This is a genomic window from Glycomyces sp. NPDC048151 (genome assembly GCF_043202775.1).
Classification (GTDB): Bacteria; Actinomycetota; Actinomycetes; order Mycobacteriales; family Micromonosporaceae; genus Glycomyces.
Genome location: NZ_JBIDBB010000006.1, coordinates 1 through 113548, shown reverse-complemented (window position 1 = coordinate 113548; position 113548 = coordinate 1). Strand labels below are relative to the sequence as shown.

Sequence of the window (113548 nt, the reverse complement as noted above, 5' to 3'; positions counted from 1 at the left end):
GGTCGTGCCCGGCCGCACGTACGCGCACGGCGGCACCGGCGAGAGCGAGCTGTGGGGCCCGCCCGGCACCGTCGCCGGGGACGTGGGCCACCGCAACGCCGAGACCTGCGCCGCCTACAACCTGCTGAAACTCGCGCGCAGGCTCTTCGCGCACACGCTCGATCCGGCCTACATGGACTATTACGAGCGGACGGTCCTCAACCACGTCCTCGGCTCGCGCCGCGCCGCCAGATCCGACACCAGTCCCGAAGTGACGTACATGTTCCCGGTCCACCCGGGCGCGTTCCGCGAGTACGGCAACGTCGGCACCTGCTGCGGCGGCACCGGCCTGGAGAACCACGTCAAGTACCAGGACACGGTCTACTTCCAGGGCCCGGACGGCCTCTACGTGAACCTCCCGGTCGACTCCGAACTGGACTGGGCCGAGGCCGGGCTCCGCGTCCGGCTGCGCTCGGGCTACCCGCTGGGCGAAGGCGTCACGCTGCTCTTCGAGGGCGCGGCCGCCGAGGCGCGCACCGTCCACCTCCGCGTCCCCGCCTGGGCCGCAGGCGGTCGCGAACTGCGCCTCAACGGCAAAGCCGTGGACGCGGACCTCGTCCCGGGCGAGTACACGAGCGTCACCCGGGCGTGGAAGACCGGCGACGTCCTCCACCTCACCACCCCGGCGCGGCTCCGCGCCGAACCGATGCGCGACGACGAGCGGCGGAGCGCGCTCTTCCTCGGCCCCACCCTCCTCCTCGCCCGCTCCGAGCTGACCACCTCGCTCCCGTTCGACGGCGCGTCACTCAGCGGCGCGGACGCGCCCGCACTCCTCGCCGAGCTCGCCTCGAACGGCACCGTCGTCCTCGACGGCGTCGCGTTCGAACCCTGCTGGTCGGGCCTGGACACGAAGTACCACATGTACGTCCGCAGCCCCGAGCCCGCGATCGCGTTCGACGCGCCCGTGGCGATCGAGGTCGTGGGCGAACCGGCCCCGTCCGGCTGGTACACGACCGCACCCGAGGTCCGCCTCCACGCGTCCGACGGCACGGCCGCGCTGGAACTGCGTGTCGGCGAAGGCGACTGGCGGCCCTACACGGCTCCCGTCACCATCGACACCGAAGGCGTGCAGTACATCGAGGCCCGGGCGACCGCACCCGACGGCACCACTGCGACCACGGGCCTCGAACTCAGCGTCGACACCGCCCCGCCGCGGTCCCGCGCCACGGTGAAGGAACTCGGGTCGAGCTGGGAGATCACCCTCCACGCCGACGACGCGGTCTCGGGCGTCGAACGGATCCAATGGGAAGGGCCGGGCACGTTCTGGGGCACCTTCCAGGAGGCGTTCGTGCGCGCGATCGGCCCCGAACCGCAGGTCGTCGAGTACGCCGCGACCGACCGCGCGGGCAACGAGGAACCGCGCCAGCGCCTGGTCATCCCCGGGAAGGACGGCCCGCGATGAGCGACCGCCGCCTCGAACCCGGCGAGAGCCTGCGCGTGCGCGTGGGCCGGATGCTCTCGCTCGCGATCATCTCCGGCGAGCTCGCGCCCGGCACACTGCTCACCGTCCCGCGCACGGCCGAGCGGTTCGCCGTCTCGGCCACCCCGGTCCGGGAGGCGATGCTCGACCTGGAGAAGCGCGGCTTCGTGGAGACGGTGCGCAACAAGGGGTTCCGGGTCACCGCCGTCAGCGACGAGCTCCTCCGGGACCTCGTCGAGATCCGCCTGCTCCTCGAACCGCCCGCGATGGCCCGCGTCGCCGAGGCCTTCCCGGCCGACCGCCTCGCGGACTTCCGCGCCCAGGCGGACGCGATCGTCGCCGGGGCCCGCACGGGCGACCTCCCCGCCTACCTCCTCGCCGATCAGCGCTTCCACCTCGAACTCACGGGGCTTCTCGGCAACGACGTCCTCGTCGAGACGATCGCGGACCTCCGCGAGCGCACCCGCCTCGTCGGCCTCGTCTCGATGGTTGAGTCGAGCCGCCTCCACACTTCCGCCGACGAGCACCACCGCCTCCTCGACCACCTCGCCGCGGGCGACGCCGACGCCGCCGAAGCCCTCATGCGCCAGCACATCCGCCACGCGATCGGCTGGTGGGCGGGCAAGGCCGAAGACCGGTCCTGAGAAAATCCGGTTCCCCTGTCACAAACCGAGCGGCCGCCTTGTCCTAGCTGGTACCGGGGCCCAGAAGGGTTCCGGCGAACAGGAGGACCATCATGAAGATCGCAGTCATCGGCGGTACCGGCCGGGTCGGTTCGCAGGTCGTGGACCTGCTGAACGAGCGCGGGCACGAAGCGGTGCCGCACTCGCCGTCCACCGGGCTCGACGTCCTGACCGGGGAGGGCATGGCGGAAGCGCTGGAAGGCGTCGACGTCGTGGTCAATCTGACGAACTCGCCGACCTTCGACGAGGCGTCGTTCGCGTTCTTCCAGAAGAGCATGGACAACATGATCGGGGCCGCCGACGCGGCCGGGGTCGGCCACGCGCTGATCCTCTCGATCGTGGGCGTCGACCTCGTGCCCGATCTCGACTACTACCGCGCGAAGACGCTCCAGGAGGACCTGCTCAAGGCCGGGCCGGTGCCTTACACGATCGTGCGCTCCACCCAGTTCTTCGAGTTCATGGACGCGACCATGTCCTGGACCTCGGACGACGCCGAGGTGCGGCTGCCCGCCACGCCGATGCAGCCGATCGCGGCGGCCGAGATCGCCGCGGCGGTGGCCGACGCCGCCGAGGCCGCCCCGCTCCAGGGCACGCGCGACGTGGCCGGGCCCGAGGTGTTCACGCTCGACGAGATCGGCCGGATCACCCTTGCGGCCCATGGCGACCCGCGCCCCGTCGTCGTCGACGACACGGCCGGGCTGTTCGCCGCGGTCAAGGGCGACGTCCTGGTGCCCAAGGGGGAGGCGCTCATCGCGAAGACCACCTACCGGGAGTGGCTGGCGCGCTAGCGGACCGGGCCCGCGCACCGCGCGGGCCCGTTTCAGTCCCGCCCCGGCAGCGCGGTCAGCTTCTCGGGGTTCACCATCCACATGACCTGGTCGATCCCCTCGTCGGAGGCGTTGACGGTGATGACGCCGTACAGGTCGCCGTCGCGGCGCATGACCGCGGCGGCCTGGCCGTTCACCTCGACGAGTTCGACTTCCACGGTCTCCCAGAACCAGGTCGCGATGGACGCGAGGAACCGCGCGACCCGCACCGGTCCGACCACCGGCCGCCGCGACACCTGGTGCGCGCCGTTGCCGTCGGACAGGCTCGCCACGTCGGCCGCGAACAGCCGCTCCAGCGCGCCCATGTCGCCGGTCCTCGCCGCGTCGAGGAACGCCGCGAGGAGCCTGCGCTGCTTCTCGGGCTTGACGGGCGCTCGCCGTCCTTCGGCCATGTGCTTGCGCGCCCGGCTCACCAGCTGCCGCACGGCGGGCTCGCTGGTCTGCAGGATCTCGGCGATCTGCGCGTACGGGTAGTCGAACGCCACCCGCAGCACGTACGCCGCGCGCTCGTTCGGTGTGAGCTTCTCCATGAGCAGCAGCGCCGCGAACTCCAGGGCCTCGCCGCGCTCGGCCCCCAGGTACGGGTCGGCCTCGGTGTCGACGGGCTCGGGCAGCCACGGCCCGATGTACGTCTCGCGCCGGGCCTTCGCCGACTTGAGCGCGTTGATGGCGAGCCGCGTCGTCGTGGTCGCGAGGAACGCGGCAGGGTGCTCGACCCGGGCGCGGTCGTACGCGTGCCAGCGCAGCCACACCTCCTGGACCAGGTCCTCGGCTTCGGCGGCGCTGCCGAGCATCCGGTAGGCGATGCCGAACAGGCGCGGCCGCACGCCCGTGAAGACCTCGGCGGCGTCGTCCAGGGCTTCTCCAGCACCAGTCGTCATGTCCCGCCCCTCCCGCTCGTCCGCCTCGGAGCGTACTCCGCGGACCGGACGGGAGCGCCTGCGAGCGCAGCGCATTCATATACTTGACTACGTTAATTAAATATCGCTACGCTCATCGGGAGCGCTCCCGAAAGGACGTTGCGATATGCGAAGCACTCGAAACAGGCGGCTGGCCCTCACCACCGCCGCGGTCGCGGCCCTCAGCGCGGGCGCGCTGACGATCGCGACCGCCAACCAGGCCCAAGCCGAAGACGGCTGCGAAGTCGAATACAAAGTGGTCAGCAGCTGGGGCAGCGGCTTCCAGGCCAATGTCTCCATCACCGCCGCCGAGCCCATCGACGGCTGGGAACTCACCTGGGACTTCCCGGCAGGCACCCAGGTCACGAGCGCCTGGAACGTCGACTGGTCCCAGTCCGGCGCCGACTTCACCGGCTCCGACGTCGGCTGGAACGCCGCCGTCCCCTCCGGCCAGACCCGCGAGGTCTTCGGCTTCATCGGCTCCGGCAGCACCGCCGCGCCCCAGGCGATTGCCGTCAACGGCGACCTGTGCGACGGCCAGTCCGAACCCACCGGCGGACCCACCAGCCCGACCCAGACCCCCACCGAGGAACCGCCCGGCGACACGGTGAAGATCATGCCCCTCGGCGACTCCATCACCGGCAGCCCCGGCTGCTGGCGCGGCAACCTCTGGGACCTCCTCGACCAGGCCGGGCACGAGGTCGACTTCGTCGGCTCGCTCTCCCAGGCCTGCAACCCGGCCGGCTCGGACCCCGACCACGAAGGGCACGGCGGCTTCCTCGTCACGCAGTCGGTCGACAACGGCAGCGTGCGCGGCTGGCTCGAGCAGAACACGCCCGACGTGCTCCTGCTGCACTTCGCCACCAACGACGTCTGGTCCTCGATCCCGCCCGCGACCATCCTCGCCGCGTACACGACCATCGTCGAGGACCTGCGCGAACTCAACCCCGACGCGGTCATCCTCGCGGCGCAGCTGATCCCGCTCGCACCGAGCAACTGCGCCGACTGCCCGCAGCGCACCGCCGATTTCAACGCCCAGATCCCGGCCTGGGCCGCGGGCCTGTCCACCGCGCAGTCCCCGATCGTCGTGGTCGACCAGCACACCGGCTGGGTCCCCTCTGTCGACACCTATGACGGCGTCCACCCCGACGAGGACGGTTACGTGAAACTCGCTGCGAACTGGTTCGAAGCGCTCGATCCCATCCTTTCCTGACCCAGACCGCCCCGACCCGGCCCGCCGGACGCCCCGCAGGCGTCCGGCGGGCCACTTTCGGCCGAATCTTCCCCATTCCGCCTGGACACCGGCCGCCTCAGGCTTACCGTGAGGTTGTTTCCTTCACGAGGGGGTCCGAGATGGACGGGGATTCTAAGGCGGCATGGGCCGCCGGAGGCATGATGTTCGCCGCGGTCAGCATGATCATGATCGGCGTCTGGCAGGCGATCGAGGGCATCTTCGGCATCGCCACCGACCAGTTCTACGCCGAGGTCGCCGACTACGTGGTCAACATCGACACGACCGCCTGGGGCTGGGTCCACCTCATCCTCGGCATCATCACCGCGCTCGTCGGCGTCGCGCTCTTCAGCGGCTCCACCTGGTCCCGCGTCCTCGGCGTCACGCTCGCGTGCCTGGTTTTGATCAACAACTTCCTGTACCTGCCGTACTACCCGTTCTGGTCCCTGCTGATCATCGCGCTGGCGATCTTCAGCATGTGGGCGATGACGGTGGCCCCGAAGCCTTCGGAGCCCGACTACCGCTAGTACGAACAGCTGTCACGGGACGGTCTCGCAGGCCGTCCCGTTCAGCGTGAAGTCGTTCGGGACGGCCTGTGCCCACGTGTCGGGCGGGTCGGCGTAGCCCCCGCCTCCGGTGACGTTGACCGTGACGATCTGGGCCGAGCCGCCCGCCGGGACCGGACCCATCCAGTCGACGCTCGTGTACACGACCGAGGCCCCCGACTGCTCCACGGTGCCGCCGTTGTCGCTCACTCCCGCAATCTGGTCGGCCGTGAACGTCCAGCCGAGCGTCCACGGGTACGCGACGTCCGCGGCGGCGTAGTTGTAGACGGTGATCGTGCCGCCAGCACCCTCGTACCCGGACATGGCCCATTTGACGCCGCACGAGGTCGCCGCGCCCCAGTCGCCGGTCGCGACGGAGCCGCTCGCCTGCGTGGTCGCGGTGAACTCGGAGAACTCGGTCCCGCCGGTGCGCATGAAGACGAGGTACCCGCCGAGCGCGAACGCCGCGAAGGCGACGGCCCCTTCCGCGACGGTGTGGGCGCCGACGGAGCCGCGGGGGACGACCGGTGTCGGGAACGAGCCGCGCACCAGGAAGACCAGGAACAGCGCGGCGAACAGGACCGAGACCCAGTCGCCGTAGTGGATCCAGACGACCGGCAGCCCGATCCACGGCACGAGGATGCGGCCGATGCCGACGACGTTCTCCGGGGGCACGGGCGTCGAGTCCGGCGCCTCGTTCGCGTCGCCCTTGGTGGTGAACGTGCCGTCGTCGTTGATCTGCACGATGCGGTGGAAGAGCCGCACGTCAGGGTCGGCCGGGTCCACGAAGGAGATGACCTGGCCGGGCCGCAGCTCGTCGGTGTCGATGGGGGAGATGAGCACGACGCTGCCGACCGTGACGCGCGGTTCCATCGAGCCGCTCATGATCGTGGACCCCTGGAATCCGAACAGGCGCGGCACGAACGCGATGAGCACGAGCGTCACGAGGAGGACCGTGACGGCCAGGCACAGGGCCAGGCGCACGACCGTCGGCCAGGACATCCGCCCGATGGCGGCGAGGTCGCGTTCGACGCGGTCGCGCAGCCGTCCCATCAGTTCCCGCTCGCGGTCTGCGCTTCCCAGACGAGCTTGACCGACACGTCCTGGCCCGCCGCGTCGTTCGAGGCGCCCTCGTCCAGGGTGAACTCGAACGTGTAGTCGTAGGACGCGGCGGCGTCCATGGAGTCGGCCATGATGCCGTTCGACCAGTCGGTGGCGTTCCCGAAGTCCGCGAGGGTGGTCGAGACGCCCGAGGCCGTCCCGGTGCTGGTGATGTCGAGCGCGAGCTGCTGCGAGAGGTATGCGCTGGAGCTCGAGTCGGTGAGGTCGGCCGAGTAGAGCTTCACGTCGAACGGCACGGAGCCGGCGTTGGCGACGTCGACGGTCACGGTCTTGCTGTCGCCGGGAGTGAGCCCTGAGAGGTCGAACGTGGTCGAGGAGGTCCCGCCCGCGGTGATCTCGGCGGTGATGTCGGGTGCCCCGGCAGTCTCGATGCTGCCGCCGACCTGGGCCTTGTCGGAGAACGCGGCGTTGGAGGCGCGGTAGACGAGCCAGGCGGCGAGGATCACCGCGACCGCGACGAGGACGCCGATGACCCAGACCTTCGCCCCGCCCTGCTGCTGCTCGGTCCCTTCGGCGTGATGTGCCATGCGTTCCTCCACTTGCTCCGGTGCACTGGTCCGATCCGGTCAGAACCGGATGCTAACCCCAGGTGAGCAGTGGATCGCGCGATTCGCCCAAGCCGCGCGTATCGGCGGGACACGGGCGCCGCACGGGCGGCGCCCGCCCCCCGCTAGATGACGACGCCCTCGATCTCGAAGGTCTGCACCGTGTTCGCCGGGAACGCCCGCGAGAACCGCTTGGACGCGACCTGCGTGTCCGTGTAGCGCGCGTACCGCTCGGAGCCGCCGGTCTGGGTCGACCAGCGCGTGACCGTCCCGTTCGGCACCGTCGTGAACCGCGAGAGGTCGTACGTGATCGTCTGCGCCGTACCGTAGTTGGTCGTGACGAGCACGAGCCTGCGCGCGGTCGCGTCGTACGCCGCGACCGTGTTGGCCTCGCCGCCGTCGATGATGCGCATGCCGGGCCGGATGTGCCGGGCGTACTGGGCGTACACGAAGTACTTGGCGTTCGCCGAGCCGAGCGAGCCGGTCTCGTTGTTCGCCTCGATGAGGCCCCAGCCGCCGCCGTCGAGGACCTGCCAGTAGCACCAGGCGGTCGGGTGGAGCCAGCGGAAGTCGAGGTTCAGGTTGCGCGCCAGGCGCATCCCGGTCGCGTCGTTCTCGCCGTACTCGGAGTTCCAGAGCTTCTTCCCGGCCGCGCTGACGGCGCTGTACACGGAGTCGCGCCGCCCGCCCTCGTACTGGTAGCCGTGGACGTTGACCTTGCCGATCTTGCCCTTCGCGGAGCCGGTGAGCCCGTTCCAGGTGCTCGCGGCCTGGTCGTACAGGGACTCGTCGGACGCGGTGATCGGCATCCACGACAGCCCGCGCGCGTCGAGCTCGGCCCTGAGGTGGTCGATGACGACCGACTGGGTCGCGACCTCGAAGTGGCAGCCCTCCTGCGTCCCGGTTGCCGTCCACCAGTTCGCGATCGGCTCGTTGAACGGGTCGACGTAGTCGAAGTCGACGCCCCAGTTGTCGTGCGCGTACTTGGCTACGGTGGCCATGTAGACGGCGTGCTGCTGCCGGTTCCAGGACTGGAGGTTGTCGGCGCTGCCGTTCGACCCGCCGGACGGGTTGTGGTTCGCGCACATCCACCACATCGGCGAGTTCGAGAACAGCTCGAAGATGTTCGCGCCCCGGTCGCGGGCCTTCCACATGAGGTTGCGCTGCGCGCTGTCGACGAACCAGTCCCAGCTGGATGACGCGGGGTCGCTGGAGTTCCAGTCCTTCCAGTACCCCTCGATCTGGCGCGAGGGCATCATGTTCGGCGAGACGACCATCGACTCGCCGTTGATCGAGTTCCACGAGCACGCGCCCGCGTTGTAGCGCACGATGTTCATGCCCAGGCCCGGCAGGGTCGCGCCGCCGAAGGACACGCTGTTGCGGGTGAACATGATGTCGGCGAGGTCGTTGCGGTTGCCGAAGGCCTTGCCCCACCAGGCGAGCGAGGTGCCCCAGCCCTCCCAGGTGCCCCAGTTCGTGCCGGGGGCGACGGTGGTCGTGTAGTCGGCCTGCGCCGCGCCGGGCACGGCGAGGGCGCCGATCGAGCCTGCGCTCGCGGCGGTGAAGAGGGTGCGACGTCGCATGGCTGCCTCCACAGGGTGGGAATGCTCAGATCATGGCACCGTGAATCGAGAAAGTCAACTCCTTCGATAAAGCATGAGAGAAAGTGTCCCACCTCAATTCGTCACTTTCAGTGATGCGAATGTGACGAATGTGCGACCGTTGACGGCGGATTTCTGCAGGGAGGCCAGTGATGACCGAGAAGCGCACCGAGACGGCGACGGCGGCCAAGGACGACGGCCCGCTCGCCAGCGACCAGGGCAAGACCGTGATAGCCGACCAGGTGGTCGCCAAGATCGCGGGGATCGCCACCCGCGAGGTCGAGGGCGTCCACCAGCTCGGCGGCTCCGGCAGCCGCGCCGTCGGCGCCCTCCGCGAACGCATCCCCGGCTCCCGCACCAACTACGGCCAGGGCGTCTCCGTCGAAGTCGGCGAGCGGCAGGCCGCCGTCGACCTCGACGTGGTCGCCGAGTACGGCGTGGCCATCGCCGACCTCGCCGCGGGCGTGCGCCGCAACGTCATCGCCTCCGTCGAGCGCATGACCGGCCTCGAGGTCACCGAGGTCAACCTCGTCGTACACGACGTGCACCTGCCCGACGAATCGGACGACGAGACCGAGAGCGAACCGCGGGTCGAGTAGATGCGCACCGACGACTTCGCCGCCGGCGTCGACGCCATCGCCGCCGCCGTCCGGGCCGTGCCCGGCGTGAACGACCTCCACGGCGGCGTGCAGGGCGAGATCGCCGTCCTGCTGCCCGGCCGCCGCGTGCCCGGCCTGCGCCTCGGCGACACCGCCTGCGAAGTCCACGTCGCCGTCGACTGGGACGCCGACATCCCGCGGACCGCCGACGCGATCCGATCGGCCGTCACGCCTCTCGGCGGCGGACGGCCCGTCGTCGTCACCGTCGAGGACGTGGCCGACCCGAGGAGAGAGGACGCACCATGAAGGCTTCCATCACCGGCCTGGTCGTCGGGCTGCTGCTGGCGCTGGCCGCCATCGCGGGAGGCTTCACCGGCTTCCTGCTCGCCGTGGTCCTCGGCGCGGCCGGGTTCGCGCTCGCCGGGAGGCTCAGCGGCGAGATCGACGTCTTCGAGCGCTTCCGAGGCCGCCGTGACTGAGGACTTCAGCCTCGCGGACCTGCCCGGGACCGGCGCCGGCCGGGAGCCCGGGGAGCGCGGCACCCTGCGCTTGGCCGACGGCGCGGTCGCACGCGTCCTGGAAGGGGCCGCCCGCACCTGCGAGGGCGCCGCCGAGTCGCGCCGCCCGCGCGCCCGCGCCACCGTCAGGCACGGCCGGATCTGGGCGCACCTGGACGTCGGGGTCGTCTGGCCCGGCCCGATCGGCGACCTCTCCCGCGACCTCGCCTCCCGCGTGCGGGCCGAGACCGCCCGCATCACCGGCTACGACCTCGTCTCGCTCGACGTCGTGGTCCATCTCGTCGACGCTCCGGCGCGGCCCGAACGGAGGGTCCTATGAGGCTCCGCGACCCCCGCCACGCGTCCGCCGCCGTCTGGCCCGCCGTGCTCGGCGCGCTTATGCTCGGCGGCCTCGCCGTGCTCCTCGCCCAGCACGCCGCGGCCGAGCTCGGCTGGACCGGCGCGGACTCGTGGCTGCGCGGCGCCCGCGCCGCGCTCGACGACACGCAGCCGTCCGTCTGGGTGCTGATCGCCGGGATCACGGCCGCCGCGGTCGGCCTGTGGTTCCTCATCGCCGCGTTCGTGCCCGCCCGCCGCAGCCACCTGCGCGCCGACGGCCCCGGAGACCTCTGGGTCTCCCCGCCCGCGATCGAGGCGATGGCCGCGGACGCCGCCATGCGCGCGGCAGGGGTCCTCCACGCCGACAGCGAACTCCGTCGCCGCCGCCTCACCGTCAAGGCCCTCCTCACGAGCGGGAACGAAGCGGCGGTCGCGGACATCCTTGAGACCGTGGGGAATCGCCTGCACGGACTGGGCGACCTCGAAGTCGCCGTCCAAGCCAAGGAGGCGAGGCGATGAGGACCCCCGTGGCCGACCGCCCCGCCGCCGCCGTCATCGGCCTGGCGCTGCTCGCGGCGGGCGCCATCGTCGTCGACTGGCGCTTCGACCTCGCCGGAGTGTGGCCCCGCCTCGACCCCGGCGCGGCGGACCCCGTTCTCGACATCGACTGGTTCCCATGGGCCGCACTCGGATTCGCGGCCCTGTTCGCGGGCCTCGCCCTGTGGTGGCTCCTCGCCCGACTCCCGCGCCCGGCCGAGGGCCGCGTCTCCCTGGCCGCCACCGGCGCCGACCGGATCGAACTGGACGCGCGCTCCCTCGCGCCCCGCCTGCGCACCGACCTCGAACGGACCGCGCCGGTCGACCGCGTCACCAGCCGCCGCCAGGACCTGCGCGGCGGCCAGCTCATCAGCCTCCGCGCCCACGTCGACCCCCGCGCCGACGGGGCCTCGCTCGTCAAAGCCGCGGGCGACCTCGCCGAAGCGGTCCGGACCGCCTTCCCAGGCGGCGAGGTCGCCGTCCGCGTCGCCGTCGACGGACCCCGCCGCCAGCGCGCCCGCCGCACGCCCCGCGTCCGCTAGGGCCGACGCATCGATCGGGCGGACGGCGACCGGTCCGCAGGACGGGCACCAGGTTCGCCCGCGCCCGCCCGGGTACCCACAGTGGAGCGGACCGCGTCCCGCGGTCCCGGACACTGAGGAGGCGCGATGCTCGCGTCCTGCACCGGACTCCTGGCCGGCATGCTCGTGGGCCTGGCGATCATCGTCGGACAGGCGACGGCCGTCCTGCTCGTGCTCGTCCTCGGGGCCCTCGGCTTCGCCGTCGGCGCCCTGCTCAGCGGCGAGAGCCGCTCGTTCCGCCGGTTGCGGCGCCGCCGCCGCTGACCCGGGTAGGGTGGGCCCCGACTGCGAGAAAGGGATTACCTATGACCGTCAGCGTGCTCTTCATCGGCGGCACCGGCCGCATCTCCACCTCCTGCGTCCGCGAAGCCGTGCGCCAGGGCATGGACGTCACCGTGCTCAACCGCGGCCGCACCGCCGAACGGCCCCTCCCGCCCGAAGTCGCCCTGCTCACCGGCGACGCGGGCGACCCGCAGTCGGTCCGCGACGCCCTCGCCGACCGCACCTTCGACGCCGTCGTCAACTGGGTCAACTTCACCCCCGAGCAGGTCCGGCGCGACATCGACCTCTTCGCCGACATCACCGGCCAGTACCTGTTCATCAGCTCCGCCAGCGCCTACCAGACCCCGCCCGCGTACCTGCCCGTCACCGAGTCCACCCCGCTCAAGAACCCCTACTGGCAGTACTCCCGCGACAAGATCGCCTGCGAAGACCTCCTCGTCGCAGCCTGGCGCGAACGCGACTTCCCCGCCACGATCGTCCGCCCCTCGCACACCTACGACGAGACCATGCTGCCCTTCGACGGCGGATGGACCGTCGTCGAGCGCATGCGCTCGGGCAAGCCCGTCATCGTGCACGGCGACGGCACCTCACTGTGGACCATCACCCACGCCCGCGACTTCGCCGTCGGCTTCACCGGACTCCTCGGCAAGGCCGAAGCGGTCGGCGAGGCCTTCCACATCACCGGTGACGAGGCCCCCACCTGGAACCAGATCTTCGGCTGGGTCGCCGAAGCCGCAGGCGCCGAACCGAACCTCGTGCACGTCGCCAGCGAGGCCATCGCCGCCGCCGACCCCCGCTGGGGCGCCGGACTCCTCGGCGACAAGGCCCACTCCATGGTCTTCGACAACACGAAGGTGAAGCGCCTCGTCCCCGAGTTCGGCCTGGGCGCGACCCCCTACCGCCTCGGCGCCCGCGAAGTGATCGAGTGGTACGACGCCCACCCCGAGCACCAGCGGGTCGACGCCAGCGCCGACCGGACCATGGACTGGCTCGCCGAACGCTACGCGCCCAAAGCCATGTGATCAGTCCCGGACGAGCTCCCAGCCGTCCGGCACCAGGTCCGCGTCCTCGCACAGGAGGGCGCGGCCCTCCTTCACCCTGACCTTGTCCACGTACACGCCCCGCCCCTGATAGGCCGGGTCGCTCGTGTACCGCCACCGCACCAGCGCCGTCCCGTCCGGCAGCGCCGCATCAGCGTCGATCCACTGCCGACCCGCGAACCCCGAGAACACGCCCTCGGTCCGCCAGCAGTGGTCCTCAGTGCGCAGATCCAGCGGCACGGCCGTCCACGAAGACCCGTCGGTGCTCGCCTCCAGCACCGCCTGGTCCGTGGCCTCCGTGTCGTACCACAGCGCGAACGACGCCTTCGCGCCCGAGACCGCCCGAGGCAGCGTCCCCGTCAGCGTCGCGGTCGCCGCGTCCGCCTGCCCCGCATACCAGGCCGTCCGACCGGTCTTGGGCTTCACCGGCACCGCCCGGCCCATCGGGCGGCTCGCCGCCCGCCGGTACGCGCTGGCCGTGCCCCAGTTCCGCGTCGGGTGCACCCGGTTCGTCAGCAGCACGAGCAGGGTCCCGGCGAGCGGGTCGAGCACGATCGACGTGCCCGTGTACCCCGTGTGCCCCACGGTGACCGGCGAGCTCATCGCGTCCATGTACCAGCGCTGGCCGAGCTGCCAGCCGAGGCCGCGCGCGGCGCTCTCGCCCATCCCGGCGTTCATGTCGGTGAAGACCAGGCGCGCGGTGTTCTCGGTGAGGATCTCGGCGCTGCCGTAGCGGCCGCCGTTGAGGATCATCTGCCCGAACACGGCGAGGTCCCACGCGGTGGCGAACACGCCGGCGTGCCCGGCGACGCCGCCGAAGGCCCACGCGTTCTCGTCGTGCACCTCGCCGTGGACCATGCCCCGGCCCGTCCACGGCTGGTACTCGGTCGCGGCGGTCCGGCCCTTGTCGACCGGGCTGTACCCGGTGTCCTTGAGCCCCAGCGGTTCGCAGATGAGCTCGCCGACGAGGGCGTCCAGGGGCTTCTCGGCCACGATCTCGAGGATCTTGCCGAGCACGATCAGGTTGAGGTCGGAGTACTCGTAGCCGCTGCCGGGCGGGCGCCGCAGGGGCCGGGCGTAGATCGCCTCCATGCGCGCCTGCTCGTCGGGCAGGCTGTACAGGTTGATGAACGCGATCATGCCGGAGGTGTGGGAGAGCAAGTGCCCCAAGGTGATCGGGGTCTTCTGCGGGTCGAGCGCGTCGAAGTCGGGCAGGTACTCGACGACGGGCAGCTTGAGGTCGATGAGGCCTTCGTCGATGAGCGCGCCGGTCACGGTGGCGGTGAACAGCTTCGAGATCGAGGCGAGGTCGTACACGGTGCCGGTCTCGGCCGGGAGCCATTCCTCTCGCGGCAGTTCGACCGCTGACTTGGCCGCCTCGTCCCAGCCGGAGTAGCGGAGCCGGTGGCCGCCGGCGGCGTGCTCGACGACGACGCCGTCACGGGCGGCGACGACGGTGTAGCCGGGGAACGCGGGCGCCGCCCCCTCCATGAAGGCGTCGAGGTCGGGCGTGATGCGGTCGATGTGGGCGGCGGTAAGCCGGGCTTCACTGCACGAGCCGTACCGCAGTCGAGCAGGGGTTTCAGGAAACGTCACGTCGTAGGGGCCGGCCGTTGGCGGGCCGGTGAGTTCGGACATGGAGGGGATCTCCTCGGCGTTGGCGCGGGAGGCGAACGCGAGCGCCAGCGCCGCCCCCGCCGCGCCCCCGAGCATGGTTCGACGCTGCATTCGTGTCTCCTGGTTATCGTGCCATCACTAAGCGGTGCGGCGATAGAGCAAGTACGGTTCTCTTTGCTCGGAAAACGCATCCAATTCCTCGGCCCACAGCGGCGTCACGTCGTCGACGTCCGCGCCCGCCTCGATCGCCAGGCGAACCGCCTGATTTCCTGTCAGTTTGTCCAGCCAGAACGAGGTCGTGTCCTGCGAGCGCCACCCGTACTGCGGGAAGGCGCGCCGCTGCTCGATGATCATCGCCAGGGCCGTGCGGATCGGGTCGAAGTCCCGGCGCGAGGTCACCTGCAGCTCGACGCCGCCGCATACCTTCCCCGCCCACTTCGAGAACGTCGGCGTGAAGTACGCCTCGCGGAACCGCGTGCCCGGGAGCCCCTGCACCGCCTCGGCCCACGCGTGGTCGATCCCGGGCGCGCCGAGCAGCTCGAAGGGCTTGGTCGTGCCGCGTCCCTCCGAGAGCGCGGTCGCCTCGAACAGGCACGTCCCCGGGTACGCGACCGCCGTCGCCACGGTGGGCATGTTCGGCGACGGGGCCACCCACGGCAGGCCCGTCTCCTCGAAGTACATCTCGGGCTTCCAGCCGCGCATCTTCACGACGTGGAGGTCGGCCGGGGTCGGCACGAACTCGCCGTTGAACAGCCCGGCAAGCTCGCCGACGGTCATGCCGTGCCGCTGCGCGATCGGCTTGAGCCCCACGAACGTGGCGTGCTCGGGGTGCAGCACGGGTCCGCTCGCCCGCCGCCCCGTGCCCGGGTTGGGCCGGTCGAGGACGACGAACCGCAGTCCGAGCTGCCCGGCCGCCTCCAGCGCGAGGTACATGGTCCAGATGTACGTGTAGAAGCGCGAGCCCACGTCCTGGATGTCGAACACGAGCGTCTCGACCCCGGCCTCGGCCAGGAGCTCGGCCATCTGGTCCTTGTTGTTGTACGCGTTGTACACCGGGATGCCGGTCTTCGGGTCGAGGAAGAAGTCCTCGCCCTCCCCGGCCTGCGAGACGCCGCGGAAGCCGTGCTCGGGACCGAACACGGCGACCAGGTCCACCTTGCCGCTCGCGTGCATGAGGTCCACTTCGTGGCTCAGGTCCGGGAGCACGCCGGTGGGGTTCGAGATGATCCCGACCTTCTGCCCGGCGAGCTCGGCGAAGCCGTCCTCGGCGAGGACCTCGATGCCGGTGCGCACCCGCCTGCCGTGGGCGGCGGCGGGCACCGCGGCGGTGGTCGCGAGTGCGGCCCCGGCCAGTGCGCTCCCGAGGAGCCTTCTGCGCTGCATGGGAATCCCCTTACTCGTACGAGAGGCCGTGGCCGAAGCCGAACAGGACGGACGCGGGGTCGTCGGCGCGCGGGATGTCCACGGGCAGCCGCCCCTGCGGGTTCAGGTGCCCGAGGACGGCCGCGACCGCCGATTCGAGCCCGTCGGCCGAATAGGAGTACGTCGCCAGGTAGGCGTTGACGTCCTCGCCGAGGTACGCGATGTCGTAGGGGTTCCTGACGCCGAGCGCCACGACCGGGGTCCCCGTCGCCGCGAGGGCCTTGACCAGGCTCGCCTGCGCCGGGTTGTCGGCGACGCCGTTGGTGCTCACCACGATGAAGCCCTTCCCGGCGGCCGCCGCCACGGCGGCGTCGATCTGCGCCTGCGTCGGACTGATGCCGGTGACGACGCGGGTCGGGGAGAAGCCGCGCTTCGTGAACTCGGCGGTGAGCACGTTCGTTGTGGTCTCGCCCCAGCCGGTGACGAGCAGCGCGCCGCCGTCGGTGGGGATCGGCAGCGTCCCGTCGTTGGTGACGAGGGTCGTGGTCCGGTCCGAGAGCGCCTGGGCCGCTTCGAGGTTCGCCGCGGTGCCGACAATGGAGGCGACCTCGTCGGGGTCGGCGTACGGGTCCTCGTACAGCCCGAGCCGGTACTTGAGGCCGAGGATGCGGGTGACCGACTCGTCGATCCGCGCCGCGGTGAGCTCGCCGTTCGCGACGGCCGCGAGGACCGCGTTGTAGGCCAGGTCGAGGTCGACTGGCATGAGCAGCATGTCGATCCCGGCTTGGAGCGCGAGCACGGGGATGCGGTCGTCGCCGTAGCCTTCGCGCACGCCTTCCATCGCGAGGGAGTCGGTGACGATGACGCCTTCGTAGCCCAGTTCCTCGCGCAGCAGGCCGGTGAGGATCGGCTTCGACAGGGTCGCGGGCGTGAGGGTCGGGTCGAGCGCCGGGAACTGGATGTGGGCGCTCATGACCATGCCGACCCCGGCTTCGATCGCGGCGCGGAACGGCGGTGCGTCGATGTCCTGCCACTCCTCGTAGGTGTGGTCGATGAGCGGCAGGTCCACGTGGCTGTCGTCCCTGGTGTCGCCGTGCCCGGGGAAGTGCTTGACGGTGGCGGCGAGGTCGCAGCGGGCCTGGTAGCCCTCGACCTGGGCGGCGGCGAACCCGGCGACGTGCTCGGGGTCGGAACCGAAGGAGCGCACGCCGATCACGGGGTTCGCCGGGTTGACGTTGACGTCGGCGTCGGGCGCGAAGTTCACGTTCAGGCCCATCGCGCGCAGCTCGGTCCCGGCGATGGCGGCGGCGTCGTGGGCGGCCCCGGTGTCGTGGGTCGCGCCGAGCGCCATCGCCCCGGGCAGCTGCGTCGCGGGCGCGGTGATGCGCACGACGAGGCCGTGCTCCTGGTCGGTGGCGATGAGCAGCGGCTCGCCGCCGTCCGCTGTGGACGCGGCCTGGAGCCCGTTGGAGAGGCCGGTGATCTGGTCGGGGTTGGCGACGTTGTTCGACCATGCGAAGTAGATGATGCCGCCGGGCTTGTGAGCGGCGATGAGCTCGGCGGCGTTGTTCACGCCGTGCGTCTCCTGGTTCTTCGCCACGTCGGCGGCGTCGGTCGTGTCGGCCGTGCGCCCGTACGCGTACACGGTGAACAGCTGGCCGACCTTCTCCTCCAGGCTCATGGCCTTCAAGCGGCGCTTGACGAACCGCTTCTCGCCCCGGTCGCCGTGGGCCTCGGCGGCGCTCGCGGTGGCGGCGGCCGCTGCGGCGCCGAGGGCGGCTGCGAGCACGGTCCGGCGGGGATGCGTCATGGGCTCCTCCAGGTGGGGCGGGGGATCGGGCTGGTCATTAATCCCTATTGACCCGATCGGCTCATCCTGGCAGAAAACTTCATGTGAAGGCAAGACTACGGAAAAAATTTTCAAATGAAGGTTACGTGAGCGCCGCTTCCCCGAATCGGAGCGTCCCCGCGTCGGCGTCGAGCGTCGCCTTGAGCCCCAACGGGATCGTGAGCGAACCGGCGCAGTGCCCGAACCCGAACTCCGCGACGACGGGCACGCCCGAGCCGCCGAACCAGTCGGCCAGCACCGCGTGCACGCCTTCGTAGGGGCCGCAGTCGACCCACGAACCGCACACGACCCCGGCGAGCCCGTCGAAGTACCCGGCGCGCGAGAGCTGCGTCAGGGCCCGGTCGATCCGGTACGGCTCCTCGCCGATGTCCTCCAGGAGCAGCAGCCCTCCCGCGACGTCGTGTCTGTGGTGGACGGTCCCGGCCCCGGCGGCCAGCAGTGTGAGCGTCCCGCCGAACGTCACCCCTGTAGCCGTGCCGCCGACGAGCGGCTTCGCGGTGGGGGAGGAGATGAGCTGCGCCCGTTCGGGTTCGAAGAGGTGCAGCCGCAGGTGCTCCCGCATCGCGACGTCGGCGGCGAACTGCGACCAGCTCGGCATCGGGCCGTGGAGCGAAGCGGCGCCGAGCTCCAACGCGACCGCCTCGTGCATCGCGGTGATGTCGCTGAACCCGACGAACGCCTTCGGTCCGGCCGCGCGCAGCGCCTCCCAGTCGACGAGGTCGACCATCCGCTGCGAGCCGTAGCCGCCGCGCGAGGCGATCACGGCCGCGATCGACGGGTCGAGCCACGCGTGCTGGAAGTCGGCGGCCCGGTCCGCGTCGGATCCGGCCAGGAACCCCGTGCTCGCGGTCGCGTTCGGCATGACGACCGGGTCCAGACCCCAGTCGCGCAGGACCGCGAGCCCGGCGTCGAGGCCGCCGGGCGGGAACGGGCTCGCGGGGGAGACGACCGCGACCCGGTCGCCGGGGACGAGCCGCCTCGGGCGGCGCAGCGGCTCCAGGCTCACGGGCGCAGCTCCAGGTCGAAGTCGGGTCCTGCGAAGCCGAAGACCTGCGCGTAGAGCGAGTGCTCGGCGAGCACCGCGTCCACGATCGTGTCGTCGCGGCGGAAGCCGTGCTGCTCGCCCTCATAGGTGCGGTAGGCGTGCGGGACGCCCCGGCCGGCGACGGCCTGCAGCAGCTTCTCGGCCTGCGCGGGCGGGCAGATCTCGTCCTCCAGGCCCTGCAGCAGGATGAACGGCACCTCGATCCGGTCGGCGTGGTGCACGGGCGAGCGCTCGGCGGACCGCTCCTCCAGGGCCCCGGGCGGGCCCACGATCGAGTACACGTACTGCGATTCGAAGTCGTGCGTGTCGTCGCCGGACCAGCCCGAGAGGTCCAGGATCGGGTACTTCACCACCGCGCACGCGTAGACGCCCTGGGCCGCAGGCGAAGTGAGCGACGCGGCCGCCGTCCAGCCCCCGGCGCTGCCGCCGCGGATGGCGATCCGCGCCGGGTCGGCCGTGCCCTCGGCGGCGAGCGCCCTGGCCACGGCCGCGCAGTCCTCCACGTCGACTTCGCCCCAGCGTTCGCGCAGCCTCTCCCGGTACTCGCGGCCGTAACCGGTGGACCCGCCGTAGTTCACCTCGACCACGCCGATGCCGCGCGAGGTGAAGTAGGCGAGCTCCATGTCGAGGACGGCCCGCACGTGGCTCGTCGGCCCGCCGTGGACCCACACCGCGTACGGCGGCAGTTCCCCCTCGGGCCCTTGGAAACCGGGGTTGCGCGGCGGGTAGACGTGCGCGTGGATCTCGCGGCCGTCCTCGCCGGTGAACGTCCGGTGCTCCGGCACCGGCAGGTACGCCGGGTCCACTTTGTCCTCGTGTGCGGCGGCGACGACCCGGGCCGTGCCCTTCACCGCGTCGACCTCGACCAGCTCGTACCCGGTGCTCGGGCTCGCGGCCAGGCCGTACACCTTGTCGCCGATCGCGCAGAGCGTCGCCGCCCAGTCGGTCCACTCGCATTCGACGGGGTTCATCTGCCGGTCCCAGGAGTTGAAGATCCCGAGGCGACCCTCGCCCTTCCCGTGGATCGCGGCGATGTCGCGGCTGGCGAGCGGCTGGAACCACCGCGACCCGAGTGTCCACAGCGGACCCGCGAACTCCTCCTCGGCGCTATGGACCGTCCCGCCCTCGTTGTCGTACACGTCGACCCACTGCAGGTTCCACCAGCCGCCGCTATCGCCCGCGAAGTACAGCTCGCTCAGCCCCGCCCACTCGATCTGGGCCACGGACTGGCCGTGCACGCCCGCGACCCGGCGGGTCCCCGCGAAGCGGCCGTCGTCGTCCACCGAGGCCAGCCACACCTCGGTCTCGTCCCAGGGCATCTGCGGGTGGTTCCAGGCGATCCACGCCACCGCGCGCCCCTCGGGGTGCAGCCTCGGGCAGGTCACGAACCGGCTGGCGTCGCCCGACAGCTCCCGGACCTTCGCCCGGTCCCCGGCGGCCGACCCGTCCAGCGGCACCGCCGCGAGCAGCCGCCGCACCTCGGTCGGCCGGTCCCCGGTGAACTCCTCGAGGACCGCCCACACCTCCCCGAACTCCTCCACGACCATCGGCTCGCACCAGCGCAGCCCGCCCGGGAACGCCCCGACCGGGCTCAGCGGGCGCGGCTCGCCGCCCGGCTCGAACGCGTACAGCCGCTGGTCGGCGAAGTTCGTGAACACCACGAGCGGCCCGTCCTCGCGCGCGACGCCCGCCCACGGGTGCCCGCCGTACTCGTGGACCCGGTTGCGCACGTTCCAAGGCGCGGGCAGGACCGACTCGACGGCCCCGTCAGGGGCGCGGCGCATGAGCGCCCGCCGCCCGCCCTCCTCGGGGCGCGGCTCGGTCCACCACAGCTCCGAGCCGACCGCGCCGAGGAACCCCGGCCGCCCGTCCGAAGCCGCGACCATCGCGGTGGTGATCGGGGATTTCCAAGCGCCGTAAGGGGACTGCTGCACTCGTCTGCTCCTCTATGCGTTCCGCAGGAAGTCGTCCAAGACCCGCAACCCGAACTCCAGGCCCGCCACCGGGACCCGCTCGTCCACGCCGTGCGCGAGCCGCCCGTACCCGAGCTCGGCCGTCTGGCCCAGCGGCGAGAACCCGTACCCGGTGATGCCGAGCGCCGCGAACTGCTTCGCGTCGGTCCCGCCCGACATGCAGAACGGCACCGGCAGGCCCTCCGGGTCGAACTTGCGGACCGCCGCGCGCATCGCCGCGAACGTCGGCGAGTCGACCGGCGCGGCCAGCGGCCGCGTCCGATGCTGGTACTCCCACCGCACGTCCGGGCCGCACAGCTCGTCCATCGTCGCCGCGAACTCCGCCTCGCCGCCCGGCAGGACCCGGCCGTCCACTTCGGCGTACGCGTGCTCGGGGATCACGTTCACCTTGTACCCGGCCTGCAGGACCGTCGGGTTCGCGCTGTTGCGCAGCGTCGACTCGACCAGCTGCGCCGCCGGGCCCAGCTTCGCCAGCAGGCCGTCCACATCGTCCAGGTCCGCCTCGACCCCGTACACCCCGGCGAGCTCCGTCAGCGCCGCCGTCACCGTGGGCGTCAAACGCAGCGGCCACTCGTACGCGCCGATCCGCGCGATCGCCGCCGCGAGCTTGCTCACCGCGTTGTCCGGATTGGCCTTCGACCCGTGCCCGGCCGTCCCCCGCGCCGACAGCCGCAGCCACGCCGTGCCCCGCTCGCCCGCCGCGATCGGGTACAGCCGCAGCCCGTTCCCGCCGTGGAAGGTGAACCCGCCCGACTCCGAGACGCCCTCGGTGCAGTCCGCGAACAGGTCCGCGTGCGCGTCCGCGAGGAACCCCGCGCCATACTCGGCGCTGGCCTCCTCGTCGGCGGTGAACGCCACGACGACCGGCCGCCGCGGCTTGACGCCCGACCTGGCCCAGGACCGCACACAAGCGAGGACCATCGCGTCCATCGACTTCATGTCGATCGCGCCCCGGCCCCACAGCATCCCGTCCCGGATCTCGCCCGAGAACGGGTCGACGCTCCAGTCCGCGGCCTCCGCCGGGACCACGTCGAGGTGCCCGTGCACCAGCAGCGCCGGAGCCTCGGGCTCCGCGCCCTCGATGCGCGCCACCACGTTCGACCGGTTGGGGGCCTTCTCCAGGATCCGCGCCTCGACGCCCGCCTCGGCGAGCTTCCCGGCCGCGTACTCGGCGGCCTCCCGCTCGTTCCCGTCCCCGCCGCCGTGGTTCGTGGTGTCGATCCGGATCAGCTCCGAAGTGAACCGCACGACCTCTTCGAGCGCTTGGGCGTCAACCATACTGCTCCTCCATCGAAGCCGACGCGATCGTCGTGACGGCCTTGAAGCACCGGATCGCCTCGTACATCGTCGGCAGCGCGAACGCGACCCGCCTCTCCCCGTCGCGCTCGACGCCCGGAATCACGGTGACCGCTCCAGCCAGGTGCTCGGCGTCGAACTCGACCTCGATCCGGTGCGGCTCGACCACCGGCTCGCGCCGCCCGGCCAGCGACACCGCCTCCGCCGCGCCCTTGCGGATCGCGCGCACCGCCCACGCCGGGGTGCGGCACGCCGCCGCGTACCGCGAGATGTAATCCTTCACCGCGATGCCGACCGCCTTGGGCGCGTACGCCTGCGCGTCCTCGATCGTCTTGTCGTCGCCGGTCACCATGATCACCGGCACCCCGAACTCGGCCGCGAGCGCCGCGTTCATGCGCCCCTCGCTCGCACGCACCCCGTCGAGCCACACGCCCGTGATCGTGTTCGCCAGGTACGTGTGCGCGAGCACGCCCTCCAGGCCCGCCCCCGCGTGGTACCCCAGGAACACCACGGCGTCCGCGTCCCGCACGCCCTCCATCATGGACAGATCCTTGTGCCTGCCGCTGATGAGCGTCACGGGCCGGTCGAACCGCTCGACCATGAGGTTCCGCATCGACCAGTGCGCGTCGTTCACCACGACCTCCCGCGCCCCGCCCCGGTACAGGCCCTCCACCGCCGCGTTCACCTCGTCGGTGAACAGCGGCCGCATCCGCTCCCAGCCCGGCCCGCCCGGCAGCACATCGCCTGGGCACGTGATACCCGTGGCGCCCTCCATGTCCGCGCTGATGAGGATCCTCACGCGGCCATCCTCGCATCCTCACGCGCGGAACGGTCGAGATGGCATGCCACCAGATGCGGCTTCGCTTCGGGCCCAAGGACCTTCAGGTCCTCACCGGTGCACTGGTGCAGCACCGCCGCCGCGTTCCCGGACGCCACCTCCTGGCAGCGCGGCCGGAACCGGCACCCGCCCGGGATCCGCGACGCGTCCGGCAGCTCCCCGGCCAGCACGATCGGCTCCGCCACAGGAGAGTCCGGCAAGACCGACACCAGCGCCCGCGTATACGGATGCCGCGGCGCCGTCAGCACCTGCTCGACCGGGCCCTGCTCCACGATCCGCCCCAGGTACATGATCGCGATCCGGTCCGCGATGCTCCACGCCAGACCCAGGTCGTGCGTGATCACCAGCGCCCCGAGCCCCTGCTCCTCCTTGAGCCGCAACAGCAGCGACAGGATCTCCCCGCGCACCGAAGCATCCAGCGACGCCACCGGCTCGTCCGCGACCAGCAGGCTCGGCTGCAGCACGAGCGCCCCCGCGATCACCACGCGCTGGCGCTGGCCGCCCGACAGCTCGTGCGGGTACGCCAGGAAGAACTGCTCCGGCGGCCGCAGGCCCGCCCGCGACAGCGCCTCGGCCACCCGGCCCGGCTCGTCGTCGCTGATCCCGTGGATCCGCAGGCCCTCCGCGACCGCGTCGTACACCGTATGACGCGGATTCAAAGCGCCCGTCGGGTCCTGCAGCACCAGCTGCACCTGCCGCCGGTACGCCTTCAGCGCCCGCGTCGAGTACCGCAGCGGCACCCCGTCGAACGCCACCGTGCCCCCGGTCGCCCGCTCCAGACCCAGGAGCGTCCGCGCCAGTGTGGTCTTGCCGCAACCGGACTCGCCCGCCAGCGCCACGATCTCGCCCGGCGCCACGTCGAGGTCCACCCCGTCCACGGCCCGCGCGACCCGCCCGCCGGGCAGGCCGAACTCGACCCGCAGCCCCCGGGCCGTCAGCGTCTTCTCCTCAGAGGACAACGGGCATCCCTTCCTGCGCTACGAAACAGGCACTCACCCGGGCCGGACCGACCTCGAGCAGCTCCGGCGGCGCCTCACCGCACCGCTCGACCGCCACCGCGCACCGCGGCCGGAACGAGCAGCCCTCCGGCAACCGCACCGGGTCCGGCGGGTCGCCCGCCAGCCCGCCCGGGTTCATCCGCGCCGCCGGGTCCCCGATCACCGGGAACGCCGCCCCCAGCGCGGCCGAGTACGGGTGCCGCGCGTTCGCGAACACCTCGTGCGCCGGACCCTCCTCGACGATCCGGCCCGCGTACATCACCGCCGCCCGGTCGCACACCGCCGACAGCACCGACAGGTCGTGGCTGATCATCACCAGGCCCACGCCCCGCTCCGTCACCAGCTCCGCGATCAACTGCAGCACTTGGGCCTGCACCATCACGTCCAGCGCCGTCGTCGCCTCGTCGGCGATGATCAGCGCCGGGTCGCACGCGAGCGCCATCGCGATCATCACGCGCTGCCGCTGCCCGCCCGACAGCTCGTGCGGATAGCTGCGCGCCCGCGACGGCGGCAGCCCGACCCGCTCCAGCAGCGCCTCCGCGCGCTTCGCGGCGGCCGCCGGGGTCGTCTTCGGCTCGTGCACGAGGATCGGCTCCGCGATCTGCCTCCCGATGCGCTGCACCGCGTTCAGCGAGTGCATCGCCCCCTGGAACACGATCGACGCGCCCGTCCACCGCACCGCCCGCAGCCGCCCCCACCCCATCTTCAGCAGGTCCTCGCCGTCGAGCAGGATCTCCCCGCTCACCTCGGCGCTCTTTGGCAGCAGCCGCAGCACCGCCATCGCCAGGGTCGACTTCCCGCACCCCGACTCGCCGGCGATGCCCAGCGTCTCCCCGGCGTCCACAGTGAGGTTCACGCCGCGCACGGCGGGCAGCCGCCCGCGCGAACCGTTGTACACGACCCGCAGGTCCTTGAACTCCAGGAGCGTCACGACTCACCCCGCAGCCTCGGGTTGAACACGGCCTCCAGCGCCCGGCCGCACATCATGAACGCCAGCACGACCACGAGGATCGCCAGGCCCGGCGGCAGCAGGTACCACCACGCGTGCGCCGAGACCGCCCCGTTCTCCGAGGCCCGGTTGAGGATCGACCCCCACGACACGACGTTCGGGTCGCCCAGGCCCAGCCACGCGAGCGAGGACTCCATGAGGATCGCCGAGGGCACCAGCAGCGTGGCGCTGGCGAGCACCAGCGGGAGGACGTTGGGGAGGATGTGCTTGGTCATCTGGTGCCAGTGTCCCGCGCCGAGCGCTTTGGCGCGCTCCAGGTACGGGCGCGACTGCACCGTGAGGGTCTGGGCGCGCACGAGCCGCGTCGTGCCGGGCCAGGAGACGAGGGCGATCACCGTGATCGTGGTGGCCATGCTGCGGCCGAGGACGGCGAGCAGCGCGATGGCGACGACGAGGCTGGGCAGCACCATGAACCAGTCGGAGAGGCGCAGCGCGACCCACCCGTACCAGCCGCCGATGTGGCCGCTCGTGACGCCTACAGCGGTGCCGATGACGATCGCGACGACGGTGGCAGTCAGTCCGATGAGGAGCGACAGGCGCGAGCCCCAGACGGTGAGCGCGAGGATCGAGCGGCCGGTCTCGTCGGTGCCGAGCGGGTATTCGAGGCTCGGCGGGGCCATGCGCCCGCCGGTGGCGCGGGTGACGCTGAGCGCGGACTCGTCGATGAGGACCGGTGCACTGAGGGCGAGGACCACGATGGCGCCCAGCAGGACCAGGCCCACCATGCCGGTCCGCTGCGAGCGGTACGCGGCCCAGGACCGGGTGAAGGACTGCCGCCGCCGCGCCCATCTGAGGGCACGCGGGGAGAGCGTGTTCGTTGCCGTCATGACCTGCGGATTCTGGGATCGATGAACCAGTAGAGGATCTCGGCGCACAGCACGGCGAGGATCGTGGAGCTGGAGAACAGCACGAACAGCGCCTGGAGCACGGGCCGGTCCGGGTAGAAGATCGCGTTCACGAACAGCGTCCCCAGGCCCGGCCAGCTGAAGACGGTCTCGGTGACGATGGAGCCGTTCACGACGCCGCCGAGCGCGAGGAACACGAGCGTCACCGTGGGCAGCAGCGCGTTCGGCACGGCGTGCTTGCGGCGCACCTCGTCGTCCTTGAGGCCCTTGGCGCGGGCGGTGGTGAGGTAGTCGCTGCCGATCTCGTCCAGAATGGACGAACGCATGATCATGAGGTATCCCGCGTAGACCACCGCCGTGTAGGTGAGCACCGGCAGCACGAGGTGGTAGCCGATGTCCACGGCCTGCGACCAGAAGTCCGGCGGCGTGCTCGGCGAGCGCATCCCGTTGACGGGGAAGATCCCCAGGTACCGCGCGAAGATGAGGATCACGATCATCCCGAGCCAGAACGTCGGCGCCGAGTACAGGACGAGCCCGGTCGCGACCTGGCTCCGGTCGAACCGGCTGCCCTGCTTCCAGCCCGAGCGCGTCCCGATCCAGAACCCGAGGACCACCGCCAGGACCATGCCGGTGCCCGAGAGCAGGAGCGTGGCGGGCAGCCGCTCCACGATGAGGTCGAAGATCGGCCTCCGGTACTGGAACGACTCGCCGAGGTCCATGGTGAGCGTCCCGGCGATGTAGTCCCAGAACTGCTGCCACATCGGCTTGTCGAGCCCCAGTTCGGCCCGCATCGCGGCCCGCTGCTCGGGCGAGACCGGGCGCTCCTTCGTGAGCTGGTCGATCGGGTCCCCGGCGATGAGCCGGAAGATGAAGAACGAGGAGAACAGCACCAGCAGGAGCGAGACGGCCGCGCCGCTCACGTGCTTGAGCAGGTACCGCCCGAAGCCGCTGGAGACCTTGCTGGAGCGCCCCGCGGACGGGGCTTCGACCGAAGCCCCGTCCGCCGGTAGTGCACTGTCGGTCATTCGCGCTCGTCAGCCGTCTTCTTGCGCCGCATCACGAACACCACCGCGGCGGCCGCGACCAGGACGGCTCCGGCGGCGACGGCGATCCACACGCCCGCAGGGACGCCGCCCGACTCCTCGGCCCCCGCGGGCTGCGCCGAGGCGTACGCCCACGTGAAGCCCTGCTGGCCGGTGAACATGCCGCCGGTCGGCTGCGGGACCATGCCGGTGACCCGGTCGTGGTTGTACGCCTCCATGACGTTCTGGTAGTACAGCCAGATCACGGGCGCGTCGGTGTACAGGAGCTCCTGCTGGCGCTTGACGAGCTCCGCGCGCGCCGCCGGGTCGGACTCGACCTTCTGCTGCTCGTGCAGCTGGTCGAACTCGGCGTTGCAGTAGGAGTTCTCGCTGGAGCGCTCCGAGCCGTCCGTCAGGGTCGGCAGCACCGCGCACGTGTGCATGCCCAGCTGCTCGGTCGGGTTCGGGCCCACGCCCCAGCCGGAGAACGCGATGTCGAACTCGCCCAGGTAGGCCAGGTCGTTCAGCGTGCCCTGCTCGATGGCCTGCGCCTCGACGGCGATGCCGAGTTCGGCCCACCACTCGGTCACGAACTCCACGATGGTGGCGTACGCGGTGTTGTCGGCGTGGTGGTAGAACCGGAAGTTCAGCGGCTCGCCGCCGCCGGGCATCGTGCGGATGCCGTCGTCGCCCCGCGCGTAACCGGCCTCGTCGAGCAGCCGGTTCGCCTCGGCGATGTCGAACTGCACCAGCGCGTCCCCGCCGTCCCAGTGCCACTGGTCGAAGATCGAGGGGATGAGCGAGGTCGCCGGGGTGCCGCTGCCCGCGAGGACGGTGTCCACGAGGGCCTGCTTGTCGATCGCGGTGTGCAGCGCCTGGCGCACCACCGGGTCCTTGAGCGCGGGGTGCCCGTCGCCGAACTCGGTGCCGTCCTGCGTGACCGTGCCGTGGTTGATCGTCAGCGACACGTACCGGCGGCCCTGCACGTCGTTCGTCGTGATGTGCTCCTGCGCCGCGAGCGCCTCGATCTGGGCGGGGTTCAGGCCGCCCTGCATCCCGGAGCCGACGATGTCCACATCGCCCGCTTCCAGCGCCGCGACGGCCGCGTCCGTCTCCAGGTAGTACGTGTAGACGACCTCGTCGAACCCGGGCGCGCCCTCCCAGTACTCCTCGTTGGCGTCGAGGCGGATGAACTCGTCGGTCTTGTACTCGGCGACCTGGTAAGGCCCCGAGCCGACCAGCGGCAGCTGGTTCGCGTCGTCCGCAGACGGGTCGGGGTACTCCGACCAGATGTGCTCGGGGACGATGTAGACCTCGCGGCTGAGCACCTCGGCCGGGGCGGGCGACGCCAGCGTCAGCACGAACGTCGACTCGTCGGGAGCCTCGGCGCTGACCAGGTTCGCGGCGAAGTCGATGTTCCAGTCGCGGATCGCCTGGTTCTCGATGAGGAGCCCGTACGTGTAGGCCACGTCGTCCGCCGTCAGCGGCTCCCCGTCGGACCAGACGGCGCCCTCGCGGATCTTGAAGGTCCACGTCAGACCGTCCGCGGACTCCTCCCACTCGGTCGCCAGGCCCGGCACCGGCTCGTAGTTCTCCGAGCTCATCCGCACCAGCGTCTCGTACGTCATCATGCTGGTCTCGTAGGTGATCACGAACCGCCGCTTGAACGGGTTGAACGTGTCCACCTCCTGGTTGGTGGCGATCCGGAGGCTGTCTGTCTCGTCCTCCTGTGCGGCGGCACTGGGCGCGGCCGCCGCGAGCGCGCCGGCCGAGAGGGCCAGCGCGGCGACGGCCGAGAGGCACCGCCGCATCAGGGCATGGGGATTCATGGGGTGCACATCCTCGCATTCGGTTCCAGGGCAATCCGGCGGACGCGCCGCCGGTCCTCGGTGTACCGACCAGAATGACGGAACACTTCTTGAGTTGTCAATGAAGTGAAGAAAGTTTTCATTGCCGCAACATGATACGGACCTCTCGCCGCGAACCTCGTGAACCGCCCCGCCCTTTCCATTAGATTCATGTCACTACTCATCGTGACGTGGAGGTCGCAGTGTGGAACTGGCTGTCTGACGCGCTCGTCGCGCACCCCGAGATAGCGATCTTCCTGGCGCTCGGTCTCGGCTTCTTCGTCGGCAAGCTCAAGATCAAGGGCATCGCCCTCGGCCCGGTCACCGGGACGCTCCTCTCCGGCGTCCTCGTCGGCATCGTCTTCGACGGCATCGACATCCCCGACCTCGTCAAGACCGTCGCGTTCGTGGCGTTCCTGTTCGCCCTCGGCTACAACGTCGGCCCGCAGTTCTTCGCCGGCCTCCGCGGCGACGGCGTCAAGCAGGTCATCCTCGCGGTCGTCAACTGCGTCTTCGGCCTCATCGTCGTCATCGTCCTCGCCAAGGCCCTCGGCTACGGCCCCGGCTGGGGCGCGGGCCTGCTCGCGGGCGGCCTCACGCAGTCCGCCGTCATCGGCGTCGCCGACTCCGCCATCGCCGCCCTGCCCGGACTCAGCGACGCCGACATCAAGGAGATGGAGTCGCAAGTGGCCGTCGGCTACGCCGTCTGCTACCTCTTCGGCACCGCCGCCGCCGCGTTCTTCCTCTCCACCGTCGCCCCCAGGATGCTCGGCTCCAAGAGCCTCGCCGCCGACGCCCACGAGATGGAGCAGCGCCTCGGCGTCGCCAAGGAGCCCGGCATCGGCAAGGCCTACTACTCGGTCGTGCGCCGCGCCTACCGCATCAGCGGCGACACCGGCGCCGGAGGCGGCGTCGCCACGGTCACCGGCCGCACCGTGGGCGACCTCGAGGAGCGCGCCCTCGAACTCGGCCACCGCGTCATGTTCCACGACATCCGCCGCGACGGAAGCGTCATGCCCGTCGAGCGCTCCACCGCGCTCCAGCCCGGCGACGTGGTCACCCTCGCCGCCCGCCGCCCCGACCTCGTCGCGCTCGACGTCGACCGCTGGGGCGAGGAGGTCGACGACGAGGAGCTGCTCGCCTACTCGATCGAGACGCTCGACATCGTCATCACCAAGAAGGAACTGGTGGGCATGACGATCGGGGACGCCTTCGCGCAGCACGCCCCGCGCCTGTTCGTCACCAAGCTCGTGCGCGGCGGCCAGGAGATCCCCTGGAGCGACGCCACCGAGATCCACCGCGGCGACGAGATCACCGTCCAGGGCGGCAAAGAGGAGGTCGAGGCCGTCGTCGGCGACCTCGGCTACCCCAACCGCACCAAGGACGCCACCGACATGAGCTACGTCGGCTTCGGCATCGTCGTCGGCGCCCTCATCGGCGTCCCCACGATCGCCGTCGCCGGTGCGGACATCGGCCTCACCACCTCCGGCGGCGCGCTCATCATGGGCCTCGTCTTCGGCTGGCTGCGCGCCAAGTCGCCCACGTTCGGGCAGTTCCCGCCCGCCGCGAACTGGATGCTCTCCACCGGCGGCCTGTGCATGTTCGTCGGCATCGTCGGCATCATGGCCGGACCCGACTTCGTCTCCGGCGTCAGGGAGGAGGGCCTCAGCCTCGTCGTCGCCGGGCTCGTCGTCACGCTCCTGCCGATGCTCCTGACCATGTACCTCGCCAAGTGGCTCTTCAAGATCCCGGTCCCGGTGAACCTCGGCATCGTCGCCGGGGCCAACACCACCACCGCGTCCATCGGCGCGATCACCGACACCGCGAAGAGCCAGATCCCGGTGCTCGGCTACACGATCCCGTACGCCATCGGCAACGTCCTGCTCACGATCTGGGGCGCGGTCATCGTGGCCGTGCTCGCCTAACCGCCCGAAGGGAACGACTATGTCCAAGGTCGACCGCGACGAACAGCAGCGCCTCGAAGGGCTCAGCCCCTTCGAGCTGAAGAACCGGCTCATCGAGCTCGCCGGCGACAACGAGCGCGCCAACGCGCTCGCGATGATCAACGCCGGGCGCGGCAACCCGAACTGGACGGCCACCGCCCCGCGCGAGGCGTTCTTCCTCCTCGGCCAGTTCGCCGTCACCGAGACCCGCCGCGACTGGGACGAGTTCCCGAGCATCGGCGGCATGCCCCAGCCCAGCGGCATCGCCGAACGCCTCGACGACTACCTCAAGGCCAACGCGAGCGCCCCGGGCGCCGCGGCCCTCGCCTCCTATGTGGCCCACGGCGTCGAGCGGCTCGGCTTCGACCCGGACGCCTGGGTCGGCGAGCTCGCCGATGCGATCATCGGCGACCACTACCCGGTGCCCGACCGGATGCTCACCCACATCGAGCAGGTCGTCCACGCCTACCTCGACCAGGAGATGGGCGGCGCGCCCGAGGGCGGCTGGGACCTCTACGCGGTCGAAGGCGGCACCGCCGCGATGTGCTACCTCTTCGACTCCGCGCAGGTCAACGGCCTCTTGAACAAGGGCGACAGGATCGCGCTCATGGTCCCGATCTTCACGCCCTACCTGGAGATCCCGCACCTGGAGCGGTACGACTTCGACATCGTCGAACTCGAGGCCTCGCGCACCTCCGACGAGGGCATCCACACCTGGCAGTACCCGGACGAGGAGATCGACAAGCTCAAGGACCCGTCGATCAAGGCCCTGTTCCTCGTCAACCCGTCGAACCCGCCGTCGGTGAAGCTCGCCGAGGCCACGCTGGAGCGCATCCGGGACATCGTCGCGAACGACAACCCGGGCCTGACGATCATCACCGACGACGTATACGGCACCTTCACGAACGGCTTCACGTCGCTCATGTCGAGCCAGGCCGCCAACACCATCGGCGTGTACTCGTTCTCGAAGTACTTCGGCTGCACCGGCTGGCGGCTCGGCGTCATCGCCGTCGCCCGCAAGAACGTGTTCGACCAGCGCATCGCCGCGCTCCCGGCCGAGAAGACCACCGCGCTCAACGAGCGGTACTCCTCGATCACCCTGGAGCCGTGGAAGCTCAAGTTCATCGACCGGATCGTGGCTGACTCCCGGGACGTGGCGCTCAACCACACCGCGGGCCTGTCGACCCCGCAGCAGGTCCAGATGGCGCTGTTCTCCCTGCACTGCCTCGACGACGCCGAGGGCGCCTACAAGCGGGACTGCCAGGCCGTCATCGCCCGCCGCCTCAAGGCCCTCGTCGAAGGCCTCGACGTGCCCTACCCGGAGGACCCGGAGGCCGCGAGCTACTACGTCGAGCTCGACCTCCTCAGCTGGGCGCAGCGCAACTGGGGCGACGAGTTCGCCGACTGGATGCAGACCAACTACGAGCCGGTCGACCCGATCTTCCGGCTCGCCGAGGAGGAATCGGTGGTCCTGCTCAACGGCGGCGGCTTCGACGGTCCCCAGTGGTCGGTCCGGGTGAGCATGGCGAACCTGCGCATGGACGCCTACAAGCGGATCGGCTCGGCGCTGCGCAGGATCGGCGACGAGTACCACGCGGAATTCCAGCGGCAGCAGCGTTAAGGGGCGGAAGCCGGGCGGGGGAACGGGAATGGACTGGATAACATCCACATTGGAGTCGACGCCGGAGATCGCGCTGTTCGCGTGCCTCGCGCTCGGCTTCGCGGTCGGCAAGGTCAAAGTCTGGAAGATCTCGCTGGGCGGCGTCGCGGGAACGCTGGTGGTGGCGATCTTCGTCGGCATGCTCGGCACGATCCAGCTGAACGACCAGGTCAAGAACATCGCGTTCGCCCTGTTCATCTTCACGCTCGGCTACATCTCGGGGCCCACGTTCTTCGCGAGCCTCAACCGCAAGAGCCTGAAGTTCGCCACATTCACCGGGATCGAGGTCGTCTCGGTCCTGGCGATCACGGCCGCGGCGATCCTCATCATGAACCTCGACGTCGGCACCGCCGCCGGGCTCCTGGCGGGCGGCGCGACCGAGTCGGCCGCGGTCGGCACCGCGACCGACGCGATCGGCCGCCTCGACCTGCCCGCCGACCAGATCGAGACGCTGCAGAACAACGTGGGCACGGCCTACTCGATCTCCTACATCTGCGGCCTCATCACGATCGTGCTGCTCTCCAGCCAGTTCTTCCCGCTCATCATGCGGATCAACCTGCGCGACGAGGCCACGAAGCTGTGGGAGAAGCTCGGCGGCTCCCGCGACGAGGCCTCCGCGACCCCGGCCGCCCCGGCGGTCGTCGGCCGCGAGTACCGCGTCGACGCCGCCGCCGGGTCCACCGTGGCCGAAGTGCAGTCCTCGCTCGGCGACGGCACCGCGATCGAGGAGGTCTCCCGCCAGGGCAGCCTGGTCGACCTCGCGCAGGACCTGCGGCTCGCCGCCGGGGACCTGGTGCTCGTCGTCGGCCGCCGCGAAGCGGTCGTCGGCGCCCGGGACGTGATCGGCCCGGAGGTCTCGCTCGACTCCTCGCTCGCCATGGACCTCGACGTCGCCGAGGTCGTCGTGACCGCCAAGGGCTACAAGGCGACCACGCTGGGGGAGATCCGCAGCGAGTTCGCCGAGGAGCGGCGCGGCGTCTTCCTCCAGAAGATCCAGCGCGGCGACCACGAGCTGCCGGTCAGCCCCGAGACGGTGATCCAGCACGGCGACACGCTGCGCCTCGCGGGCTCCAAGACCGACATCAAGCGCGTCATGCCGATGATCGGCTTCCGGCTCGACCCGAAGGTCACCATCGACATGGTGTACATCGCGGTCGGGGTCGTGCTCGGCTTCCTCATCGGCATGCTGGTGTGGACGGTTGGGACGATCCCGCTGACACTCGGCACCGGCGGCGGCTGCCTGCTCTCGGGCCTCCTGTTCGGCTGGATCCGCTCCAAGCGGCCCACGTTCGGCCAGTACGACTCCGGTGCGGCCGACGTGGTCAAGACCCTCGGGCTCTCCGTGTTCATCTGCGCGGTCGGCCTCTCGTCCGGCCCGCAGGCGGTCGAGCTCGTCGAGGAGTTCGGCGTCGGCCTGCCGATCGCGGGCGTCGCGATGACCGCGATCCCGGCGTTCGTGTCGCTGTTCGTGGCCTGGAAGCTCATGAAGCTCCCCGCGCCGCTCGTCCTCGGCTCGGTCACCGGCCAGCAGTGCTCCACGCCCGGCGTCACCGCCGTGCAGCAGGCCGCCGGGAACGCGACGCCGCTCATGGCCTACACGATCGTCTACGCCTTCTCGAACGTCGTCCTGCCGCTGCTCGGCCCGATCGTCGTCGCGATGGCGCACAGCATGGGCGCGTGAGCGCGCCGCCCTCCGAGAAGGGCGGCGCGGCCGCTACAGCTGCCAGGCCCCGTTCGCGTTCAGGATGATCGAGTAGACCGAGTCGGTGGCGGTGATGAACAGGCGGTTGCGCTTCGGGCCGCCGAACACCAGGTTCGAGACCGCGGGCTGGGGGATCGGCAGGGTGCCGAGGTGGGTGCCGTCGGGGTCGAAGCAGTAGACGTCCTCCGCGGCCGCCCACACGCGGCCCTGCGTGTCGACGCGCAGGCCGTCGAGGTTCCCGCCTGGCGACTCGCAGAAGACGTCGCCGCCCGAGAGCCGGCCGCCGTCCACATCGAACGCGCGCAGGTGCCCGCCGTGCGTGTCGGCGATGTAGAGCACCGACTCGTCGGGGGAGAACGCGAGTCCGTTGGGCCGCTCGAAGCCGTCCGCGACGAGGTCGACCGCTCCCGTGGCGGGGTCGACCCGGTAGACGTGGCAGCCGTCGATCTCCGGTTCCGCCTGGTGCCCTTCGTAGTCGCTGAGGATGCCGTAGACCGGGTCGGTGAACCAGACCGCGCCGTCGCTGGAGACCACGACGTCGTTGGGGCTGTTGAGCCGCTTGCCGTTCCAGCGGTCGGCGATGACGGTGACCGATCCGTCCAGTTCGGTGCGCTCCACGCGGCGCTCGCCGTGCGAGCACGACACGAGCCGTCCCTGGCGGTCGAGGGTGTGCCCGTTGGTGTACCCGGCGGGGGAGCGGAAGACGCTCACCGATCCGTCGGTCTCGTCCCAGCGCATGATCCGGTCGTTCGGGATGTCACTGAACAGCAGGTACTTCCCGGAGGGCACGTACACCGGGCCTTCGAGCCAGCGGCCGCCGGTGTACAGGCATTCGAGGTAGCGGTCGCCCTTGATCGCGAAGCGCTCGTCCAGTTTTCGGAAACCCACCGGAGCATTGTGCATAGAAACTCCTCGATATAGCCTGATCGTGTGATCGTGCACAATCCGCGCATGACCACCTTCCGCGGCCCAGGGCCGCACTCACGTTAGCCGAACCGAAGGCGGGCCGGGAGCGCCCCGGCCGCCGCTATGAGACGGGAAACGAGATATGGGACCGGCACTCCCCAATACGCGAAGGCGCCTGCGCGCCGCGATCGCCGCCACCGCGGTGGCCGTGGTCGGCGCGGGCGCGACAGCGTTCACCCTGATGTCGGCCGAGGCCGCCACCACCGGATGCGAAGTGGACTACCAGGTCACGGCACAGTGGCCCGGCGGCTTCAACGCCAATGTGGAGATCACGAACCTCGGCGACACCGCCGTCGACCCGTGGAAGCTCGAATGGGACTTCCCCGGCACGCAGAAGATCGGCAACGCCTGGAACACCACCGCGACCCAGTCCGGCGCGCACGTCACCGCCGCCGGCGTGGAGTACAACAAGCGCATCGCCGCCGCCGTGAGCACCAGCTTCGGCTTCTCGGGCACCTTCACCGGCACCGCCAACGCGGTGCCTTCCGCGTTCAAGCTCAACGGTGTCGCCTGCACCGGCGACACCGGGCCCTCGCCGACGAACCCGCCCACGAACGTCACCGCCTCGCCCACCGAGGTCCCCACGGGCGGTCCCGGCCAGAACGAGTGGAACCCGCCCGCGAACCTCGTCCAGCCGCTCAACGAGGTCTGGGCGCACGTCGAGGACACCTACAACCTCAACTTCCGCAACTTCGGCTGGGACCAGATCATGGCCACCGGCGGCAAGATCAACTACTGCGTCCGCTGGGACTCCAACAACTCGGTGACGCTGCAGACCCGGGACGCGATCGAGGCGAAGCTCCAGCAGCAGTACGACGTCTGGTTCGACCAGATGGCGGGCTGGACCGACTTCCCGTTCGACCAGATCGAGGTGGACGTGGTCGGCTGGGCCGCCCGCGACCGCAACCTCCTGCAGTGGTCGGACAGTGCGGTCGACGTCTACATCGGCGACATCCGCGAGAACGCGCCGCAGTGCGCCGAGGCGTGCGGGCGGTTCTTCCACCAGGACGGCAACTACTCCCAGTGCCCCGGAGGCGCTGCGCGCCACTACGACCAGAGCCTGTGGCTGACCCAGGGCATGGGCGGCGGCGCGGGCGGCGACTGGGGCCAGCGCATGGGCCAGGAGTACTTCGTGAACTCGCTGAACTCCAGCCAGATCACGATCTACCTGCACGAGCTCGGCCACACCTTCGGCCTCGACGACTTCTACGACTGGACGCCGACGGGCCAGTGCTGCTTCATCATGAACGCGGGCTCCTCGTCCACGGTCACCGAGTTCGACGTGTGGATGCTCCGTGACTGGTGGCGCCACCTCAAGAACCGCTACGGCTACTAGCACCCTCCCATGACGGCGGCGGACCACCCGGTCCGCCGCCGTTCGCGCGCCTCGCGACCCCGTATGGCGGACACCGTTGGTCGGCAACAGCCGATAGCGTTTAGCATTGTCGAACGCGGCTACACCAGACCGGTGTCGCCGAGGACGGGAACGGAGGCGCGCGGATGGCCAAGAACATCCAGTCGCTGGAGCGCGCGGCGGCGATGCTGCGGCTGCTCGCGGGCGGCGAGCGGCGCCTCGGACTCTCCGACATCGCCTCCTCCCTCGGCCTCGCGAAGGCCACGGCCCACGGCATCCTGCGGACCCTCCAGCACGAGGGCTTCGTCGAGCAGGACCCCGGCTCGGGCCGCTACCAGCTCGGCGCGGAGCTGCTGCGCTTGGGCACGACCTACCTCGACGTGCACGAGCTGCGGGCGCGCGCCCTGGTGTGGACGGACGACCTGGCCCGATCCTCGGGCGAGGCGGTCTACCTCGGTGTGCTGCACCAGCACGGCGTGCTCGTCGTCCACCACGTGTTCCGTCCCGACGACAGCCGCCAGGTGCTCGAGGTCGGCGCGATGCAGCCGCTGCACTCGACGGCCCTGGGCAAGGTGCTCGCCGCGACCGACCCGGTCGCGCACGCCGAGCTCGTGGACGCCAAGCGCGAGCCGTTCACGGCCCGCACGGTGACCGAGCTCGACGAGATCGAGCGCGCGCTGGACCTGACGCGGTCGCAGGGGTACGCCACGGACAACGAGGAGACCCTCGAAGGGGTCGCCGCCGTCGCGGCCCCGATCTACGACCGGCGCCGCCTCGCGGTCGGAGCGGTCGGCATTACCGGCGCCGTCGAGCGGGTCTGCCGCGACGGCGAGCTGCGTCCGGAGCTCATCGCGGCCGTGCGCGACACGGCCCGCTCCGTCTCGCGCGACCTCGGGGCCAAACCCTTCTAGGGTTTCGTCCGATTTCGCCACATTCCTGCGCCACCCGTGTGACCCTGGTATGCCTGTCTTGCAGGCGTTTCGGATGTTTCACAAAAGGAGGTGTGACGGCGATCACATAAGACTTGACGCGCCGGTAATGAAGGAGAACACTTTCGTACATCGGTCGGCATTGTCGAACGCCTAACGGCTTCGGTGTTCGCTGGGCCTTCCGTGTCGAACAAGCCCTTCCAACGAGGTCGACGCCCCCGGTGACGGCCTCGGACGCAGACAAAGGAGTCGGTGTGTCCAACTCAGACATCATCCTCGGCGAGGTCCTCGGCACCGCGGTGCTCATCCTCCTCGGCGCGGGCGTGTGCGCCGCCGTCACGCTCAAGAAGTCCAAGGCCCAGAACGCGGGCTGGCTCGCCATCGCCTTCGGGTGGGGCTTCGCGGTGCTCACCGCCGCCTACATCTCCGCCCCCATCTCGGGCGCCCACCTCAACCCGGCTGTCACCCTCGGCCTCGCCGTCCAGGGCAACGTCCCGTGGGACCAGGTCCCGGTCTACATCGTCTCCCAGATCGCCGGCGCGCTCCTCGGCGCCGTCCTCGCCTGGGCCGCCTACTACGGCCAGTTCGGCGCCCACATGACCGACCTCGCCCACCAGCAGGACGCCGTCGAAGGCGCCAAGGACGCCAAGGCCGGACCGGTCCTCGGCATCTTCTCCACCGGCCCCGAGGTCCGCAACAGCGCCCAGAACCTCGTCACCGAGATCATCGCGACCTTCGTGCTCGTCTTCGCGATCCTCACCCAGGGCCTCAACGACGCGGGCAACGGCCTCGGCACCCTCGGCGTCCTCATCACCTCGCTCGTCGTCGTCAGCATCGGCCTCTCCCTCGGCGGCCCCACCGGGTACGCCATCAACCCGGCCCGCGACCTCGGCCCCCGCATCGCCCACGCGATCCTGCCCATCAAGCACAAGGGCCGCTCCGACTGGGGCTACGCCTGGATCCCCGTCGCGGGCCCCGTCGTCGGCGGCGTCCTCGCCGGTCTCCTCTACAACGTTGCCCTCGGGTAGCGATGAGGACACAATCGACGTATTCCCCGCCGACTCCCACCACGACAACGACGTTCTGGAGCGAACCATGACCGACACGCACACCGGCCCGTTCATCGCGGCCATCGACCAGGGCACCACCTCTTCGCGGTGCATCATCTTCGACAAGGACGGCCGCATCGTCGCCGTCGACCAGAAAGAGCACGAGCAGATCTTCCCCAAGCCCGGCTGGGTCGAGCACGACGCCGCCGAGATCTGGAAGAACGTGCAGGACGTCGTGGCCGGGGCCATGGTCAAGGCCGGCGCCTCCCGCGAGGACATCCTCTCGATCGGCATCACCAACCAGCGCGAGACCACCATGCTGTGGGACAAGCGCACCGGCAAGCCCGTCCACAACGCCATCGTCTGGCAGGACACCCGCACCGACGTCCTCTGCAAGAAGCTCGGCGGCGACGCCGGGCAGGACCGCTGGCGCCGCGAGACCGGCCTGCCCCTCGCCGCCTACTTCGCCGGACCCAAGATCGCCTGGCTCCTCGACAACGTCGCCGGGCTCCGCGAACGCGCCGAGAACGGCGAACTCCTGTTCGGCACCATGGACTCCTGGGTCATCTGGAACCTCACCGGCGGCGTCAACGGCGGCGTCCACGTCACCGACGTCACCAACGCCTCCCGCACCCTCCTCATGAACCTCGAGGACCTCAGCTGGAACGAGGAGATCGCCGCCGAGATGGGCGTGCCCATGCAGGTGCTCCCCGAGATCCGCTCCTCCTCCGAGGTCTACGGCACCGTCACCGGCGGCCCCCTCGGCGGACTCCTCGCGGGCGTCCCCGTCGCCTCCGCCCTCGGCGACCAGCAGGCCGCCCTCTTCGGACAGACCTGCTTCAGCACCGGCGAAGCCAAGTCCACCTACGGCACCGGCACGTTCATGCTCATGAACACCGGCGAGAAGCTCATCCACTCCGAGTCCGGGCTCCTCACCACCGTCGGCTACCGCATCGGCGACCAGGACCCGGTCTACGCCCTCGAAGGCTCGATCGCCGTCACCGGCTCGCTCGTCCAGTGGATGCGCGACCAGATGGGCCTCATCAAGACCGCCGCCGAGATCGAGACCCTCGCGATGTCGGTGGAGGACAACGGCGGCGCCTACTTCGTCCCCGCGTTCTCCGGGCTCTTCGCCCCCTACTGGCGCTCCGACGCGCGCGGCGTCATCGCCGGGCTCACCCGGTACGTCACCAAGGCCCACATCGCCCGCGCCGTCCTCGAGGCCACCGCCTGGCAGACCCGCGAGATCACCGACGCCATGACCAAGGACTCCGGCGTCGAGCTCTCCGCGCTCAAGGTCGACGGCGGCATGACCTCGAACAACCTCCTCATGCAGTTCCTCGCGGACGTGCTCGACGCCCCCGTCGTGCGCCCCATGGTCGCCGAGACCACCTGCCTCGGCGCCGCCTACGCCGCAGGCCTCGCGGTCGGCTTCTGGGAGAACGTCGAGGACCTGCGCGCCAACTGGCGGCGCGCCGCCGAATGGACCCCCGACATGGACCCCGAGGTCCGCGACCGGGAATACAAGAACTGGCTCAAGGCCGTCGAGCGGACCATGGGCTGGATCGATGACTAGACGCATCGATCGCTAGCAGGACAGACGAGTAGGTAGAGGGAGCAGAGCGATGACCACCTTGCAGCACGTCTCCGGCCCGGAGGCGAACCCGACCGGCGCCGTGCGCTTCACAGCGAACGTCGGCCGGGCCGAAGCACGCGAGCAGCTGGGGAACGCCACGTTCGACCTGCTCGTCATCGGCGGCGGCATCCTGGGCATCTCCACTGCCTGGCACGCCGCCCAGTCGGGGCTGCGGGTGGCTCTGGTGGACGCCGGCGACTTCGCCGGCGCCACCTCCTCCGCCTCCTCCAAGCTCCTCCACGGCGGCCTGCGCTACCTCCAGACCGGCGCGGTCAAACTCGTGGCGGAGAACCACTTCGAGCGCCGCGCCGTCACCCGCCAGGTGGCGCCGCACCTCTCCCGCCCGCTCAAGTTCTACCTGCCCGTCTACAAGGGAGGACCGCACGGCGCGGCCAAGCTCGGCGCCGGCGTCTTCGCCTACTCCGCGCTCTCCGGCTTCGGCGACGGCGTCGGCCACCTGCTCAGCCCCGCCAAGGCCCGCGCGGCCGTCCCGGAGCTGCGCGTCAAGGACCTCAAAGCCGTCGCCGTCTACGGCGACAGCCAGATGAACGACTCCCGCATGGCCCTCATGACCACCCGCGCGGCGGTCGAATCGGGCGCGAGCGTCCTCAACTACGCCGAGGTCACCGGACTGCGCTTCACCGACGGCCGCGTCACCGGCGCCGACCTGCGCGACAGGGTCGACGGCACCGAGTTCGGCGTGAACGCCCACGTCGTCCTCAACGCCACCGGCCCGTGGGTCGACCACCTGCGCCGCATGGAGAACCCGGCCGCCGACCCGTCGATCCGGCTCTCCAAAGGCACCCACCTGGTGCTCAAGCGCACCGCCGACTGGGGCGCGGCGCTGGCCACCCCCGTGGACAAGTACCGCATCACGTTCGCGCTGCCGTGGGAGGACATGCTCCTGCTCGGCACCACTGACGAGGTCTACGAGGGCGACCCGGGCCAGGTCTCGCCGACGAAGGCCGACTTCAAGCAGATCCTCGACGAGGCGAGCATCTCGGTGCGGTCGCCGCAGCTCAAGCCCGAGCTCATCACGTACGCGTTCGCCGGTCTCCGGGTCCTGCCCGGCGGGCCGGGCGCGACCGCGAAGGCCAAACGGGAGACCGTGGTGACCGAGGGCCGGGGCGGGATGTTCTCGGTGGCGGGCGGCAAGTGGACCACGTTCCGCCACATCGGACGGACCGTGATGAAGAAGCTCGCGGCCCTGCCCGGCTACTCGCTCGGCTCGGAGATGGAGCCGATGGCGAACCTGCCGCACCGCCTGCCGCTGCCGGGCATCGCCAACCCGCACGCGGTCGAGCACCGCCTCCTCTCCGACGGCGGCGCGCCGCTGCCGAACCTCGGCGAGGACACCGCGAAGCACCTTGCGACGCACTACGGTTCGCTCGCGTTCGACATCGCCCGCCTGGCGGGGGAGCACCCGGAGCTCGCCGAGCGCGTCCACCCGGACGCGCCGGAGATCATGGCCCAGGTCGTCTACGCCCGCGACGTCGAGTGGGCCCAGACCGCCGACGACGTCCTGCGCCGCCGCACCACCCTGATGATCCGCGGCCTCGACACCCCCGAGGTGCGGGCCAAGGTCCAGGGGCTCATGGACCGCAGGTAGCCGCCGGGGAACCGGCGCACAACCGCTTTTGATCCGAGGGAGCGGCGGGGCCGCGACACGAATGCAATTCGCGTCGCGGCCCCGCCTTCATGCCTGCGGCCCTTGTCCATCGGCCGTGTCACACGCGAGTGCGATGATGGAAATGGGGGGTCCCCGGGTGTCCGATTTGAAGGCTAGAGCCGGGAAAAGACTGTTATTCCCGCCCCGCGTCCGGGTGGATCGCCGTGAACAGCGAGTACGGCTTCGCGTCCGGCCCCGGCTCGATCGCGGCCAGCTCGTCGAACAGCACCTTGAACTTCCGGCTGACCTCCTGGTACTGCGACTCGTCGAGCCGCAGGCCGAGCCGTCCGATGTTCACCTTCGACGGGTCGCCCATCTGCGCGACCTCGGTGCGGAACGCGTCCATCATCGCCGTCGACAGCTCGGACCAGTGCTCCTCGCCGAGCCGCAGCGCCCACGACTTCCGCGTCGCGAGGTACGGAATCTCCCGCGACCCGCGCGCGCCGACCCGCTCCTCCTGCGGCTCGAGGAATCCCGTGTCGACGAGCTTGCGCACGTGGTGCAGCACCGTGGCCGGGTTCGCGTCGAGCCGCTGCGCGATCTCCTTGTTCGTCAGCGCCTGGTCGAGGCACAGCCGCAGGATGCGCAGCCGCACGGCCGACGCCACCGCCTTCGCCTCCGCCTCGGAGGCCAGCGGCCGGTCGTCCTTGAATCCCTCTGACTTGCGCTGCTCTGCCACGGCTTCATCCTAGCGGCCGGAGTGATTGACAAAACCCAATTGATTGGGAATACTCAATCGCATGATCTCCCTCGGTTCCGGCCCCGTCGCGCCCGAAAAGCGCCAAGAGCGCCTCGGCCTCCTCCGCGAGCACGACTTCCGCGGCCTCTTCCTCTCCACCACGGTCGCCCAGTTCGGCTACCAGATCACCTCCCTCGCGCTGCCGCTCGCGGCGGTCATCGCGCTCGACGCGGGCGAGTTCGAGGTCGGCGTGCTCTCCTCGATGACGATGGCCGCGTTCCTGCTCATCGGCCTGCCCGCGGGCGCGTGGATCGACCGCATGCGCCGCCGCCGCGTCCTCATCGTGAGCGACGTCGTGCGCGCCGCGGTGCTCCTCACCGTCCCGCTCGCCTGGTGGGCCGACGTGCTCACCATCTGGCAGCTCTACGCGGTCGCGTTCACCATCGGGGTCTTCACCGTCTTCTTCGACGTCTCGTACCAGAGCTATCTGCCGCATCTCGTCGGCCGCGACAAGCTCGTGGAAGGCAACGCGAAGCTCGAGGTCGTGCGCTCGACCGCGCAGCTCGGCGGCCCGGTGCTCGCCGGGCAGCTCATCGGCTGGCTCACCGCGCCGGTCGCCCTCGCGTTCGACGCGGTCGCGATGGGCGCCTCCGCCCTGTTCCTCGTCGGCATCCGCCGCCGCGAGGCGAAACCCGAAGTGGCCCATGACTCCCGGATCCTCCCGGAGATCAAGGAAGGCCTGGCGTTCGTCTTCCGCAACCGCATCCTGGCGTCCATCGTGGCCGCGACCAGCTGGTGGAACCTATGGATGGGCGCGTACATGGCGATGGTCGTGGTCTTCCTGCCCCGCGACATGGGCATGACGCCCGGCGAGATCGGCCTGCTCTTCGCGGTCTTCGGCGTCGGCGGCCTCGTCGGCGCGTTCGTCACCAGGCCGGTCACCGCCTGGCTCGGCGAGGGCCGCGCCATCTGGATCTCGACCCTCGTCACCTCGCCGGGCCTGCTGCTCCTCCCGGCCGCCGAACCGGGGTGGCGGGTCTGGATCGCGGCGGCCGGGATGGGCCTGGTCGGCGTCGGCTCGGTCGTCTACAACGTCAACCAGGTCAGCTTCCGCCAGCGCCTCACCCCGGACCGCCTGCTGGGCCGCATGAACGCCACGGTCCGCTTCCTCGCGTGGGGCCTCAGCGCGGTGGGCGCGCTGCTCGGCGGCGTCCTCGGCGAGCTGGTCGGGGCGCGGACCACGCTCTGGGTCGGGGCGGTCGGGGTCTGCCTGGCGTTCCTGCCGGTCTTCTTCTCGCCCTTGCGGAACCTGCGCGAACTCCCCAAGCCGGAGCCGGAGCCCGAGCCGGTCGCGGCTTAAGGGGTCCTCGCGGGCAGTCCGTCGACGCCGCTGCCCGCGGGGAGGCCGCGCGTGCGCGCGACGTCGATGCTGGTGCGCACGAACGACCCGTCCACGGTGCCGCCGACGAAGACCGCGATGATGAGCAGCGGCAGGAGGACGGTGCGGACGACCATCGCCCACGGGCCCTTCGCGCCGATCCGCCCGCCGTCACGCACGCGGACCAGCCGGGTGCCCGTGGCGAGCGCGCCGAGCGCGCGGCCGTTCGTGTAGCACAGGCCGTACAGCAGCGGCACGGCGAAGAGCAGGACGAGCATCCCGACGGCGATCGCGCCGCCGCCGATCTGCAGCGCGTTGTCGGCCGCGGCCAGGGCGCCGGTGCCCACAAGGAGTCCGAACAGGACGATGACGGCGTCGATCAGCCACGCGAAGAAGCGCGCCCAGCCTCCGGCCTCGACGTACCGCGTGCCGTTCCCGAAGGCCTTGACTCTGTCCGTTGCCATGCGGGCCACCATAGCCGCGCCTGTCGAGCGGATCAGTTCTGGGCGTCGAACCCGGGGGAGTAGGTGTAGCGCCCGCGCAGGGTGTCGCGCCAGTTGGCGAGCCTGCGGAGCTGGAACGCGGGCTCCCATTCGGGTTCCTGCGGCTCGATCCCGTACCGCGCGGCGGGCTCGAACCCGAAGCGGCCGTAGTAGCCCGGGTCGCCCAGGAGCATAATGACCGGTTCGTCGCGGGCGTCGGCGGCGGCGATCGACGCGTGCATGAGGGCCGAGCCGATGCCCTTGCCCTGGAGGGCCGGGTCGACGCCGATCGGGCCGAGCCCGAGGATGCGTTCGTCGCCGAGGCGGCCGTACGAGCACACGGCGTGCCCGACGGGTACGCCGTCGACCTCGGCCACGAGCGACAGCTCCGGCACCCAGTCCTCGCTGCCGCGCAGCGCGTCGACGATCGCGGCCTCGGTGCCCGAGGAGTAGACGAGGCCCTTGAAGGCGGCGTCGTGGATGGCGTGGATGAGGGGCGCGTCGCCCTCGGTCTCGCGTCTGATCAGCGTCATCGGGCGAGTATCACAGCCGACATGAACGCCCGCAACGTATTTGCGTATCTGGCCGGTACGGAATACGACCGGCGTCGCTCCGACTGCCCTGTCACGTTTGCGGCCCGGGCCGGGTCAGTAGGGTTGAGCCGCTCTGAGCGGAGGTTGGGATGAGTGGAGATCTGGGTTTCGAGGAGCACCGCGAGCACCTGCGCGCGGTGGCATTCCGGATGCTCGGCAGCTCAAGCGAGGCCGACGACGCGGTCCAGGAGACGTGGATGCGCTTCGCCCGCACCGACACCGGCGACGTGGAGAACCTGCGCGGCTGGCTGACGACCGTGGTCTCGCGGGTCTGTCTGAACCTGCTGCGCTCGCGCCGCACCCGCCGCGAGGACGCCCTCGACGCCGAGGTCCCGCTGGCCGCGGCGCCCGGCGCGGGCGGCGACCCGGAGTCAGACGCGGTGAGGGCCGACGCGGTCGGCCAGGCGCTGGAGGTGGTGATCGACGCGCTCGGCCCGGCCGAGCGCGTGGCGTTCGTGCTGCACGACCTGTTCGGCGTGCCTTTCGACCGGATCGCTCTGGTCCTGGACCGCTCGACCGAGGCGACGCGGCAGCTCGCGAGCCGCGCCCGCAGGCGGGTGCGGGAGGGCCGCGCCAGGGCCGAGGCGGATCGGGACGCGCGGCAGCGCCGGTCGGTGGTCGACGCGTTCTTGGCCGCCGCCCGCGAGGGCCGCTTCGAGGACCTGCTGGCCGTGCTCGACCCGGACATCGTCGTGGTCGCCGACGAGGACGCGGTCGCGACCGGTTTCTCCGGCCGCGAGGTCATCGGCGCTTCCGCTGTGGCCGCGATCTTCAACGGCCAGGCCAAGGACGCGGTCGCCGTGCTCGTGGACGGCCTCGCGGGCGCGATGTGGGCCCCGGGCGGCACGCCGCGCTCGGTTTTGGCGTTCGCGGTGGTCGACGGCAGGGTGGCGAGCATCGAGATCATGAACGACCCGAAGGCGATCGCCGCCCTCGAACTCGCACCGGTCCACGACTGACCGGTGCGGCGACCCCCGCCCGTCGACGGCCGACCCCGGCGTTTCCGGGCAGGGCTGACTCCGTCGGCGCCCGGGAAGAAGTGCCCTTATGCAACGATCGCAGGGCGATCGGCCGCTCAGGCCGTTATCCACAGGCGGAAGTCGGTGGCCTCGCTCACTCGGGGCGCGGCCACCGACCGGCCGCTACTGCTCGATGAGGACCTTCACGTCCCACGGGCCGAGGCGAAGCGCCGCGCCCGCCTCATAGGCGGTGCCGTCGATCGCGTCGGCGACCGCGGCGGGCAGCGGGTAGTCGACCTCGTTCCACGACCAGTTGTGCACGAACCGGACCGTGCGGCCCTCCTTGGTGGTGCCGCTGGTCGCGGTCAGGCTCGCGTGCTCGGGCCGCCACGCGTCGGCGGGAGCGACCCACTCGAACAGCGCCTTCCCGAACGCCGAGTTCGGGATCGTGCCCACATACGTGACCCGGCCCGCGCCGTGCGCCTTCGTCGTCGCCGCGGCGAACCGGCCGAAGTGCGGGTGCACGTACTCGGCCAGCGCCTGCGCCCCTTCGCCACCCGGCGCGTCCTCCGTGTAGAGCCCGTCGGCCCACTTCACCCCGGCCGCGCCATCGGGCAGCGTCAGCGGCGAGCCGTCGGCGGGCCGCACCGCGAGGTCGCCCTTGAGGTTCGCGAACTCCTCGTACCAGGCCCCGGCGGCCTCGGCGAGCCGCGCGGGCTGCACCTCCCGGCGCGCCCGTGTCTCCTCGTCGGCGTACCCGGTGCGCGGGCCGACCACGAGGTGCCCGCCCGCCGCCGCGTACGCGGTGAGCCAGTCGAGCAGGCCGTCGTCCTCGGCGTAGAGCCCGGCGGCCACGAGCACCGGGTACTCGGACGCAGCCTCCTCGGGGGCTCCGAGCTGTCCGGTGTGGATGATGCGGGTCTGCAGCCCGGCGTCGAACGCGGCCCGGTAGAACGGCCCCTGGATCGCCTCGAACGAGCGGTGCTCGGGGCCGCCGTCGTCGTTCTGGAGCTGCGGATCCGCCGCCAGCGCCCACTCACTCCGCTTGGAGTGCAGAACCGCGACGTCCGCGCCCGGCACCAGTCCCTCGAGGGCCGCACCGGTCTTGCGCAGCTCCTTGCCGATCTGCGCGAGCTCGCGGTAGGTCCGCCCGGGGCGGCCGCTGTGGGGGAGGACCCCGCCCCAGTACGTCTCGGTGCCGAAGTGGAGGGTCTGCCACTGCCAGTACTCGATCATGGCCGCGCCGCGCGAGATGAGCGCCCACGCGCACTGCCGCCACTGCCCGTCGTAGGCCGGCTCGTTCCACCACGACATGCCGATGGCCTGCGCGTTGGTCTCGGTGACCAGGTACGGGGCCTGCTTCGAGGAGTACATGCGGTCGGCGGAGTGGTAGAGCGCCCACGCGCCCTTGGTGTTCCAGTCGATCGCGTCGCCGCCGTCGGCGGCGGGCATCTCGAGGCCGTCCTGCATCGCGTAGTACGGGTTCCCGGCGGTCACGTCGAGGCCCGCCGTCAGCGACGGGTCGTCGATCCCGGGGCGCGAGTAGGAGATGCACGTGGTCACGAACTGGTCCTCGCGCGCGTACTCGCGGGCGAGGTCGGCCTGCCAGCCGATGAACTCGGTGGTCAGGTCGGCCTGGAACTTGCGCCACGCGAGCGTGTACTGCGGCTGCGCGTTCCCGTCGGGCCGCCACAGGTCGGCCCAGGTGGTGAGGCGGTGGGACCAGTAGACGAGGCCCCATTCGCGGTTGAGGGTCTCGACGTCGCCGTACTGGTGCCGGAGGCGGTCGACGAACTGCTGGAAGACGCCCTCGTTGTGGTAGATCCGCAGGCCGGGCTCGTTGTCGACCTGGAAGCCGATGACGGACGGGTGGTCGGCGTAGCGCGCCATGATCTTGCGGATGACCCGCTCGGCGTGGAACTTGAACGCGGCGTGGGTGTAGTCGACCTCCTGGCGTCCGCCCCAGTCGAGGCGCTGGCCGGTGCGGTGCTCGCCGGCGATCTCGGGGTAGAGGCGCACGAGCCACGGCGGGACGGCGTAGGTCGGGGTGCCGAGGATGACGGCGATGCCGCGTTCGTGGGCGCCGTCGAGGACCGGCTGGAGCCAGTCGAGTTCGAACCGTCCGTTCTCGGGTTCCCAAGTGCTCCAGACGGACTCGCCGACGCGGATGACCGAGAACCCGGCTTCGACCATGAGGTCGAGGTCGTTCTTGAGTCTCGCGCGGGCTTCTTCGGTGTCGAATCCCGACACGACGTCCGGCTGGTACTCGTAGTAGTACGCGGCCCCGAACAGGATCGGGTTCGGCCAGTTGCTCATCTGCGGCTCCTTATGACTACGTAGTCAGACGTACCGTACGCAACCCCGGGAACCTCTGTCAACCCCGGTCCGGCGACCCCCGCAAACGCGAAAGGCCGCCCGCGAGACCTCGCGGACGGCCCTTGCAGCGCCTTCGATCAGTATTCGACGCCCAACGCCCGGCCCGGCTCCTCGGCGTCGATCGGCGACTCGACCGTCGCCTCCTCCGCCAGCTCGGACAGCCGGATCGGGGCCGCGATCGGCCGCTTCGCGAAGCCGGTCGGGTCCACGTCCGCCAGTTCGGCCACGTTCCGGCCGCACACCCGGCCCTGGCACAGCCCCAGTCCGGCCCCGCTCACGAGCTTGAGCGGGCGCACCGCGCCCACGTCCCGCTCGTCGACGGCCCGGTAGAGCATCCGCCTTGTGACCTCCTCGCACCGGCACACGACCGTGTCGTCGCGCAGCCACCCCTGCCAGCCCGGCCGCACCGGGTACGCCGCGTCGAGCGCCGCCGCGAACCGCCGACCCGATCGCACGCGCGCCATCGCCCGCAGCGGCGGCTCGACCGCCGCGCCCACGAACTTCGCCGCCGCCGCGCCCGCGACCTCGCCCTCGGACGCCGCCAGGTCCGCCCCGCCGATGCCCGTCAGCTCCCCGGCCGCGAACACCCCCGGAGCCGAAGTCCCTTGCGCCGCATCGACAACGACGAACCCGTCCTCGACCCGGCACCGCGCCGACAGCGCCAGTTCCAGCTGCGGCGTGAACCCGAACCCGACCGCGACCGCGTCCGCCTCGATCCGCCGCTGCGAACCCGGCACCGGGTTCCACAGCGCGTCCAGCCTCGCCACGGTCACCGACTCCACGCACTCCATCCCGTGCGCCTCGACCACCGCCGCCCGCGACCGGTACGGCACCCGGTGCCGCGCCAGCACGCCCGCGTACCGCGCCAGCTCGCTCGACTTCCTCCAGCCCGCGAGCGCCCCCGTCGGGTTCCCGAGCCACCCGGTCACCGCCGCGTTCGCCTCCGCGACCTCCACGACCCGCGCGCCCGCGCCGATCAGCGAATCCGCCACCGGCAGCAGGAACGGCCCGGTCCCGCTCACCACGACCCGGTCGCCGATCGCCACGCCCTGGCCCTTCGCGATCGCCTGCGCCGCACCGGCGGTGAACACCCCCGGCAGGTCCCAGCCCGGGAACGGCAGCGCCCGGTCGTACGCGCCGGTCGCCAGCACCAGCGCCCGCGCCTCGAGCGTCCGGCCCCGCCGGTCCGGCCCGTCGGCCGGGCCGATCCGCAGGTGCACGCGGTGCCCGCCGTCGACCTTCTCGATCGCCCACACGGCCGCCTCCGCGACGTGCTCGACGTTCCGCGGCAGCGCGAACTTCTCCTCTGACGTGAGCGCGTCCTGCCGGTGGTACTGCCCGCCGAGCTTCGCGCCCGCGTCGAGCAGGACCACCTCGACCCCGTGCAGCGCAGCCGCCTTCGCGGCCGCCAGACCCGCCGGACCCGCGCCGATCACCACGATGCGCCTCATGACGGCAGCTCCGCCCCGACCTGCGTGCGGATGTCGTCGCCGTCGGCGACCACCCGCTGGCAGGCCCGCACATCAGGCACCCCGTTCACGACCACCAGGCAGTCGAAGCACACGCCGATCCCGCAGAACACGCCCCGCGGACGCCCTCCGCCCCGCGTGGTCCGCCACGAGCGGACGCCCTTCGCCAGCAGCACCCCCGCGACAGTCTGGCCCTCCTGGACCTCGACCTCTTCGCCGTCGAACCGCACCCTCACGTCCGCACCTCCGCGATCACCGCAGGCCTGTCCACTGTGAACCTCGTTGGATCGACCTCGGGCTCCCGCCCGCACATCAGATCCGCCAGCAGCCGCCCCGTCGCCGGAGCCAGCCCGATCCCCGCGCCCTCGTGCCCGGACGCGTGCCACAAGCCCCGGAACCGCGGATCCTCGCCGATCACCGGCAGATGGTCGGGCGTGTACGGCCGGAAACCGCCGTACGTCCGCATCACCGGCACGCCCGCCAGCACCGGGAACAGCTTTACCGCGCTGCGCGCCAACCGCCGCAGCACCTCCACCTGCAGCGACTCGTCGAACCCGACGCGCTGGCGGCTCGACCCGATGAGCACCGTGCCCGTCGCGGTCGACTCGACCACCGACGACACCTGCAGGTCCACGTCCGAACTCGCCACGGCCGCAACATAATCGGCCGCATAGACCTTCCTGCTCACGACCTGGGGGAGCGGCGCGGTCACCAGCACCATGCCCCGGCGCGGCAGCACCTCGATCGGCGCGCCCGCCGCGACGCTGAAATGCCCGGCCCACGGCCCGCACGCGTTCACGACGGCGCCGCACGACACGGTCCCCTCGCCCACGCGCACCCCGGCGACCTTGCCCGTCCGGTCGAACACCAGGCCGTGCGCCTCGGCCCCGCCGCGCACCTCGCCGCCGCGCGCCCGCACGGCCGCGAGCATCGCGGTCGCGGCGAGCACCGGCTGCAGCTGCGCGTCCCCGGGGTAGTGCACGGCTCCGGCGACCCGCTCGGTCAGGTACGGCTCCATCGCCCGCGCCTCGGCGGGGGCCACGTCCACCGCCTCCACCCCGACCGCGCGCTGCGCCTCGGCCAGGATCGCGAGCGGCCCCACGGCGTCCTCGTCGGTGGCGACCACCAACCCGCCCTTGGGCTCCCACTCGACGCGCGCGGCCTCCTCGCCGAGCTCGGCCCGCAGCGACTCGATCAGCTCGGGCCACAGCCGCCGCGACGCGACGGCCAGGTCCAGTTCCGGACCGGGCGCCTTGTCCGACAAGAGCACGTTCCCCTCGCCCCCGGCCGTGGTCCCCCCTGCGGGAGCGCCCCGGTCGACCACGAGGACCCGCAGGCCGGAAGCGCTCAGCGCCTCCGCACACGCGGCGCCGATGATCCCGGCCCCGATAACGACGACGTCAGCGGTCTCGATGCGACTCACCTGCCTCTCAGCACACGCACGATCAGAGAGTATGCCCGCACCCGGCCCCGTGTACACGGTGGTCCGGATGCCGGTCCGAACCTCCCGCATGGTGAAAACCCGGCGACCGGCCGCACCCGCGCGAACTACGCTGTCCGGCACCGACTCCGAAGGACCGGTGCCCATGGAACCCCTGCTCGAAGGCCCCGTCCTCCAAGGCGACCGCGCGAGGACGGCCGCCTGCGCGACTCCGCCGTCTTCTCGATCACCCGCGACGAATGGCCCGACGTCGAAGCGGCCCTTGAGAAGCGCCTCGCCCGAATCCGCGAGCGAGACTCGTGAATCCAGAGTGGCGGGATGCGGCTAGTCTTGCGCACATGCGATCGAATGACGGCCCTCCTGACCTCGACGGCGGCTCGGGCCCGCGCTGGCCCTCACGTCTGGGCCTGGCCCTCGGGATCACGGCGCTGCAGACCCTCGCGGCCGTCGCGGCGTTCGTGCTCTTCCTGATCCCGGCCTCGAACGCCACCTCGGAAGGCCCCGACGACTGGGCAGGGTTCGAGTACATCGTCTACGGCGTCTACGCCGCCCCCGTGGTCGGCGCGATCGTCGGCATGCTGGTCGCCGCCCGGATGCGCATGCCGCTCTTCGCCCTCTACGCCCTGCCGATCCTGCTCGGGACGGCCGCGCTGATCGCGCCGTTCCTCCGCAGCGTCGACTACCAGTACCCCGGTCTGCCGGTGTTCGTCGGCGGCAACCTCCTCATCGCCCTCGCAACGGTCCGCCTCCCGCGCCGCCCCAAACCGCTCCGCACCGGCTTCAGCGGCACCCCCGTCTGACCTCACGGGTGCCGCACGAACTCGTACGTGCCGCCGATGATCGTCCCTCCCGCCCTTTCCAGCAGCGCCTTCGAGAACGGGTTCGCCGCGTCGCACTCGGTCGCCACCGTCCGGTGCCCGCGTTCCCGCAGGACCCGGAACGCCCGCCCCAGCAGTGCCGCAGCGACCCCGCGCCCCCGGCACGGGCGCGCGGCGGCGACCAGGCCGAGCCGTGGGCCCGACTCCGTCATCCAGACCCGCACGATCCCCGCGAAGCACTCGCCCTCCGGATCCCACGCCACCGGATACACCGCGGGGTCGTACCCCGAAGCGTGCTCGTCCGCCCAGAACCCGGTGTCGGACCGCCAGCCCCGCAATCCAGGGATGTCGGCACGGATCTCGTCGTCGAAGCGCCGCACCGCATCCATGCCGAACGTCTCGGGCGAGCCGACGCGGAACCCGGCGAGCGCCGCGTCGTCCCAGCCCGCCGCCTCCGCCACGGGCAGCGTCCAGTCGTGCTCGTAGCGTTCGCCCACGAACCCGGCCGCCCCGAGCTGCCGCTGCATGCGCTGCTCTGCCGTGTCGGCCAGCGTGTGCACCGGCCGATCCGCACCGATCACCCCGCACAGCGCCGCGATCAGGTCCGCCTCGACCGGGTCGAACCACGCGAACCGCTTGCCGTCCGGACGGTCCCACACATGCGCGGTCCCGACCCGTCCCGACCCTTCCCAGGCCTCCCAGCGTTCGGCCATCTGCCTGATCTCCACAGCGCTCCTATCCGCGCCTCGGCGGCGTGCCGTAGACCGGCCGGTACTCGGCGAACTCGGTCGTGAAGAGCGCCAGGCCCTCCGTGATCCCGGGCAGGCGCCGCTCGACGCCGTGCACGGCCTCGGTCGGCATGAACCCCGAGACGTACCCGGTCGTCTCGGTCGAGAACTGGCCCTTGATGTTCGACCGGGCCTCGCCGAGCGTCTTCAGCACCGCGTTCCCGGTCCCGGCCGGGAACTCCACGTGGAAGCTGTTCACCGGCTCGCAGACCTCGGTCCCGGCCTCCTTGAGCATCACGTCCAGCAGGAACGCCGTGACCGCCCGGAAGTCGTTCGCGGTGCTCGCCTTGCCGATGTACCCGGTCGCGGTCAGCAGCACCCGGCAGTCGGTCACCGCCCACCCGTACAGGCCCCGCTTCAGGACCTTGTGGACGGTCTCCTCCACGGCGTTCCGCAGCGCCCGCGTCAGCGAGCCCCGCTCGACCGCCAGCCCGTAGTGCAGCCCCGAACCGGGCTCGCCCGGCTCGATCCGCAGCCCCACCGTCGCGAGGTGCGGCGTCTGCTGCCACGGGCCCATCTCGTGCAGCGCCTCCGCGGTCCGGAGCGGCCGCTCGATGTGGATCGCCCGGGTCTCCTCGAACTCGACGGCGATGCCGAACTCCTCGTCCAGGAGCGAGGCCACGACCTCCTTCTGCACCTCCCCGTAGAGGCGCACCGCCATCTCCTCGGACAGCTCGTCCAGGTGCGGGTCCACGAGCGGGTCCCGCTCGGCCAGGCTCAGCAGCGCCCGGTTCAGCGGGATCCGGTCCTTCGGGTCGGCCGGGCGCACCACCGTCTCCAGTGTCGGCGGCGTGAAGAACCCGCCGCTCGCCAGCGCCTCCTCCGACCCGATCGCGTCGCCGATGCGGACCTCGGTGAGGCCCTTGACCTTCGCGATGCTCCCAGGCTCGGCCACCGCCATGACGGTCTCGGTGCCCGTGGCGAACACCTCGACGCCGGTCACCTTGCCCTCGAACGATGCCACGGCCCCGTCGACCCGCCGGAACGTCGTCAGCTGCTCACGCGGCGCGATCCGCCCCTGGCGCAGCCGGACGTACGCGACCTTCTGGCCCGCCGCGCCGTGCTCGACCTTGAACACCGTCCCGACCGGCGCGCCCTCCGCATCCCGTCGCGGCACCGGCAGATACCGCCGGACGCCCTCGGTCAGGGCAGCCACGCCCGCGCCCGTGACGGCCGACCCGAAGAACACCGGGTGCGCCGTACCCGCCCTGACCTGCGCGGCGAGCTCCGCCTCGCAGTCGAGCGAGTCGGGATCGTCGAGGTACGCGGCGAGGAACTCGTCCGACCCGGCCGTGAGCATCTCGACGGCCCGCTCGGCGAACGCCGGGTCCGCGAACGCGAACGGCTCCACGGCGGCGTCCCCGCCGCCGATGCCCCGCACCGTGCCCATCGGCAGCAGCCGCGGGCTCAGCATCTCCGCCAGGTCGTCCAGCAGGTCTGCCTCACGGGCGCCGCGCCGGTCTACCTTGTTGACGAACAGGAGCGTCGGCACCCCGAGCCGCTCCAGCGTGCGGAACAGGACGCGCGTCTGCGCCTGCACGCCCTCCACGGCCGAGACCACGAGCACCGCGCCGTCGAGCACGCGCAGGGCCCGCTCCACCTCGGCGATGAAGTCGGTGTGTCCGGGGGTGTCGATGAGGTTGACGGTGAGGCCGTCCAGCTGGAACGCCACGACCGCCGACTGGATGGTGATCCCGCGCCGCCGCTCCAGGTCCATGGAGTCGGTCTGCGTACTGCCGGAGTCGACGCTGCCGACGCGGTCGATGATGCCCGCGTCGTAGAGCAGCCGCTCGGTCAGGCTGGTCTTACCGGCGTCGACATGGGCGAGAATCCCCAGGTTGAGATACGACAATGCAAGTCCTCGAAGTTGAGATCGTCTGGAACCGGATGAAGCACTCCGAGGTTTGGCGCATGGCGATCTCCTGCTACGGCGAGGACTGACACGTCTGAACCGACGATGAGCCCGAGGGTAGGACCGCCCAAGGGGACTCGCAAGCGAATTAGCGCGCACGCGGCCGCTAGCATCCGGGGCATGGAGCAGACCACCCTGCAAGACGCGCTCACCGCGGATGAGATCGCCGCCGCCAACGAACTCACCCGGCGCTGGCTCACTGGCCGCACCGAGATCCCCGCCGCCGCCTCAGGCCTCGGCATCTGGCCCCTCCTCGCCGTGCTCGCGACCGGCGCGGTCGAAGCCACCCTCGAAGAGCTCCTGGAAGCCGCCGGGCTCGACGCCGGCCAGGCCGCCGACGTCCCGGCCGCCCTCCTCGACGCCGTCCGCTCCGCGCCCGCCCTCAACCTCGCGCTCGCGGCCTGGTCCGGGCCCCGCGTCACCCTCGACCCCGACTGGGTCGCGGGCCTGCCCGTGGACGCCGTCGGCACGCTCACCGGCGACGCCGCCGTCGACAAGCCCCTCCTGGACGCCTGGGCCTCCCGCAACACCGGCGGCCTCATCGAGCGGATGCCGGTCAACCTCGACGAGCCGATCGAACTGCTCCTCGCCAGCGCCCTGTCGGTGCGCACCAGATGGCGCACCGCCTTCGACGAACGCGCGCCCTTCCGCAGCGGCCCTTGGAAAGACCGGGGCAAGGTCCTCACCGGCTCCTACGACTACGAGGTCCTGCGGGTCAAGCCCGACACCGCCGTGCTCACCGTGCAAGGCGGCGACGACATCGACGTCCTGCTCGCCCTCGGCCGCGAGGACGCGTCGCCACAGGACGTCATGTCGGCCCTCATCGATGCCGCCGCCGACCCGGACTGGGGCCGTCCCGCAGCCGACAGCAACGCCGACCTGAGCCTGATCGGCGTCACCTTCCTCAAGTACAAGGCGCCTGCCCCGCAGACCTCGCCCGAGACGAATGCGGTCGTGCCCGCCTTCAACCTCACCAGCGACCTCGACCTCATCGAGGACGCCGCCTCCCTCGGGCTCGAGCTCGCCTCCGATGACGAGTTCGCGCAGTTCGACCGCCTTGCCGCCCAACGCCTCTACGTCAGCCAGGCCAGGCAGTCCTGCACCGCGGTCTTCAGCGCCACCGGCTTCGAGGCCGCGGCCGTCACCGCCGTCGGCATGGACTGGATGGGCGCCGCCCCGCCGCAGCACCTCCACGAGCACCGCCGCGCCGTCGCCACCTTTGACCGCCCCTTCGCCTACCTCGCCCGCCACCGCCCCTCAGGCCTCATCATCATCGCGGGCTGGGTCACCGACCCGGGCGCATAACCCGCCGATCGCACTCCGGTCACAGTCGGTATCCGATCGGGCACGTGCGGATATCGATCGATCACCGACCGTGGCAACGGCTTCGGCAACAGGGTCCACTTGAGTCATGCGCGCACTCCTCCTCGCCCTCATCGCGGCCCTCGCACTGGCGTCGCTCTCCGGCTGCCAAGCAGCGCGAGTCGGGAGACTCGCCGTCGGCGTCAACGCCGAAGACGAGCCGGTTCTGGTGATGGCCTCCTGCTCGGGGTCCCCCTACGCCATCTCCGTCTGGCAGGCGGCCGAGCCGGACCCGGCGCTGCAGCACCAGACCGAGCTCCTGCGGCTGGAGAACGACGACCCCCGAATCGACGATCCCGCCGCCGTCTCCCTGTCGAATCCCGACGATCGCTGGACCGAAGTCGAGCGGAACGGCGACTTCGAGACAGGCATGTACTACGAGGCCATGGCCTGGCCCGACAACGACGAGAACCTCGGATTCGTGCGATTCGACCTCGCCCGCCTCAACGAGCTGGGCGAAGACGAAGTCCTCTACCAGGACTCGCAGCAGAACCACGTCGTCCCCGTCGCCGAGTTCATCGACCTCGCCCTCGACGAATGCGAGTCCCTCTAGCCGCCGGGCACTAGCATCCAGGGCATGGGCACCGAGACGACACTGCAGGACGCACTGGGCAGACGCGAGATCAACGCCGCCAATGAACTCACCCGGCGGTGGTTCGCCTCGCGGTCCTCGGTCCCGGCCGTCGCCTCCGGCCTCGGCGTCTGGCCGCTGCTCGCCGCGCTGGCGACAGGGGCCGTCGGCGAGACCCGCGACGAACTGCTCACCGCCGCAGGCATCGACGACAACCAGGCAGCCAAGATTCCGGCCGCACTGCTGCAAGCGGTCCGCGCGGCCCCGGCGATCAAACTCGCCCTAGCCGTCTGGGCCGGAGCCCGCGTCACCCTCGACCCCGAATGGGCCGCGGTCCTCCCGGTCGACGCGGTCGGCTCGCTCACGGGCGACCCCGCCGCCGACAAGGCGGACCTCGACGCCTGGGCCTCACGCAACACCGACGGCCTCATCGACCGGATGCCGCTCGACTTCAGCCAGCCGATCGACCTCGTCCTCGCCAGCGCCCTCTCCGTGCGGACCACCTGGAACACCCCCTTCCTCGACTCCAGCCGCGCCTTCCAGCAGGGGCCGTGGGCCGGCCTCGGACGCTGCCGCACACTCACTACCACCCTCAACGACGACCTACTCCGCCTTGGCGATGACGCCTCGGTCCTCACCGTCCCCGGTGACGGCGGCATCGATGTGCTTCTCGGCCTCGGTCGCGAAGACCTTGCGCCGCAAGGAACTATGAGCACGCTCATCGAAGCCGCCACTGACCCCGCCTGGGGCCGCTCATCCACCGAGCTCGCGGTGGGGGAGCGGGCCGTAGGCGTCGAAGTCACCGAGACCAGAGCCTCACGGCCCCAGACCGGCCCCGAGATCGACGTCCAGACCGTGCGCTTCAAGCTCGACAGCGACCTCGACCTCAGTGACGACGCCGAAGCGCTCGGCCTCCGCATCGCCTCCGATGAGGACCGCGCCCGCTTCGACCGACTTGCGGCCGAACCGGTCTACGTCAGCCAGGCCAAGCAATCAGCCACGGCAATATTCAGCGCCACCGGTTTCGAAGCCGCCGCTGTCACCGCAATGGCCATGACTCGCGCAGCCGCTTTCGCTAAGCCTCAGCACCGCCATCTACGGGCTTCGATTAGTTTTGACCGTCCTTTCGCTTATCTCGCTCGCCACCGCCCCTCCGGCCTGATCTTGATCGCCGGATGGGTCGATCGACCCGAACTCGCCTAGTGCTATGCGAGCACAATGCTGCCTTGGCGGTCGGGGTGATGGTGCCTCGCAAAACGGCGATGGGTTGACCAGGTCCTCAATTGCCTGACCGGCATCGCCCGTTCCTGCTTGGCGGCCTTGCTCGCTCGCCCGGGTTACAGGGCTCGCGGGTCTTGCTTGCTGTGCCTCGTTCTGGACACTGCCTCCGGTCGAGGTGATCCCGACCGGCGATCTCCCACCCAGCACGCCTCTCATTGAAAAGAGCCGTGGTCCGCTGCGGATCCCGATAGCACTCGGGGACTGAACTCGATGAGTTCGGAATCGGTACGGTTTGCGTTTCGGCCAGAGGCTTGGCGTAGTCTGCTTGCACCTACTCGACACCTGTACGTTTTCCGTATCCCTGTGCGTACCTCAATTGTCCCTCGAACAGCCCACACCTGTCATCACCCACAGGGGTACAGAACGCTCATGTTTGGTGCGAGAGTCCAAGCGCTGCAGGGAAAACAGCGACACCCGCCCACGCGGTCGGGAGTGTCGAGCGCCGGGCGGCACGGCGTCGCAAGGCCACGGCTCGCGAGGCGGGCGGCGGTCGGCGTGAGCTGTCCGGCCGCACGGCAAGGCTGCGCCGCAATCCGCACGGCAAGGCCGCGCGGCGGCCGTAGGGCATTGTGCCCGAGGCACGTCGATGCCGCGCAGAGCAAGCACCGCGTTCGGCCGCGTTGCGGCGGCAACGCCATACGCAACAAGAGCACTGGGGACCGTCGAGGCGACACCGCGCGAGGGCACGGGCACGGGGAAGCGTCGAGGCGACACCGCCACAAAGCCACAGGCGAACCGCCGCCATACTCTGCCTTTGTCGCTGACTGGGGTAACCGCAACCCCAACCGCTCCTGTCCACCGGAACCCGAACCGGCGCCACCGTGCCACCCGACCGGCAAGACCTAGCCTTCGTCGAGCGGAGCGGCGTGCCAGGTCCAGTCAGGGCCGCGTCGCTCGAACCCGTCGAGGTCGCCTCTTCCCGTGGCCCATAGCAGCGTCGGCCACGGGTCGGTGTCCACCGGTGCCTCTGGGAAGAGCCTGGCCAGCGCCGGGGCCACGAGGTCGGCGGGAGCCGCGAACTCGAGCCCGAGTCCCTGCGTCAGGTCGAAGGCGTGCGCGAGCGTCTCCACCACGCCCATCGCCGCGAAGCCCTCGGGGTCGGCCATGCCCCAGATGTGCCACGCCCGCGCCGTCGCCGGGCGCGAGTCGACTACGGCCGCGGCCAGACCTCCGGCGATGAGCAGGACCTCGATCGCCGCTTCCGGTCCGTCCGCCCGGTCCGTCATCAGCGGCCGCTCCCGGTCGCCGGGCCGGTGCCAGATGATGGTCGGCCGCCCCTGGTCGTACGGCACGGGCGGTGCGAGCTTCACCGCGTACGAGAAGACGCCGTTGTTCAAGTGCTCCAAGGCGTCCCAGCAGGAGCAGTCCATCGGCCCGGCCTGTGCGTCCCACGCCGCGGCGGGCGCAGGACGCAGCGCCTCCGCTGTAATTGCAACGGCCCGTTGGACATCGGCACCGGTGACAAGCGTTCTCGACATCTTCGGACGATAGCGTCCGCGCTCCGTTCGGGCAACCCTTCAGTCGCCCTGCCAGGCGTGCCAGAGCCCCGCGTACACCCCGCCCGCCGCGAGCAGCGCGTCGTGCGTTCCCTCTTCGGCGATGCGGCCGTCCTCGACCACGGCGATCCGGTCCGCCGAGGCCGCCGCCTGCAGCTGGTGCGCGATCGCGATGACCGTGCGCCCTGCGAGCGCCGCCGCCAGCGCGGCCTCCACGTTGCCCGCGCTGGCCGGGTCGATCCCGGCCGTGGCCTCGTCGAGGATGACGATCGGCGGGTCGGCGATGACGACGCGGGCCAGCGCGATCTGCTGCGCCTCAGCCGTGCTGAGCGCGCGGTGCTCGGGGCCGAGCATCGTGTCGAGCCCGGCGGCGACGGCCCATCCGGCGTCGACGCGGCGCAGCGCCGCGAGCAGGTGGGCGTCGTCGGCGTCCGGCGCGGCGAGGACCAGGTTCTCCCGCAGCGTCGCGGTGAACACGTAGTGCTCCTGGGTCACGAGCACGACCCGGCGGCGCAGGTCCTCGACCGGGATGTCGCACACCGGGACGCCGCCGAGCAGCGCGGTGCCCGACCGCGGCCGGTCGATTCCGGCGAGGAGCCGCGCGATGGTCGACTTCCCCGCGCCCGAGGGCCCGACGACGACGAGCCGTTCGCCTTGGCGCGGATGCAGGCTCAACCCGTGCAGCACGTCCGGCCCGTCGCCGTACCCGAAGGTCACGTGCTCCAGGACCAGGTCGGTCCCGTCCGGCTCGGCTGCGCGGGGCTCGGCCTCGATGAGCCCGACGCCTGCGATGCGCGCGAGCGCCGCCGATCCCTGCTGGAACTCGCTGAGGTGGATCATGACGCCGTTGGTGGGGTTGGCGATCCGCACGACCACGGTGATGCCCGCGATCGCGGTGCCGAGGCTCAGGCCGCCTTCGAGGTACCAGAATCCGGCGGCGGCGATCGTGAGGAGCAGTTGCGTCCGGTTGAGCCACAGCAGCAGGAAGAAGAACTCGACCTGCAGCCGGATGAGCCGCTTGAACCGCTCGAACAGGGTCTCGGCCCGCGCGTAGCCGAGGTCGCGCCGCTCTTCCTGCATCGCGAGCGCCGCGACCGTTCGCGAGCCGCTGCCGGACGCCGCGAGCGTCTCGGCCGCCTCGCTCATCGCGGCGCGCTGCGCGGTGAACACGAGATTCGCGTTGCGCAGGTACCGGCGCGCGGCGAGGAGCAGCGGCGGCAGCGTCAGCAGTGACACCAGGCCCAGCAGCGGGTCGACGACGAACAGCGCGAGGTACAGCACCAGCACCTCGATGAGGGAGGTGACGATCGTGGGCCCGTTGTCGCGCAGCAGGTCCGCGACCGTGTTGACGTCGGTCGCGGTCCGCGTCCCCAGGTCGCCGCGGCCTGCCTGCTCGACCCGGTCGAGCGGCAGACCGAGCACCCGGGCGACGACGTCTTCGCGCAGCCGCGCCGCGGCCCGCTCGCCGAACCGGTACCCGGCCCGGCGGCCCAGGCGGCTGAGCACGAACTGGACGGCGACGCACGCGAGGATGACGCCGCACACGAGGTTGACGTCGCCCGCGCCCCAGCCCGCGCCGATCCCGTCGACGACCCGTCCCAGGAGGACCGGGATGGCGACGCTGAATCCGGCTGCGAGCGTGTACATGACGAGGACCTGCGCGGCCGAGGCCCTGTCGGCGGCGAGCAGGTCCCGGAACGCGCGGCGCACCTGCGCAGGGCTCGCGATCGGCAGGCGGGCTCGGGTGTCCGTGGCGCTCATGCGGAGTCTCCGTGCGAGGTGAGGCGTCGGTATTCGGGCTCGGCGAGCAGTTCGGCGTGGGTCCCGGTGGCGTGTACTTTGCCTTCGACCATCCACACGACCCGGTCGGCGTGGACGAGCCACAGCGGCGACGCGGTGACGACCAGGGTCGCCAGTCCGGCGCGTGCGGCGGTGAGCCGCGCGGCGATGAGCGATTCGGTGTGCGAGTCGACCGCCGAGGTCGGCTCGACCGCCAGGAGCGTGCGCGGCTCGGCGGCGAGTGCGCGGGCGAGGCGCAGCCGCTGGCGCTGGCCGCCGGAGAGGTTGCGTCCGCCTTCGGCGATCTGCCCGTCGAAGGTGCTGCCGAGGCCGGTGTACACGTCTGCGGCGCAGGCGGTCGCGATGGCCGCGGTCGCGGCTTCGGTTGTGACCCTGAGGGTTTCGCCGAGGGTCGCTTCGAAGAGGTAGTCCTCGTCGGTGAGCAGCATGATCCGCGTCCGTACGTCGGCGAGGGCGTACGCCTCCAGCGGCTGCGACCCCCACACCGCCTCGGAGTCGCGGTAGCGGGCGAGGCGCTCGCAGGCTTCGGTCGCGGGGGCGGTCTCGGCGGTGACGAGCACGGTGAGCCCGGCGGCGGGTACGTGGAGGCCCGAGTCGGGGTCGCGCAGCTCGCCGGCCTCGCCCCGCAGCGTCCCCTGGTCGTCGACATCCGTTGCGATGGCGAGGAACCGGGTGAGCCGCCCGGCGGCCACCCAGCTGGCGACCAGGTAGTTCGCGGAGATGATGAAGTTCCCGGAGACGGCGATGAAGATGGTGGCGAAGCTGAACGCCGAGGCGAGGCCGCCGATGGAGAGCGCGCCGTCCACGACGAGCAGGGCTCCGGCCCAGGTGATCGCGGCGACGAACACGATCGGCATGGAGCCGCGCAGGGCGTGGATCCACGAGCTGGAGTTCGCCACCGCGTAGCCGCGGTCGCGCAGCGCCGTCGACTGCTCCCGGTACCGGGCGGTGAACAGCAGGTCGCCGCCGATGCCGCGCAGGACCCGCAGGCCGCCGACGATGTCGGCCGCCTGCGCGGTGAGGGAGCCGATCATGTCGCGGTAGTCGGCCTGCGTCCGCTGGAGGCTCTTGAGGAGCGGCCCGGCGACGAGCGCGGTGACGATGCTCCCGGCGATCACGATGCCGCCCAGCAGCGGATGGATCGACCACACCAGGGCCGAGCCGATGGCGAACATGGAGAAGTTGTTGACGAGGAACCCGAGTTCGGTGACCGTGTGGGCGGCCTTGCGCATGTCCTCGCTCGGCAGGTTCACGAGCTCGCCCGCGGAGACGCGCCCGCGCACGCCGGTCCCGGCCGTGTTGAGGTGGTCGGTGAGCCGCTTGACGATGGTCCGCTGGCTCGCGGCGTCGGCGGTGTTGAACTGCCGGTAGCCGAGGACCCAGAACGCCGCCTGTGCGGTGACGGCGACCGCCATGAGCCCCAGCCAGAACGCGACGGCGCCGCCGTCGCGGGCGACGAAGCCCTGGTCGACGACACGGCTGATCATCCACAGCTGCGACATCGCGGCGCCGCCCGCGATGAGGAAGAACAGTGCGCCCAGCGCGATGCGGCCGGTGTGCGGCCGCGCGAGGGCGGAGAGGAAGCGCAGCGGGGGTGGGAGCTGCCGTTGTCTGGAGGGCATGGGATCCAAGCTTACCGGCCGACCGGTATTCCAGAAACCGCTTAATCTGTCGCATTCCCGGCTGTGCCGGGTTTCGCGAGGTCCTGTTTGCACCGCTTCGGATCGGGAACCCAGGTGTCCAAGAACGACAGACACTGAGCGAACGGAATCGACATGGCACACGTCGTCACGCGCTACAACCCCGTCATCGTGCACGTGATCACCGCGGTCTTCGGCATCATCGCGCTGATCATCCTGCTGCACTTGGGTTTCGTCCTCCTGGAAGCGAACCCCCACAACCCGCTGGTGAACTTCATGGCCGACCTCGCCAACTGGTTCTCCTGGCTGTTCCGCGACATGTTCACCGGCATCGAGGACCCGAAGGTCCGCGCCGTCGTGAACTACGGGATCGCTGCCCTGGTCTACCTGCTGATCGGCGGGCTCCTCTCGGGCTTCGGCCGCCGCTGGAACGACTGACCCCATACCCGAAAGACTTGAAGTTTCAAGTGTTTGTGCGGAGGGCCACGTCGGCGGGTGGTGCGCGCTAGTCATTAGGCATGCCTTACCTAATGTTCTCGCGTGCCCGACGCCCACCCGACCACCGACGCGGTCCGCCGCCGCACCCCGGCGCGCACCACCGCGGTGTTCGCCATAGGCATTGCGGCCCTTGCCGTCTGCGTCGCGCTCAGCCTCGCCCTCGGCACCCGCCCCGTGCCCCTGCCCACGGTCGTCGACGCCCTCCTCGGCGACGACGCGAGCCGCGACGCCCTCGCCGTCACCGGCATCCGCCTGCCCCGCACCGTCATCGGCATCGTCGTCGGCGCCGCCCTCGGCCTCGCCGGAGCCGTCTGCCAAGGCGTCACCCGCAACCCCCTCGCCTCGCCCACCACCCTCGGCGTCAACGCCGGAGCCGCCCTCGCCGTCGTCACCGCGATCCACGTCCTCGGCCTCACCCGCCCCGCCGAATTCCTGCCCTTCGCCCTCGCCGGAGCCGCGCTCGCCGCAGCGGCCGTCTTCGCCCTCGCCCGCGGCGCTGGCGACCTCGACCCGGTCCGCCTGGCGCTCAGCGGCACCGTGCTCGCCTCCGTCCTCGCCGCGTGGACCTCCGCGGTCCTCCTCACCTCCGAGCAGACCCTCGACGAAGCCCGCTTCTGGCTCGTCGGCTCCCTCGCCAGCCGCCCCCTCGAGATGCTCGCCCCGGTCGCGGCCCCGCTCGCCGCAGGAACGCTCCTCGCGTTCCTCGTCGCCCCCGCCATGAACGCCCTCAGCCTCGGCGACGACGCCGCCTCCGCCCTCGGCGTCCCGGTCGCCCGCACCCGCCTCCTCGGAGGCATCGCCGTCGTCCTCCTCGCCGCGTCCGCCGTCGCCGTCGCCGGACCGATCGCCTTCATCGGCCTCGCCGCACCCCACCTCGTCCGCGCCGCCGTCGGCGCCGACCACCGGCTCCTCCTGCCCGGGTGCCTCATCGGCGGCCCGATCCTCCTCCTCGCCGCCGACGTCCTCGGCCGCATGATCCTGCGTCCCACCGAGATCGAGGTCGGCATCGTCACCGCCTTCCTCGGCGCGCCCCTCCTCGCCGTCCTCGCCAGGAAGGCCGCCCGATGACCGAACACCACGAGAAAGCGGTCGCCGCCGCCGACCCTGCACAGACCGACAGTGCACCCGGGCCGACGCCGCCCGTCCGGACCCGGCGCGCCGAGAGCGGGGAAAGGCGCCCACCAGTCGCGGCTGCGCCCGCCGGTTCCGAGTCCGAAGGACCGGCATCGAACGCCTCGGCTGCCGCAGCCTCCGCCCTCGCTGCCCGTTCCCACCGCCTCGGCGCCATCGCCCGCCAGCGCCGCCGCGTCGCACTCCTCGCGCTGGCCGGACTCACGCTCCTCGCCGCCGCGATCCTCGCCGGGATCTGCCTGGGGGAGAAGCCCATCGGCCCCGCCCGCGCCCTCGAGGCGCTCTTCCTCGGCACCGGCGACCGAGGCGACGTGCTCCTCGTCGGCCGCTTCCGCACCCCGCGCGTCCTCAGCGCCGTCATCGCCGGAGCCGGACTCGCCGTCGCCGGAGCGGTCCTCCAACGCGTGGCCCGCAACCCCCTCGCCAGCCCCGACGTCGTCGGCATCACCGGCGGCGCGTCCCTCGGCGCGACCGCCGCCGTCGCCCTCGGCCTCGCCGCGCCCCTCACCCCGCTCGCCGCCCTCGGCGGAGGACTCTGCGCCGCAACGATCCTCGGTCTGCTGGCCTGGAAGGGTGGCATCTCACCGACGCGCCTCGTCCTGGTCGGCCTCGCCGTCCAAGCGGGCCTCACCGCCGCCGTGAACCTCTTCATCGTCCGCTTCCCGGCCGAACTCGCCTCCTCGGCACTCCACTGGACCACCGGCTCCCTCTACGGCCGCAACTGGAACGAGACGATCATCGGCGCGACCGCCACCGGCATCGCCATGCTCGCCGCCTTCGCGCTCCACCGCCGCGCCGCCGTCCTCGACCTCGGCGACGACGCCGCCGGAGCCCTCGGCGTCCGCCCCGGCCCCGCCCGCCTCCAACTCCTCGCGGCCGCCGTCGTCCTCGCCTCCCTCGCGGTCGCGCTCACCGGCCCCGTCGGGTTCGTCGCCCTCGCCGTCCCGCACCTCGTCCGCCGCCTCGCCGGACCCCCGACCGCCGGGACCCTCGCCCTCAACGCCCTCGCCGGGGCGCTCCTGCTGCTCACCGCCGACCTCGTCGCCCAGCACGCGCTGCCGCTCGACGGCCTGCCCGTCGGCGTCGTCACCGCCACCCTGGGCGCGCCGTTCCTGCTCGCCCTCCTCGCCCGCCAGAACCGACCCGACCCGAGGACCGCCCGATGACGCACGCCCCCAACGCCATCACCGCCCAGAACCTGCGCATCGGCTACGGCCGCAACACCATCGTCGACGACCTCGACCTCACCCTCCCTGGCGGCCGCGTCACCGCCATCGTCGGCCCCAACGCCTGCGGCAAGTCCACCCTCCTGCGCGGCCTCGCCCGCCTCATCGCCCCCGAGACCGGCACCGTCACCATCGACGGCGACGACGTCCACCGCATGAGCGCCCGCGCCCTCGCCCGCCGCCTCGGACTCCTCCCGCAGCAGCCCACAGCCCCCGAAGGCATCAGCGTCGAAGCCCTCGTCCGCCTCGGCCGCTACCCCCACCAGCGCGCGCTGCGTCCCTGGTCCGAAGCCGACAGCGCCGCCGTCGAGACCGCCCTGGCCCGCACCGGGACGACCGCCCTCCGCGACCTCCCCGTCGACCACCTCTCCGGCGGCCAGCGCCAGCGCGCCTGGATCGCGCTCGCCCTCGCCCAGGACACACCGCTGCTCCTGCTCGACGAGCCGACCACCTTCCTCGACCTGCGGCACCAGCTCGACGTGCTCGACCTCGTCTCCGAACTCAACGCCACCGCCGACCGCACCGTCGTCATGGTCCTCCACGACCTCGGCCAGGCCGCCCGCTACGCCGACCACCTCGTGGTCGTGCGCGACGGCTCGCCTGCGGCGGTCGGCGCACCCGCCGACGTCCTCACCGCTGAGCTCGTCGAAGACGTCTTCGGCGTCCCCTGCCAGGTTGTCCCCGACCCCGAGACCGGCACCCCCCTGGTGGTCCCGCGCGCGAGCGCCCGGCACCGCCGACCCTGACACCCCCTGCACCCGAGAGGAACCCACGAAATGAAGTCCATGTTGAGGGCCGCAGCGGCCCTGCTGGCCGCCGCCGCGCTGGCCGCCACGGCGGCCTGCGGCGCGGCCACGGCCACCGGCGACGCCGCCGAGCAGCAGTCCGACACGACCGGCGCGTTCCCGCGCACCGTCGCGCACGCCATGGGCGAGACCGAGATCCAGGCACAGCCCGAGCGGGTCGTCGTCCTCGACTCCGGCGAGCTCGACGACGTCACCCTCCTCGGCATCGAACCGGTCGGCGCGGTCTCCCCGCACTTCAAGACCTCGGGCGGGTTCCCCGACTACCTGGCCTCGATGACCGAGAACACTGTGGACGTCGGCCCGATGGAGGAGCCCGACCTCGAGAAGATCGCCGAGCTCGCGCCGGACCTCATCCTCTCCTCGAAGATCCGCCACGAGGCCATCTACGCCGACCTCGCCGCCATCGCGCCCACCGTCTTCACCGAGACCACCGGCGTGACCTGGAAGGAGAACCTCGCCGTCCACGCCGAGGCCCTCGGCCTCGAAGACGAGGCCGCAGCGGCTCTCGACGCCTACGAGACTCAGGCCGCAGCGCTCGGCGACGCCATCGAAGCCGCCTACGGCGAGATGCCCACCGTCTCGGTCGTCCGCTTCGTCGCGGGCCCGACCCGCCTGTACCAGAAGGCGACCTTTTCCGGCGTGATCCTCCAGGACGTCGGCGTCGCCCGCCCCGAGTCGCAGGACGTGGACGACTTCGCCCTCGAAGTCGGCCCCGAGCAGATCGACCTGGCCGACGCCGACCTGGTCTTCGTCACCGCCGCGGACATCCCGGAGAACACCGAGCAGGAGGCGGCCCAGGACAACCCGCTCTGGACCGAGATGGAGGCCGTGAAGAACGGCAAGGTCTTCAACGTCAAGGACGAGATCTGGATGAGCGGCATCGGCATCCAGTCCGCCCGCCTCGTCCTCGCCGACCTCGCCGCCGCGGCAGGCGTCGAGCTCCCGAACGCCGAATAACAGACCCCGGCCGCTCCCCGCTCGAACAGGGGAGCGGCCGGTCACCATCGAGCGAAACGGCGTTGCCGCATCGCCGCCCAGGTGACAGGCTTGCCACCATGACCGACCCGATCGCCGAACTCCGCACCCGCTACCGGGCCCACACCTGGACCCCGGTCGGCATCGGTCACTCCGACGCCCACGTGTTGGTGCGGCAGAACGCCGTTCATTACTGCCGAGCCCCACTGGCAACCAGTGTTGAGGTGTTGCTCAGTGGACTTTGCATGTGACACTGAGTGAATGTCGACTTCATCGATGCTTCGCAGGCAGGTTGGGCGCGAGCTCGAAACGATGCGGCTTGCCGCAGGAGTTCCCTTGTCAGACAAGGGAGCCGCCGAGATTGTGGGCTCCACGCGAACCCTCAAGCGGCTTGAATCTGGCGAGCGAGTCCGCCTGACCTATCCGGTGATCGGTGGCCTCTGCGACTTCTACGGGGCGCCCTCGCAGCGACGGTTTGAGCTGCAACGCATTTGGCAGCTCGTGGATGAGCGGACCTGGTCGCAGCCCAGCCACGCTGTGGTCGCATCTGGATTCGATGCATACGTGGAGTTCGAGCGAATCGCCACGCGGTTCGACTTGTACGAAACGGTCTTCATCCCTGGGCAGTTCCAGACCGAGCACTACATGGTGCGAAGCTTCCAGAACAACCCGTTGATTGAGCGGAGCCAGATCGCAAAGCTGGTGGAGCGCAGGCTCGGGCGGCAAGAGGTGCTTGAGGCGCGCAACCCAGCACCAGAACTCCGTGTCCTGATGTCTGAAGCAGCGCTTCGGTACGGCTGTGAGGAGGAGCAGATCCAGCGCCTTCTGGAGGAGGATGCGAAGCCGAACGTCACCATCAGGTACGTGCCCTTCGACGGCGGGCCGCCACATGAATTGAGCGCCCCCTTCCACGTACTATCCTTCAGTGACAGCGCTGACCCCAACGTCGTCTATCTGGAGAGCCCCTACGAGCGGCGTTTCTACGAGAATCGCGAGGTCGTGGCCCACTACCTTCGGATCATCGACGCGGGCGACCAGCGCGCCAGGTCGATGAGGGAGTTCGAGCAATGAGCCGTGCCGATTGGCGCAAGTCCAGCAGAAGCAGCAACTCCGCAGATAGCGCCTGCGTTGAGGCCCGCGCAGCAGAGCGCGGCTTCCAGGTTCGCGACAGCAAACTGGGTGAAGGTTCTCCGATCTTCGACCTGAAGACGGCCGACTTCGCGGGGCTGCTGAAGGCGGCAGGCCACAACTAGCGACCATGCGTTTGTGAGGACCGGCCGCAATGCGGCCGGTCCTCACAAACGTTGTGCCTAGGATTCGCTGTGCCAGCTGAGGTCCGCCGCAGTGATGACCTCGCCGAAGCGGGGGAGGTTCAGGTTCACTGCCGCTTCGTGTTCAGCGAGGGTGAGCGCGCTCATCGCATCCTTCACGAACACCAGCTCGTACCCGTGATCCGAAGCGGCCCTCGCGGTCGACTCGACTCCGAGGTTTGTCATGATCCCGGCCATCACCAGCGTCTCGGCACCGAGACGCTTGAGAGTCGCTTCAAGCTCAGTGTTGTAGAAGCCGCCGATGCTGCGCTTGATTACAACCGCATCGGCAAGCTCCGCGATCGCCTCTGTCAGTTCGCTTCCCGGCGGCTGCTCGTCCACGTTCGGGCGTTCGACCCGGATCGCCACCACCGGGACGCCCGCTTTGCGGGCGTCCTCGGCGAGGGCGATCGAGGTCGCGAGCACAGCCGCACCGGAGTGCGGCGCGATGTCGAGGTCGAGGAGCCGTGGCATGAGGTCGACCAGGGCAAGCGAAGTCCGTTGGGGGTCAAGAACAGTCATGTGTCGACACTAGTCAGTCGGCGTCGCGCATCCGCAGCAGCTTCCGGGCCTCAACGGTCGTGATCGCGGGCCGCTGCGCCAACGCCGCCGCCTCAGCCGCCCGCTCGACCAGCTGGTCGTTGCCCGTGACCGGCTGCCGCCGCGCGAACGAGACCGTGTCCTCCATGCCTACCCGCAGGTGCCCGCCGTGGGCAAGCGAAGCGAACATGACCGGGAGCGTCATGCGGCCGATCCCGGTGGCGGAGAACGTGGTTCCCTCCGGCAGATACCGTCGCACGCCCTCAGCGAAGGCCGCCACGGTCGAGGCGTCCCCGGCCGCGCCGCCCGGCACGCCCAGTACGAAGTCGACGTGGACGTGGCCGCCGAAAGGCAGCCCCTCCTTGTCGAGCAGCCGCTCCAGCCCGGCGAGGTGCCCCAGGTCGAACAGCTCGTATTCGGGCACGACCGCCTTGTCCTGCATGCGTTTATGCAGTTCGACGATGAACTCCCAGCGGTTCATGAACACGTCGTCGCCGAAGTTCACCGTGCCCATCGTGCACGAGGCCATGTCCGGCTCGGCGTCGAGCACGGCGAGCCGGGCCGCCTCGCCGTCGCGGACCGAGCCGCCCGTCGAGAGCTGCACGATGAGATCCGTCGTGTCACGAAGGGCCGCAACGGCATCGCGCAGTCGCACTGGGTCGAGCGTCGGCTTGGCGTCGTCATCTCGCAGGTGCACGTGGATGATCGAAGCCCCGGCCTGCTCACACCGCTTCGCGGTGTCGACCAGCTCGTCGAGTGTCACCGGCAGCGCCGGAACCTCGGCTTTGTCGACCTCGGCCCCGGTGGGCGCCACGGTGATCAGGGTGCCGGTCATGCGACCTCAGCTGCTTCGTCGTGCAGCGCCACGGCCTGGCGCGACTTCGCGGCGGCCGCGTTACCGGCCTCCTTGACGTGGACCGGCGGGTGCATGTTGCGCCACCACTCCTGCCCGGCCTTGGGCAGCGTGTCGATCGGGTCGTAGAACGGGTAGCGGCGAGTCAACGCATCCGGGTCGTGGGCCTCGATCGAGGTCCGGTAGTTCTTGGTCCAGTAGGAGATCCCGAGCTCGCGGTCGTACGCCTCGAGCTGGTGGACCCACCGCTTGCCGACCATCGGCACGTCGCAGATGATGCGCGGCGTCGCGTACCCGGGCAGGTACCCCATGATCGCGGTCTGCAGCTCCTGCGCCTGCGCGACCGAGGTGCGCCAGTGCTCGGCGTTGGGGATCATGTCGCACATGTAGAAGTAGTACGGCAGGATGTTCGCCTCGCCCTGCAGCGCGAAGCACAGGTCGAGCAGGTCCGCCTGGGTGTCGTTGACCCCGCGCATGAGCACGCCCTGGTTGCGCACGTCGCGCACGCCCGCGTCGAGCATCGCGGCCGCCGCCCGCGCCACGGCCGGGGTCACCGAGTTGACGTGGTTGATGTGCGTGTGGATCGCGAGGTTGACGCCCTGCCCGGCCGCGCGCTTGGCGACGCGGGCCATGCCCTCGACGATCTCGTCCTGCAGCCAGTGCTGCGGAAGACCCATGAGCGCCTTGGTGGCCAGGCGGATGTCGCGGATCGTCTCGACGTCGAGGAGCCGGTCGAGGAACCGCTCCAGCTGCTTCCAAGGCAGGTTCGCCACGTCGCCGCCCGAGACGACGACGTCCCGCACGCCCGGGTGGGTGTCGAGGTAGTCGAGGATCGCCGTCTGCCGGTCGACCGGTTTGAGTGCGAGCCGCCGCTTGTCTACTGTGGGCGTCGAGTTGCCGACGAGGTCCATGCGGGTGCAGTGCCCGCAGTACTGGGGGCAGGTCGAGAGGAGCTCGGCGAGCACCTTCGTCGGGTACCGGTGGGTGAGGCCCTCGACGGCCCACATGTCGTGCTCGTGCAGCGAGTCGCGGGTCGCGAACGGGTGCGACGGCCAGTCCTGGTGCCGGTCGGAGGCGACCGGGAGCATGTAGCGGCGCACCGGGTCGGCGTAGAACGCGTCGGTCCACGAGCCGGGGGCGGTCTCCTCGATCGCCGGCGCCATCGTGTTGAGCATCTGCGGCGGCAGCAGCATCGACATAGTCGCCGAGCGCTCCATGTCCGCCGCGAGGTCCTCGTAGAACGACTCGTGGAGCCGGTCGCCCACGACCTCCCGCAGCTGCTTGACGTTCTTGACGCAGTGCACGCGCTGCCACTGCGCCGAGGCCCAGTCGGCCTCGGTCACGTCCGCCCAGCCGGGGAACCGCGTCCAGTCCGGCTCGACCAGCCTGCGACGCCGGTACTGGTAGGGCTGCTCGATCACGGGCGCTGTGTCTCCCGTAGGTCGATCCGACACCTTCTCACCTCCATGTCCGGGCTGTTGGCCCAGGGAAACCTCGCAGACGGGGATGACCGTCCTTGTGACGAGGATAACCTTCCGTTACTGTAGTGCGCTAGGTCCCGCATATTGAGACTCTATAAACACACTGCTACCAAGAAGGGCGGCAACGATGTCGACAGGCTCACCGGTCGGATCGCACCGAGTCGTCAGCCCCGCCGGAGCGCTGCCACAAGCGGCCGACCGGCTCGACCCGAACCCCGAGATCGCCGAGGACGAGGTCCGCATCAGCGTCGAACGCCTCAACCTCGACGCGGCCTCCTACCGGCAGCTCCACACCTCCCACGGCGGCGACGGCGAAGCCATCCGCGCCGAGGTCCTCGGCATCATCGAGCGGCGCGGCAAGATGCACAACCCCGTCACCGGCTCCGGCGGCATGCTCATCGGCACCGTCGACGAGGTCGGCCCCCGATCCCCACTCGGCCTCAAAGCGGGCCAGAAAGTCGCCACCCTCGTCTCCCTTACCCTCACCCCGCTGCACATTGATGATCGATTGGCGCGCTGGGACGGCACATCCGAGCAGGTTCCGACCAGCGGGCACGCGATCCTCTTCGGCCGCTCCATCGCCGCCGTCCTCCCCGACGACCTCCCCGAACACCTCGCGCTCGCCGTCCTCGACGTGTGCGGCGCACCCGCGCTCGTCCGCAGGGTCGTCGAACGGCGCGGCCCGGACACCACCGTCGCCGTCCTCGGCGCCGCCGGGAAGTCCGGCTCCCTCTCCCTCGCCGCCGCCCGCGACGCGGGCGCGCAGACCGTCGTCGCCGTCGTCCGCGACGAGATCGAGGACGCCCAGCTGCGCGGCTCCCACCTCGCCGACGCGATCGTCATCGCCGACGCCACCGACCCCCTCCGCCTCTCCCGGAAGGTCACCGAAGCCCTCCACGGACGCGGCGCCGACGTCACCGTCGTCTGCGTCGACGTCCCCGGCTGCGAACACGGCGCGATCCTCGCCACCGCCGAAAACGGCACCGTCGTCTTCTTCTCCATGGCCACCTCCTTCCCGGCCGCCGCCCTCGGCGCCGAAGGCCTCGCCGCCGACGTCGAGATGCTCATCGGCAACGGCTACGTCCCCGGCCACGCCGACTACGCCCTCCACCTGCTCAGAGAGAACCGGCACCTCAAAGACCTCTTCATCGACCGCGTCGGGAAGGAAGAAGCGTGACCGCCGAACTCCCGCTCGACCCCGCCGTCGTCGCCCAAGCCCGCCGCCTCGCCGCCAAAGCCGCACAACCCGTCGTCGACCTGGCCCGCAGCCACACCACCGTCTCCGTCGAACGCGCCACCCTCCGCCTCGCCGGACTCACCGGCGCCGACCCCGACGGCATCCCCTGGGTCAACCGCCTCGCCGACGCCGTCCAAGCACAGGTCGGCATCGAACACGGCATCGCCCTCCCGGTCTTCCACGCCCTCAAGGACTTCCCCGACCTCGAACGACTCGCCCACGCCGCCGCCGCGGACGGCGTCCGCTTCACCCTCCCCACCGGCGGCGACGCCGACACCGCCCGCCAACGCGCGCAAGCCGCCGTCCAAACAGGCTTCGACCGCATCGACCAGTCCAGAAGCCGCAGAGACGAACTCGTCGCCGAGATCGGCGACCCGCCCCAGCGCCCCTGGATCTACCTCATCGTCGCCACCGGCGACATCTACGAGGACATCCCGCAGGCACAAGCCGCCGCCAAAGCCGGAGCCGACGTCATCGCCGTCATCCGCTCCACCGGACAGTCCCTCCTGGACTACGTCCCCGAAGGCGCCACCCGCGAAGGCTTCGCAGGCACCTACGCCACCGGCGAGAACTTCCGGCTCATGCGCGCCGCCCTCGACGAGACCTCCCGCGAGGTCGGGCGCTACATCCGCCTCACCAACTACGCCTCGGGCCTGTGCATGCCCGAGATCGCCGCGCTGGCGGGCATGCACCGGCTCGACATGATGCTCAACGACTCGATGTACGGCATCCTGTTCCGCGACATCAACCCGAGCCGCACCTTCGTCGACCAGCGCTTCAGCCGCCAGGTCCACGCCCGCGCCGGGATCATCATCAACACCGGCGAGGACAACTACCTGACGACGGCCGACGCGGTCGAGGCCGCGCACACGGTCACCGTCTCGCAGCTGCTCAACGAGCGGTTCGCGCACGAGGCCGGGCTCCCGGACCCGCTGCTCGGCCTCGGGCACGCGTTCGAGATCAACCCCGAAGTGCCCGAGTCGTTCCGGCTCGAGCTCGCGCACGCGCTCCTGGCCCGGCAGCTGTTCCCGGACGCGCCATTGAAGTGGATGCCGCCGACGAAGCACATGACCGGGGACGTGTTCCGCGGCAACCTCCTCGACGGGTTCTTCAACCTCGCCGGGGTCATGACCGGGCAGTCGATCCTCCTGGTGGGCATGATGACCGAGGCGGTCGTCACCCCCTGGCTCTCCGACCGCGACATCGCGCTGCAGAACGTCCGGTACGTGCTCAACGCGTGCGCCGGGCTCGCCGAGGACTTCCACCCGCCCAAGGACGGCTTCATCGCGGGCCGCGCCAACCAGGTCCTCGGCGAGGCCGTCGACCTCCTCGGGAAGATCGTCGACGACGGCCTGCTCAACGCCATCGCCGACGGCACGTTCGGCATCATGAAGCGCCCCGCCGACGGCGGCCGCGGCCTCGACGGCGTCGCGAAACGCGCCGACGACTACTGGAACCCGGCATCGGACATCCTGGACGACTCGAGCTCAGGCTCCGCTCGCAAGCTTCACGGAGGCGACAGATGAGCCGCATCATCAGGCCCTACGGGGACACCACCGGCGACGGCATGGTGCAGCTCTCCTTCACCCTGCCCGTCCCGCACGACAAACGCGCCGAGGGCGCGGCCCTCCAGCTCGCCGCCAAGATGGGCCTCGACGGGGCGATGCTCGTGCACGCCAAGGCTATCGGCGACGGCTACACGTTCTTCGTCGTCTACGGCGCGTCCACCCACCTCGTCAACCTCGACGAGGTCAAAGTGGTCGAGAAGGACTACCCGCACCTGAGCCCCAAGGACGTCAACGACGCCATCCGCGAGAGGCTCGGCCGCAAGCTCTGCGTCGTCGGCGCCTGCATCGGCACCGACGCGCACACCGTCGGCATCGACGCGATCCTCAACATCAAGGGCGTCGCGGGGGAGAAGGGCCTGGAGTACTACCGGGAGCTGCGCGTCGTCAACCTCGGCGCGCAGGTCGCCGTGCCCGACCTCGTCAACCGCGCGGTCGACGAGGAAGCGGATGCGGTCCTCGTCAGCCAGGTCGTCACGCAGAAGGACGCCCACCTGCACAACACCCGCGAGATGTCCGCCGCGTTCCGCGAGGCGCTGCCTCCCGGCAAGCGGCCCCTGCTCGTCGTCGGCGGCCCGCGCTTCGACGAGGGCGCCGCCCACGAACTCGGCGTCGACCGCATCTTCACACGCGGCACCACACCGTCCGATGTGGCCTCCTACCTCGTCCACCGCCTCGTCACCATGAAGGAGCCCGCATGAGCGCCAACCACGACGGCGTCTCGGTGACCCACCGCCGCTACATCTCCTACAGCCACGCCCACTACGGCGGGAACCTCGTCGACGGCGCGTTCGGACTGGGCCTGTTCGGCGACGTCGCCACCGAGCTGTGCATCCTCACCGACGGCGACGAGGGCCTCTTCGCGTCCTATACGGACGTGCAGTTCAAGGCCCCCGTGAAGGCCGGGGACGTCGTGGAGGCCACGGCCACGGTGATTCGCACGGGCCGCCGCAGCCGCACCGTCGAGTTCACGCTCAAGGTGGTCTGCCGCGCCGAGCCGGAACGCGGCGACTCGGCGGCGGCCGTGCTCGACGAGCCGATCGTCGCCACGACCGCGACAGGCACCGTGGTAGTCCCGTGACGAACGCCGTCGTCTGCGTCGACGTCGGTTCGACCTACACCAAGGCCGCCGCCGTCGACGCGGACTCCGGCGCCCTCCTCGGCGCCGCCTCCCGCCCGACCACGATCGGCACCGACGTCATGGAAGGCCTGCGCGCGGCAGCAGGCGAAGCCACGCCCAAGGGCGCCAACGTCGTCGACACCCTCGTCTGCTCCTCAGCGGGCGGAGGCCTGCGCCTCGCCGTGATCGGCAACGAGCCCCTGGTCACCGCCCGCGCCGCGTACCGGGCCGGGCTCAGCGCCGGGGCCAAGGTGGTCGACGTGCGCGCCGGGGACCTCGCGGCAGGGGACTTCGTCGAGCTCGCCGCCGCCCGCCCCGACGTGATCCTCCTGGCCGGAGGCACCGACGGCGGCGACGAGACCGCGCTGCGCGCGCACGCCGCAGCGCTCGCCGAGTCCGGCTCCCGCACTCCGGTCGTCCTGGCGGGCAACGCGGACGCGGCCGACGACGTCGCCGCGCTCCTCACCGCAGCCGGGATCGCCACGACCACCGTCGCGAACGTCCTGCCCCGCATCGGCGTCCTCAACCCCGTCCCCGCCCGCACCGCGCTGCGCGAGGTCTTCCTGCGCCACGTCATCGCCGGGAAGCACCTCTCCGCCAGCGCCGACTTCACGCGCATGGTCAAGGCCGCCACGCCCGACGCCGTGCTCACTGGCGTGGAACTGCTCGCCGAGACCACCGGGGCCGACCTCCTCGTGGTCGACGTCGGCGGGGCGACCACCGACGTCTACTCGGTGCTCACCCCCGACGCCGAACGCGAGGGCCCGCGCGCCGAAGTCGCCGGGACCGCCTGGCGCTCAAGGACCGTCGAAGGCGACCTCGGGGTCCGGCACACCGCCGTCGGGATCGTCGAGGCCGCCGACGAGGAGGACCTCGCCACGAACTGGGACCTCCCTGAGGCCGCACGCCTGCGGGCGGCGAACCCGGCGTTCCGGGCGAGCGACCCGGCCGATGACGCCGAGCTGAGCGCGCTCGCCGCCCGCATCGCGGTGCGCCGCCACGCCCGCGGCGAGCGCATCGGCGGCCCGACCGAACCGCTGCGCGGCGGCAAGGACCTTGCGGCAGTGAGCCTCGTCGTCGGCTCCGGCGGCATTCTCCGCCGCGACCCCGACGCCGTGATCTGGCTGCGGGAGGCGGTAGGGGAGGACACTTCAGGGGGCGTGCGGCCGCCCAAGGACGCCCGCTTCGCGATCGACGTGGACTACCGGCTCGCCCCGGCCGGGCTCCTGGCCGCGAACGGGCACCGGGACGCCGCGATCGGCCTCCTGGCGTCCACATCGTTCTGAAACGGGGCAACCGTTCGCACCCTCTCGCGCGTAGACCTGAAGGACATCCCTCAAGACCTTGCAAGCCAACGAAAGGCGACCATGGAACGACGCGATGTAATCAAGCTCGGCGCCGCCGTGACCGCTGGCGGCGCGATCCTCGGCTCCGCCTCCGCCGCGCACGCGGAGCAGTCGACCGCTCAGGCCGTCGTCACGACCGCCTCCCAGATCAAGGCGGTCTGGGACACCGAGACGGCGAAGGCCGGCGGCACCTGGCAGGGGTACGTGACCCTCCTCAACGGCACGGCGGCCCCCGTCGTCGCCGTCAACAAGAGCTCCACGAGCATTCAGACCGCCGCGAGCATGAACAAGCTCGGCATCGCGCTCGGCGTGCTCGACAAGATCGACCGAGGCGAGCTCGCGCTCGACGACCGGATCACGCTCACCCCCGAGATCATCCTGACCGGCTCGGGCTTCTACTTCCACCAGACCGCGTACGGCGACGAGATCACCGTCGCGAACGTCCTGGTCGCGATGCTCCTGACCTCCGACAACACCTCAGTGCGGCTGTGCGGCCTGGTCTGCCCGCCCGCGGAGATCAACGAGACGCTGGCCGCGAAGGGCTTCACCGACACCCGCGTGATCCCCAACCCGGCCAACCCGAACCGCATGTGGCTGGGCGACACCACGACGTTCGAGACCAACGACCTGCTCACGCGGCTCGCAAAGGGCGAGCTGCTCTCCGCGAACAGCACGAGCTTCTTCCTCAACGTGCTCAAGGGGCTCAGCGGCTACCACGACGGGTTCCGCCGCAACATGTCCTCGGTCGAGCGCTCGCGCATCGCCATGAAGTACGGCGCGGACGACGCCAACCGCAACGAGTCCGGCGTGGTCTACAGCGCCTCGGGCGCCCCGGCCCTCGTCTACTCGTTCATGGCCCAGTACACCGACCACTGGGGCAACTACGGCGCGACCCACCCGGCCGTCCAGGCGCACGCCGCCATGGGCCGCAAGATGTTCGACATCGTGAACGCGGCGGGCACTGCCGCTTCGGACGCGGTGACCCTCGAAGTGGAGCCCGAAGCCCTCAACGGCGGCCTGACCCAGTAAGCCAGGAAGTCGAGTCCCGGCCGCGGTGCGGCCGGGACCTCGTGCTCTGCAAACGTTAGCCAGCGTGCAGGCCCCGCTCACCGGCTCGCTACGATCCGTTCACCGCGCATCGCGAGAGTGTTGCTCGCAACCAGTTTCGCGGCGCCGCCCCCGAGGCCGCGAGGCCTTGCCCTCATCGCACTGAATCGAGCACAACATGCCAGGACAACAGCACACGATCGGCCGCCGCGCGCTCCTCGCGGGCTCCGCCGGGATCGTCGCCGCCGCGGTCGCAAGCGAATCCGCCGCCGCGAGCACGCCGACTAGCGCGCTCCAGTCCACAGTGGAAGATTCTCCCGTCCGGTGGGCCCAGTACGACGGCCCCGCGTTCGTGGACACCTACTCCACCAACACCACCGCGAACACCACGGCCGAGACCAACGCCGCCGTCCGCGCGCTCAGCGGCATGGAGGACCTCTGGCAGACCGGCTCGGCCTGGAACAACGGGACCGTCGTCGACGAGGACGCCCTCGGCGACAACGTCGAGCACTGCGCCGAGGTCACCGCGAACCGCACCGACGCCGAAGCCAAGCAGGCCTTCATCTTCGACCGGCAGCACCAGAGCTACAGCGCCATCGGCGGCCTCGGTCCTCTCGAAGCGGTCTACAAGTCCGGCGCGAAGGCCGTCACCGCGATCACCAGCGCCCCGGACGGCGTCCCGGCGGGCCCGATCAGCGACTCCGTCCCCGCCGACGCCCCTGCGGGCTCCGCGAACGGCTCGGGCGCGACCGACTCCGCGCTCGGCAAGGTCGCCCAGCTCGTCAACGCCGTCCGCGGCGACTTCACCTCCTCGAACCCCAGCAAGTTCGCCTACCAGTACCCCCGGCCCTGGCGCATGAACGGCGACAGCGCGATCGTCGAGACCGGCGGCATCCCCGTCCTCGGGGTCCCCGACTACGAGTCCGAGGTCAAGGTCGCCCCGCAGCTGCTGCGCCAGCGCTCCACGAAGCCCGCTGACGACGGCGGCTTCCCCTCCGGCCACACCAATGCCGCATGGCTCGCCGCTTTCGCCCTCGCGTACGCGGTGCCCGAGCGCTACCAGGAGCTCATCACCCGCGCCTCGGAAGTGGGCGACTCGCGCATCGCCGCAGGTATGCACTCCCCGGTCGACGTCATCGGCGGCCGCGTCCTCGGCACCGCCCTCGCGGCCGCGACCCTCTACAACCCGGTCAACGCCGAGCTCAAGGCCGCCGCCCGCGCGCAGGCCGTCGAGTACTTCACGTCGGTCACCGGCGTCTCCGCCGACGAGCTCTTCTCCTACGCGCACAGGGAAGGCGTCGACACCGACCAGTACGCCGACCGCGAGGCCAACCGCGCCGCCCACACCCCGCGCCTGACCTACATCCTCGAACGCGGCCGCTCCGACGCGGCCATGACCGTCCCCAAGGGCGCCGAAGTGCTCCTGGAGACGCGGCTGCCCTACCTCGACGCCGAGCAGCGCCGCGAGGTCCTGCGCACCACCGCCCTCAAAGCCGGGTACCCGATCCTCGACGGCCCCGAGAACTGGGGCCGCCTCGACCTCTTCACCGCCGCAGACGGCTACGGCCGCTTCGACGGTGACCTCACGGTGGCCATGGACGCCGCGAAGCACGGCTTCCACGCCGCCGACACCTGGCGCAACGACATCGGCGGCACCGGCAGGCTCACCAAGGCCGGCACCGGCACCCTGACCCTCACCGGCGACAACTCGTACTCCGGCGGCACGGTCGTGCAGGAAGGCGTCCTCAGGGCCGCCTCCGCGAGCGCCCTCGGCAAGGGCGGCGCCACCGTCACCGGCGGCGCCCTCGACGTCGCCGCCCCGCAGCTCGAACTGCGCGCCCTCGCCCTGTCGAACGCGACCCTCCAGGTCTCCCTGAACGACGAAGGCGAACCCGCACTCGAGGTCGAGAAGCAGGTCACCCTCGACGCGGGCGCGGTCCTCAAGATCGCCCTCGACCCGCAGCGCCCGCCCGCCGCGGGCGTCGAACTCCCCGTCATCAAGGCCAAGGAGGTCAAGGGCACGTTCGCCGAAGTCGTGCTCGACGTCCCCGGCTACACCGCCGCGGTCACCTACGAGAAGAAGCGCGTCAAGGTCCGCATCAGCGCCGCCTGAACCGCCCCGTGAACCCGGGCCCCGGCCGCCGCGCGGCCGGGGCCTCCGTTCGCCGACCGCTCGTCGCCCGTTCCCCGACCGCCCACATAGTAATCGATGATTATCAATGCTTCTGAGGTCTGGGCCCTTGTCCTCCAGCGGATCGAGGCCAGATAATTGGATCCGTTCCTGATGCTCACGGGACATCGATCCACCGTCACTCCCTCATGACGACTAGGGCCCTCACCCCTGGGAGTTCGTCGACGCCGACTGATGCGCCGTACCCCCGGGACGCCGCCGCGCGTCACCGGGCGACACTCCAAGGAGGCCGATCATGCGACGTCGCATGAGAACGCTCATCGCCACCCTGTCCGCCTTCGTCCTCGCCCTCGGCGCCGCCGCGGTCGTCCTCGTCGCCGCCGCGCCCGCGCAGGCGCAGACCTGCAACGGCTACGTCGCGCTGACCTTCGACGACGGGCCCGGCGGCAACACCACCAGCCTGCTCAACGCGCTGACCGCCAACGGCCTGCGCGCGACCTTCTTCAACATCGGGCGCAACGCCGCCGCCAACCCCTCGCTCGCCCGCGCGCAGGTCAACGCCGGGATGTGGGTCGCCAACCACACGCAGACCCACCCCGACCTGACCAAGCTGTCCAACACGCAGATCGCCCAAGAGCTCTCCAGCGCCCAGCAGTCGATCCAGCAGGCCACCGGGATCACCCCGAAGCTGTACCGGCCGCCTTACGGCGCGACGAACGCCAACGTCAAGTCCATCGCCGCCCAGCAGGGGCTCACCGAGATCCTCTGGAACGTCGACTCCCAGGACTGGAACTCCAGCACCACCACCGCGCAGGTCGTGCAGAACGTCCGCAGCGTCCAGAGCGGCGGCGTCGTCCTCATGCACGATCTCTACCAGAGCACCGTCAACGCGATCCCGCAGATCGCCGCCGACCTGCGCTCGCGCGGCCTGTGCCCGGGGATGATCTCACCGAGCACCGGCCGGGCCGTCGCCCCCGACGGCTCCGGCGGCGGCGCCACGACCGCCATGCTCCGCAGCAACTCGGCGGGCAAGTGCATCGACGTGCCCTCGAGCAACACCGCCAACGGCACCAGGGTCCAGCTCTACACCTGCCACGGCAACCCCAACCAGCAGTTCGCGTCCACCGCCGCGCAAGAGCTGCGCGTCCTCGGCAAGTGCCTCGAGACCCCCGCAGGAAGCAACGGCACACAGGTGCAGATCAACGCGTGCAACGGTTCCGCGGGCCAGAAGTGGACCTTCGGCTCCGACGGGACCGTCCGCAGCGTCGGGTACGCCAACATGTGCCTCGACGTGTACAGCTCCTCCGACGGCGCCCCGGTCCAGCTCTACAGCTGCTGGGGCGGCGACAACCAGAAGTGGACCCGCGTCTAGGACGACGCCCTCCGGCCGGGGCGCCGCGCCCCGGCCGGAGGCATGAACCCCACAATTCGCGGCCCGCACATTTGTACGATTGAATTTGGATAATAGGGCTGAAATCTCTCTAGGCTTCATGGCACCTCCCGCGAAAGGAACGCCATGACCACCGCCGAAGTCCTCGCCTACTACACCCAGGCCGGCCCGCTCACCGAACCCGGAGCCCACCGCGACGCCCTCCTCGCCCTCCCCAAGGACGTCCCCGCGCTCCTCGCCGCCGTCCAAGGCAACCTCGTCCACCAGGCCCTCACCCACCTCTACGGCTTCGAACTCGCCGAAGCCCAGCGCGAGACCGCCCACGTCCGCCCCGCCGACCGCGTCCTCAACGCGATCCTCGCCGCCGACCAGCGCCCCCTCGCCGAAGCCCGCGAACCGCGGGACCGCTTCGCGTGCACCTGCCGCACCTTCACCCTCGTCACCGTCGCCGCCCTGCGCGCCCACGGCGTCCCCGCCCGTGCACGATGCGGCTTCTGGCACTACGAGCAGGACTCCGAGTGGTACATCGACCACTGGGTCGCCGAGCACTGGGACGGCGAACGCTGGGTCCTCTCCGACGCCCAGATGGACCCCGTCCAGACCGAGGAGTTCAAACTCGACTTCGACCCCGCCGACGTGCCCCGCGACCGGTTCATCGTCGCCGGACAGGCCTGGATCGGCTACCGCGCGGGCGAGATCGACGCCGACAAGTGCGGCCTCCCCGGCGTCCCCGGCGGCGAGTCCGGGCCCTGGTGGATCGCCGCCAACCTCGTCCGCGACGCCGCCGCCCTGGCCAACCGCGAACTCCTGCCCTGGGACGTCTGGGGCCGCATGCCCGAACCCGAAGACGAGATCGACGCCGACCTGACCGCCCTCCTCGACGACCTCGCCGCCGTCACCGCCGACCCCGACACCGCCGCGGACGTGCGCGCCCGCTACGAGACCGACGACCGCATCCGCGTCCCCGAGCAGGTCCGCAACGCGGTCCGCCAGACAGCGGAACCGGTCATCCCGGTCGACTGACCCGCCGGTGCTGTACGGTTCGGTGCGTATCCCACACAAAAGGAGTGACCGACAGTGGACGTGGAGCGCACCGAGCTGCCCGGAATCGGAGTGCGGTTCGAATTCGAGACCAAACGCCATGTGCGCCTAGGCATCGTCGCCCACCGCGAGGGCCGCCGCGACTTCATCATCTACGACCCCGACGACCCCGACTCGATGCTCGACTGCATCGTCTTCTCGGCCGACGAGTCCGCCGCCATCGGCGAGCTCCTCGGCGGCGCCCGCATCGTCGAGAAGCTCAACCGCCTCCACCACGAGATCGACAACCTCGTCTCGCGACAGCTCAAAGTGGACGCCACCAGTCCGTACGCCGAACGCCCCCTCGCCGACACCCGGGCCCGCACCCGCACCGGCGCCTCCATCGTCGCGATCGTCCGCGCCGACAGCGTCGAGACCGGCCCGGCCCCGTCCTCGATCCTCCACGTCGGCGACCGCCTGGTCACCATCGGAACGCAGGAGGCCGTCGACCAAGTCGACCGGATCCTGCGCGGTTCGGCCTGATGCACGGGACCGTCGCGCTCCTCCTCGAACTCGGCCTCCTCATCGGAGCCCTCGGTCTGCTCGGCGCCTTCGCCGGCAAGTTCGGCATCTCCGCGATCCCCCTCTACCTCCTCGCCGGCCTCGCCTTCGGGCACGGCGGTATCTACGAGATGCACGCGATCACCGGGTTCCTCGACGTCGGCGCCGAAGTCGGCGTCGTCCTCCTCCTGTTCACCCTCGGCCTGGAGTACACGCCGCGCGAACTGCTCGGCACCATGAAGACTTCCTGGCTCGGGGCCGTCGTCGACCTCGTCCTCAACGCCACCCCCGGCGTCGTCTGCGCGCTCCTGCTCGGCTGGGGCCCCGTCGCCGCCGTCGTCTTCGGCGGCGTCACCTACGTGTCCTCCTCCGGCATCATCGCGAAGGTCCTCTCCGACCTCGGCTGGCTCGGCAACCGCGAGACGCCCACGATCCTCGCCCTCCTCGTCGCCGAGGACATGATCATGGCGCTCTACCTGCCGATCCTTACCACGATCCTCGCCGGGCTCGCGTTCGCGCAGGCCGCCGTCGGCCTCGGCGTCGCCCTCCTGGCCGTCGCCGCCGCGTTCGTCGTCGCCTCCCGCTTCGGCGGGCTGCTCTCGCGCTTCCTCGCCTCGCCCAGCGACGAGATCCTCATGCTCAAGGTCATGGGCATCGTCCTCGTCGTGGCCGGACTCGCCGAGCAGGTCCACGTCTCGGCCGCCGTCGGCGCGTTCATCGTCGGCATGGCCCTCTCCGGCGAGGTCTCGCGCCAGGCCGAAGAGACCCTCGAACCGCTCAAGAACCTGTTCGCCGCGGTCTTCTTCGTCAACTTCGGGCTCGAGACCGACCCGACGGCCCTGCCGCCGGTCCTCCCGATCGCCATCGCGCTGGCCGTGTGCACGATCGCGACGAAGTTCGCCACCGGCTGGTGGGCCGCGGGCCGCACCGGCTCGGCGTTCACCGGCAAGCTCCGCGCCGGACTCGTGCTCCTGCCGCGCGGCGAGTTCTCGATCGTCATCGCCGGACTCGGCGTCACGGCCGGGCTCGACCCCGCGCTCGGGTCCGTCTCCGCGGCGTACGTGCTGATCCTGGCCGCCATCGGCCCGCTCGCACCGCGCCTGGCCGGACCGATCGTGGCCAAGCGCCGCAAGAAGAACCGCGCGAGACGCCTCGCGCAGGCCGCCGCGTAACGCCGCCCGGAGCCACGGTGGCGGGAGTGCACATGCCCGGCGAAGCCGGAGTCGCAATGTTCACTCCCGCCACCGCAGACATCGAACCGTTATACGGGCTTGATAGAACTCAGGGATGGCTGAAACCGCGAATCCGCCCCGCCCGCAAGACGAGGTCGTCGACATCGCCCGCGACCTCATCCGCATCGACACCACGAACACCGGCGACAACGCGACCGCGAAAGGCGAGCGCGCCGCCGCCGAGTACGTCGCGGAAAAGCTCGCCGAAGTCGGCCTCGAACCCAAGATCTACGAGTCCGCGCCCGGCCGCGCCTCCGTCGCCTGCCGCTACCCCGGCGCCGACTCCAGTCGCGGGGCGCTCCTCCTCCACGGCCACCTCGACGTCGTCCCCGCCGAACCCGGCGAGTGGACCGTCCACCCGTTCTCCGGCGAGATCAAGGACGGCTACCTCTTCGGCCGCGGCGCGGTCGACATGAAGGACTTCGACGCGATGCTCCTCGCCCTCGTGCGCGACTGGAAGCGCCGCGGCAAGGTGCCCCCGCGCGACCTCGTCCTCCTCTTCACTGCCGACGAGGAGGCCGGCTCCGACTACGGCGCCCGCTTCATGGTGGAAGAGCACCCCGAGGTCTTCGAAGGCGTCACCGAAGCGGTCGGCGAGGTCGGCGGCTTCTCCATGACCCTCCCCAACGACCTGCGCGTCTACGTGGTCCAGACTGCGGAGAAGGGCCTCGACTGGCTCCGCCTGCGCGCCACCGGCCGCCCCGGGCACGGCTCGATGCTCCACGACGACAACGCCGTCACCCGCCTCGCCCGCGCCGTCGCCAACATCGGCCAGCACGAGTTCCCGGTCGAGATGACCCCCACCGTGCGCCAGTTCCTGGAATCCGTCTCCGAGCTCACCGGCATCGCGTTCGACCCGGACAACCCCGACGAGACGGTCGCCAAGCTCGGTCCGGTCGCCCGCCTCATCGGCGCGACCCTCCGCAACACCGCGAACCCGACCCGCCTCAACGCCGGGTACAAGACCAACGTCATCCCCTCCACGGCCGACGCCGTCATCGACTGCCGCTCGCTCCCGGGCCGCAACGACGAGCTCGAGGCCATCCTCCGCGAACTCGCGGGCGACGGCATCGACTTCGAGTACGAGATCCGCCAGCCCGGCTACGAGACCTCCTTCGACGGCGTCCTCGTCGACGCGATGGCCGAGGCCATCCGCCAGGCCGACCCCGGCGCCCGCACCGTCCCGTACATGCTCTCGGGCGGCACCGACGCCAAGGCCTTCGCGACCCTCGGCATCCGCTGCTTCGGCTTCGCGCCCCTGAAGCTCCCCGCCGACCTCGACTTCACCGCCCTCTTCCACGGCATCGACGAGCGCGTCCCGCTCGACGGCCTCAAGTTCGGTGTCGACGTCATGGACCGCTTCATCTCCCAGTCGTAGCGAGAACCCAACGGGCCCTGAGCCAGTGAGCACCCTCACCGGCTCAGGGCCCGTCGTTTCCTGGACACCCCGCCGAATCCGCCGCTATAATTGGCGGCGATGTTGATTTTCCTTTAGAAAGCAGCCAGGTCCGCGTAGAGCCGAGCTCCGCGAGACCGCCGAGGCACGCATCGCAATCCGCAAAGCCCGAGGGCTTCTTCGCGTGCCGTTCAATTCCTTCACCGAACGACTGCTTTCCGGAGGCGCGCACATGTTCCGCCATGCTCAACTATCCCTTGTAGACGTCACCAAGCGCTACGCCGACAACCTCGTCCTCGACCGCGTCAGCTTCACCGTCAAACCCGGCGAACGCCTCGGCGTCATCGGCGACAACGGCTCAGGCAAGTCCACCCTGCTCAGGCTCCTCGCCGCCGTCGAGGAACCCGACAACGGCGACCTCACCATTGTCTCGCCCGGAGGCATCGGCTACCTGCCGCAAAGCCTCGACCTGCCCGAACGCGACACGGTCGCCGACGCGATCAACCTCGCCCTCGCCGACCTGCGCGAGATCGAGCAGGCCATGCGCGAGGCCGAACAGCGGATCACCGACGGCGACGAAGCCGCAGGCGACCAGTACGCCGACCTCTTGGCCCGCTTCGAGGCCCGCGAGGGCTGGGACGCCGACGTCCGCGTCGACCAGGCCCTGTCCGTCCTCGGCCTCCCCGGCCTCGACCGTGACCGTCCCCTGGGGACGCTCTCGGGCGGCGAGCGCTCAAGGCTCATGCTCGCCGCGACCCTCGCGGCCCGGCCCGCGCTGCTCCTGCTCGACGAACCCTCCAACGACCTGGACGACAACGCCGTCACCTGGCTCGAATCGCAACTGCGCGAATGGAAGGGCACCGTCGTCGCCGTCACGCACGACCGCGCCTTCCTGGAGGCCATCACCACGACCATGCTCGAAGTCGCCGACCGCAAGGCCCGCCGCTACGGCAACGGCTACGCGGGCTACCTCACCGCCAAGGAGACCGAACGCCAGCAGGCCCAAGAAGCCTTCGACCGCTGGAACGCCGAAGTCGCCCGCCAGGAAGGCATCGTCGACCACAACGCGGGCCGCATGGCCGCGATCCCGCGCAAGCTGCCGATGGCCAACATGTCCACCGGCGCCTTCCGGGCCCGCAACCGCGACCACGGCGCGAGCAGCCGCATCAAGGTCGCCAAGCAGATGCTCGAACGCCTGCGGGCCGACCCGGCCCCGCAGCCGCCCGAACCGCTGCGCTTCAGCGCCGACCTCGCCGTCACCGGCACCGAGTCCGACGCGCCAGCCGTCCAACTGACGGACCTCCGCGTGGGCGACCGCCTGAAGGTCGACGCCCTGTCGATCGCGAGAGGAGAACGCCTCCTCATCACCGGCCCCAACGGAGCGGGCAAGACCACGCTCATGCGAGTCATCGCGGGCGAACTCGAACCCGACGAAGGCACGACCGAACGCAACGGAGCGATCGGCCACCTGCGTCAGCTCGCGGGCCCCGGCTCGAACCGGAAGTCGGTGCTGCGGGCCTTCGCCGAAGGCCGCGTCGGCACCTTGGAGGAGCACGCCGAAGCCCTCGACCGCCTCGGCCTGTTCACCCACGAGGAGTTCGGCAAACCGGTCGCGACCCTCTCAGTAGGCCAGCGCCGCCGCCTCGAACTGGCGAGACTGGTCAGTCGTCCGGTGGACGTTCTCCTGCTCGACGAACCGACCAACCACCTGTCCCCGCTGCTGGCCGAACAGCTCCAAGCAGCCCTGGCCGACTACCGGGGAACGGTGATCCTGGTCAGCCACGACCGCCGCCTCCGCAACGCCTTCCAAGGCCGCCACCTGCAAATGAACGCAGGAACGATCGTCGCGTCATTAGCCGTCAACGGTGTCCGCCGGTGCGGGCGGCGTCCCCGAGCCGGGCCCTCTCATGCCCGGTTCGGAACGTCGCTCGCGCTGGCGGCGGGGCACCGTTCGTCGCTCTATGACTCAGGTCACGGTTGACCTTGACCTTAGGTCATGGTGGAAGGTTCCCGTATCGGCAAGCCGCCGAGGGAAACCACCGCTTCGAAGGAGCGAAACACCATGCCGCGCAACCTCTCCACCCAGGACCAGAACGCCCTCCAGCAGACGATCGAATCCCTCGTCGACCCCGGCCTCATCGGGAGCTCGGTGCGCGTGACCGACGAGCACGGCGAGTGGACCGGCAGCGCCGGTGTCGCCGAGCTCGGCGGGTCGGCCGCGCCGCCGAGCGACGGCCACATCCGGGTCGGCAGCACCACCAAGACGTTCACCGCGGCCATGGTGCTGCAGCTGGTCGCCGAAGGCCGGGTCGAACTCGACGGCCCGGTTTCGCGGTACCTGCCCGAGTTCGGGATCGACGAGCGGATCACCGTGCGGATGCTGCTCCAGCAGACCACCGGCCTGTTCAACTTCACCGGCGAGGTCTACGACGACGGCTCCGTCGTCCTCGGCGTGACCATGCCGTACGGCCCCAAAGGCAACGACTGGCTCGACAGGCGCTTCGAGACCCACCGCCCCGAAGACCTGGTCGAGTACGCGCTCGCCAGGCCCGTGCGCTTCGAACCGGGGGCGGGCTGGAGCTACGCCAACACCAACTACGTGATCGCGCGGCTCCTCATCGAGCAGGTCACCGGCAACCCGGTCCAGACCGAGATGGAGCGGCTCATCCTCGGCCCGCTCGGCATGCGGCACACCGTGGTCCCGACCGGCGCCGAGATCGCCGAACCGCACGCCCGCGCCTACTACCGGCACGAGGCCGACGGTGAGCAGCGCACGGTCGACATCACCCGCCAGAACCCGTCCTGGTGCTCGGCTGGCGGCGACATGATCTCGACGACGGAGGATCTGCGCACCTTCATCCAGGCGCTCGCAGGCGGCCGTCTCCTCCCCGCCGAACTCCAGGAGGCGATGTTCACGCCGATCGCGACGGGCATCCCGAACATGGACTACGGCCTCGGCGTCTTCGTGCTCACCACAGAGGACGGCGCCACCGTGGTCTCGGCGACCGGCGCCTCGGTCGGCCACGCCGCCGTCGTGTACAGCACGCCGGACGGGTCGAAGACCCTCACGGCGGCACTGAACTGCGTCGACGACGCGAACATGACCCTCGCGGCGATGTCGTTCCACCGGGCCCAGCAGGGCCTGCTCGCGGCGGTCTTCGGCGGCGGCAAGCCCGAGTAGTCCCGGGGCCGTGCCGGGCCGACGGGCTCGGCGCGGCCGGTCCGCAAGCGAGAGAGGATGGGCGGATGAGGAACGGCGTCACGATCGGGCAGGCCGCGGCCTTCGTCGGCATCACAGTGAAGACCGTGCGGCACTACCACAAGCTCGGCGTCGTCGCCGAGCCCGAACGCGACGGGTCCGGCTACCGCCGGTACGACTCCGACGCGCTGCTGCGCCTCGTCCAGGTGCGGACCCTGGCCGCCGCAGGCGTGCCGCTCGCCGAGATCGGGCCGCTGCTCGACGCCGACGCCGCGCTCTTCACCTCTGCGCTCGCGAAGGTCGAACGGCAGCTCGACGAACGCATCGAGGAGCTGCGTGAGCGGCGCGAGATGCTCCACCGGCTCGCGAGCGGCGGCGACTGCGCCCTGCTGCCCGATCGCGCCGTGGAGCTCCTGGAGCGGATGCGCGCCAGCGGATACGCCGAAGAGGAGGTCGCCGCCACGCGGGAGGGCTGGGTCCTCGCGCGGGCCCTCGTCCCCGAAGGCTTCGACGACTACCTCGACCAGTTCGAGCACGCCGTCGGCGATCCCGCGCTCGTCGCCCTTGTCCAGCGCTTCGCAGAAGCATCCACTTGGGACCCCGACGACCCGCGCATCGCCGAGTTCGCCGAGGAAGCGGCCCGGCACTACCTCGCCGACCCCGCGCTCCTGAAGATCGTCACCGGCATGCGGGCGCGCACCGACACCGTCGCCCGCTACGAGATGGTCGCGCACCACGGCGAGGAGCCGACCCCGGCCGCGGCGCGGCTGCTCGCGCTCTTCGAGGCGAGGCTCCGCGCCGCGGGCGTCCGCATCCCGAGGGGCGGCTAGCGGCGCGCGAGGACGAGTTCCCTTCCCGCCGTGGCGCACTGGGCCGCGTACTCCGAGGGCGGGTAGCCGATGAGGTTCTTGAAGTCGTGCGTGAAGTGCGCGTGGTCGGACCAGCCGAGCTCGGCCGCGAGCCGCGCCAGGTCCGCCTGCGGGTCCTCTGCGAGGCGGTCGGCGGCGTCGTGGAGCCGGTACCGCTGGATGAGGGTCTTCGGGCCGAGCCCCAGGTACTCCTGGAAGAGCCGCTGCAGTGTCTTGGGGGACATGGCGAACCGGGACGCGAGCTGGTCGACCCGCGTGATCGAGCGGTCCTCCAGCATCGCCCGCACCACCGCCAGGACCCGCCCGTACCGGGGATCGGCCCGCTCGGGCAGGCGCTCGGCCAGGAACCGCGACACCACCTGGATCGCCTCGATGTCGCTGCGGCTCATCACGATCGCGTTCAACTCGTCGACCTCGGGACCGAACACGGTCGCCGCGCCCGCCGACCAGTCCGCCAGCGAGGCCCCCTCGACCCCGGTGAAGGCCGTGAACCCGCCGGGCCGGAACTTCACCCCGAACACCCGGCCGCGGCCGGTGAGCGGGTGCCGCGAGACCGCGACCCCGGGCCCGTGCACCTCCGCGCCGATCACGGGCATGAAGCTCAGGTTCACGCACGGGTGGGGGATCACCACCGACTCGTACGACGCGCCCTCCGGCAGGTCCCAGCCGACCGTCCAGTACCGCTCGACGTACTGCCCGAGCAGGCCCGTCTCGCGGTATCGCCGCAGGTCGATGAAGTTCACGGCCTCCTGCGGTCGCAGCAGGCCCTTGTCGCTCGCGGTGGCTCCGTTCACGCCCTGAAACTACCTCCGGGGTGTGACGTTTTTTTACAAGCGCGCCCGGCCGCGCCCGGGCGAGACTGGCTCCATGAACGAGAACAAGGTCAACCCGATCCCCGACGGCTACCACTCGATCACGCCGTTCATCGTCGTCAACGAGGGCGCCAAGGCGATCGAGTTCTACAAGGAGGTCTTCGGCGCGGAGGTCCTCACGCGCAACGACGGGCCGGACGGCATCGTCATGCACTGCGAACTGCAGATCGGCGACTCGATCCTCCAGCTGGGCGACGCGAACCCGCAGTGGGGCCTCGAGTCCCCCGACGCTGAGCACATCACGGCGTCCCTCGTCCTCTACGTGGAGGACTGCGACGCGGTGTTCACGAAGGCGGTCGAGGCCGGCGCCCGGGTCCGCGAGGAGCCGAGCGTGTTCCTCACCGGCGACCGCTACGCGTCGATCGCCGACCCGTTCGGGCGCCGCTGGTCCCTGATGACCCGCGTCGAGGACGTCCCCCGCGAGGAGGCCGAGCGCCGCATCGACGAGTGGGTCGCCTCGATGGGCGAAGGCTAGGAGACGCACGCCGCCCCGCGCCTGAGTGGGCGCGGGGCGGCGTTTCCTTGCGGGGATCGGGACGTCGATTCAGGGACCGGTTCGGCGAGGGCTAACCGCAGTTGCCCCAGCTCTGGCGTCCGCCGAAGGCGCTGGTGCCGCTGGGGGAGTAGATGTAGCCCCAGTACTGGACGCAGGAGCCGGAGGCGTACGCCGAGACCGCTTCCCAGTGCGAGGCGTTGTCGTCGGCCTTGTGGTAGGTGGTGTCGCCCTGCACCTGGAGCACGGCCGCGATACGCGACGCGGTGCCGTGGTACGGGGAGCCGCTGGTCTTGTTGGTGACGACGCAGTTGCGTCCGTTGCTCGCGTTGTACGCGAGGATGACCTCGCCGTACTTCACGCCCGAGCTGGTGGTCACGTTGCGGACGCCGTCGGAGGCGATCGCGTAGCCCGAGCCGCAGCCGTTGGTGACGGCTTCGGCGCGGGTGTGGGCCGACGCGGGCTGCGCGGTGGCGACGAGCATGGCGGCTACGGCGATCAGGGTCGCGATGATGACGAAGGCCGGCCGCACGAGGCGGTCGGCGAGAAGGTCTGCCACTGGGGCACCAACTTTCCTGTCGTGTCCTGTCCACAAGGCCGACCGCGGCGCGGCCGTCCCGCAGAGGAGCGGCGGGTGTGGCCGCCGCTCCACAATGGGGTACGCCCGAGAGGTGGTGACAGGTTGCCTGAAAATCCAAGCAGGACAGACGAATGCGCGCGAGACCATCCAAAATGGCATCATCCGCACCAGCGGTGCGCTTGCGTCCCGGAGAACCGGTTCGCAGGGCCCGCTCAGTAGCTCTCGGGGTACCCGACTGTGGGCGCCGACACATCATCGAGCGCCAGGCGGATCTCCGGCGGCAGGAACAGCTGCTCCGCCGCGAGCGAGGCCCGCAGCTGCGTCGCGTTCCGCGCGCCCACGATCGCCGACGCAACCCCGGGCTGGTCCCGCACCCACGCCAACGCCACCTCGAGCGGGCTCACCCCGAGCCCCTCGGCGGCGGTCGCGCACGCCTCGACGATCCCCGCCGAGCGCTCGTCCAGGTAGACCCCGGCGAACCGCGACCACTGCGCGGAGACCGCCCGCGAGTCGGCGGGCCGCCCGAACCGGTACTTGCCCGTAAGCACCCCGCGCCCGAGCGGCGACCACGCGAGCACGCCCATCTCCAGCGCCAGGCACGCCGGGAGCACTTCCCGCTCCACGCCGCGCTGCAACAGCGAGTACTCGACCTGGCTCGCCACGATCGGCGTCCGCCCCGGCCACGCCGACTGCCACGCGAACGCCCGCGCCGTCTGCCAGCCCGTGTGGTTCGACAGGCCCACGTAGCGGACCTTCCCGCTCGACACCGCCGCGTCGAGGACCGACATGGTCTCCTCGAGCGGCGTGTCCGGGTCGTAGACGTGCAGGATCCACAGGTCGATGTAGTCGGTCCCGAGCCGCCGCAGCGACCCCTCCAGCGACCGCATGAGCCACCCGCGCGAGGTGTCGCGCTTGCGCGGAGCGCCGTCCGTGCGCACGCCCGCCTTGGTCGCGATGTGCAGCTCCGAGCGGGCCACGATCTTGCCCATGAGCTGCCCGATCACCGCTTCGGCCGCGCCCTGCCCGAACACGTCGGCCGTGTCCACGAGCGTCCCACCGGCCTCCACGAACGTCTGCAGCTGCGCCGCGGCGTCCTCGAGACCGGCCTCGTCGGTGGTCCACGTCATCGTCCCCAGGCCTAGCGAGGAGACTTCGATGCCGCTGCGTCCAAGTGGTCGGCGTTCCATGACCACACAAGTTACATCGAGCAACCTTCGCATGAAAGCCTCAGGTGCGCTTGGAAGGACAACAAGTACGTCTCGGTCGCCGATCCCCGGTACTGGCCGCTCGGCTGGTATTCGAAATAAGATCGCGGGCATGGATTCCTGGACCGCACCGCACCTGCCCGCCCTCCCCGGCCACGGCCCCGCCCTGCGCCTGCACGACACCGCCACGGCGGGCCTGCTCGAGACGGTCAAGCCCGGCGCCGAGCGCGCCACGATGTACGTCTGCGGCATCACCCCCTACGACGCCACCCACCTCGGCCACGCCGCGACGATGATCACGTTCGACCTCGTGCACCGCTACTGGCTCGACCAGGGCATCGACGTCCACTACGCCCAGAACGTCACCGACGTCGACGAGCCCCTCTTCGAGCGCGCCGAACGCGACGGCACCGACTGGCAGGTCCTCGGCCTCCGCGAGACCGCCCTCTACCGCGAGGACATGGAGGCGCTCCAGGTCCTCCCGCCCCGCCACTACATCGGCGCCGTCGAGTCCATCCCCTCCGTCGGCCGCGCCGTCGCCCGCCTCCTCGAGTCCGGCGCCGCCTACCGCCACGAGTCCGGCGACGTCTACTACGCCGTCGAGGCCCACCCCGCGTTCGGCGGCGAATCCAACTACGACCGCGACACCATGCTCCGCTACGCCCGCGAAAGGGGCGGCGACCCCGACCGCGAAGGCAAGCGCGACCCGCTCGACGCGATCCTGTGGAACGCCCCCCGCGACGGCGAGCCCTCCTGGGACTCGCCCGTCGGCCCCGGCCGCCCCGGCTGGCACATCGAGTGCGCCTGCATCGCCCTCGACCACCTCGGCGAGACCATCGACGTCCAAGGCGGCGGCAACGACCTCATCTACCCCCACCACGAGTTCTCCGCCGCCCACGCCGAATCCCTCACCGGCACGACCCCGTTCGCGCGCACCTACGTCCACACCGGCATGATCGGCCTCGACGGCGAGAAGATGTCGAAGTCCCTCGGCAACCTCGTGTTCGTCTCCAAGCTCCGCGCCGAAGGCGTCGACCCCGCCGCCGTCCGCCTCGCCCTCCTCGCCGACCACTACCGCTCCGACAGGCAGTGGAGCGCCGCGAAACTCGCCGAGGCCGAACTGCGCCTGGGGCGCTGGCGCGAGGCCGTCTCCCGCGAGCTCGCGTCCCCCGCCGGGGCGATGCTCAAGGCCGTGCGCGAGCGCCTCGCCGACGACCTCGACACCGCCGGAGCCCTTGCGGCCGTCGACACCTGGGCGAACGAAACCCTCCAGAACGGCGGCGAAGACCCGTCCGCACCGGACCTTGCCCGCGACACGATGCGAGGTTTGCTCGGCATAGACTGCACGCGCTGATTGTGCGAAATGCCGAGTATCGGTACGCTCACAGTTGAGCGTGGCCGACTCCCCATCCTCCTGGAGTCGAATTGAAGATCCTGCTGCTGGCGTCCGGGTTCAACGGGCTCACCCAGCGCGTGTGGTGCACCCTGCGCGAGCAGGGGCACGAGGTCGGCGTGGAACTCGCCCCGGCCCACAGCGCCCCCGAATCGCTGACCCGCGCGGTCGAGCGGATCGACCCCGACCTCATCCTGTGCCCCTTCCTCAAGCACCGCGTGCCCGAAGCGGTCTGGAAGCGCTGGACGACCGTGATCGTCCACCCCGGACCGGTCGGCGACCGCGGCCCCTCCTCGCTCGACCACACCCTGCTCGGCCAGGGCCCCCGCTGGGGCGTGACCGCGCTCTCGGCGGTCGAGGAGATGGACGCCGGACCGGTCTGGGCCTGCTCCACATTCGACGTCCCCGAGGGGATCACCAAGTCGGCGCTCTACAACAGCCGCGTCGCCGACGCCGCCATGGAGTGCGTCGCCACCGTCGTCCGCAAGGTCGAGAACGGCGAGCGGCCCGTCCCCGCCGACGAGCTGCCGCTGCCCGTCCCCGGAACGGGTGAACTCCCGCTCCTGCGCCGCGACGCGTTCGCCCTCGACTGGCGCGCCTCGGCCACCGAGCTCGCCCGCCGCATCGCCGCCGCCGACGGCGCCCCCGGCGCGCCCGCGGCCCTCGACGGCCGCACCTACCTCCTCTTCGACGCCGCCGCCACGACCGAGGACACCGGCGCCGAACCCGGCACGATCGTCGGCCGCGACTGCGAGTCCATCGCCTTCGCCACCGGCCGCGGCACCCTCTGGGTCGGCTACGCCGCCCTCCTCGAGAAGAAGCGCGGACCGAAACTCCCCGCCTCCATGGTCATCGACGCGACCAGCGCGCCCTTCAAGCCCGCGCCCGACGCCATCGCCGAGTCGGTCTACCGCCGCGAAGGCGACATCGGCTACCTCACCATCCGCTCCTACAACGGCGCCATGCACACCGAGCAGTGCCGCCGCCTCACCGGCGCGGTCGAGAAGGCCCTCATCGAGGACACCCGCATCCTCGTCGTCACCGGCACCGAGCACGCCTTCTCCAACGGCATCCACCTCGGCGTCATCGACGCCGCCGCCGACCCCGCCTCCGAGGCCTGGGACAACATCAACGCCATCGACGAGCTGTGCCTGGCGATCGCCCAGGCCGACCAGCTCACCGTCGCCGCGTTCTCCGCGAACGCGGGCGCCGGCGGCGTCATGGCCGCCCTCTGCGCCGACGTCACCGTCGCCCGCGACGGCACCGTCCTCAACCCCTACTACGACATGGGCATCTACGGCTCCGAGCTGCACACCTGGTCGGTCGCCAACCGCGTCGGCGAGGACGTCGCCGCCCGCCTCCTGGGGGAGAAGCTGCCGATCTCCGCCGCCGAGGCCAAGCAGATCGGCCTCATCGGCGCGGTCGGCCCCCGCGACTGGGACGAGTTCCAGCGCTGGCTGCGCGCGGTCGCGATCGGCTACAACGAGCCGGTCACGCGCGGGCGCATGTTCGCCGCGAAGGCCCGCCGCCGCGCCGAGTCCAAGCCGCTGTCGTACTACCAGACCATCGAGCTGGCCGAGATGGCCCGCGACATGTTCGACGACCGCAACGGCTTCCACGGCAAGCGGCGCGCGTTCCTCGGCAAGTCGGCCCCGGCCGAGACCCCCGAGAAGCTGCGGTTCCGCTAGGCCTGCGCTTGCCATTCCCGCCAGTGCGTTGACAGGTGCCGTCCCACCTGATGGACTGTTCCTATGTTCGAAGAAGGACAGTACTTCGCGCCGGTCAACACCGACGCCGACGGAACGGTCAGCGTGGAACTGGGTGAGAACCACCCAGGCTTCGCCGACCCCGAGTACCGCGAGCGGCGCAACGCCATCGCGGCCCTCGCATTGGACTGGGAACCCGGCCTACCCATGCCGACGGTTGCCTACACCGACACCGAGCACGAGATATGGCGGCTGGTCAGCGCCGAACTCGCCGTGAAGCACCAAGCCCTGGCCTCCACTGAGTACTTGGAGGGCGCCGAGCGCCTCAAACTCCCCGCCGACCACATCCCGCAGCTCCAGGAGGTCTCCGAGTCCCTCGCGCCGCTCACCGGCTTCAGCTACCTGCCCGCGGCCGGGCTCGTGCCCCTGCGCGAGTTCTACGGGGTGCTCGCCGACGGGAAGTTCCACGCGACCCAGTACATCCGCCACCACTCGGTGCCGCTCTACACGCCCGAACCGGACGTCATCCACGAGGTCATCGGGCACGCCAACGCGCTCGCCTCGCCGCGGTTCGCCGCGCTCTACCGGGCCGCGGGCGAGGCCGCCCGCCGCGTCCACTCCGAGGACGCGCTCGAGTTCGTCTCCCGCGTCTTCTGGTTCACCCTCGAGTTCGGGGTCATGAGCGAGAAGGACGGCCTCAAGGCCTACGGCGCGGGCATCCTCTCCTCGTACGGGGAGATCGACGAGTTCCGGGGCATGGAGATCATGCCGCTCGACCTGGTCACGATGGGCACCATCGACTACGACATCACGAAGTACCAGGACCACCTGTTCGACGCGGGCTCGATGGAGCAGCTGGAGGACGTCGTGGGGGAGTTCTGGACCACCTGCGACGACGAGTCGATCGAGCGATTGAAATCCGGGAAGCACTAGGCCTGTAGCGAAGCGGCCGGGCAGAGGAGCCCGGCCGCGAAGTCCCGCGCCTTTCAGCCGCCGCTCTTGAGCGCGGCCATGCGCGCCTCGATCTCGGCGTCGTCGGCGAGCCCGTCGAGGCTCTCGAACTGCTTGTCGAGCGAGGACATCGACAGCTCGGCCTGGCCCCGCACCTTGGCCTCCTCGCGGCGGACCTTCTCCTCGAAGCGGTTGACCTCGCTGAGCGGGTCCATGATGTCGACCGAGCCGATCGCCTCGTTCACCTGCTTCTGCGCCTGCGCGGTCTTCGCGCGGGCGGCCAGGCTGCTGCGCTTGGACTGCAGCTCGGTGAGCTTGGTCTTCATCTGGTTGAGCGCGGTCTTGAGCTTCTCGACGACCTCCTGCTGGCTCTGGATGGTCGGCTCGGCCGTCTTGATCTCCTTCTCCAGCTCGAGCTGCTTGCCCAGGGCCACCTTGACGAGGTTGTCGAACTTGTCGGCCTCGGCGGTGTTCCCGGCGGCGCGCAGCTCGTCGGCCTTGCGGCTGGCGTTGCGGGCCTTGTTCTCCCACTCCTGCGCGGCCTCCTTGTCGGCGGCGGCGTCGTCCTCCATCAGCCGCAGGTTGCCGATGGTCTCGGCGATGGAGCTCTCGGCGTCTGCGATGCTGTTCTTGTAGTCGCGCTCCATCTGGGCGAGCATCTTCTCCGGGTCCTCCGCGGAGTCGATGGCGTCGTTGATGTTCGCCTTGAGCAGCTGGCCGATGCGGCCGAAGATCGACTGCTTCTTGGTCATTGGTCCCCACACCTTTCGGATCGGTTGTCACAGGTCGCTGGTCGTGCGGTCGTCAGAATCGGCCACCACCGCCCCTGCGGGTGCCCGCGCCGCCGAACGAGCCCGGCGAGGGGCCGCGCCTGCGCGAGGAGCCCGGCGCGCCGAACCCGCCGCCGCGGCCGCCCCCGGAGCCGCCGAGCATGCCGCCGAGGAGGATCCCGCCGAGCATCGCCCCGGCGTTCCCGCCGCCGCCGAAGCCGCCGCCCATGCCGGTCGGCCCGGACTGGCCCCGGTAGGCGTTCACGTCCTGCTGCGCGAGCCTCGACGCGGCCGCCGCGAGCTGGTCGGCGCGCTGCGCTCTCGCCAAGGCCTGCACGGGATCGGACGGGGCCAGCGCTCGCGCGGCGTCGAGCTGCTGGTTCGCCTCGTTCAACCGGGTGCGGGCCTCGGTGCCGACGCCGCCCCGGTTGGTGTTGATGTAGTCCTCGACGGCCGCAGCCGTCGCCGAGGCGTTCGCGATCGTCTGCGCCAGTTGGGCTTTCGCGCTCTCGCGCTGCTCCTGCTCGTCGCGCACGGCCTGCAGGTCGGCGCCGATGGCGGCCTGGGCCCGTTCGAGGCGGCGCACGGCGTCGAGCGGGTCCACCGGTCCCGCGGCCTTCGCCGTCTCGACCTCGGCGGCAACGGCCCGGGCGTCGGCCGCGGCGCGGCGCAGCCGGTCCCCGTCGGGTGCGCCGTCGGCCTTGCGCTCGGCCTCGCCGACGTCCTGGCCCAGCGTGGCGAGCAACCCCGGCAGCCCCTTGGACGCCTCGGCGAGCTCGGTCTGCCGCCCGGTCACCGCGTCGAGCAGCTGCCTGGCCTGGGCGAGCCCGCCTTCGGCGGCGCGGACGCCCACGGCGGCCCTGCCGTTCTCACCGCCCTCGAGCGCCTGCCGGGCCTCGGCCAGGCTCCGGTCGGCGAACGCGAGCCGGTCCTCGGCGTCGACCACGTTGTTCGCGACGGTGTCGTACGCCGACGCCGGGTAGGCGGCCGCGAGCGCCGCCAGCGCCTCCTTCGCGGCCCCGGTCCGCCCGGCCAGGCCCTTCGCGTCGGCGGTCAGCTTCTCGACCGCCTCGGGCGCGCGGCGGCCGAGGTCGCGCAGCTCCTCGAACTCGGCGGCGGCCCCGTCGAGCTGCTGGTCGGCCTTGGTGAGGCGTTCGATGATCTCGGTCAGGAGCGCGCGGCGCTGCTCCTCGGTCTCGGGCACGTCGTCGTCGAGGGTCTGGCGCAGCCTGAACGCCTCGGCGAGCTCGCTCTTGGCGGTGTCGAGCGCGGCCGCGAACTTGGCGGTGCTCTCCTGCCCGAACTCGGCGACGGCGAACCCGAGGTCCTGGTCGCTGGTGCGGATCGCGTCGTCGCCTTCGACGAGGAGGCGGCTCGCCTCCCGGTCGAGGTCCTGCGTCGACATCCGCTGCGCCTGCTTGCCGCCCGGCGCGCCCTGCTTCTTGCGGCGGCTGCGCCACACCAGGAACACGACGACCGCGATCGCGACGAGTACGAGCAGGAACACTAGCCACCCCGCTCCGCCGCCGCCACCGGATTCGCCTGCCGCTTCGGCCCGGTACCCGTCCGCGGCGGCGATGGCCGCCCCGGCCCAGTCGTCTGCCGACAGCCTGGGCTCGATCTCGGTGGTGGCGACCTCGTTGAGCTGCGCGTCGGTGAGCGGGAACCCGGACTCGACCGACCACGAGTACCGGCGGTCGCCGGTGGCGACGGCGAGCAGGATGTCGTTGGCGCCCAAGCCGCTCTGCACGGCGGTCTCGTTCGCCCAGTCCTGCGGCGAGTAGCCAGAGAACGAGTCGACGTACGCGACGTACAGGCCGATCGCGGCGTCGGAGCGGAGCTGGTCGATCGCGGCGTCGACTTCGGCGCCCCGTCCGCCGATCGCGCCGACCTGGTCGGTGACGGCTCCGGAGTCGAGGTCGATGGGGGCGACCGCGAAGGCGGCGGTGCCGGACAGGGCGAACCAGAGGGCGGCCAGTACGGCCGCCGCGTACCTCACTGCTGCCGCCATCGGCGCCCCTGTGTCTTCCGGTGTCCTGAACTGCGGTTATCGCGAATTCAGGGTAAGGAAGAAAATTCAGGCATTGCTCGATTCGGTGAAACAGCCCGCCCCGGCCCGGCCGCGCTAGTAGAGCTCCGATTCGTACTTCGGGCCGTACTTGTCGACCAGCTGCTCCAGGGTGGCGTCGACGACCTGCGTCTCCTTGATCATCTGGGGGTGCGGGGGGAGCGTGTCGGAGGTCCACGTCTCGGGCTTCCAGATCCCCGAGCGCATCGCGGACTTACCGCAGTGGAAGTAGATCGTGTCGATCTCGACGACGAGCGCCAGGACCGGTTTGTGGCCCTTGACGACCATGTCGTCGAAGAACGGCGCGTCGGCGACGATGCGCGCCCGGCCGTTGATCCGCAGCGTCTCGCGCCGGCCCGGGATCAGGGACAGGAGTCCGACGTGCGGGTTGGCGAGCACGTTGTGGTAGCCGTCGACGCGCTTGTTGCCGCGCCGCTCCGGGATCGCCACGGTGGTGTCGTCGAGGACGTGCACGAGCTGCCCGGCCGGGTCGCCCTTGGGGGAGGCGTCGCAGTTGCCCTCGGCATCGGCGGTCGCGACGACGCAGTAGGGGGAGGCGGCGAGCCATTCGCGGTCGCGCCGGTGGAGCTGGAAGCGCTCCTTGGTGGCGGCCTGCGGCATCACGTCGCCGACGATCTCGCGGAGTCTGGCGGGGTCGGTCACTTCGGTCCACAGGTGACTGTCGAGCGCGTCCATCTGGTTCCCTTCGGGGGGAGGGCCATTACGACCCGATGCTACGCCTCAGTTCTTCTCGTCGCCATCCTCGCCGACGTCGTCCTGGGATTCGGCGTCGCGTGCGTCGGCGATGCCGTCCCGCACCCCCAACCGAACGACCCAGTACATGACGCAGGCGCCAATGAACAGGAAGACCAATCCGAGGAAGATTTCCATACCGCCCATCCTATTCGTCCGCCTGTGATCTTCATCCGACACAGTGCCCATCCAGTGAAACCGAGTTCCCACTTGGCGGCACCCGCCAGTATCCTTGACCGCGTGTCTGCGAACAGCCTTTTCCTCGAAACCCTGCAACGTCGCGTCGTGATCGCCGACGGCGGTATGGGGACGATGCTGCAGACCTTCGACCCCACGATGGAGGACTACGACGGCTTCGAGGGCCTCACCGACATCCTCTGCCTCACCAGGCCCGACATCGTGCTCGGCATCCACGACGCGTACCTCGCCGCCGGGGCCGACTGCATCGAGACCAACAGCTTCAACGCCAACTACGGCGGCCTCGTCGAATACGACATCGTCGAGCGTGCCCGCGAACTCGCCCGCGCCGCCGCGAGCCTCGCCCGCCAGAAGGCCGACGAGTACGCCACCCCCGAGTGGCCGCGCTTCGTCCTCGGCTCCATGGGCGGCGGCACCCGCCTGCCCACCCTCGGGCACGCGCCCATGGCGCTCCTGCGCGACCACTACCAGGAATGCTCCGCGGGCCTCATCGAAGGCGGCGCCGACGCGATCCTCGTCGAGACCGCCCAGGACCTCCTCCAGGCCAAGGCCGCCGTCATCGGCGCCAAGCGCGCCAACAAGGCCCTCGGCACCAACGTGCCCGTCATCGCCCAGGTCACCGTCGAGACCACCGGCACCATGCTCGTCGGCGGCGAGATCGGCGCGGCCCTGACCAGCCTCGCCGCCCTCGGCATCGACCTCATCGGCCTCAACTGCGCCACCGGCCCGGCCGAGATGAGCGAGCACATCCGCTACCTCACCCGCCACTCGCCGGTCCCGATCTCGGTCATGCCGAACGCCGGCCTGCCGACCCTCGGCCCCAACGGCGCGGTCTACCCGCTCACCCCCGAAGAGCTCGCCGACGCCCACGAGGACTTCGTCCACAACTACGGCGTCGGCCTCGTCGGCGGCTGCTGCGGCACCACCCCCGACCACATCCGCGCCGTCCGCGAACGCCTCGGCGGCGACCCCCAAGGCCCCGACGCCGCGAACGTCGCCAAGCCCAAGGAACGCACCCCGATCCTCGAATCGGGCGTCTCCTCCTCCTACCACCACGTCCCGTACCTCCAGGACGCCTCGATCCTCAACGTCGGCGAGCGCACGAACGCCAACGGCTCCAAGGCCTTCCGCGACGCCATGCTCGCCGCCGACTACGACCGCTGCGTCGAGATCGCCCGCGAGCAGGCAGGCGGCGGCTCCCACGTCCTCGACCTGTGCGTCGACTACGTCGGCCGCGACGGCGCCGAGGACATGCGCGTCCTCGCCTCCCGCTTCGCCACCGCCTCCACCCTCCCGATCATGCTCGACTCCACCGAGCCGAACGTGGTCGAGGCGGGCCTGGACTCACTCGGCGGCAAGTGCATCGTCAACTCCGTGAACTTCGAGGACGGCGACGGCCCGACCTCCCGCTACCAGCGGATGATGCCGCTCGTCGCCGAGCACGGCGCGGGCGTCGTCGCCCTCTGCATCGACGAGGAGGGCCAGGCCCGCGACCGCGACTGGAAGGTCCGCGTCGCCGCCCGCCTCATCGACGACCTCACCGGCACCTGGGGCATGAAGATCCAGGACATCTTCGTCGACGCGCTCACCTTCCCGATCTCCACCGGCCAGGAGGAGACCCGCCGGGACGGCATCGAGACGATCGCCGCCATCCGCGAGATCGCCGCCCGCTACCCGGGCGTGAACTTCACCCTCGGCGTCTCCAACATCTCCTTCGGCCTCAACCCGGCCGCCCGCCAGGTCCTCAACTCCGTGTTCCTCAACGAATGCGTCGAAGCGGGCATGACCAGCGCGATCGTCCACTCCTCCAAGATCCTGCCGATGGCGCAGATCCCCGAGGAGCAGAAGCAGGTCGCCCTCGACATGGTCTACGACCGCCGCACCGAGGAATACGACCCGCTGCAGAAGCTCATCGAGATCTTCGACGGCGTCAGCCTCGCCGGCACCAAGGAGGCCCGCGCCGAGGCCCTCGCCGCCCTCCCGCTTGCAGAGCGCCTCGCCCAGCGCATCATCGACGGCGACAAGAACGGCATGGACACCGACCTCGACCAGGCCCTCGCCGAAGGCCGCAAGCCGCTCGACATCATCAACGACAACCTCCTCGAAGGCATGAAGGTCGTCGGCGACCGCTTCGGCTCCGGCCAGATGCAGCTGCCGTTCGTCCTCCAGTCCGCCGAGGCCATGAAGTTCGCCGTCGCGCACCTCGAACCGCACATGGACAAGGCCGACGGCGCCGGCAAGGGCACGATCGTCCTCGCCACCGTCCGCGGCGACGTCCACGACATTGGCAAGAACCTCGTTGACATCATCCTGTCGAACAACGGCTACACCGTCGTCAACCTCGGCATCAAGCAGCCCATCAACGCGATCCTCGACGCCGCCGAAGAGCACCAGGCGGACGTCATCGGCATGAGCGGCCTCCTCGTCAAGTCCACGGTCATCATGAAGGACAACCTCGCCGAGATGATGGCCCGCTCGATGCACACGCGCTGGCCGGTCCTCCTCGGCGGCGCGGCGCTCACCCGCGCGTACGTCGAGGACGACCTGCGGGAGATGTTCGAGGGCGGCCAGGTCCACTACGCGCGCGACGCGTTCGAGGGCCTGGACCTGATGAACAAGGTGATGACGGCCCGCCGCACCGGCGTGCCGATCGTCGACGCCGAGAAGGAGGCGAAGATCGCCCTGCGGCGCGAGCGCCGCGCGAAGCAGGCCACGATGGTCGCCGACTCCCTCCCGGACCTGAACGACACGTCGGTGCGCTCCGGCGTCGCCACCGACGTCGAGATCCCGGTGCCGCCGTTCTACGGTTCCCGGGTCGTCAAGGGCATCGCCCTCGCTGAGTACGCGGCGCTGCTCGACGAGCGCGCCACGTTCCTGGGCCAGTGGGGTCTCAAGCCCGCCCGCGGCGACGGCCCCTCCTACGAGGAGCTGGTCGAGACCGAGGGCCGCCCGCGCCTGCGCTACTGGCTCGACCGGCTGGCCACCGACAACGTGCTCGAAGCGAAGGTGGTGTACGCGTACTTCCCGGCCTACTCCGAGGGGAACACGCTCGTCGTGCTCGACGAGAACGGCCACTCCGAGCGCGCCCGGTTCACGTTCCCGCGCCAGCGCCAGGGCAAGCGCCTGTGCCTGGCGGACTTCTTCCGCGCCAAGGACGGCGAGCAGCTCGACGTGCTCGGCATGCAGCTGGTCACCTTGGGCTCCAAGGTCTCCGAGTACACGAACGAGCTGTTCCAGGCCAACGCCTACCGCGACTACCTCGAGGTGCACGGCCTGACGGTGCAGCTCACGGAGTCGCTGGCCGAGTACTGGCACCGGCGCATGCGCCGCGAGTGGGTCCTGCCCTCGGGCGGCACCGTCGCGGACTCGGACCCGGGGGACCTCAAGGGCTACTTCGACGTCGACTTCCGCGGCTGCCGCTACTCGTTCGGCTACCCGGCCTGCCCCGAGCTGGCCGACCGCGCGACCCTCGTCGACCTCCTCGGCGCCGAGCGCATCGGCGTCGAACTGTCCGAAGGGGACCAGCTCCACCCGGAGCAGTCGACCGACGCGATCGTCCTCCACCACCCCGAGGCGAGCTACTTCAACGCCAAGTGACGCATGTGAGTGCCCGACGCCTTTGGGGCGTCGGGCACCGCGCCCAGTACCCGTGCCGACTCGCGTTCCCCGGTTCGGCACGATAGGGCCATGTCGCACGAACTCGTCGCCTACCTCGGAGTCATGGACGCAGGCAAGTCCACCCTCGCGCTCCAGTACCACCACTCCCTCGGCGGCAAGGGCGTCGTCTACACCTCCATGGACCGCGGCGGCGAAGGCGTCGTCTCCAGCCGCATCGGCCTCAGCCACGAGGCCCGCGAGGTCAAGCCCGGGTTCGACATCTACGACGACCTCGCCGCGACCCGCCCCCCGTACGTGATCGTCGACGAGGTCCAGTTCCTCGAAGCACCCAAGCAGATCAACCACCTCGCCGACGCCGTCGACGGCCTCGACCTCGACGTCTACGCGTTCGGCCTCAAGACCGACTTCCTCGGCCGCCTCTTCCCGGCCACGCAGCGGCTCATCGAGCTCGCCGACCGCGTCGAGGAGCTGCCCGTCCGCGTCAACTGCTGGTGCGGCGAGCGCGGCACCCACAACGCCCGCGTCCGCGACGGCGTCATGGTCTTCTCCGGCGACCTCGTCGAAGTCGGCGACATGGACTCCTACACCGTCCTGTGCCGCCGCCACCACCGCGCGGGCCTCGCCTAGGGCCGGTGTGAGCCGCCTCGCGGGAGCGCCGCGAACCAGGCCGCCCCACGCGTCGCGCCCGTACTGTTGACACCGTGACTGACCGAACGGAAGCCGCGTTCCCGCAAGCCGTGCTCTTCGACATGGACGGCACGCTCGTCGACAGCGAGATCGTCTGGGACACCGGCGTCGAGGAACTCGCCGGCCTCCTCGGCGGCGCGCTCGACCCCGAGGTCCGCTCCCGCATGGTCGGCACCAACGAGGACGCCTCGGTCGTCATGCTCCTGGAGAGCCTCGGCATCCCCCTCACCGAGTCCCCCCAGCACCAAACTTGGCTGCGCACCCGCATGAAGGAGCTGTTCGCCGAGGGCGTCGACTGGAAGCCCGGCGCGCGCGAACTCCTCCTCGAATGCCGCGCCGCGGGCGTCCCGACCGCCCTGGTCACCTCCACGCCGCGCGAGCTCGCCGACATCATCATCGGCCTCGTCGGCCCCGAGAACTTCGACCTCACCGTCTGCGGCGACGAGGTCGAGCGCCCCAAGCCCGACCCGGTCCCGTACCTCCACGCCGCCGCCAAACTCGGCGTCGACATCGAACGCTGCGTCGTCCTGGAGGACTCGGTCTCCGGAACGAGCTCCGCGCTCGCCGCAGGCGCGGTCACCCTCGCGATCCCGGGCGACGTCGACCTCCCGGCCGAACTCGAGGTCAAACGCCTCGACTCCCTCGAGGGCGTCGACCTGGCATACCTGCGCAGCCTCGGCTAAACCCGTTGACGCCCAAGGGCGTCCGGCACGAGGCTGTCCTCATGGAGCCAAGCCACGTCATCGTCAAAGCCCTGGCCGACCCCGAACGCCTTCGCGTGTTCGCAGACATCGTCCTCGCCGACTCCGGCGCGACCGTCGCCGACCTGCGCGAGCGCCACCCGCGCGCCGAGAAGGCCCTCCACCGCCTCTTCGAATCAGGCCTCGTCACCCGCGAGGACGGCAGGGTCCGCGCCGCACCCGACGCCTTCAAAGCCGCCGCCGCGGCCGCCCGCGCCTCCCGCCCCGACGCACCGCCCGGCGTGAGCCCCGAAGTGGCCCACCTCTACTCGAACGGCCGCATCACCGCCCGACCCGTCAACCGCCGCACCCGCGTCGCGCTCCTGCGCGACCTCGCGGACCGCCACTTCGCGTTCGGCCGCCCCTACACCGAGCAGGAGATCAACGAACCGCTCGCCGCCGAGTTCGACGACCCGCTCCAACTGCGCCGCGACCTCATCGACGAACTGCTCCTCGAACGCGACCTCGGCGGCACCGAATACCGCCGCCGCGAGGCCCCGCCGATCTAGAGGGGGAATCCCCGGCCCCCCGGGGATCCCCGCACCTCCTACACCCGAGTCGCAGCGAGCCGCGGCGCCAGCGCGTCCCGGTTCGCGTCGCCCCACAACTCCAGCGGCGCCAGCGCCCGGTTCAACTGCTCGCCCAGCGGCGTCAGCGAGTACTCCACACGCGGCGGCACCTCCGCGTACAGCTCCCGGTGCACGATCCCGTGCGCCTCCAGCTGCCGCAGGTTCTCGGCGAGCACCTTCTCGCTCACCCCTTCGAGCTTGCGCCGGATCTGCCCGAACCGCACCGGCCCCTCGGCGAGCACCCACATCAGGTGCATCTTCCACTTGCCGCCCACGACATCGATCGCGATCGACATTCCGCAGGTTTGATCTGCGTCACTCGTCGCCTGCATCGCGGCCCTCCCGACCATATTCCGAACGTCTCGGTAAGTAACCCCACCTGGAAGTGCGGTCTTGCGAAGCCTACCCCGGCCGACCGACGATAGACCCCGTCAAGGCAAGCAAGAAACCACCACTTCCCAAGGGGCACAACATGACTGCCAAATACTCCGTCGCCGTCCTCGGACTCGGCCCGATGGGCCGCGCCACCGCCCGCATCCTCCTCGCCGCAGGCGTCGACGTCACCGTCTGGAACCGCAGCGCCGGCAAGACCGAAGAGTTCACAGCGCTCGGCGCCACAGCCGCCGCCACCGCCGCAGAAGCCGTCGCCGCCAACGACACCGTCCTGCTCTCCCTCATCCACTACGACGCCATGTACGGCGTCCTCGAAGGAGCCGACCTCAACGGCAAGACCATCGTCAACCTCTCCTCCGACTCCCCGGCCAACACCAGCAAGGGCGCCGGATGGGTCCTCGACCGAGGCGGCCGCTTCCTCACAGGCGCGTACATGACCCAGAGCGACGACATCCAGCACCCCGTCTCCCGCATGTACGTCAGCGGCCCCGCCGCCCTCCACAAGGAACTCCAGGAACTCCTCGAACTCCTCACCCCCACCGAGTACCTCGGCGAGGACTACGGCGTCGCCCAGCTCTACTACCAGGCCAACCTTGCCATGTTCCACGCCTTCCTGATCTCCCTGGAACAGGCGCTGGCCATGATCCAGCGCTCCGGCGGCGACATCGACCGGTTCCTGTCCCTGCGCGAGAACGAGCCGCAGAGCCTCAAGGACTTCTCGTACTTCTTCGCCGAGCAGGTCAAGCAGGGCGGCTGGGGCGACCTCGCGAACCTCCGCATGATGCACGCCGGAGCCCAGCACGTCATCGACGCGGCCGACGAAGCAGGCGTCGACTCCGCCATCACCAAGACCATCCAGGACTACTACCAGCGCGCACTCGACGCCAGCGACAAGACCGGCCGCGTCGTCCCCGTCCACCAGATCTTCAGCCAGGCCGGCTAGACCGACCGCGGGGCCGGGCAGCGCCGCCCGGCCCCGCACCCCCACCGAGAGGCAACACCATGACGAAGCCCGCCACCACCGTCCTAGGCCTCGGCGCCATGGGCTCGGCCATCGCCACCCGTCTCCGCGAGACCGGCCACGACACCACCGTCTGGAACCGCACCGCCGCCAAGACCGAACCGCACGCCGCAGCGGGCGCGAAAGCCGCAGCCACGGTCACCGAAGCGGTGAACGGCAGCGACACGGTCCTCGTCGTCCTCCTCGACCACGCCAGCGTCCGCGAACACCTCGAACCCGCCGCCGCCGAACTCGCGGGCAAGACCGTCGTCAACCTCGTCACCACCACACCCAACCAGGCACGCGAAACCGCCGCCTGGGCGAGCGAACACCGCATCACCTACCTCGACGGCGCCATCATGGCCGTCCCCGAGATGATCGGCCAACCCGACGCCCGCCTCCTCTACGCCGGAGACGAGCACGCCTACGACACCGCACGCCCCGTCCTCGAAACCCTCGGCGCCGCCGAATACACGGGGGAGGACCCCGGCCTCGCCTCACTCAAGGACATGGCCCTGCTCTCCGCCATGGACCTCATGTTCCTCGGCTACCTCCAGGCCATCGCCATGATGCGCACCGTCGGCACCAGCGCCGCCGAAACCGCCGCCGAAACCGAGCGATGGCTCACCGCCATGCTCCCGCACGGCAAAGGCCTCGCCGCGATCATCGACGGCGGCACCTACGACACCGGCGGCCAGAGCGTCGACTTCGACCGCTTCGGCATCGCCTCGCTCATCACCGCCAGCCGCGAGCAGGGCATCCGCGCCGACCTCCTCGAACCCCACCGCCGACTCCTCGACGACCTCGCCGCCACCGGCCACGGCGACAGCGACTGGCCCCGCATCATCGACCAGCTCACCATCCGCTAACGCACCCGAAAACCAAGGAACCACCATGAGCAAAGGCAACATCACCGTCCTCGGCCTCGGCGAAATGGGCTCGGCCATCGCCACCCGCCTCCGCGAGACCGGCCACCACACCACCGTCTGGAACCGCACCGCCGCCAAGACCAGACCCCACGTCGAAGCCGGAGCCAAAGCCGCCCCGACGATCACCGAGGCCGTCCAGGCCGGCGACATCGTCATCGCCGTCCTCCTCGACCACGCCAGCATCCACCAGAACCTCGAACCCATAGCGGCCGAACTCAAAGGCAAGATCCTCGTCAACCTCACCACCACCACACCCAACGAGGCCCGCGCCACCGCCGCCTGGGCCGCCGACCACGGCATCACCTACCTCGACGGCGCCATCATGGCCGTCCCCCAGATGATTGGCCAGCCAGGCTCCCGCCTCCTCTACTCCGGAGACGAGAACGCCTACGCCATCGCCCGACCCGCCCTCGAAACCCTCGGCACCGCCGAATACGAAGGCACCGACCCCGGCGTCGCCGAACTCAAGGACATGGCACTCCTCACCGCCATGTACCAGATGTTCAGCGGCGTCCTCCAAGCCGCCGCCATGATGCGCACCGTCGACGTCGCCCCCGGCCAGACCGCCAAGGACGCCATCGCCTGGCTCGGCGCCGTCCTCCCGCTCGCCGAGGGCTACGCCGAAGTCATCGACGGCCGCCAGTACGACCCCGCCCCCGGCCAGAACGTCGCCTTCACCAACGCCGCCGTCACGTCGCTCATCACCGCCAGCCGCGAACAAGGCGTCGGCGCCGACTTCCTCGAACCGCTCAAGAAGCACCTCGACGAACTCGCCGCCACCGGCCGCGGCACCGCCGACTGGATCAGCGTCATCGAACAGCTCACGATCAACTGACAGAAAACCGCGAGGGGCGGACCGGCACTACCGGTCCGCCCCGAGCAGCCGCAGCTTCTCGTGATCGTCCGTCCCCGGCGCCGCCGTCAGCATCACAAGCATCTGCCCCGAACCGTCCGCCACCCGGAACTGCTCCTTGTACAGCTCCAGCGCCCCCACCATCGGATGCTCGAACCGCACCGACCCGATATTGCAGTCCTTCACCTCGGCCTGCGCCCACAGTTCCGCGAAGAACCGGTGCCGCACCGACAACTCGCCGATCAGCCCCGTCAGCTCCTTGTCGTCCGGGAACAGCGCCGCCATCTTCCGCAACTGCGCCACCGTCTCCCACGAGCACACCGCCTCCCAGTCCGGGAAGTACGCCCGCGAATCGTCGTCGAACAGCAGCCGCACGAAGTTCGGCCCCGCCTCCAGATCCCACCCGAACCCGCCGTACAGCAACTGCGCCAGACGGTTCGACGCCAGCACGTCCTGCCGGTGGTTCATGATCAGCGCCGGGAACGCGTCGATCGCCGCCAGCATCGTCTGCAGCGACGGCCGCACCCCCGCGCTGGCCTGCATCGGGCTCAGCCGCGAGTTCCCCGCCAGCCGGTGCATGTGGGCCCGCGTCGTCTCGTCCAGCCGCAGGGCCCGCGCGACCGCGTCGAGCACCTGATCCGATGGATGCTTCGCCCGCCCCTGCTCCAGGCGCGTGTAGTAGTCCACGCTCACCCCGGCCAGGAGCGCCAGCTCCTCCCGCCGCAGACCCGGGACGCGACGTCGCGCGTCCTCCCGCAGCCCGACGTCGCCCGGGTTCACCCGCGCCCGCCGCGCCTGCAGGAACTTCCCCAGGTCCACCACGTCCTCGAGCCTGTGGATCTCGGCCGCCCGGGTCTCTGTCGCATCAGGTGTCATCACGCAAACCTCCGCGGCAAGTATCGCCGCGATCCCGCGCGGGTGCCTAGGTCTGTCAGTCCTAGGGTCGAACGACCCCAGGTCGAACAGACGTCTGGCAGCCGTCCCTCGACCGCAGCAGCATGGTCCGCATGAGAACGCACATCGTCTACGCCCACCCGCACAGCGGCTCCCTCAACGCCGCCCTCCGCGACGAGGCCGTCCAGACTCTCGAAGGCCTCGGCCACACCGTCTCCGTCTCCGACCTCTACGCCATGGACTGGAAGGCCGTCGCCGACTACGACGACTTCGGCCCCACCGAGAACGAGCACTTCATGGCCGCCGCGGGCGAAGCCTGGGACAAGGGCGAGATCGCCGAGGACATCAAGGCCGAGCAGGCGAAGCTCCTGGAAGCCGACCTCGTCCTTCTCCAGTTCCCGCTGTGGTGGTACTCGGTCCCGGCGATCATGAAGGGCTGGTTCGACCGCGTCTTCACCAACGGCTTCGGCTACCGGCCCTCCAGCGACTGGCCGCGCTTCGGCGACGGCGTCCTGAAAGGCAAGCGCGCCATGGTCATCGTCACCACCGGAGCCGCCGAGTCGCACCTCTCGGACCGGGGCGTGAACGGCGACATCAACGACCTGCTCTTCCCGATCCAGCACGGCGTCCTCTTCTACACGGGGCTGGAGGTCCTCCCGCCCGTGGTCGTCACCGGGGCGGGCTGGCAGGCCGACTTCGCCGACGTTGCGAAGCAGCTGCGCGAACGCCTCGAAACCCTCGCCGAGACCGAGCCGATCGCCTACCGCAAGCAGTCAGAGGACTACGACGAGCGCAAACGCCTTCTCCCCGGCCGCGAACCCGAGGGCACCACCGGGTTCGCCCTCCACATCGCCTGACACGCCGAAGGGCCGGAGCGGATCGACCCGCCCCGGCCCTTCCCCGATAGGCCCTACTCGAACGGGAACTTGTCTGCGAACGCCGGTTTCAGGTCGTCGACCCACACCGCGTTCTCGTCGAACTTCGCGAAGAACGGACGACCCACGAGCTCGGGGTTCCTCGCCTGGAGCATCCGCAGCGCGAACACCTTCTCCTCGCCGATCTCCACGACGCCGTCCACCGCGACCTTGCCCGGCGTGGCCGACATCGACGGACCCCGCACCGTGCGGCACAGCCCCGACACCTGGCTGAACGCGTCGCGGAAGATCTCCCACGCCCGCACCAGCGGCACCGAGAAGTAGTCCTGCGGCCCCGTGTCGCGCTCGACGAACATGTAGTACGGGACCATCCCCAGCTTGTGCTGGGTCCGCCACATCCCCGCCCACTGCTCCGCGTCGTCGTTGATCGTCCTGATCAGCGGCGCCTGCGTCCGGATCACCGCACCGGTCGAGCGGATCCGGCGCACCGCCTCCCGCACGATCTCGGAGTCCAGCTCCTTCCGGTGCGAGAAGTGCGCCATGAACGCCAGGTTCTTCCCCGACGCCACCACCCGCTCGAACAGCCGAAGCGTGTCGTCCGCGTCAGGATCCGACACGAACCGCTGCGGCCAGTACGCCAGCGCCTTCGACCCGATCCGGACGGACTCGACGTGCTCCATCTCCAGCAGCGGCTCGATATAGCGCCGCAGCACCGGCTCGCCCATGATCATCGGGTCCCCGCCGGTCAGCAGCACGCTGCTCACCTCGGGATGGTCCCGCACGTACCCTGTCAGCTGCTCGACGTCGTTGTTCGCCATCTTCAGGTCGGCGATCCCCACGAACTGCGCCCAGCGGAAGCAGTAGGTGCAGTACGCGTGGCAGGTCTGCCCCTGCTGCGGGAAGAAGAGCACCGTCTCCCGGTACTTGTGCTGCAACCCCGGGATCGGCTCCTCGCCGTCCTTCGGGATGTTCAGCGCCAGCTGCCCGGCCGGATGCGGATTGAGCTTGAACCGGATCCGGTTCGCGGCGCCCGTGACCTCCTCCTTCGAAGCGCCCTTCTGGAGGAGCTCGGCGATGTGGTCGACGTCCTCGGCCGGCAGCATGTCCTCCTGCGGGAACACGAGCCGGAACATCGGGTCCTCGAACGGGTCGTCCCAGTCGATCAGTTCGTCGACGACGTAGGAGTTCGTCCGGAACGGCAGCACTGACGCCACCGCCCTGGTCCGGAGCCGCTGCTCCTCGGTCAGCGGCGCTCGCTGGAGCAGTTCGTCCAGGTGGCGAATGGTGTAGGCGTGGAAGCGCCTACCGGTGTTTTCAGGAGCAGTCACGAGACCCCCTCCTCTGCGATGTCGGTTTGCAACTGGGCAGGCAGGCCTGGTTACAAACAAGTGCGCGAAACCAACGACCACCGTGCCGCCCCGCAGGCGGAACCGCCTGCGCTCGGCTCCGTGGTGTTTTGACCACGGATGGTGCACCCGATGCTTTCGCGCACACTGTGCGTGAATATGAAATTTTCAGGCGTTTGTGACGACCCTAACCCAGCGTCGCCTCAAGCGAAATCGGGACCGCCTTCAGGGCCTGGCTCACCGGGCAGTTCTCCTTCGCGCCCTTCGCGATCGTCTGGAACTCGTCGTTGTCGATCCCAGGAATGACCGCGTGCATGGTGAGGACGATGTCGGTGATGCCCGTGCCGGGCTTGAAGGTGACCGCCGCTTCGGTGACGACCTCGTCCGCGGTGTACCCGGCCTTCCCCAGGGCGGCCGAGAACGCCATGGAGAAGCAAGAGGTGTGCGCCGCGGCGATGAGCTCCTCAGGGCTGGTCTTGCCCTCAGGGTTGTTCGTACGGGCCGCCCACGTCACCGGCGTGTCCGGGAGTCCGGAGGACACGAAGGTGGTGACGCCGTTGCCGTCCTGGAGATCGCCGGTCCAACGGGTGCGTGCATTGCGAGTGGCTGACATGCCTTCTCCTCTGATCGGAAGTCCTTCGCTCGCAGGCTAACAGCCGTCAGTGCGAGCAAAAGACGTTCCGCGACGGAGGCCGGGCCTGGGGCCCGGCGACCGTCTTTCCGGAAGCTCTTGATGTCTTCGCTGGTCAAGCGTATCGTTGAACCGAAGGTGACCCCCCTGGTTTTGGCCCCTTCGGGGGTGTGTATATTTGTCTTTGCCCGCGGGGGAACGGAACAGCCGAGGAAAACGAGGCCGGTCCGGAGATCACGGAGGCACGCGACGAGCTCACGGAGCTATGGCGCGGTCCGGATCGAGGCGCGGGGATCACCTGAGACTCCATAGAGGCTCAATCGTCTGTGACGAGGGTCAATGACCCCCAGTTAGACAGTGCGGTTCGAGACTAGTAATGTTGTTCGGGTTGCTCCGGCTGAGGCCGAATCCCAATTGTGGATCGACTTGAGTTGGCGTGTTGTTTGAGAACTCAACAGGGTGTTTGGATGGTCAGCGTGCGGGCTGATCGAGGTCACTGGACAAGGTTTCGGTGAGTCTTGGTTGGTACTGTTTTTGACTGTCTTTTCCTTGGGGCACTTGCTTGGTGTCCCGTTGAAAATCGGTCAGGACATGCTTCGACACATACCAAAAGTCGCCATGGTCGCAAGATTGTGGTGCGCAACAGGTTT

Annotated in this window: 105 protein-coding genes and 1 pseudogene (1 of these 106 cut by a window edge); 63 read left to right on the top strand and 43 right to left on the bottom strand. The window is 70.6% G+C overall.

The genetic code is table 11. The features are described from left to right. The 3 genes from ACGGCP_RS15630 to ACGGCP_RS15620 form a co-directional block, all read left to right on the top strand. Positions 1–1441: the 3' portion of a glycoside hydrolase family 127 protein gene (locus tag ACGGCP_RS15630; protein ID WP_392966591.1), read on the top strand. The gene continues 911 nt to the left of window position 1, outside the view; 1441 of the gene's 2352 nt are visible here — the last part of the coding sequence; the start codon falls outside the window, past its left edge; it ends in the stop codon at positions 1439–1441. Next, the gene (locus ACGGCP_RS15625; protein WP_392966589.1) at positions 1438–2103 is read left to right on the top strand and encodes a GntR family transcriptional regulator; all 666 of its coding nucleotides are present in this window, start codon (positions 1438–1440) and stop codon (positions 2101–2103) included. The genes ACGGCP_RS15630 and ACGGCP_RS15625 overlap by 4 nt, the downstream gene beginning before the upstream one ends. Positions 2104–2195: 92 nt before the next feature. Further along, entirely contained in the window at positions 2196–2930 is a 735-nt protein-coding gene (locus tag ACGGCP_RS15620) for an SDR family oxidoreductase (RefSeq protein ID WP_392966587.1), read from the top strand. A 32-nt stretch (positions 2931–2962) separates the two neighbouring features. On the opposite strand, the gene ACGGCP_RS15615 is transcribed toward ACGGCP_RS15620, so the two are convergent. Further along, on the bottom strand, positions 2963–3850 hold the full coding sequence (locus ACGGCP_RS15615) for an RNA polymerase sigma-70 factor (protein ID WP_392966585.1): 888 nt from the start codon (positions 3848–3850) through the stop codon (positions 2963–2965). A gap of 145 nt (positions 3851–3995) precedes the next feature. Here ACGGCP_RS15615 and ACGGCP_RS15610 point away from each other — a divergent pair, with 145 nt between their 5' ends. Together ACGGCP_RS15610 and ACGGCP_RS15605 are read left to right on the top strand one after the other, a co-directional pair. Further along, a complete protein-coding gene (locus ACGGCP_RS15610) occupies positions 3996–5081 on the top strand; it encodes a cellulose binding domain-containing protein (protein WP_392966583.1) in 1086 nt (361 codons plus the stop codon). Positions 5082–5221: 140 nt separating this feature from the next. Continuing rightward, entirely contained in the window at positions 5222–5626 is a 405-nt protein-coding gene (locus tag ACGGCP_RS15605; protein WP_392966581.1) for a hypothetical protein, read from the top strand. Positions 5627–5638: 12 nt separating this feature from the next. On the opposite strand, the gene ACGGCP_RS15600 is transcribed toward ACGGCP_RS15605, so the two are convergent. The 3 genes from ACGGCP_RS15600 to ACGGCP_RS15590 form a co-directional block, all read right to left on the bottom strand. After that, on the bottom strand, positions 5639–6697 hold the full coding sequence (locus ACGGCP_RS15600; RefSeq protein ID WP_392966580.1) for a signal peptidase I: 1059 nt from the start codon (positions 6695–6697) through the stop codon (positions 5639–5641). After that, a complete protein-coding gene (locus ACGGCP_RS15595) occupies positions 6697–7293 on the bottom strand; it encodes a hypothetical protein (protein WP_392966578.1) in 597 nt (198 codons plus the stop codon). The genes ACGGCP_RS15600 and ACGGCP_RS15595 overlap by 1 nt, the downstream gene beginning before the upstream one ends. A 143-nt stretch (positions 7294–7436) precedes the next feature. Next, the gene (locus tag ACGGCP_RS15590; protein WP_392966576.1) at positions 7437–8894 is read right to left on the bottom strand and encodes a glycoside hydrolase; all 1458 of its coding nucleotides are present in this window, start codon (positions 8892–8894) and stop codon (positions 7437–7439) included. Positions 8895–9064: 170 nt separating this feature from the next. Between ACGGCP_RS15590 and ACGGCP_RS15585 the strand changes: the two genes are divergently transcribed. The 8 genes from ACGGCP_RS15585 to ACGGCP_RS15550 all read left to right on the top strand — a co-directional run bounded on the left by ACGGCP_RS15585 (position 9065) and on the right by ACGGCP_RS15550 (position 12769). Beyond that, complete coding sequence (locus ACGGCP_RS15585) at positions 9065–9511, top strand: Asp23/Gls24 family envelope stress response protein (RefSeq protein ID WP_392966574.1); 447 nt, start codon at positions 9065–9067, stop codon at positions 9509–9511. Next, positions 9512–9817 (top strand): hypothetical protein, encoded by a 306-nt coding sequence (locus ACGGCP_RS15580; protein ID WP_392966572.1) that lies wholly within the window; start codon positions 9512–9514, stop codon positions 9815–9817. It abuts the gene before it with no gap. Next, positions 9814–9990 carry a DUF2273 domain-containing protein gene (locus tag ACGGCP_RS15575; RefSeq protein ID WP_392966570.1) on the top strand — a complete coding sequence of 59 codons (177 nt, stop codon included), beginning with the start codon at positions 9814–9816 and terminating at the stop codon, positions 9988–9990. The genes ACGGCP_RS15580 and ACGGCP_RS15575 overlap by 4 nt, the downstream gene beginning before the upstream one ends. Beyond that, positions 9983–10348: a hypothetical protein gene (locus ACGGCP_RS15570; protein WP_392966568.1), complete on the top strand. Its 366-nt coding sequence runs from the start codon at positions 9983–9985 to the stop codon at positions 10346–10348. Before ACGGCP_RS15575 ends, ACGGCP_RS15570 begins: the two co-directional genes overlap by 8 nt. Further along, entirely contained in the window at positions 10345–10866 is a 522-nt protein-coding gene (locus ACGGCP_RS15565; RefSeq protein WP_392966566.1) for a DUF6286 domain-containing protein, read from the top strand. The genes ACGGCP_RS15570 and ACGGCP_RS15565 overlap by 4 nt, the downstream gene beginning before the upstream one ends. Continuing rightward, on the top strand, positions 10863–11426 hold the full coding sequence (locus ACGGCP_RS15560; RefSeq protein ID WP_392966564.1) for a hypothetical protein: 564 nt from the start codon (positions 10863–10865) through the stop codon (positions 11424–11426). Before ACGGCP_RS15565 ends, ACGGCP_RS15560 begins: the two co-directional genes overlap by 4 nt. A gap of 126 nt (positions 11427–11552) precedes the next feature. Next, positions 11553–11729, top strand: a complete 177-nt coding sequence (locus ACGGCP_RS15555) for a hypothetical protein (RefSeq protein WP_392966562.1) — start codon at positions 11553–11555, stop codon at positions 11727–11729. Between the two features lie 41 nt (positions 11730–11770). Continuing rightward, entirely contained in the window at positions 11771–12769 is a 999-nt protein-coding gene (locus tag ACGGCP_RS15550; RefSeq protein WP_392966560.1) for an SDR family oxidoreductase, read from the top strand. On the opposite strand, the gene ACGGCP_RS15545 is transcribed toward ACGGCP_RS15550, so the two are convergent. The 12 genes from ACGGCP_RS15545 to ACGGCP_RS15490 form a co-directional block, all read right to left on the bottom strand. After that, the gene (locus ACGGCP_RS15545; protein WP_392966558.1) at positions 12770–14515 is read right to left on the bottom strand and encodes a serine hydrolase; all 1746 of its coding nucleotides are present in this window, start codon (positions 14513–14515) and stop codon (positions 12770–12772) included. A gap of 27 nt (positions 14516–14542) precedes the next feature. Continuing rightward, complete coding sequence (locus ACGGCP_RS15540) at positions 14543–15793, bottom strand: exo-beta-N-acetylmuramidase NamZ domain-containing protein (RefSeq protein WP_392967269.1); 1251 nt, start codon at positions 15791–15793, stop codon at positions 14543–14545. Between the two features lie 4 nt (positions 15794–15797). After that, complete coding sequence (locus tag ACGGCP_RS15535) at positions 15798–17576, bottom strand: glycoside hydrolase family 3 N-terminal domain-containing protein (RefSeq protein WP_392966556.1); 1779 nt, start codon at positions 17574–17576, stop codon at positions 15798–15800. A 121-nt stretch (positions 17577–17697) separates the two neighbouring features. After that, positions 17698–18621 carry an LD-carboxypeptidase gene (locus tag ACGGCP_RS15530; protein ID WP_392966554.1) on the bottom strand — a complete coding sequence of 308 codons (924 nt, stop codon included), beginning with the start codon at positions 18619–18621 and terminating at the stop codon, positions 17698–17700. After that, positions 18618–20546: an alpha/beta hydrolase family protein gene (locus ACGGCP_RS15525; RefSeq protein ID WP_392967267.1), complete on the bottom strand. Its 1929-nt coding sequence runs from the start codon at positions 20544–20546 to the stop codon at positions 18618–18620. Before ACGGCP_RS15525 ends, ACGGCP_RS15530 begins: the two co-directional genes overlap by 4 nt. A gap of 60 nt (positions 20547–20606) precedes the next feature. Beyond that, entirely contained in the window at positions 20607–21911 is a 1305-nt protein-coding gene (locus tag ACGGCP_RS15520; RefSeq protein ID WP_392966552.1) for a M20/M25/M40 family metallo-hydrolase, read from the bottom strand. After that, entirely contained in the window at positions 21904–22728 is an 825-nt protein-coding gene (locus ACGGCP_RS15515; RefSeq protein ID WP_392966550.1) for a M55 family metallopeptidase, read from the bottom strand. The genes ACGGCP_RS15520 and ACGGCP_RS15515 overlap by 8 nt, the downstream gene beginning before the upstream one ends. Next, positions 22725–23726: an ABC transporter ATP-binding protein gene (locus ACGGCP_RS15510; protein ID WP_392966548.1), complete on the bottom strand. Its 1002-nt coding sequence runs from the start codon at positions 23724–23726 to the stop codon at positions 22725–22727. Before ACGGCP_RS15510 ends, ACGGCP_RS15515 begins: the two co-directional genes overlap by 4 nt. Next, positions 23716–24696 carry an ABC transporter ATP-binding protein gene (locus tag ACGGCP_RS15505; RefSeq protein ID WP_392966545.1) on the bottom strand — a complete coding sequence of 327 codons (981 nt, stop codon included), beginning with the start codon at positions 24694–24696 and terminating at the stop codon, positions 23716–23718. Before ACGGCP_RS15505 ends, ACGGCP_RS15510 begins: the two co-directional genes overlap by 11 nt. Next, positions 24693–25601, bottom strand: coding sequence for an ABC transporter permease (locus ACGGCP_RS15500; RefSeq protein ID WP_392966542.1), 909 nt, complete (start codon positions 25599–25601; stop codon positions 24693–24695). The genes ACGGCP_RS15505 and ACGGCP_RS15500 overlap by 4 nt, the downstream gene beginning before the upstream one ends. Further along, positions 25598–26644: an ABC transporter permease gene (locus ACGGCP_RS15495; RefSeq protein WP_392966539.1), complete on the bottom strand. Its 1047-nt coding sequence runs from the start codon at positions 26642–26644 to the stop codon at positions 25598–25600. The genes ACGGCP_RS15500 and ACGGCP_RS15495 overlap by 4 nt, the downstream gene beginning before the upstream one ends. Continuing rightward, entirely contained in the window at positions 26641–28470 is a 1830-nt protein-coding gene (locus ACGGCP_RS15490; RefSeq protein ID WP_392966537.1) for an ABC transporter substrate-binding protein, read from the bottom strand. The genes ACGGCP_RS15495 and ACGGCP_RS15490 overlap by 4 nt, the downstream gene beginning before the upstream one ends. Positions 28471–28679: 209 nt before the next feature. On the opposite strand from ACGGCP_RS15490, the gene aspT (ACGGCP_RS15485) reads away from it, so the two are divergent. The 3 genes from aspT (ACGGCP_RS15485) to aspT (ACGGCP_RS15475) are packed head-to-tail and all read left to right on the top strand — an operon-like array spanning position 28680 to position 33772. Then, entirely contained in the window at positions 28680–30413 is a 1734-nt protein-coding gene (gene aspT / locus ACGGCP_RS15485; RefSeq protein ID WP_392966534.1) for an aspartate-alanine antiporter, read from the top strand. 19 nt (positions 30414–30432) lie between these two features. Next, positions 30433–32052, top strand: coding sequence for an aspartate 4-decarboxylase (gene aspD / locus ACGGCP_RS15480; RefSeq protein WP_392966531.1), 1620 nt, complete (start codon positions 30433–30435; stop codon positions 32050–32052). Between the two features lie 28 nt (positions 32053–32080). Continuing rightward, positions 32081–33772, top strand: coding sequence for an aspartate-alanine antiporter (aspT, locus tag ACGGCP_RS15475; protein ID WP_392966528.1), 1692 nt, complete (start codon positions 32081–32083; stop codon positions 33770–33772). Between the two features lie 33 nt (positions 33773–33805). On the opposite strand, the gene ACGGCP_RS15470 is transcribed toward aspT (ACGGCP_RS15475), so the two are convergent. Further along, on the bottom strand, positions 33806–34696 hold the full coding sequence (locus ACGGCP_RS15470) for an SMP-30/gluconolactonase/LRE family protein (protein WP_392966525.1): 891 nt from the start codon (positions 34694–34696) through the stop codon (positions 33806–33808). A 145-nt stretch (positions 34697–34841) separates the two neighbouring features. Here ACGGCP_RS15470 and ACGGCP_RS15465 point away from each other — a divergent pair, with 145 nt between their 5' ends. From ACGGCP_RS15465 to ACGGCP_RS15445, 5 genes are all read left to right on the top strand, one after another. Then, positions 34842–36095, top strand: a complete 1254-nt coding sequence (locus ACGGCP_RS15465; protein WP_392966522.1) for a cellulose-binding domain-containing protein — start codon at positions 34842–34844, stop codon at positions 36093–36095. Between the two features lie 164 nt (positions 36096–36259). Continuing rightward, a complete protein-coding gene (locus ACGGCP_RS15460; RefSeq protein ID WP_392966519.1) occupies positions 36260–37024 on the top strand; it encodes an IclR family transcriptional regulator in 765 nt (254 codons plus the stop codon). A 272-nt stretch (positions 37025–37296) separates the two neighbouring features. Next, positions 37297–38070, top strand: a complete 774-nt coding sequence (locus tag ACGGCP_RS15455; RefSeq protein ID WP_392966517.1) for an MIP/aquaporin family protein — start codon at positions 37297–37299, stop codon at positions 38068–38070. Positions 38071–38137: 67 nt separating this feature from the next. Continuing rightward, the gene (glpK, locus tag ACGGCP_RS15450; protein ID WP_392966514.1) at positions 38138–39667 is read left to right on the top strand and encodes a glycerol kinase GlpK; all 1530 of its coding nucleotides are present in this window, start codon (positions 38138–38140) and stop codon (positions 39665–39667) included. A gap of 49 nt (positions 39668–39716) precedes the next feature. Then, entirely contained in the window at positions 39717–41336 is a 1620-nt protein-coding gene (locus tag ACGGCP_RS15445; protein WP_392966512.1) for an FAD-dependent oxidoreductase, read from the top strand. A 193-nt stretch (positions 41337–41529) separates the two neighbouring features. Here the strand turns inward: ACGGCP_RS15445 and ACGGCP_RS15440 are convergent, their stop codons facing one another. Further along, positions 41530–42075 carry an ArsR/SmtB family transcription factor gene (locus ACGGCP_RS15440; protein ID WP_392966509.1) on the bottom strand — a complete coding sequence of 182 codons (546 nt, stop codon included), beginning with the start codon at positions 42073–42075 and terminating at the stop codon, positions 41530–41532. 61 nt (positions 42076–42136) lie between these two features. Here ACGGCP_RS15440 and ACGGCP_RS15435 point away from each other — a divergent pair, with 61 nt between their 5' ends. After that, positions 42137–43435, top strand: a complete 1299-nt coding sequence (locus ACGGCP_RS15435; RefSeq protein WP_392966506.1) for an MFS transporter — start codon at positions 42137–42139, stop codon at positions 43433–43435. On the opposite strand, the gene ACGGCP_RS15430 is transcribed toward ACGGCP_RS15435, so the two are convergent. Next, entirely contained in the window at positions 43432–43917 is a 486-nt protein-coding gene (locus tag ACGGCP_RS15430) for an RDD family protein (RefSeq protein WP_392966503.1), read from the bottom strand. The genes ACGGCP_RS15435 and ACGGCP_RS15430 overlap by 4 nt on opposite strands. A gap of 32 nt (positions 43918–43949) precedes the next feature. Further along, entirely contained in the window at positions 43950–44468 is a 519-nt protein-coding gene (locus ACGGCP_RS15425) for a GNAT family N-acetyltransferase (RefSeq protein ID WP_392966500.1), read from the bottom strand. Between the two features lie 149 nt (positions 44469–44617). On the opposite strand from ACGGCP_RS15425, the gene ACGGCP_RS15420 reads away from it, so the two are divergent. Then, a complete protein-coding gene (locus tag ACGGCP_RS15420) occupies positions 44618–45487 on the top strand; it encodes a sigma-70 family RNA polymerase sigma factor (RefSeq protein ID WP_392966498.1) in 870 nt (289 codons plus the stop codon). A 183-nt stretch (positions 45488–45670) separates the two neighbouring features. Here ACGGCP_RS15420 and ACGGCP_RS15415 read toward each other — a convergent pair whose 3' ends face one another. The 4 genes from ACGGCP_RS15415 to ACGGCP_RS15400 form a co-directional block, all read right to left on the bottom strand. Beyond that, entirely contained in the window at positions 45671–47803 is a 2133-nt protein-coding gene (locus tag ACGGCP_RS15415; protein ID WP_392966495.1) for a beta-galactosidase, read from the bottom strand. 137 nt (positions 47804–47940) lie between these two features. Continuing rightward, positions 47941–49314: an FAD-dependent oxidoreductase gene (locus tag ACGGCP_RS15410; RefSeq protein WP_392966493.1), complete on the bottom strand. Its 1374-nt coding sequence runs from the start codon at positions 49312–49314 to the stop codon at positions 47941–47943. Next, a complete protein-coding gene (locus ACGGCP_RS15405) occupies positions 49311–49568 on the bottom strand; it encodes a (2Fe-2S)-binding protein (protein ID WP_392966490.1) in 258 nt (85 codons plus the stop codon). Before ACGGCP_RS15405 ends, ACGGCP_RS15410 begins: the two co-directional genes overlap by 4 nt. Further along, positions 49565–50746, bottom strand: a complete 1182-nt coding sequence (locus ACGGCP_RS15400; RefSeq protein WP_392967265.1) for an NAD(P)/FAD-dependent oxidoreductase — start codon at positions 50744–50746, stop codon at positions 49565–49567. Before ACGGCP_RS15400 ends, ACGGCP_RS15405 begins: the two co-directional genes overlap by 4 nt. 365 nt (positions 50747–51111) lie before the next feature. On the opposite strand from ACGGCP_RS15400, the gene ACGGCP_RS15395 reads away from it, so the two are divergent. After that, positions 51112–51573 carry a hypothetical protein gene (locus ACGGCP_RS15395; RefSeq protein ID WP_392966488.1) on the top strand — a complete coding sequence of 154 codons (462 nt, stop codon included), beginning with the start codon at positions 51112–51114 and terminating at the stop codon, positions 51571–51573. Between the two features lie 2 nt (positions 51574–51575). On the opposite strand, the gene ACGGCP_RS15390 is transcribed toward ACGGCP_RS15395, so the two are convergent. Beyond that, on the bottom strand, positions 51576–52319 hold the full coding sequence (locus tag ACGGCP_RS15390) for a GNAT family N-acetyltransferase (RefSeq protein WP_392966485.1): 744 nt from the start codon (positions 52317–52319) through the stop codon (positions 51576–51578). A gap of 7 nt (positions 52320–52326) precedes the next feature. Then, entirely contained in the window at positions 52327–54231 is a 1905-nt protein-coding gene (locus ACGGCP_RS15385) for a GTP-binding protein (protein WP_392966482.1), read from the bottom strand. Between the two features lie 180 nt (positions 54232–54411). Between ACGGCP_RS15385 and ACGGCP_RS15380 the strand changes: the two genes are divergently transcribed. The 3 genes from ACGGCP_RS15380 to ACGGCP_RS15370 all read left to right on the top strand — a co-directional run bounded on the left by ACGGCP_RS15380 (position 54412) and on the right by ACGGCP_RS15370 (position 57427). Next, entirely contained in the window at positions 54412–55596 is a 1185-nt protein-coding gene (locus ACGGCP_RS15380) for a serpin family protein (RefSeq protein WP_392966479.1), read from the top strand. A 106-nt stretch (positions 55597–55702) separates the two neighbouring features. Next, positions 55703–56206 (top strand): hypothetical protein, encoded by a 504-nt coding sequence (locus tag ACGGCP_RS15375; RefSeq protein ID WP_392966476.1) that lies wholly within the window; start codon positions 55703–55705, stop codon positions 56204–56206. Between the two features lie 24 nt (positions 56207–56230). Continuing rightward, entirely contained in the window at positions 56231–57427 is a 1197-nt protein-coding gene (locus ACGGCP_RS15370; protein WP_392966473.1) for a serpin family protein, read from the top strand. Between the two features lie 920 nt (positions 57428–58347). Here the strand turns inward: ACGGCP_RS15370 and ACGGCP_RS15365 are convergent. From ACGGCP_RS15365 to ACGGCP_RS15355, 3 genes are read right to left on the bottom strand one after another with little or no spacing between them, the layout of a single operon-like run. Continuing rightward, a complete protein-coding gene (locus ACGGCP_RS15365) occupies positions 58348–58983 on the bottom strand; it encodes a hypothetical protein (RefSeq protein WP_392966470.1) in 636 nt (211 codons plus the stop codon). 39 nt (positions 58984–59022) lie between these two features. Further along, positions 59023–60762: an ABC transporter ATP-binding protein gene (locus tag ACGGCP_RS15360; protein WP_392966467.1), complete on the bottom strand. Its 1740-nt coding sequence runs from the start codon at positions 60760–60762 to the stop codon at positions 59023–59025. After that, a complete protein-coding gene (locus ACGGCP_RS15355; protein WP_392966464.1) occupies positions 60759–62423 on the bottom strand; it encodes an ABC transporter transmembrane domain-containing protein in 1665 nt (554 codons plus the stop codon). The genes ACGGCP_RS15360 and ACGGCP_RS15355 overlap by 4 nt, the downstream gene beginning before the upstream one ends. Before the next feature lie 153 nt (positions 62424–62576). Here ACGGCP_RS15355 and ACGGCP_RS15350 point away from each other — a divergent pair, with 153 nt between their 5' ends. The 8 genes from ACGGCP_RS15350 to ACGGCP_RS15315 all read left to right on the top strand — a co-directional run bounded on the left by ACGGCP_RS15350 (position 62577) and on the right by ACGGCP_RS15315 (position 68330). Next, complete coding sequence (locus ACGGCP_RS15350; protein ID WP_392966461.1) at positions 62577–62879, top strand: hypothetical protein; 303 nt, start codon at positions 62577–62579, stop codon at positions 62877–62879. 102 nt (positions 62880–62981) lie between these two features. After that, positions 62982–64007, top strand: a complete 1026-nt coding sequence (locus tag ACGGCP_RS15345) for a FecCD family ABC transporter permease (protein ID WP_392966458.1) — start codon at positions 62982–62984, stop codon at positions 64005–64007. Continuing rightward, positions 64004–65236, top strand: coding sequence for a FecCD family ABC transporter permease (locus ACGGCP_RS15340; protein WP_392966455.1), 1233 nt, complete (start codon positions 64004–64006; stop codon positions 65234–65236). The genes ACGGCP_RS15345 and ACGGCP_RS15340 overlap by 4 nt, the downstream gene beginning before the upstream one ends. Then, the gene (locus tag ACGGCP_RS15335) at positions 65233–66042 is read left to right on the top strand and encodes an ABC transporter ATP-binding protein (RefSeq protein ID WP_392966452.1); all 810 of its coding nucleotides are present in this window, start codon (positions 65233–65235) and stop codon (positions 66040–66042) included. Before ACGGCP_RS15340 ends, ACGGCP_RS15335 begins: the two co-directional genes overlap by 4 nt. Before the next feature lie 30 nt (positions 66043–66072). Further along, on the top strand, positions 66073–67059 hold the full coding sequence (locus tag ACGGCP_RS15330; protein ID WP_392966449.1) for an ABC transporter substrate-binding protein: 987 nt from the start codon (positions 66073–66075) through the stop codon (positions 67057–67059). Between the two features lie 98 nt (positions 67060–67157). Continuing rightward, entirely contained in the window at positions 67158–67328 is a 171-nt protein-coding gene (locus tag ACGGCP_RS15325; RefSeq protein WP_392966446.1) for a hypothetical protein, read from the top strand. A gap of 10 nt (positions 67329–67338) precedes the next feature. Next, positions 67339–68148, top strand: coding sequence for a helix-turn-helix domain-containing protein (locus tag ACGGCP_RS15320; protein ID WP_392966443.1), 810 nt, complete (start codon positions 67339–67341; stop codon positions 68146–68148). Continuing rightward, the gene (locus ACGGCP_RS15315) at positions 68145–68330 is read left to right on the top strand and encodes a DUF397 domain-containing protein (RefSeq protein ID WP_392966441.1); all 186 of its coding nucleotides are present in this window, start codon (positions 68145–68147) and stop codon (positions 68328–68330) included. The genes ACGGCP_RS15320 and ACGGCP_RS15315 overlap by 4 nt, the downstream gene beginning before the upstream one ends. A gap of 57 nt (positions 68331–68387) precedes the next feature. Here the strand turns inward: ACGGCP_RS15315 and ACGGCP_RS15310 are convergent, their stop codons facing one another. From ACGGCP_RS15310 to ACGGCP_RS15300, 3 genes are read right to left on the bottom strand one after another with little or no spacing between them, the layout of a single operon-like run. Beyond that, positions 68388–68909 (bottom strand): isochorismatase family protein, encoded by a 522-nt coding sequence (locus ACGGCP_RS15310; protein ID WP_392966439.1) that lies wholly within the window; start codon positions 68907–68909, stop codon positions 68388–68390. Positions 68910–68922: 13 nt separating this feature from the next. Further along, a complete protein-coding gene (locus tag ACGGCP_RS15305; RefSeq protein ID WP_392966436.1) occupies positions 68923–69762 on the bottom strand; it encodes a 3-keto-5-aminohexanoate cleavage protein in 840 nt (279 codons plus the stop codon). Then, the gene (locus tag ACGGCP_RS15300) at positions 69759–71201 is read right to left on the bottom strand and encodes a KamA family radical SAM protein (RefSeq protein ID WP_392966433.1); all 1443 of its coding nucleotides are present in this window, start codon (positions 71199–71201) and stop codon (positions 69759–69761) included. The genes ACGGCP_RS15305 and ACGGCP_RS15300 overlap by 4 nt, the downstream gene beginning before the upstream one ends. Positions 71202–71388: 187 nt before the next feature. Here ACGGCP_RS15300 and ACGGCP_RS15295 point away from each other — a divergent pair, with 187 nt between their 5' ends. The 15 genes from ACGGCP_RS15295 to ACGGCP_RS15225 all read left to right on the top strand — a co-directional run bounded on the left by ACGGCP_RS15295 (position 71389) and on the right by ACGGCP_RS15225 (position 89335). Further along, positions 71389–72438, top strand: coding sequence for a hypothetical protein (locus ACGGCP_RS15295; protein ID WP_392966430.1), 1050 nt, complete (start codon positions 71389–71391; stop codon positions 72436–72438). Further along, positions 72435–74024 (top strand): lysine 5,6-aminomutase subunit alpha, encoded by a 1590-nt coding sequence (locus tag ACGGCP_RS15290; RefSeq protein WP_392966428.1) that lies wholly within the window; start codon positions 72435–72437, stop codon positions 74022–74024. Before ACGGCP_RS15295 ends, ACGGCP_RS15290 begins: the two co-directional genes overlap by 4 nt. Further along, positions 74021–74764 carry an OAM dimerization domain-containing protein gene (locus ACGGCP_RS15285; protein WP_392966425.1) on the top strand — a complete coding sequence of 248 codons (744 nt, stop codon included), beginning with the start codon at positions 74021–74023 and terminating at the stop codon, positions 74762–74764. Before ACGGCP_RS15290 ends, ACGGCP_RS15285 begins: the two co-directional genes overlap by 4 nt. Then, positions 74761–75144, top strand: a complete 384-nt coding sequence (locus ACGGCP_RS15280) for a hotdog domain-containing protein (protein ID WP_392966423.1) — start codon at positions 74761–74763, stop codon at positions 75142–75144. Before ACGGCP_RS15285 ends, ACGGCP_RS15280 begins: the two co-directional genes overlap by 4 nt. Beyond that, positions 75141–76469 (top strand): glutamate mutase L, encoded by a 1329-nt coding sequence (locus ACGGCP_RS15275; protein ID WP_392966420.1) that lies wholly within the window; start codon positions 75141–75143, stop codon positions 76467–76469. Before ACGGCP_RS15280 ends, ACGGCP_RS15275 begins: the two co-directional genes overlap by 4 nt. 81 nt (positions 76470–76550) lie before the next feature. Then, positions 76551–77558: a serine hydrolase gene (locus ACGGCP_RS15270; protein WP_392966418.1), complete on the top strand. Its 1008-nt coding sequence runs from the start codon at positions 76551–76553 to the stop codon at positions 77556–77558. A gap of 196 nt (positions 77559–77754) precedes the next feature. After that, positions 77755–79689, top strand: a complete 1935-nt coding sequence (locus ACGGCP_RS15265) for a phosphatase PAP2 family protein (protein WP_392966415.1) — start codon at positions 77755–77757, stop codon at positions 79687–79689. A gap of 313 nt (positions 79690–80002) precedes the next feature. Further along, a complete protein-coding gene (locus tag ACGGCP_RS15260; protein WP_392966412.1) occupies positions 80003–81079 on the top strand; it encodes a polysaccharide deacetylase family protein in 1077 nt (358 codons plus the stop codon). Between the two features lie 144 nt (positions 81080–81223). Then, on the top strand, positions 81224–82120 hold the full coding sequence (locus ACGGCP_RS15255; RefSeq protein ID WP_392966410.1) for a transglutaminase domain-containing protein: 897 nt from the start codon (positions 81224–81226) through the stop codon (positions 82118–82120). 54 nt (positions 82121–82174) lie between these two features. Beyond that, positions 82175–82660 (top strand): cation:proton antiporter regulatory subunit, encoded by a 486-nt coding sequence (locus tag ACGGCP_RS15250; protein ID WP_392966407.1) that lies wholly within the window; start codon positions 82175–82177, stop codon positions 82658–82660. After that, on the top strand, positions 82660–83850 hold the full coding sequence (locus ACGGCP_RS15245) for a cation:proton antiporter (protein ID WP_392966404.1): 1191 nt from the start codon (positions 82660–82662) through the stop codon (positions 83848–83850). Before ACGGCP_RS15250 ends, ACGGCP_RS15245 begins: the two co-directional genes overlap by 1 nt. A 115-nt stretch (positions 83851–83965) precedes the next feature. Then, positions 83966–85288, top strand: a complete 1323-nt coding sequence (locus tag ACGGCP_RS15240) for a M20/M25/M40 family metallo-hydrolase (RefSeq protein WP_392966401.1) — start codon at positions 83966–83968, stop codon at positions 85286–85288. Between the two features lie 250 nt (positions 85289–85538). Continuing rightward, entirely contained in the window at positions 85539–87287 is a 1749-nt protein-coding gene (gene abc-f, locus ACGGCP_RS15235; RefSeq protein ID WP_392966398.1) for a ribosomal protection-like ABC-F family protein, read from the top strand. Positions 87288–87368: 81 nt separating this feature from the next. Then, on the top strand, positions 87369–88487 hold the full coding sequence (locus ACGGCP_RS15230) for a serine hydrolase domain-containing protein (protein ID WP_392966396.1): 1119 nt from the start codon (positions 87369–87371) through the stop codon (positions 88485–88487). Positions 88488–88552: 65 nt separating this feature from the next. Next, on the top strand, positions 88553–89335 hold the full coding sequence (locus ACGGCP_RS15225) for a MerR family transcriptional regulator (protein WP_392966394.1): 783 nt from the start codon (positions 88553–88555) through the stop codon (positions 89333–89335). Here ACGGCP_RS15225 and ACGGCP_RS15220 read toward each other — a convergent pair. Beyond that, positions 89332–90168 carry a helix-turn-helix domain-containing protein gene (locus ACGGCP_RS15220; RefSeq protein WP_392966392.1) on the bottom strand — a complete coding sequence of 279 codons (837 nt, stop codon included), beginning with the start codon at positions 90166–90168 and terminating at the stop codon, positions 89332–89334. The genes ACGGCP_RS15225 and ACGGCP_RS15220 overlap by 4 nt on opposite strands. A 73-nt stretch (positions 90169–90241) precedes the next feature. Here ACGGCP_RS15220 and ACGGCP_RS15215 point away from each other — a divergent pair, with 73 nt between their 5' ends. Continuing rightward, the gene (locus ACGGCP_RS15215; protein ID WP_392966389.1) at positions 90242–90721 is read left to right on the top strand and encodes a VOC family protein; all 480 of its coding nucleotides are present in this window, start codon (positions 90242–90244) and stop codon (positions 90719–90721) included. Between the two features lie 91 nt (positions 90722–90812). On the opposite strand, the gene ACGGCP_RS15210 is transcribed toward ACGGCP_RS15215, so the two are convergent. Then, positions 90813–91298, bottom strand: a complete 486-nt coding sequence (locus tag ACGGCP_RS15210) for a hypothetical protein (protein ID WP_392966386.1) — start codon at positions 91296–91298, stop codon at positions 90813–90815. Between the two features lie 233 nt (positions 91299–91531). Further along, the gene (locus tag ACGGCP_RS15205) at positions 91532–92506 is read right to left on the bottom strand and encodes an aldo/keto reductase (protein ID WP_208495684.1); all 975 of its coding nucleotides are present in this window, start codon (positions 92504–92506) and stop codon (positions 91532–91534) included. Positions 92507–92636: 130 nt separating this feature from the next. On the opposite strand from ACGGCP_RS15205, the gene mshC reads away from it, so the two are divergent. The 3 genes from mshC to ACGGCP_RS15190 all read left to right on the top strand — a co-directional run bounded on the left by mshC (position 92637) and on the right by ACGGCP_RS15190 (position 96556). Further along, positions 92637–93878, top strand: a complete 1242-nt coding sequence (mshC, locus tag ACGGCP_RS15200) for a cysteine--1-D-myo-inosityl 2-amino-2-deoxy-alpha-D-glucopyranoside ligase (RefSeq protein ID WP_392966383.1) — start codon at positions 92637–92639, stop codon at positions 93876–93878. A gap of 71 nt (positions 93879–93949) precedes the next feature. Further along, positions 93950–95605, top strand: coding sequence for an enoyl-CoA hydratase-related protein (locus ACGGCP_RS15195; RefSeq protein ID WP_392966380.1), 1656 nt, complete (start codon positions 93950–93952; stop codon positions 95603–95605). A 63-nt stretch (positions 95606–95668) separates the two neighbouring features. Next, positions 95669–96556: a phenylalanine 4-monooxygenase gene (locus ACGGCP_RS15190; RefSeq protein ID WP_392966377.1), complete on the top strand. Its 888-nt coding sequence runs from the start codon at positions 95669–95671 to the stop codon at positions 96554–96556. A 53-nt stretch (positions 96557–96609) separates the two neighbouring features. Here ACGGCP_RS15190 and ACGGCP_RS15185 read toward each other — a convergent pair whose 3' ends face one another. From ACGGCP_RS15185 to ACGGCP_RS15170, 4 genes are all read right to left on the bottom strand, one after another. Next, a complete protein-coding gene (locus ACGGCP_RS15185; RefSeq protein ID WP_392966375.1) occupies positions 96610–97326 on the bottom strand; it encodes a PspA/IM30 family protein in 717 nt (238 codons plus the stop codon). Positions 97327–97378: 52 nt separating this feature from the next. Next, complete coding sequence (locus ACGGCP_RS15180) at positions 97379–99355, bottom strand: TPM domain-containing protein (RefSeq protein WP_392966373.1); 1977 nt, start codon at positions 99353–99355, stop codon at positions 97379–97381. 114 nt (positions 99356–99469) lie between these two features. After that, positions 99470–100108 (bottom strand): MSMEG_1061 family FMN-dependent PPOX-type flavoprotein, encoded by a 639-nt coding sequence (locus tag ACGGCP_RS15175; RefSeq protein WP_392966370.1) that lies wholly within the window; start codon positions 100106–100108, stop codon positions 99470–99472. 45 nt (positions 100109–100153) lie between these two features. Then, on the bottom strand, positions 100154–100303 hold the full coding sequence (locus ACGGCP_RS15170) for a hypothetical protein (RefSeq protein ID WP_392966367.1): 150 nt from the start codon (positions 100301–100303) through the stop codon (positions 100154–100156). A gap of 102 nt (positions 100304–100405) precedes the next feature. Here ACGGCP_RS15170 and metH point away from each other — a divergent pair, with 102 nt between their 5' ends. The 4 genes from metH to ACGGCP_RS15150 all read left to right on the top strand — a co-directional run bounded on the left by metH (position 100406) and on the right by ACGGCP_RS15150 (position 105917). After that, on the top strand, positions 100406–103960 hold the full coding sequence (metH, locus tag ACGGCP_RS15165) for a methionine synthase (protein WP_392966365.1): 3555 nt from the start codon (positions 100406–100408) through the stop codon (positions 103958–103960). Between the two features lie 90 nt (positions 103961–104050). Beyond that, positions 104051–104608: a thymidine kinase gene (locus ACGGCP_RS15160; RefSeq protein ID WP_392966362.1), complete on the top strand. Its 558-nt coding sequence runs from the start codon at positions 104051–104053 to the stop codon at positions 104606–104608. Between the two features lie 74 nt (positions 104609–104682). Next, positions 104683–105351 (top strand): HAD family hydrolase, encoded by a 669-nt coding sequence (locus tag ACGGCP_RS15155; RefSeq protein WP_392966359.1) that lies wholly within the window; start codon positions 104683–104685, stop codon positions 105349–105351. Positions 105352–105392: 41 nt separating this feature from the next. Next, complete coding sequence (locus ACGGCP_RS15150; RefSeq protein WP_392966356.1) at positions 105393–105917, top strand: DUF2087 domain-containing protein; 525 nt, start codon at positions 105393–105395, stop codon at positions 105915–105917. Between the two features lie 38 nt (positions 105918–105955). Here ACGGCP_RS15150 and ACGGCP_RS15145 read toward each other — a convergent pair whose 3' ends face one another. After that, complete coding sequence (locus ACGGCP_RS15145) at positions 105956–106309, bottom strand: winged helix-turn-helix transcriptional regulator (RefSeq protein ID WP_392966354.1); 354 nt, start codon at positions 106307–106309, stop codon at positions 105956–105958. Between the two features lie 140 nt (positions 106310–106449). Here ACGGCP_RS15145 and ACGGCP_RS15140 point away from each other — a divergent pair, with 140 nt between their 5' ends. The 4 genes and pseudogenes from ACGGCP_RS15140 (at position 106450) to ACGGCP_RS15125 (ending at position 109134) form a co-directional block, all read left to right on the top strand. Then, positions 106450–107313: an NAD(P)-binding domain-containing protein gene (locus tag ACGGCP_RS15140; protein WP_392966351.1), complete on the top strand. Its 864-nt coding sequence runs from the start codon at positions 106450–106452 to the stop codon at positions 107311–107313. A gap of 59 nt (positions 107314–107372) precedes the next feature. Further along, positions 107373–108239: an NAD(P)-dependent oxidoreductase gene (locus tag ACGGCP_RS15135; RefSeq protein WP_392966349.1), complete on the top strand. Its 867-nt coding sequence runs from the start codon at positions 107373–107375 to the stop codon at positions 108237–108239. A gap of 16 nt (positions 108240–108255) precedes the next feature. Further along, positions 108256–108714: pseudogene (locus tag ACGGCP_RS15130) on the top strand (NAD(P)-dependent oxidoreductase); the annotation flags it as partial. Then, positions 108694–109134 (top strand): hypothetical protein, encoded by a 441-nt coding sequence (locus tag ACGGCP_RS15125; RefSeq protein WP_392967263.1) that lies wholly within the window; start codon positions 108694–108696, stop codon positions 109132–109134. The pseudogene ACGGCP_RS15130 and the gene ACGGCP_RS15125, both read left to right, overlap by 21 nt. A 27-nt stretch (positions 109135–109161) precedes the next feature. Here ACGGCP_RS15125 and ACGGCP_RS15120 read toward each other — a convergent pair whose 3' ends face one another. Further along, a complete protein-coding gene (locus tag ACGGCP_RS15120; RefSeq protein ID WP_392966346.1) occupies positions 109162–110028 on the bottom strand; it encodes a helix-turn-helix transcriptional regulator in 867 nt (288 codons plus the stop codon). Between the two features lie 131 nt (positions 110029–110159). On the opposite strand from ACGGCP_RS15120, the gene ACGGCP_RS15115 reads away from it, so the two are divergent. Next, the gene (locus tag ACGGCP_RS15115) at positions 110160–110903 is read left to right on the top strand and encodes an NAD(P)H-dependent oxidoreductase (protein WP_392966344.1); all 744 of its coding nucleotides are present in this window, start codon (positions 110160–110162) and stop codon (positions 110901–110903) included. A 53-nt stretch (positions 110904–110956) separates the two neighbouring features. Here the strand turns inward: ACGGCP_RS15115 and ACGGCP_RS15110 are convergent, their stop codons facing one another. Together ACGGCP_RS15110 and ACGGCP_RS15105 are read right to left on the bottom strand one after the other, a co-directional pair. Continuing rightward, positions 110957–112249 (bottom strand): KamA family radical SAM protein, encoded by a 1293-nt coding sequence (locus ACGGCP_RS15110; RefSeq protein WP_392966341.1) that lies wholly within the window; start codon positions 112247–112249, stop codon positions 110957–110959. A 205-nt stretch (positions 112250–112454) separates the two neighbouring features. Then, positions 112455–112880: an OsmC family peroxiredoxin gene (locus ACGGCP_RS15105; protein ID WP_392966338.1), complete on the bottom strand. Its 426-nt coding sequence runs from the start codon at positions 112878–112880 to the stop codon at positions 112455–112457. Between the last annotated feature and the right edge of the window lie 668 nt (positions 112881–113548).

Bases quoted from the DNA above. Each gene is read 5' to 3' on its own strand.
- ACGGCP_RS15625 (WP_392966589.1), top strand. From the start codon at position 1,438: ATGAGCGACCGCCGCCTCGAACCCGGCGAGAGCCTGCGCGTGCGCGTG.
- ACGGCP_RS15620 (WP_392966587.1), top strand. From the start codon at position 2,196: ATGAAGATCGCAGTCATCGGCGGTACCGGCCGGGTCGGTTCGCAGGTC.
- ACGGCP_RS15615 (WP_392966585.1), bottom strand. From the start codon at position 3,850: ATGACGACTGGTGCTGGAGAAGCCCTGGACGACGCCGCCGAGGTCTTC.
- ACGGCP_RS15610 (WP_392966583.1), top strand. From the start codon at position 3,996: ATGCGAAGCACTCGAAACAGGCGGCTGGCCCTCACCACCGCCGCGGTC.
- ACGGCP_RS15605 (WP_392966581.1), top strand. From the start codon at position 5,222: ATGGACGGGGATTCTAAGGCGGCATGGGCCGCCGGAGGCATGATGTTC.
- ACGGCP_RS15600 (WP_392966580.1), bottom strand. From the start codon at position 6,697: ATGGGACGGCTGCGCGACCGCGTCGAACGCGACCTCGCCGCCATCGGG.
- ACGGCP_RS15595 (WP_392966578.1), bottom strand. From the start codon at position 7,293: ATGGCACATCACGCCGAAGGGACCGAGCAGCAGCAGGGCGGGGCGAAG.
- ACGGCP_RS15590 (WP_392966576.1), bottom strand. From the start codon at position 8,894: ATGCGACGTCGCACCCTCTTCACCGCCGCGAGCGCAGGCTCGATCGGC.
- ACGGCP_RS15585 (WP_392966574.1), top strand. From the start codon at position 9,065: ATGACCGAGAAGCGCACCGAGACGGCGACGGCGGCCAAGGACGACGGC.
- ACGGCP_RS15580 (WP_392966572.1), top strand. From the start codon at position 9,512: ATGCGCACCGACGACTTCGCCGCCGGCGTCGACGCCATCGCCGCCGCC.
- ACGGCP_RS15575 (WP_392966570.1), top strand. From the start codon at position 9,814: ATGAAGGCTTCCATCACCGGCCTGGTCGTCGGGCTGCTGCTGGCGCTG.
- ACGGCP_RS15565 (WP_392966566.1), top strand. From the start codon at position 10,345: ATGAGGCTCCGCGACCCCCGCCACGCGTCCGCCGCCGTCTGGCCCGCC.
- ACGGCP_RS15560 (WP_392966564.1), top strand. From the start codon at position 10,863: ATGAGGACCCCCGTGGCCGACCGCCCCGCCGCCGCCGTCATCGGCCTG.
- ACGGCP_RS15555 (WP_392966562.1), top strand. From the start codon at position 11,553: ATGCTCGCGTCCTGCACCGGACTCCTGGCCGGCATGCTCGTGGGCCTG.
- ACGGCP_RS15550 (WP_392966560.1), top strand. From the start codon at position 11,771: ATGACCGTCAGCGTGCTCTTCATCGGCGGCACCGGCCGCATCTCCACC.
- ACGGCP_RS15545 (WP_392966558.1), bottom strand. From the start codon at position 14,515: ATGCAGCGTCGAACCATGCTCGGGGGCGCGGCGGGGGCGGCGCTGGCG.
- ACGGCP_RS15535 (WP_392966556.1), bottom strand. From the start codon at position 17,576: ATGACGCATCCCCGCCGGACCGTGCTCGCAGCCGCCCTCGGCGCCGCA.
- ACGGCP_RS15525 (WP_392967267.1), bottom strand. From the start codon at position 20,546: ATGGTCGCGGCTTCGGACGGGCGGCCGGGGTTCCTCGGCGCGGTCGGC.
- ACGGCP_RS15520 (WP_392966552.1), bottom strand. From the start codon at position 21,911: ATGGTTGACGCCCAAGCGCTCGAAGAGGTCGTGCGGTTCACTTCGGAG.
- ACGGCP_RS15500 (WP_392966542.1), bottom strand. From the start codon at position 25,601: ATGACGGCAACGAACACGCTCTCCCCGCGTGCCCTCAGATGGGCGCGG.
- ACGGCP_RS15495 (WP_392966539.1), bottom strand. From the start codon at position 26,644: ATGACCGACAGTGCACTACCGGCGGACGGGGCTTCGGTCGAAGCCCCG.
- ACGGCP_RS15490 (WP_392966537.1), bottom strand. From the start codon at position 28,470: ATGAATCCCCATGCCCTGATGCGGCGGTGCCTCTCGGCCGTCGCCGCG.
- aspD (WP_392966531.1), top strand. From the start codon at position 30,433: ATGTCCAAGGTCGACCGCGACGAACAGCAGCGCCTCGAAGGGCTCAGC.
- aspT (WP_392966528.1), top strand. From the start codon at position 32,081: ATGGACTGGATAACATCCACATTGGAGTCGACGCCGGAGATCGCGCTG.
- ACGGCP_RS15470 (WP_392966525.1), bottom strand. From the start codon at position 34,696: ATGCACAATGCTCCGGTGGGTTTCCGAAAACTGGACGAGCGCTTCGCG.
- ACGGCP_RS15465 (WP_392966522.1), top strand. From the start codon at position 34,842: ATGGGACCGGCACTCCCCAATACGCGAAGGCGCCTGCGCGCCGCGATC.
- ACGGCP_RS15460 (WP_392966519.1), top strand. From the start codon at position 36,260: ATGGCCAAGAACATCCAGTCGCTGGAGCGCGCGGCGGCGATGCTGCGG.
- glpK (WP_392966514.1), top strand. From the start codon at position 38,138: ATGACCGACACGCACACCGGCCCGTTCATCGCGGCCATCGACCAGGGC.
- ACGGCP_RS15445 (WP_392966512.1), top strand. From the start codon at position 39,717: ATGACCACCTTGCAGCACGTCTCCGGCCCGGAGGCGAACCCGACCGGC.
- ACGGCP_RS15435 (WP_392966506.1), top strand. From the start codon at position 42,137: ATGATCTCCCTCGGTTCCGGCCCCGTCGCGCCCGAAAAGCGCCAAGAG.
- ACGGCP_RS15430 (WP_392966503.1), bottom strand. From the start codon at position 43,917: ATGGCAACGGACAGAGTCAAGGCCTTCGGGAACGGCACGCGGTACGTC.
- ACGGCP_RS15425 (WP_392966500.1), bottom strand. From the start codon at position 44,468: ATGACGCTGATCAGACGCGAGACCGAGGGCGACGCGCCCCTCATCCAC.
- ACGGCP_RS15420 (WP_392966498.1), top strand. From the start codon at position 44,618: ATGAGTGGAGATCTGGGTTTCGAGGAGCACCGCGAGCACCTGCGCGCG.
- ACGGCP_RS15415 (WP_392966495.1), bottom strand. From the start codon at position 47,803: ATGAGCAACTGGCCGAACCCGATCCTGTTCGGGGCCGCGTACTACTAC.
- ACGGCP_RS15410 (WP_392966493.1), bottom strand. From the start codon at position 49,314: ATGAGGCGCATCGTGGTGATCGGCGCGGGTCCGGCGGGTCTGGCGGCC.
- ACGGCP_RS15395 (WP_392966488.1), top strand. From the start codon at position 51,112: ATGCGATCGAATGACGGCCCTCCTGACCTCGACGGCGGCTCGGGCCCG.
- ACGGCP_RS15380 (WP_392966479.1), top strand. From the start codon at position 54,412: ATGGAGCAGACCACCCTGCAAGACGCGCTCACCGCGGATGAGATCGCC.
- ACGGCP_RS15375 (WP_392966476.1), top strand. From the start codon at position 55,703: ATGCGCGCACTCCTCCTCGCCCTCATCGCGGCCCTCGCACTGGCGTCG.
- ACGGCP_RS15370 (WP_392966473.1), top strand. From the start codon at position 56,231: ATGGGCACCGAGACGACACTGCAGGACGCACTGGGCAGACGCGAGATC.
- ACGGCP_RS15365 (WP_392966470.1), bottom strand. From the start codon at position 58,983: ATGTCGAGAACGCTTGTCACCGGTGCCGATGTCCAACGGGCCGTTGCA.
- ACGGCP_RS15360 (WP_392966467.1), bottom strand. From the start codon at position 60,762: ATGAGCGCCACGGACACCCGAGCCCGCCTGCCGATCGCGAGCCCTGCG.
- ACGGCP_RS15355 (WP_392966464.1), bottom strand. From the start codon at position 62,423: ATGCCCTCCAGACAACGGCAGCTCCCACCCCCGCTGCGCTTCCTCTCC.
- ACGGCP_RS15350 (WP_392966461.1), top strand. From the start codon at position 62,577: ATGGCACACGTCGTCACGCGCTACAACCCCGTCATCGTGCACGTGATC.
- ACGGCP_RS15340 (WP_392966455.1), top strand. From the start codon at position 64,004: ATGACCGAACACCACGAGAAAGCGGTCGCCGCCGCCGACCCTGCACAG.
- ACGGCP_RS15335 (WP_392966452.1), top strand. From the start codon at position 65,233: ATGACGCACGCCCCCAACGCCATCACCGCCCAGAACCTGCGCATCGGC.
- ACGGCP_RS15330 (WP_392966449.1), top strand. From the start codon at position 66,073: ATGAAGTCCATGTTGAGGGCCGCAGCGGCCCTGCTGGCCGCCGCCGCG.
- ACGGCP_RS15325 (WP_392966446.1), top strand. From the start codon at position 67,158: ATGACCGACCCGATCGCCGAACTCCGCACCCGCTACCGGGCCCACACC.
- ACGGCP_RS15320 (WP_392966443.1), top strand. From the start codon at position 67,339: ATGTCGACTTCATCGATGCTTCGCAGGCAGGTTGGGCGCGAGCTCGAA.
- ACGGCP_RS15315 (WP_392966441.1), top strand. From the start codon at position 68,145: ATGAGCCGTGCCGATTGGCGCAAGTCCAGCAGAAGCAGCAACTCCGCA.
- ACGGCP_RS15310 (WP_392966439.1), bottom strand. From the start codon at position 68,909: ATGACTGTTCTTGACCCCCAACGGACTTCGCTTGCCCTGGTCGACCTC.
- ACGGCP_RS15305 (WP_392966436.1), bottom strand. From the start codon at position 69,762: ATGACCGGCACCCTGATCACCGTGGCGCCCACCGGGGCCGAGGTCGAC.
- ACGGCP_RS15295 (WP_392966430.1), top strand. From the start codon at position 71,389: ATGTCGACAGGCTCACCGGTCGGATCGCACCGAGTCGTCAGCCCCGCC.
- ACGGCP_RS15285 (WP_392966425.1), top strand. From the start codon at position 74,021: ATGAGCCGCATCATCAGGCCCTACGGGGACACCACCGGCGACGGCATG.
- ACGGCP_RS15280 (WP_392966423.1), top strand. From the start codon at position 74,761: ATGAGCGCCAACCACGACGGCGTCTCGGTGACCCACCGCCGCTACATC.
- ACGGCP_RS15270 (WP_392966418.1), top strand. From the start codon at position 76,551: ATGGAACGACGCGATGTAATCAAGCTCGGCGCCGCCGTGACCGCTGGC.
- ACGGCP_RS15265 (WP_392966415.1), top strand. From the start codon at position 77,755: ATGCCAGGACAACAGCACACGATCGGCCGCCGCGCGCTCCTCGCGGGC.
- ACGGCP_RS15260 (WP_392966412.1), top strand. From the start codon at position 80,003: ATGCGACGTCGCATGAGAACGCTCATCGCCACCCTGTCCGCCTTCGTC.
- ACGGCP_RS15255 (WP_392966410.1), top strand. From the start codon at position 81,224: ATGACCACCGCCGAAGTCCTCGCCTACTACACCCAGGCCGGCCCGCTC.
- ACGGCP_RS15245 (WP_392966404.1), top strand. From the start codon at position 82,660: ATGCACGGGACCGTCGCGCTCCTCCTCGAACTCGGCCTCCTCATCGGA.
- ACGGCP_RS15240 (WP_392966401.1), top strand. From the start codon at position 83,966: ATGGCTGAAACCGCGAATCCGCCCCGCCCGCAAGACGAGGTCGTCGAC.
- abc-f (WP_392966398.1), top strand. From the start codon at position 85,539: ATGTTCCGCCATGCTCAACTATCCCTTGTAGACGTCACCAAGCGCTAC.
- ACGGCP_RS15230 (WP_392966396.1), top strand. From the start codon at position 87,369: ATGCCGCGCAACCTCTCCACCCAGGACCAGAACGCCCTCCAGCAGACG.
- ACGGCP_RS15225 (WP_392966394.1), top strand. From the start codon at position 88,553: ATGAGGAACGGCGTCACGATCGGGCAGGCCGCGGCCTTCGTCGGCATC.
- ACGGCP_RS15215 (WP_392966389.1), top strand. From the start codon at position 90,242: ATGAACGAGAACAAGGTCAACCCGATCCCCGACGGCTACCACTCGATC.
- ACGGCP_RS15205 (WP_208495684.1), bottom strand. From the start codon at position 92,506: ATGGAACGCCGACCACTTGGACGCAGCGGCATCGAAGTCTCCTCGCTA.
- mshC (WP_392966383.1), top strand. From the start codon at position 92,637: ATGGATTCCTGGACCGCACCGCACCTGCCCGCCCTCCCCGGCCACGGC.
- ACGGCP_RS15190 (WP_392966377.1), top strand. From the start codon at position 95,669: ATGTTCGAAGAAGGACAGTACTTCGCGCCGGTCAACACCGACGCCGAC.
- ACGGCP_RS15185 (WP_392966375.1), bottom strand. From the start codon at position 97,326: ATGACCAAGAAGCAGTCGATCTTCGGCCGCATCGGCCAGCTGCTCAAG.
- ACGGCP_RS15180 (WP_392966373.1), bottom strand. From the start codon at position 99,355: ATGGCGGCAGCAGTGAGGTACGCGGCGGCCGTACTGGCCGCCCTCTGG.
- ACGGCP_RS15175 (WP_392966370.1), bottom strand. From the start codon at position 100,108: ATGGACGCGCTCGACAGTCACCTGTGGACCGAAGTGACCGACCCCGCC.
- ACGGCP_RS15170 (WP_392966367.1), bottom strand. From the start codon at position 100,303: ATGGAAATCTTCCTCGGATTGGTCTTCCTGTTCATTGGCGCCTGCGTC.
- ACGGCP_RS15160 (WP_392966362.1), top strand. From the start codon at position 104,051: ATGTCGCACGAACTCGTCGCCTACCTCGGAGTCATGGACGCAGGCAAG.
- ACGGCP_RS15150 (WP_392966356.1), top strand. From the start codon at position 105,393: ATGGAGCCAAGCCACGTCATCGTCAAAGCCCTGGCCGACCCCGAACGC.
- ACGGCP_RS15145 (WP_392966354.1), bottom strand. From the start codon at position 106,309: ATGCAGGCGACGAGTGACGCAGATCAAACCTGCGGAATGTCGATCGCG.
- ACGGCP_RS15140 (WP_392966351.1), top strand. From the start codon at position 106,450: ATGACTGCCAAATACTCCGTCGCCGTCCTCGGACTCGGCCCGATGGGC.
- ACGGCP_RS15135 (WP_392966349.1), top strand. From the start codon at position 107,373: ATGACGAAGCCCGCCACCACCGTCCTAGGCCTCGGCGCCATGGGCTCG.
- ACGGCP_RS15120 (WP_392966346.1), bottom strand. From the start codon at position 110,028: ATGACACCTGATGCGACAGAGACCCGGGCGGCCGAGATCCACAGGCTC.
- ACGGCP_RS15115 (WP_392966344.1), top strand. From the start codon at position 110,160: ATGAGAACGCACATCGTCTACGCCCACCCGCACAGCGGCTCCCTCAAC.
- ACGGCP_RS15105 (WP_392966338.1), bottom strand. From the start codon at position 112,880: ATGTCAGCCACTCGCAATGCACGCACCCGTTGGACCGGCGATCTCCAG.